This window comes from Actinokineospora sp. NBRC 105648, assembly GCF_030269645.1.
GTDB lineage: Bacteria > Actinomycetota > Actinomycetes > Mycobacteriales > Pseudonocardiaceae > Actinokineospora.
On the sequence record NZ_BSTR01000015.1, the window covers coordinates 1 to 110,245 of the forward strand.

Sequence of the window (110,245 nt, forward strand, 5' to 3'; positions counted from 1 at the left end):
CACCGCGGTGGTGAAAAAAGGGCGGGTGAAGGGCATTCCCCACCACCGGTCAAGTTTAGCGGTGCTCTCCCCCCACACGAAGCGAGTCCACTAGATCGAGCATCCGTAGCGGGCCTTGCGTTCCAGCCGGGGCGGCCTATCCGCTGCGGTTTGGTGGTGGTGTGGTGGTGGGACTCGCTGCGGTTTGGTGGTGGTGTGGTGGTGGGACTCGCTGCTGTTCGGCGGTGATCAGCAAGCCTCGTGCTGTGGTGAGGCGCCGGTGGGGCCGGAGTCGATCCGCCACTCCCCTTGGGCGACCGCCAGCGGGAAGATGACGCTCCAGCGGATGCAGTCCGCGGGCAGTTCCAGTGGGGCGTCCGCGGTGTCCTGCTTGCTGACGAACGTGAGCAGGACTCGCGCGTTGTTCTGGGGTCCCGTCTCGATGCGGTAGACCACGATGGTGCCGTCCTGGGTGGTCCGGTAGGACGCCCGCCAGGTGTCCTCGGGCATGTCCTTGATCCGGGACTCGGTGACCGTGGTCTTCCAGCGCGCGTAGCTCTTGCCGTTGATCGCGTCGAAGTAGGTCTGGAGCAGTTGTCGGACCGTCTCGTACAGCGGGTGCTGGGTGGCGTCCTGGGTTGCGCGGACGTCGCGCGGGCCTGGGCGGGCGCTTTCCGGCAGGGTGCTCTCGCTCGGCAGGATCGGCGGAGCCGCCTCTGGTGCGCGAGTTCTCGCCGGGTAGAGCTCGCGGGCGACCATCGCGGCCGCGGCGGCGATCACGACGGCGACCATGATGACCGGCAGCAGCCACCGCTGGCGCTCCTGCGCCGGGGCCTTGACGGGTTGCACGGCGTCAGCGTGCCACAGCGGCCGAGCCGCACGGCAGCAGATCACCGCGGTGGCGGGTGACCGTGCGGTTGGCTCACCCGCAGTGTCCGATAAAGCGCTATCCGACACGGCGGTGCCGGATCGCCACGGTGCCGGGGCAGCGCTTGGCGCGGTCGCGAACCGCCAGGTCAGCCGACGCGGTGCAGCCAGGTGACCGGGGCGCCGTCGCCCGCGCGGCGGTAGGGCTCCAAGGCCTCGTCCCAGGAGGCGCCGAGGAGCTCGTCGACCTTGAACGCGAAGGACTCGCCGCCGCGGGCGCTCGCGGCGATCGCGCGCAGCTGGTCCTCGGCCACGACGATGTCGCCGCTGGCGCTGGTTCGCGCGTGCCACAGGCCGAGCGCGGGCGCGTAGCAGAACCGCTCCCCGTCGACCCCGCTGCTGGGCTCCTCGGTGACCTCGAACCTGATCATCGGCCACGCCCGCAGGGCGGCGGCCAGCTTGCCGCCGGTGCCCGCGTCGCCGGTCCACGCGCATTCCGCGCGCAACTGGCCGGGAGCGGCGGGCTGCGCGGTCCAGCGCAACTCGGCCCGCACCCCTAGGGTGCCCGAAATAGCCCACTCGACGTGCGGACAAACCGCAGCCGGCGACGAGTGGACGTACACCACACCTTGGGTGTTTCCACGGGTGCTCACTGCTGACCTCCGCTGCTCGACGAGGATCGTCTTCCCCTACGTCCTGCGCGATCAACGGCTGTCTGGACCACTCGCGGTATTCCCGGCGCCATTGTGCCCTGCTACCGGACACTTTGGCCACACGAACCACGAAAACAACGTGTGCCCCAGGCATTTCGCGCGAATGCGGGCAGCGTCGAGTAGGCCTGCCCCTTTCACCAGGTGCGAGACGGCGATCCCGCCGGACGGGCCTGTCGATCTTGATATGAGGTGGACGCGCGGGCGGGCACGACGTTGCGCCACTGATCGACATTCCCTGCGAGTGACCCCCAAAGGGGTGAGTGGCGGGTGACATCGCTACGTTCCGAGGTCTACCACCCCCGGCGGGGTCACTGGCGCTAGCGTGTCCGACAGGGTGGTGGGGAACCCACGGGACGGGTGGCCAGTCGGGCGGAGGTGGCAGGCGTGCGCTTGATCCGGGTCGGCGAGTCGACCGCCGCGGTCGGCAAGGACCTGCGCGCCGCGCTGACCTCGTGGCAGCGCGGGGACGCGGTGGCGGGCGGGATCGCGCTGCTCGGCATCACCCCGCCGGGGCTCGCCGAGCCGGTCGAGGCCGTGGTGCTGCTGCCCAGGGGTGTGTTGGTGGTCACCGCCGTCGACCTGCCGGACCCGGCGATGCGGCTCGAGGCGCCGTTGGGCGGGCAGTGGAAGACCGACGGGTGGCCCCTGGTGCACGCCGACGGCCCGGTCAACCCGGCGGACGGCGCGCTGGCGGCCACCGCGGCGGTGGCCGGGTTGGTGCGGGCGAAGCAGCCGGTGCCGTTGCCGGTGTACACCGTCGTCGCGGTCGGGCCGTACGTCGCGGAGGTCGCCCAACCCGAGGCCGACGTGGCCCGCGGTGTGCGGATCCTGCACCCGGAGCCGATGCCGCTGCTGGCCCTCGCCCGCGAGCTGGCCACTCAGGACCGGCCGTGCCCGGTCGGCGAGCTGCGCCGGGTGCTCGCGGCGCTGCACCCGGAGCTGCGGGTCGCCGACGCGGAGCTGGTGGCCGAGGGCTTCCCGGACGGGTTGTCCGCCGAGTCCGCGGCCGAACGCACCACGGTGCTGCCCAGGATCGCCGCGGCCCCTGCGGCTCCCGCGCCCGCCGCGCCCCAGCGACGGCGGAACTGGATCCCCCTCGCGGCGATGTTGCTGGTGACGGTGCTGCTGATCGTGGGCATCGCGGTGGCGGTGAGCGCCGCGGGCGACCCACCGAGCCAACCCGCCGCCCCGCCCCAGACGACGACGAGCGCCGCCGAGATCCCGGTGGACGGTGTGGCGTTCACCCCCCGGGGCAGCGTCGACCAGGCCGACTGCGCCGCGCACGCGATCGGCGACGTGCGGGCCTGGCTGGAGCAGAACGGCTGCGCCCGCCTGATCCGCGGCCGGTTCGAAACGGGCCAGGCGGGACGAAGGGCCGCCGTGCTCGTGGGGGTGCTGCGGTTCACCAGCAGCTCCGCGGCGACCGAACTGCGCGCGCTGGCCGACCGACCTGGCTCCGGCGGCGTGGTGGACGCGGCGGTCGAGGGCCAGCCCTGGCCGGTCGAGCCGCAGCCGCGGTTCGAGTCGGCGGCGTACGCCAGCGGGCGGGAGGGGAACAGCGTGAAGGTGGTCCAGGTGGTGTGGCTCGACCAGCCGAGCGCACCGGGCGACCCGGCCCTGCAGGAGATCGCCGCCCGAGCACTGCGCCTGACCCCCGCGGGCTGACGACCGAGGCGGGGCTCGTCGGAGCGAGCTGGACAGGGCGGATCCGAGCCGGCACAGGCCCGGGTCGCCGGACCAGCAGCACCGTGTTCGCTGGGCCCCTCGAAACCTGGCCAAACGGTGGCGAGAGTGCCGACGTCGCCGGTTTAGCTGAGCACCGCGAAGTGGACCCCGACGCGCGGGCGGAGAGGCTCGGCACGAGGTGCCGAGGAACCTCAGGTCCGCAGGTCCGGGGCGTAGGCGAAGAGACCGGGGAGGCCGCCGGTGTGCAGGAAGACCACCGTCTCCCCCGGCGCGATCTCCCCGGTGCGTGCCTGGTCGACCAGGCACGCGGCTGCCTTGCCGGTGTAGACCGGGTCGAGGGTGATGCCCTCGGTCTCGGCGAACAGGCGCACCGCCGCCCACATCTGGTCGGTCGGGATGCCGTAGCCGGGGCCCACGGCCCGGTCGTCGGTGTGCACCCCGGCCAGGGTGGGCTCGGGCGCGCCGAGCAGTGCGGCGGCCTCGCCGGTGAGCCTGCGGATGTCGGCCAGCGACTCGGCGGCGGTGTGGGACACGCAGGCGCCCACCACCCGGGTCGAGCGGCCCAGCAGTTCGGTGGCCAGCGCGACCCCGGCGACCGTGCCCGCGCTGCCGACCGGGACCACCAGGCGGTCCGGGACCACACCCGCGGCGTCGAGCTGGGTGAACAGCTCGTCGGTGGCGGCGACGTAGCCGAGCACGCCCAGGGCGTTCGAGCCGCCGACCGGGATGGTGGCGATCGTGTGGCCCGCCGCGGTGGCGCGCTCGACCACCTGGGCGTAGGTCTCGTCGACCGCGCGCTGGTCGTCGCACAGGTGGACGGTGGCGCCGTAGAGGGTGTGCAGGGCCATGTTGCCGGAGCGCTCGTAGGCCTCCCCGGTGCGCGGGACGTCGCGGGTGAGGATCAACTCACACCGCAGGCCGAGGCGGGCGCAGGCGGCCGCGGTGAGCCTGCCGTGGTTGGTCTGCAGGGCGCCGAAGGTGATCACCGTGTCGGCGCCGCCGTCGACCGCGGCGGCGAGCAGGAACTCGAGTTTGCGCAGCTTGTTGCCGCCGACGCCGAGGCCGCTGACGTCGTCGCGCTTGACCAGCACGCGCACCCCGCCGAGGGCGGCGCCCAGCCGCGGGCACTCGTCGAGGGGGGTCGGCCAATGGCCGAGCGACACGCGTGCGAAGGCGGACAGGTCCAGGGCCATGGTGGAACTGTAACGGCGCGCCGCCGCGCACCGAGAAGACGGGCAATGACCACGACTCGACACGCCGCGGAAATGACTGACCGATCCTCATGTTGCCTGGGAGGCAATTACCTGGGAACCGCCGTGGTCAAATGGCCGTGATTCCACCGGATGGCTGACCTGGGGAAATGGTGGCGGCGAAGTGGCCGGGAGCGGGCCGCCGGACGAATCGGACACGTCGTATTCCCGCTAGTGCGGTGTATGGCCTCGATGGGGTACTAATGTTGAGGACCGCCACACCGGGCCACTGGCTGGTTCACCGACCCGCTTGCCGATACGCTTCCCCACGCCCGGTTGGCAATACCGGGGCAGACACCGGGACACCGTCGCATAATCGGCTGGGACCCGTGCAGGAAACGAACTCTCATCACGCGGAGGAAACCGTGGCGCAGAAGACCGTTGTGGAACTCGTCGACGACCTCGACGGCGGGCAGGCCGACGAGACCGTCGACTTCGCCCTCGACGGGGTCGAGTTCGCGATCGACCTGTCCAGAGAGAACGCCGCCCGGCTGCGGGAATCGCTCGCCGAGTTCGTCGGCCACGCGCGCCGCACCAGTGGCCGCAAGTCGAAGAACGGCGTGGTCGTGGTGCGCCGCTTCGGTACCGGCGACCGCGCGGACAACCAGGCGATCCGGGAATGGGCCCGCAACCAGGGGGAGACCATCGCGGAGCGGGGCCGGATCCCGCAGGCGCTGGTCACCAAGTTCCAGGAAGCCCACGGCGGCTGACCCCAAAAGGGATTCAACTCGAATTCACCGCCCGTCTTGGCGGAGTTCCGGCAACCGGTCCGCCGGCGGTGTCGCCCACGCACCCGGGCGACCCAGTGGCGGGCTCGGGTCTTCGCGATCCGGAATCCGCCGGGCAGGTGACGGGCCGCCGCCTGAAACAATTTCGCGGCCAGGTGGTCGCGCTGTGGGATAGCGGCGGCGGCCGTGCTCCCAACCGGGAGCAGCGGGTACGACAGGTGCCTGGTCGTCGGTTCGCACGCGCGCACCCAGGGGTCAACGAAGGGTGCGCGACGCAGGGCGGCTAGGAATGGGGGCGACCTCGGCGGCAGAGCGCCTGGTCGTCTACCTCGCCGGCCTCCAGGTGCGCCGGCTCAGCCGCCCGACGGCGGCGTCGACGGCAGCAGAGGCCGAGCGGACTCGTCCCCGAGCTGACGCGCCGGGTCGAGTTGGTCGAGGAACCCCTCGACGAGTCGCGCCCGCCGCGATCCGGGGCGGAAGTGCGCACGGTCGAGCCGGACGACACGGCCACCGACGGTGATCGCCGGGTAGCGGTAGACGGCCTGGCCGAGCGGTGCGCGCGCGTCACGCCACTCCACCCCGGCGACGTCGTCGAGCGGGACCGACCGCAACCCGCGCACCGTGCGGATGCCGACCTTGCCGTCGCGGATGAAGCAGTACGGGAACAACGCCTGGTACCCGGTGGCCACCGCGACGACGACCGCCGCGAGCAGGAACGCGATCTTGTCGGAGCCGCTCTCCGGCGTCCACACCACGGCCCCCAGGACGGTGGCCAGCAGGGTCGCCGACGACGTCCAGAGCAACGCCACCCGCTCGACGGGGTGGCGGTACACCACCGGTCTGTTCACCGCCGGACCGCCTACGGGCGCGCGGTGATCTGCTGGACCGCCCAGCCGTTGCCATCCGGGTCGTGGAAGAAGACGAACCCGCTGTTGTTCAGGTCGTCCTCGGCGACGGCGACCCGGAACCCAGCCTCACGACTCGCGTACATGACCTCGCCGACGTCAACACCGCGCGCCTTGAGCTCGGCGTGCGCGGCCCGAACGTCGTTGACGACGAGCTGCAGGCCGCTGAGCGAACCCGGCTCCATGTCCCCGACCCCCCGCCCGATCACGATCGAGCACCCGGACCCCGGCGGCGTCAACTGCACGATCCGCATCGCCCCGGCATCGGTGTCGTGGTCGACGGCGAAGCCCAGCTTGTCGGCGTAGAACACCTTGGCCAGGTCCACGTCGCTGACCGGTACCACGACGACTTCCAGGGTCCACTGCATGCGTCCTCCTAGGCCTGCTGGGGCAAGCATGGCAGAACCGCCAAGACCACACGCGAACTGGGCCAAGCAGCCAACCCCTTGCTTGATCGAGGTGGAACAGCCAGTCCCGGCCAGCCGAACCGCCAGCCGACAGCGCCCCTGCTCGATGAGGTGAAACAACAAGCCCGATCCACCCGAAACCGCCACCAACAACACCCATGGTCGATGGGGTAGCGCGACCACCTCACCCCACCGCCAAACCGCCACCCGACAACGCCCCTGCCCGGTGGGATGCAGCGACCACCCCATCCCACCCCCAGACCGCCACCTGACAACGCCCCTGCTCGATGGGGTGGAGTGGCTTTGTTTGGGGAGAAAAGAGGCGCTAGCCTGGTCCCGGCGTGGGTGATCCCTTCCCCACCCGCTTCACCCCGGCGCCTCTTTTCTCAGGGGCCCCAAACAAAGCCGCTCCACCCCATCGAGCACACCACCGAAGCAAGCACCGGGCCGAACACCCACCAAAGCAAGCACCGACGTGAAGCCCAGGCAAGCAGCGCTCAGAGCGCCTTGAGCTCCTCAGTCACCTCGGACACCGACGCCTTCGCGTCCCCGAACAGCATCGTCGTCTTCGGGTCGAAGTACAGCGCGTTGTCCACCCCCGCGAAGCCCGTCGCCATCCCGCGCTTGAGGACGATCACCGAGCGGCTCTCGTCGACGTTGAGGATCGGCATGCCGTAGATCGGGGAGTCGGTGTCGGTGCGGGCGGCCGGGTTGGTGACGTCGTTGGCGCCGATCACCATGGCCACGTCGGTGCGGCTGAACTCGCGGTTGATGTCCTCCATCTCCTTGAGCCGCTCGTAGGGCACGTCGGCCTCGGCCAGCAGGACGTTCATGTGCCCGGGCATCCGGCCCGCGACCGGGTGGATGGCGTAGTACACCGACACCCCGCGCGACTCCAGCAGGTCGGCCATCTCGCGGACCGCGTGCTGGGCCTGGGCGACCGCCATGCCGTAGCCGGGGACGATGATCACCTGGTTGGCGAAGGCCATCTGGATCGCGGCGTCCGAGGCGCTGGTGCGGCGGACGGTCTGGTCGCCGGAGGCGATCGCGCCGGTGCCGCCGCCACCGCCGAAGCCGCCCGCGACGATGGCCGGGATGGAGCGGTTCATCGCCTTGGCCATCAGGTTGGTCAGGATCGTGCCGGACGCGCCGACGATCATGCCCGCCACGATCAGCGCGGTGTTGTCCAGCGCCAGGCCCATGGCCGCGGCGCTCAGCCCGGTGAGCGCGTTGAGCAGGGAGATCACCACCGGCATGTCGGCACCGCCGATGGGCAGCACCACCATCACGCCCAGCACGGCCGAGGCGACCAGCAGTCCGATGATCAGCAGTTGCCCGGAGCCGCCCGCGATGGTGGCGGCGGCGCAGGCCAGGGCAGCGAGCAGCAGCACGAGGTTGAGCGGTTGTTGCAGCTTGCCGATGCCGACCGGGCGGCCGGTGATCAGCTCCTGCAGCTTGCCGTAGGCGACCAGCGAGCCCCAGAACGAGATCGAGCCGACGATCGCGGAGAACAGGCTCGCGATCGCGACGTGCTCGGGCTCGTTGGCGAACCCGAGGCTCTGCCGGAACTCCACCCAGGCGATCAGCGCGACCGCGCCGCCGCCGACACCGTTGAACAGGGCGACCATCTGCGGCATCGCGGTCATCTTGACCTGCTTGGCCGACGGCACGCCGACGGCGGTCCCGATGGCGACACCGAGCAGGATCAGCCACCAGTTGCCCATGCCCGGGGTCAGCAGCGTGGCGATCACGGCCACCCCCATGCCCGCCGCGGCGATCCAGTTGCCGCGCACGGCCGTGCGGGGGCCGGTGAGGCCCATCAGGCCGTAGATGAACAGGGCGAAGGCGACGATGTAGAGCAGCTGGATCGCGACGTCGCGGGTCATCGCCGGTCCCCGTCCCGGGTCCGGTTCGGACTGTTCTTGAACATGCCCAGCATCCGGTCGGTCACCAGGAAGCCACCGATGACGTTGATCGTGCCGAACGCGATCGCGATCACCAGCAGGATCTTGTCCAGCACCGACTCCGCGCCCAGGCCGAGCACGATGAGACCGCCGAGCAGCACGATGCCGTGGATGGCGTTGGTCCCCGACATCAGCGGGGTGTGCAACGTGTTGGGCACCTTGGAGATCACCGCGAAGCCGACGAAGCCCGCCAGCACCAGCACCGCCAGGTTCTGCACCAGCATCTAGCCCTCCTCCCCGCTCACGCGGGCACCGGCGACGACCTCGTCGGTGAAGTCGATGGCGAGCGCGCCGTCGGTGTCGACGAGCAGTTCGAGCAGCGCTTGGACGTTGCGGGCGTAGAGCTCACTGGCGTGCTCGGGCATTCCCGCGGGCAGGTTCAGCGGGGCCGCGATGGTGACCCCGCGGGTCACGATCACCTCGCCGGGACGGGTGAGCTCGCAGTTGCCACCGGACTCCCCGGCCAGGTCGACCACCACACTGCCCGGCCGCATCCCCTCGACGGCCTCGGTGCGCACCAACGTCGGCGCACGGCGCCCGGGCACCTGCGCGGTCGTGATCACGGCATCGAACCCGGTGATCGCCTTGCTCAGCTGGCGCTGCTGCTCCTCCCGCTCGGCATCGGTGAGCGCGCGGGCGTACCCGCCTTCACCGACCGCCTCGATACCGAGGTCCAGCCACTGCGCACCGACCGAACGGACCTGGTCGGCGACCTCGGGTCGGACGTCGTAGCCGGTGGTGTGCGCCCCGAGCCTGCGAGCGGTGGCGAGCGCCTGCAGACCGGCGACACCCACCCCGAGCACGAGAACCTTGGCGGGCGGCACCGTCCCGGCGGCGGTGGTCAGCATGGGGAAGAACCGTGTGAGCTGCTCAGCGGCCAGCATCGCGGCACGGTAGCCGGCGACATTGGCCTGAGAGGACAGTGCGTCCATCGACTGCGCCCGCGAGATGCGCGGTATCGACTCCATCGCGAACGCAGTGATACGACTGCGCTTGAGCGCCTCGACCCGACTCGGGTCGGACAACGGTGCCAGGAAACCGATCAGCACCGCCCCCGGCCGGAGCAGCGCGATCTCCTCGTCGGTCGGCGGCGCCACCTTGACCACGATGTCAGCGGCCCAGGGATCACCGAGCGTGGCTCCAGAATGGACATAGGCGTCATCCGGGATCAGCGCGTTCGCACCGGCTCCCGGCTCGACGACAACGGAGAGGTTCCGGGCGCGAAGCCGCTCGACCACCTTGGGCACGAGCGCGACCCGCCGCTCGCCCTCGATGGTCTCCCTCGGGACGCCCACGACTGTGTTGGCGGTCACAGTACAGTTGTACCATTTACTGGGGGCCAACGCAGAGCATCACAGTTACCACCTGAGGCCTGTGCGGCTCGGGGCGCAGGCCAGGCACATGGACCGCACGTGGATCTGCCCGGTCGGCCCGGGTCAGCCCAAGCCCCAGCCCCAAGCCCTCCCGGCTCGGCCCACCCTCGCCTCGCCTCGCCCACCCTCGCCTCGGCTCGGCTCGGCCCACCCCACCCCACATCAGCCCGTCAACTCGCGTGGCCCAAAGTCTCACTCGTGCCCTCTGCTTCGCCCTTTCTTTTCATCCCTAAATCCCAAGCCCTACGGAACGCAACACCCGCTACGCCAGTGCTCGATTCAGTGGACTCGCTTCGTGTGGGGGGAGAGTACCGCTAAACTGGCCGGTGGTGGGAAATGCCCTTCACCCGCCCTTTTTTCACCACCGCGGTGCTCTAGGGGCCCCGCACGAAGTGAGTTCACTGAATCGAGCCCGCTCTTACTCGGGTACACACGGCGTTGCTCGCCTCATCGACTGGGCGTAGCTCATACAGGTTGCCCGACTAAGACGCAGGCTCGATCTGGCGAACTCCCTTTGCGCGGGGCCCCTAGAGCACCGCTGTGGGGAAAAAGCGTGGGGAGAAGGGCATCCCCACCACCAGGTCAAGGTTAGCGGCACTCCTCCCCCACACAAAGGGAGTCCGCCAGATCGAGCACATCCGTACCGGGTGTTGCGTTCCGTAGGGCTTGAGAATTAGGGATGAAGAGAAAGGACAAGCATAAGGCAAGAGCAAGGCTTTGAGGGTGGCGAATTGGCGGGCCGGAGACGGAATTGGCGGGCCGGGGCGAAAGTGGGCCGAGTGGGTCGTGCAGGGTGGGCCGAGACGGGGTGGGCTGAGGCGGGGCGAGAATGGGGTGGTTATCTGGGGTGCCAGTGGGCCATACCCAGGGCGATCATTCTCAGTTGGCGTTCTGCCACGCCTATCACCTGTGCCAGGTCGTCCGGGTGATCACCCACGTCCAGCAGTGCCATGACTATCGACAGCATGGCGCCGACCATCAGGTCCGCTGCCATGCGCAGGTCGTCGGAGGACCAGGTCGCCATGCCCGGGAAGCGGCCCAGGTCTGTGGCGAGTTCGCTGCCCAGTAGTCGTAGTTCCGCGGCTATGGCGCGTCGGACTTCGGCTGCGCCGCCGTAGCGTTCGCGGACCAGGAAGCGGAAGTGGGGTTCGTGTTTGCGGACCTGGGCGACCAGGGTGGCTACCGAGCCCTTGATGGCGTCGTCGGCCGGCTTCTGTCGGGCGTCGCGGAGCATGGTGCGGAGGGTCCGCATGCTCTCTTCGGCGAGTGCCACGCCCAGTTCGTCCATTGAGGCGAAGTGGCGGTAGAAGGCTGTCGGGACGATGCCCGCCTCGCGGGTGACCTCGCGCAGGCTCAGGCCGGCCAGGCTGCTGTCTGCGAGCAGGCGCAGGGCCGCGTCCAGGAGTGACTGCCTGGTGCGCCGCTTGCGCTCCTGTCTGGACTCCACCGCGCCGGTCACGGGGGCGAGGGTACTGGGCCTGCGCGGGCCCGCCGTGGTCACCACTGTTCGACACCTCACAGTCCCGTCGAGTTGACAGCGGGGTCGATCCGCGCTGTCCTTTTCAGTGTACGCACGTTCACTCAACATCGGAGGTGGCGGTGACCGCACAGCTGGAGCGCAAGCCGGGGTTTTCCGTGTTGCGGCTGCTTGAGGCCCTGGCCACGCCGCACGGGGTGGATCGGTACCTGGAGCTGGTGCATCCGATGCTCACCATCCGGGACCTCCGTGGTGAGGTGACGCGTGTACACCGAAGCACGTCCGACACGGTCACCCTCACGGTCCGCCCGACGCGGCGGTGGCGGGGGTTCAGCGCTGGGCAGTTCGTGCGGGTCGGGGTGGACATCGACGGGGTCCGGCGGACCCGGTGCTACTCCCCCGCCACCTCGCAGCACCGCGCAGGCGAGTTCGAGCTGACCATCAAGGCGCACGCCGAGGGACTGGTCTCGCGGTGGCTGCACAGCAACGCCGAGCCGGGGCTGGTGTTGCACCTGTCGCAGGCCGAGGGCACCTTCACGCTGCCCGACGCCCGCCCGGACAAGGTGCTGCTGATCAGCGGTGGCAGCGGCATCACCCCGGTGCTGGCCATGCTGCGGACGCTGGCCGACGAGGACCACACCGGCGAGGTCACCTTCCTGCACTACGCCTACACCGAGGCCGACGTCCCACACCGCGACGAGCTGCGCGCGCTCGCCGAGCGGGCGAACGTCAACCTGGTCCTCGCCTACACCCACGCCGACGGCGGCGACCTGCGTGGCTTCTTCGACGAGACCCACCTGCGCGCGGCCGCCCCGTGGCACGCCGAGGCGCGGACATACCTCTGCGGTCCGCCCGGCCTGATGTCGGGCGTGCGCGACGTCTTCACCGGCCTCGGTCTCGCCGACCGGCTGCACACCGAGGAGTTCGCGCCCGCGCCGATCACCGTCGACGCCGCCGACGCGACCGGTGAGGTCACCTTCGCCCGCAGCGACCGGGCCGCCGCCAACTCCGGGCGAACGCTGCTGGAGCAGGCCGAGGCGGCGGGCCTCAAACCCGAGCACGGCTGCCGGATGGGGATCTGCTTCTCCTGCAACCGGGTCAAGACCGCGGGCTGCACGCGCGACGTGCGCAACGGCGAGCTCTCCACCGACCCGGACGAAGAGATCCAGCTGTGCGTGTCCGTGCCCGTCGGCGACGTGTCCATCGACCTCTGAGACCCCGGGAGAAACCATGAGCGACAAGACCGTCCGCCTGACGCCGAGGCAGTTCGAGGAGCTGGGCCGCGACCTGGACGCGCTGCGGCAGCGGGTCGTCGACGACCTGGGCGAGGAGGACCGCAAGTACATCTACGACGTGGTCAAGGTCCAGCGCGCCCTCGAGGTGGCCGGGCGCGGTCTGCTCTTCGCCGGGTTCTTCCCGCCCGCCTGGCTGGCCGGGGTGGCCGCGCTGTCGGTGTCGAAGATCCTGGACAACATGGAGATCGGCCACAACGTCATGCACGGCCAGTACGACTGGATGCGCGATCCGGCACTGAACTCCAAGATGTTCGAGTGGGACACCGTGGCGCCCGCGGAGAACTGGAAGCACTCGCACAACTACATCCACCACACCTTCACCAACATCCTGGGCAAGGACCGCGACATCGGCTACGGCGTGCTGCGGATGGACGAGGCGCAGCGGTGGAATCCGTACTACCTGGGCAACCCGGTGTACGCGTTCCTGCTGATGGCCTTCTTCCAGTGGGGCGTGATGCTGCACGACATGGAGACCGAGCGGCTGATCTCCGGTGAGAAGAAGTGGGCGGACACCGCGGGCGTGCGCAAGCGCATGTGGCACAAGGGCCTCAAGCAGACGCTCAAGGACTACGTACTCTTCCCCGCGCTGACCGGGCCGATGTTCGTGACCACGCTCGCGGGCAACGCGACGGCCAACCTGGTGCGCAACGTCTGGGCGTTCAGCATCATCTTCTGCGGCCACTTCCCCAGCGGGGTGGAGAGCTTCACCGAGGAGGAGACCGCGAACGAGACCCGCGGCCAGTGGTACTACCGGCAGATGCTCGGCTCGGCCAACATCTCCGGCAGCCCGCTGTTCCACATCATGAGCGGCAATCTCTCGCACCAGATCGAGCACCACCTGTTCCCGGACATCCCGGCGCGCCGGTACCCGCAGATCGCGCCCGAGGTGCGGGCGATCTGCGCGAAGTACGGCCTGCCGTACAACACCGGCGGTCTGGGCAAGCAGCTCGGCTCGGTGGTCGGCAAGATCGTGAAGCTGGCGCTGCCGGACTGGCTGAGGGGGAAGCCCTCGACGCCGCCTGCCGGTACCGTCGGAGATGGCCGCGCGCTGCGCGCGGCGTGAGCAGTGAGACGGGGGTAGTCGTGGTCAGCGAGATCGAGAGCACCAAGGACACCATCCAAGAGGTCACCGAGTCCGCCGCCAACCACATCGGCCGGATCGCGCTGATCATCACCGGCGCGGTCCGCGACATCGCCCGCGAGGTGGGCGACTGGGCCACCGACGTGATCGAGATGCGCGAGGCCGCCGAACGGGCGTCGGTCGATCGACCGGTGGTCGTCGACGAAGACCGGTAATAGCGCTGCGCACAGGGCTCCTCGACCCGATCGGGCCGAGGAGTCACTCTACTGTGGACTCGCCCAGCGGTGATCGTTCTGCGAGGCTCTGACCGCCTGAACTCGTCAGGCGAGAAGAGGAGCAGGGAAATCCCAATGCGTATCACCGTTCTGCGCGTCGGCGCCGCAGCGCTCGGCACCGTCGCGCTCGCCCTCGGCCTCGGCGCGGGCACCGCGAGCGCGGCGCCCGCCGACAGCAGCCAGCTCCCGGTCACCGGGCTGGCGGACCTGCCGGAGATCAACGTCGTGAAGATCGACGCGGTCAACATCGCCAGCCCGCTGCTGGGCCCCGGCATCCTGAGCTGAGCCCGCCCGTCGGGCCGGTGCTGACCGCATCGGCCCGACGGATGTCACCGGCCCCACGGAAGAGCGTCAGCCGATCGTGGGCGCGCCGGTCGGAATTGATCACCATGCGAAGTCGGATTAGTTCCTTCGAAGGAGTGGGTTTCCCAGCGCTAGGCCGTTCGGCGCGCGGAAAATGATCACGAAAGTGGCCACCCTACTGTGGACTCGAATTGACGGGAATGCTCTGGAACGCTCTGACTGTCCACTTCAGTCAGTCCAGCTAGGAGCGATCCACACATGCGCAAAGTCGCACTGCGCCTCGGAGTCATGGCCACCGCCACCGCGCTCGTCCTCGGCTTCACGGCCACGAACGCCTCCGCCGAGACCGCGGCCACTGCTGACATCCCGGTGACGGCCGACGTCATCGCCCAGATCGCCGCCGATCTCCACCTCGACCTCGACGACGTCTCCGACATCATCGACGACATCCTCGACGAGCTGGACGACGCGGACATCGACCTCGACGCCGACATCGACCTCGACCTGCTGGTCGACCTGGTCGTCGACGCCTCGATCGACCTGGACATCGACCTCGACGTCGCGATCGACCTGGTGATCGACGCGCTGATCGACCTCGATCTCGACATCGACGGCCTGCTGGACCTCGACGGCAACATCAACATCGCCCTGCTGGTCGACCTGGGCCACCTGCTCGACATCGACATCAACATCGGCGGCCTGGTCGACCTGGGCAACGACGATGACGACGACGATGACGACTCGCCGCTGCTGAGCATCGGCGGCATCCACATCGGCCGCTAGCCGACCGTCCGAAAGGGCCGCTGACCCGGGATCCGGGTCAGCGGCCCTTTCGGTTGCCCCGGCTCAGATCAGCGAGGGCACCATGGCCTCGATCAGGTGCGGGCCGGGCTCGGCCAGCGCGGCCGCGAACTGCTCGGCCAGCTCCTCCGCCGTGGTGGCGCGGGTCGCCGGAACGCCCATGCCCCGGGCGATGCTGACGAAGTCGAGGTCCGGTCGGGCGAGGTCGAGCAGCGAGTTCGCCTGCGGGCCCGCGCCCTCGACGCCCACGCGCATCAGCTCCATGCGCAGGATGGCGTAGGCCCGGTTGTTGAGCAGAACCGTTGTGACGTCGAGGTTCTCCCGCGCCATCGTCCACAGCGCGGAGATCGTGTACATCGCGCTGCCGTCGGACTGCAGGCAGATCACCGGCCGGTCCGGGCAGGCCACCGCCGCGCCGACGGCGACCGGGAGGCCGTAGCCGATGGAGCCACCGGTCAGGGTCAGCACGTCGTGCCGCGGCGCGCCCGCGGTGGTCATCGGGATCATCAACCCGGAGGTGTTGGCCTCGTCCGCGATGATCGCGCGCTCCGGCAGCAGCGCGCCGATCACCTCGGTCCAGTTCTGCGGGGTCAGGTCGCCGCTGGGCAGCGCGGGCCTGCTCGGCTCCTGCAGCACCGGCTCGGTGTCCGCGGCGACGACCTCGGCCAGCTTCGCCAACGCCCCCGCGGTGTCTTCGCCGAGCGAGGCGAGGGTGTGCACCTGGCAGCCCTCGGGGGTCAGCTCGCTCACCTTGCCCGGGTAGGCGAAGAACGACACGGGTGCCTTGGCACCGACCAGGACCAGGTGCTTGACGTCGGTGAGCTGCCACTGCACCTGCTCGGCCAGGTAGCCGAGCCGGTCCACCGCGGGCAGTCCGGCGCCGCGCTCGATGCGCGCGGGGAAGGTCTCGGCGAACAGCTTGACCCCGGTCGCGACCGAGATCCGGCTCGCCGCGAGCAGACCGGCCTCGCGGGTGGCCCCCGCGCCGAGCAGCAGCACGGTCGACTCGCCGGAGCGCAGCACCTCGGCGACCGCGGCCACCCGCTCATCGTCCACTTCGGACAGAACCGGCCGGGGCGCGGGCGCGGCGGGCACGCCGCCCTCGCCCCACGAGACGTCGGCGGGCAGCACCAGGTTCGCGATCTGCCCCGCCTGCGCGGCGGCGACGGCCGCGGCGGCGTCCGCGCCGATCTCGGCCGGGTCGGTGGTCGTGCGGCTCCACCCCTCGGTCCAGCCGGTGAGCGCGCCGATGTCGGACTCCAGCGGCGCGTCGAAGCCCTTGTGGTACCCGGCGTGGTCGCCGATGACGTTGACGACCGGGGTGTGCGCGCGGCGCGCGTTGTGCAGGTTCGCCAAGCCGTTGGCCAGGCCAGGGCCCAGGTGCAGCAGGGTGGCAGCGGGCTGGTCGGCCATCCGCGCGTAACCGTCGGCGGCGCCGGTTACCACCCCCTCGAACAACGCGAGCACGCCGCGCATCTCCGGCACCGCGTCCAGGGCGGCGACGAAGTGCATCTCCGAGGTCCCCGGGTTGGCGAAGCAGACCCGCACCCCGGAGTCCACCAGGGTGCGGATCAGGGCCTGGGCGCCGTTGCGGGGCGCGCTTGTCGTCATCACTGTCCTTCTGCGTCGGGGTCGAGGAGAACACCGGGGTTGAGCACGCCCGCCGGGTCGAACGCCTGCTTGACCCGGCGCATGAGGTCCACCTTGGCCGGGTCCTCCAGTTCGAGGAAGTACGCCTTCTTGGCGTGGCCGACGCCGTGCTCACCGGAGATCGCGCCGCCCAGCGCCATCGCGGCGGCGAAGAGGGCCCGGAGCACGGTGGCGCGCTTCTCGGCGTCCTTCTGGAACACGGCGAGGTGGACGTTGCCGTCGCCCGCGTGCCCGCAGCCGATCACGAAGGTCTCGTTGGCCTGGGCGATAGCGGTGACCTCGGCCATGAACGCGGGCAGCGCGGCGCGCGGCAGCACGGTGTCGATCACGTCGTCCGCGCCCGCGTTCTTGGCGGTGTAGAAGGCTTTCTCGCGCGCCTCGATGAGCTTGCGGGCCGAACCGCCGGGCAGCACGTAGACGTCGATCGCGCCGAGCTCGCTGAGCAGCTCGCCCGCGGCCACGGTGTCGGCCTCGAGCCGCTGCTCGTCGCGGTTCTCCAGCATCACCACCAGGTACGCCTGCGAGCGGTCGCGGACCTCGTCCGGGATGCCGAGCTGGAGGTCGGCGGTGTAGGTGATGGCGCCCATGGTCATGCCGTCGATGTACTCGAGGATCAGCGGGGCCAGACCGGAACCGACCACCTTGGGCACCGCGCTCACGACCTCGGTCAGGTCGTGGAACGGGGCCAGCACGGTGGCGCTGTGCCGGATCCGCGGTTGCAGCTTGAGGGTCGCCTCGGTCACCAGGGCCAGGGTGCCCTCGGAGCCGACGATCAGCTGGGTGAGGTCGTAACCGGTGCTGGCCTTGACGAACTTGCCGCCGGTGCGCAGGACCTCGCCGGTGGCCAAGACCGCTTGCAGGCCCAGGACGTGGTGGCGGGTGACGCCGTACTTGACCGCGCGCATGCCGCCCGCGTTGGTGGCGACGTTGCCGCCCAGGCTCGCGCTCAGCTCGCCGGGGTAGACCGGATAGACCAGCCCGTGCTCGGCGGTGCGGGCGTCGAGCTCTTGGAGCGTGACCCCGGGCTGCACGACCGCCACGTGGTTCTCCGTGTCGATCTCCAGCACCTGGTTCATCCGCTCGAAGGAGACCAGGATGCCGTCGGCCCTGGGCGTGGCCGCGCCGGAGAGGCCGCTGCCGGACCCGCGAGCGGTGACCGGGACCCCCTCGGCGGTGGCGAGCTTGAGGACCGCGGCCACCTCGTCGGCCGTCCGGGGCCGCACGACGAAGGCCGGGGTGACGGCGCGGCCGCCGAGCGACTCGTCGTGGCCGTAGTCCGCCGCGATGTCGGCACCGGTCAGCACGTCACCGACGATCTCCGCGAGCGCGGCACCGATGTCCGCCATGGGGCTCCCTCCGCCGTTGGACCAAGCCGGGCCCACGATAGTGCGTTCGGTTACCCCTCGGTAGCGAACCGGGCGGGCGAGAGCGCGGCGGCCGGGACGGCGGTGGGCTCGCCGCGGATGATCGCGGCGGCGGTGCTCGCCAGCGCCGGTGCCATCTGGATGCCGTAGCCGCCCTGACCGGCGACGAAGGCGAAGCCGGGGTGGCCGGGGACCTCGCCGACCACCGGGTCGCGGTCGGCGGCGAACGAGCGCAGGCCCGCCCACGCGGTGCGGACCGAGCGCAGGCCGAGCGTGCTGACCTCGTTGACCCGGTCCACGGCCAGCGCGATGTCGAGCTCGTCGGGCTTGGCGTCGCCGGGCTCGGCCGGGGTCTCGTCGGCGGGCGAGACCAGGACGCCGGGGCCCTCGGGGCGGAAGTAGAACGTGTCGGCGATGTCGGCGACCAGTGGCCAGCGCGGGTCCACCCGACCGGCGCCCACCGCGATGGCGATGGTGCGGCGCAACGGCCGCAGGCCGATCCCCGGCACACCCGCCAACGCGGCGAGCCGATCGGCCCAGGCGCCCGCGGCGTTGACCACGTAGCCCACCTGGATCTCTTCCCCACCAAGGGAAACCCGCCAGCCCGCGCCGTCGCGGCGGAGCGCGGTGACCGGGGCGGCCAGCCGGATGGCGCCGTGCTCGCGCAGGGTGCGGACGTAGCGCTGGTGCAGGCCCATCACATCGATGTCCATGGTCGCGGCGTCGACCGCGAACGCCTCGACCCGGTCCGGCCGCAGCACCGGGCACAGCTCGAGGGCGGTGGCCGCGTCGACCACCTCGACCGACGGCGCGGCGGCGACCTCCTCGGCGCTGCCCAGCCACAGCATCGGGCGCGGGGTGAGCACGCCGTCGCCGAAGGCGTCCCGGCTGGCGGCGGTCAGCGCGCGCACGACCGGGCCGCCGTAGCTGGGCAGGTACACCGCCGCCGAGCGGCCCGTGGTGTGCCTGGCCAACTCGGGTTCGGCCTCCACGAGCAGCACCGACCGGTGCGGCGCCAGCTCAGCGGCCACCGACACCCCCGCGATACCGCCGCCTACCACCAGCACGTCCCAGCCCATGCGGGCAGCTTACGGGCGCCAGCCCGGGTCCCGACCGCTCACGCCGAGCGCCCGCGCCAACGGCGGGGCGTCCGCGGGCACGCTGACCTCGGCGCCGAACACCTCGTACTGGCGGGCCATCTCGGCCATCCCGGCCGCACCCTCCAGGGTGTACTCGGCGACCTCGGGCGCGACCTCGAACGGCTGCCCGGTGGCCACGGCCAGGTCCCAGGCGTGCAGCACGAGCTCGCCGAAGACCATGTCGTGGATGAACTTGGCGGGCCGCGCGTCGGCCATCATCACCGTCTCGCCCTCCAGCGCGCCGGGGGCGTCCCAGGCCTCGACCGCGCGGGCGACGCCCTCGACGAACGGGGCGGGCCAGCCCGCGGTGAAGTCGTTCGACTCGTCCTCGGAGCCGTCGCCCGGCGGCGGGAGCCTGCGGGCACTGCGCTCGGAGACCTTGGCGCTCCACAGCGTGAGGTGGTTCGCCAGGTCCCGCACCGTCCACCCCGGACAGGGCGTGGGCAGGTCGAACTGGTCGGGCGTGACGTTGCGGGCGACGGTGACCGCGCTGTCGGCGGCCTTCGCCATGAGGCTCTTGTCCATGCCGGCCAGGCTAAGCGCGCGGTGGTGCCGGGTCTTGAAGAAACGCGACAGCGGCTGTCGGTGGGCCGGGTTACCGTGGTCTGGTGGCGTACCGGGGCGTGCTCGACGAGCAGGCGGGACTGACCAGGTTCCGGCTGCGCACCGTCGCGCCCTCGGCCGAGCTGGCGCCGTTCGTGGAGTACCACTGGATCGTCTCCTGGGACCTCGACGAGCCCTACGAGCAGCGGGTCGTGCCGCACCCGAACGTGCACCTGGTGTTCGAGCCCGAGGGCGCCCGGGTCTACGGGGTGCTGCGCGGGTTGTTCACCCGGCGGCTGGTGGGTCGGGCGCAGGTGCTCGGGGTGCGGTTCCACCCGGGCGGGTTCCGGCCGTGGCTGGGCGGGCGGGTCGCCGACCTGACCGACCGGACGGTGCCGGTCGCGGAGTTCTTCGACGTCGAGGGCAGCGAGAAGCCGGTGGGCGACGCGGCGACCGACGCGGAGATGGTCGCCGCGGCCGAGTCGGTGCTGCTGCCCCGGCTGCCCGAGCCGGATCCGGTCGTCGAGCAGGTGCGCTCGCTGGTGGCGCTGATCGCCGAGGCGGAGGTGACCAGGGTCGACGAGCTGGCCACCGCGGCCGGGCTCACCGTGCGGTCCCTGCAGCGGCTGTTCAGCGACTACGTCGGCGTCGGTCCCAAGTGGGTGATCCAGCGGCACCGGATGCACTCGGCCGCCGCGCGGGCCGCCGACGGGGCCGAGGTCGACTGGGCGGCGCTGGCCGCCGAGCTCGGCTACAGCGACCAGGCCCACTTCACCCGCGACTTCACGGCGACGATCGGTGTCTCGCCCGGCCGCTACGCCGCCGGTTAGGTCGACGGATAGGTTGCGGTCATGAGCGAGTACGAGCTGTCCGACGACCCGGGCCGGACCGATGTCGATGTGGTGTGGGGGTACCTGTCCACCGACGCGTACTGGGGGCGCTGGCGCACCCGGGCGCACCTGGAGGCCCAGCTGGCCTCGGCGTGGCGCGTGGTCGGGGTGTTCGAGCGCGCGACTGGCGCGCAGGTCGGCTTCGCCCGGGCGATCTCGGACGGGGTGGCGATCGCCTACCTGGCGGACGTGTTCGTGCTGCCGTCCGTGCGCGGCCAGGGCCTGGGCAAGGCGCTGGTGCGCACCATGATCGACGAGGGCCCCGGCGCGCGCTTCCGCTGGCTGCTGCACACCAGCGACGCGCACTCCCTTTACGGCGGGTTCGGCTTCGTCCGGCCGGACGAGACGTTCCTGGAGCGCTTGGGCACGGTGCAGGGCAACCCCGAGGGGTGATCGTCGAACGAGTGTGACCAAAGCGACCGCCCGGCGGGGAAAGCCCGCTGATCGACCCGTGTTGCACCGGGTGTGGACGTGGTGGTGATCGGGGCGGGGCAGGCGGGGTTGTCCGCCGCGTACTTCCTGCGGCGGACCGGGCTGGAGTTCGTGGTCCTGGACGCCAACCCCGGACCGGGCGGTGCGTGGCGCCACCGCTGGCCGACGCTGCGGCTGGGCACCGTGCACGGCATCCACGACCTGCCGGGCCTGGCCCTGCCGCACGCCGATCCCGAGCGGCCCGCCTCGGAGGTGGTGGCCGACTACTTCGGTGGCTACGAGCGCGAGTTCGACCTGCCGGTGCTGCGCCCGGTCGCCGTGCGGGCGGTGCGGGAGGCCGAGGGCGGGCTGCTGGTCGAGACCGACAGCGGCGTCTGGTTGACGCGCGCGGTGATCAACGCGACCGGCACCTGGGACAAGCCGTTCTGGCCGCACTACCCCGGCCGATTCGCGGGGCGCCAGCTGCACACGGCGAACTACCGCGGGCCGGAGGAGTTCAAGCGGCAGCGCGTGATCGTGGTGGGCGGTGGCACCTCGGCGGTGCAGGCGTTGATCGAGATCGCCGCGGTGGCGGCCGAGACGACCTGGGTGACGCGGCGTCCGCCGGTGTTCCACGAGGGTCCGTTCACCGCCGAGTTCGGCCGCGCGGTGGTGGCCAAGGTGGATGCGGCGGTACGTGCCGGGCGGGTGCCCGACAGCGTGGTGAGTGTGACCGGGCTGGGGCTCACTCCGGAGGTCATCGCGGCCCGTGAGCAGGGGATCCTCGACCGGCAGCCGATGTTCGACCACCTGGTCGGCGACGGTGCGGTCTGGGCGGACGGGCATGTCGTGCGGGCGGACGCCATCCTGTGGGCCACGGGCTTCCGGCACTCGCTCGACCACCTGGCGCCGCTGAACCTGCGCGGGCCCGGCGGCGGCATCGTGGTGGACGGGACCCAGGTGGTGGCCGATCCCCGCGTGCACCTGGTCGGTTACGGGCCGTCTGCCAGCACCATCGGCGCCACCCGGGCGGGTCGCGCCGCCGCGATGGCTCTGAAGCGGCTGCTCAACGAGCCGGTGAAGGCGTGAGCCCGACCGGCTGGGACCAGTTCTCGCTCAGGGCGTGAACGGCTCCAGGTCCGGTCGCTTCGGCTCGCGGCCGTCGCCGGACGAGCGGCCGGTCAGCCGTCGACCGATCCACGGCCCGGCGTGCTCGCGCGCCCACCGCAGGTCGGCCGCGGCCCGCGCCCGCCAGTCCTGTTCGGACAGGGCGACCGGCGAGTCCCAGTCGAACTCCGGGGCCACGTCCAGCGCCCGCAGGGTCGCCTCCGCGACCCGGCGGTGACCCTCGGTGTTCAGGTGGATCCGGTCCGGCGCCCACAGCTCGGGCGAGTCGAAGACCCGTGCGGAGAACAGGTCGACGACCACCGCGTCGTGCCGCGCGGCGAGCTCGTCGACCAGCGCCAGCAGCCGGTTGATCCGGGGCAGCAGGCGGGCGCTGCCGCGCATCCGGCGGGTCGGGTCGATCACCCGGAACAGGACCACCTGCCGCGACGCCGCCGCCAGGGTGTCGATCGCGTAGGTCACCCGGGCGGTCAGGGCGGTCATGTCGCACTGCGGGCGCAGCACGTCGTTCATGCCGCCCGCGAAGGTGACCAGGTCGGGGCGCATGGCCGCGGCCCGGTCGACCTGCTCGTTGACGATCTGGCGCACGAGCTTGCCGCGCACCGCCAGGTTCGCGTAGCGGAACCCCGGGGTGTCGCGGGCCAGCCGGGCCGCCACGAGGTCGGCCCAGCCGCGGCAGGTGCCGTCGGGCTGGAAATCGGACATGCCCTCGCTGAACGAGTCCCCGAGGGCGACCAGGCTGGTGTGCGCGTTCATCGCCGGTGATGCTAGCCCGCAACTTTCGTTGCACGTCAGAGCACCCGAATGGTGCCGTTCGACGGACGGCCGCGGTCACGGCCGGTACCGTGCTGGCGTGAGGGAGCCACTGTGGCAATCGCGGCGTGAGGCCTTCTTCTACCTGCTGCCCGTCGCGGTCGTGCTGGCCCTGACCGTCGCGGGCGCCATCTGGGACGACCCGCCGGACGGGGTGCTCGGCTGCGTCGACGCGGTCGTCTCGCTGGCGATGACCGGGCTGCTGGTGGTGCGCAAGTGGTACCCGCTGGCGCTGATGGCGGCCTCGGTGATCCTGTGCGCGGTCTACCTGGTGCTGATGACCTTCGGGTCCGGCGGGTGGCACCCGGGGTTCAAGGTCACCGACCCGTGGATGTCGGTGTCCGGGACCATCTACGCCTACAACGTCATGGTCTACGCGGGCGCGGTGGCCGGGTCGCTGATGGTCGGCGCGCTGCTGCTGGTCGTCACCCGGCCGTGGCACACCTCGACCGAGGTGGTCCTGGGCGCGGTGCTGCTCGTGGTGCTGCCCGCGGTGATCGGCCTCTACGTCCGGGCCCACCGACGGGCGGTGGACGCGCTCACCGACCGCGCCGAGCGGGCCGAGCGCGAGCAGCACCTGTTGGCCGAGCAGGCCCGGGCGGACGAGCGGCTGCGGCTGGCCGAGGAGATGCACGACATGGTCACCCACCGGGTCAGCCTGATGGTGCTGCACGCGGGCGCGTTGACCGTGACCGGCCCGGACGAGCAGACCAGGACGGCCGCCGAGGGCATGCGCGCGGCGGGCTGCGAGGCTCTCAACGAGCTGCGCGAGCTGGTCGGCGTCCTGCGCGACGACACCCAGGGCCACCAGCCGCGCGCGGCCGACGACGCGCCCGCCGAGGTGCCCGACCTCACCACGCTGGTCGCCGAGTCGGAGTCCGTCGGGGTGCCGGTGGACCTGGTGCAGGAGGGCGACCCGGCGCTGACGTCCCCGGCGGTCGGGCGCACCGCGTACCGGGTCGTGCAGGAGTCGCTGACCAACATCCGCAAGCACGCGCCAGGCGCCCCCACCCGGGTGCACGTGCGCTACGGCGGCGACCGGGTGCGGCTCACCGTGCGCAACGACCGGGCGACCTCCACTGTCGACAGTGGACTGTCCGGCACCGGTTCCGGCGCCGGGCTGACCGGGTTGCGGCAGCGGGTCGAGCTGGTCGGCGGCACGCTGCGGGCGGGCCCGCGCGACGGCGGCGGTTTCGAGGTCGAGGCCGTGCTGCCCGCCTACGTACCGGCTCCCGAGAGCGTGTAGATGTCGCCGGGCGTGATCCGCGTCGTCCTGGTCGACGACGAGCCGATGGTCTGCGCGCACCTGCGCGCGATCCTGGACTCGGCCCCGGACATCACCGTCGTCGACCAGGCCCAGGACGGCGCCGCCGCGGTGGAGGCGGTGGTGCGGCACCGACCGCACGTGGTGCTGATGGACCTGCGGATGCCCGGGGTGGACGGGCTCACCGCGATCGAGCGGATCGCCCGGCTGCCCGAGCCGCCCGCGGTGGTGGCGCTGACGACCTTCGACGCCGACCAGTACGTGGTGCGCGCGCTGCGCGCGGGGGCGGCCGGGTTCCTGGTGAAGACGACCCCACCGGAGGACCTGATCGGGCTGGTCCGGGTGGCCGCGGACGGGCACACGGTGCTCTCCCCCGCCGCCACCCGGCGGCTGGTCGCCGTGCGGGCGGGCGAGCAGGCGGCCCGCGACCGGGCGCTGCACCGGGTGCGGGAGCTGACCGAGCGGGAGACCGAGGTGCTGGCCGGTCTGGGCGAGGGGTTGTCGAACGCGCAGATCGCCGGTCGGCTGTCGTTGAGCGAGGCGACGGTGAAGAGCTACGTGTCGCGGATGCTGGTGAAGCTGGAGTGCGCGAACCGCACGCAGGCGGGCCTGTTGGCATACCACGCGGGTCTTGTCACCCGCTGAACAGACCTGGCTGAGCGCCGGGCGGCTGGGCTAGGTTCCGGCGCATGAAGCGATCCCTCATCACCGCCGCGCTGGCCGCGGTCGCCGTAGCGACCCTGCAGGCGCCCGCGTCGGCCGATGCCCCCGCCCCCACCTGGAAACTGTCCACGACCGGCACCGACGCGCAGCTGCGCGGCCTGTCCGCGGTGAGCCACCGGGTGGCGTGGGCCAGCGGCAGCAAGGGCACGGTGCTGCGCACGGTCGACGGCGGCCGCACCTGGACGCGCACGTCACCGCCGGACACCGCGGCGCTGGAGCTGCGCGACATCGAGGCGTTCGACGCGAACACGGCCGTGGCCATGACCATCGGCCCGGGCGGGCAGTCCCGGATCTTCCGCACCACCGACGGCGGCAAGGCGTGGACCGAGACCTTCCGCAACGCCGAGGAGACCGCGTTCTACGACTGCCTGGCGTTCTTCGACCGCGAGCACGGGCTGGCGCTGAGCGACCCGGTGGGCGGCAAGTTCCGCCTGGTGTCCACTCAGGACGGTGGCCGGTCCTGGTCGGTCGTCCCGGGCGACCGGATGCCCGCGGCCCTCGACGGTGAGTTCGCCTTCGCCGCCAGCGGCCAGTGCGTCAGCACCTCGGGTTCGCGCGACGCGTGGATCGCGACCGGCGGCGGCGCCAAGGCGCGGGTGCTGCACTCGGCCGACCGCGGCCGGAGCTGGACGGTGACCGACACGGTGCTCGCCAGCGCCCCGAGCGCGGGCGTGTTCGCCACCGCCTTCCGCGACACCCGCCACGGCATCGCCGTCGGCGGTGACTACGCCACCCCCACCGGTGGCGTCGACGCCCTCGGCCTGACCCGCGACGGTGGGAAGACCTGGCAGAAGCCGTCGAACGCCCCGCAGGGCTACCGCTCGGGCGTGGCGTGGCACCCGTTCCTGCGGTCCGCCGCGATCGCCGTCGGCCCGACCGGCAGCGACTACACCCTCGACGAGGGACGGCACTGGCGCCGCTTCGACACCGGCAGCTTCGACACGGTGGACTGCGCCGCTGACGGCGCCTGCTGGGCCGCGGGCGAGAAGGGCCGCGTGGCGGTGCTGGGGTTCACCCGATGAGCTCGGTGATCCTGAACATCGCCTTCGACGCGACGGACAACTACGCGTTGGCGCAGTGGTGGAGCCAGGTCGTCGACCACCCGGTGGGCGCGGATTGCGCGCCGGGCGAGGAAGAGGCGTGGATCGAGGTCCCGGACGGACCGACGCTGTTCTTCAACCGGGTTCCCGAGGGCAAGACGGTGAAGAACCGGGTGCACGTGTGCCTGCGGCCGGACATCCCTCGGGACGAGGAGGTCGCGCGGCTGCTGGGGATCGGGGCGACCCTGGTGTCGGACCGGCGGAACGCGGACGGCACGGGGTGGGCGGTGCTCGGCGACCCGGAGGGGAACGAGTTCTGCGTGCTTCGCAGTGCGGCGGAGAGGGCGGCGACGGACTAGCGGTTCACGGCGCACCAGCGCCACCAGCGATAGTCGAGGGAGTCCCGGGCCCGCCGCTCAGCACTGAGCGGCGGGCCCGGGACTTTTCTGCTCGCCGCGGCACGGCTCACCGCGAGACCGGTTCCGCGAGACCGTCCGTGAGGTCGGGCCCCCGCTGGCGAACGGCGGGCGGGCAATTGGTCCCCCGGTCCGGATGGGGATAGCATTGTGCCATGGTCTAGACCAAATGACCCATCGGGGTGAGTGCTCCGCCACTGGTCGTGGGCTAGGTGAGCACAAAAATCGGCCATGGGGTGGGAAACGACACCCGGCCCTGGCGCACCGGCCCGAAGACCGGATGATGGGCGGTGTGACCGCACCTTCGCCGCCCCGTGGCCTGCTGGAGATCATCGCCCTGACCGTCGCCGACGCGGTCGCCGCCCAAGCCGGTGGCGCCGACCGGATCGAGGTCGTGGCGCACATGGACCGGGACGGGCTGACCCCGGCGCCCGCCCTGATCGCCGAGATGCAGGCGGCGGTCGACATCCCGCTGCGGGTGATGGTGCGCGGCACCGACGGCTTCACCGCCGACGCCGAGGAACTGACCCGCCTGCTGGCCACGGTCGCAGAACTGCGGGGGGCGGGGGCGCAGGAGTTCGTCCTGGGCTTCCTCACCGCCGACGGCCACATCGACCTCGCGGCCACCGGCGCCGTGGTGGCGGCACTGGACGGCTGCCCGTGGACTTTCCACCGCGCGGTCGACCACGCCACCGACACCGAGCGGGCGTGGTCGGACCTGCGCGGGCTGCCGGGCCTGGACACGGTGCTGACGGCCGGTTCCGCGCGCGGCCTGGAGGACGGACTACCCCGACTCGCCGCGCGGGACGACTGGAAGGACGCCGGGGTGCGACTGTTGGCAGGCGGCGGACTCAAGCACGTGCACGTGGCCGGGCTGCGATCGATCGGGGTCAACGCGATCCACGCGGGCGGCCTGGTCCGGGACGACTGGGACAGTCCGGTGTGCGCCGAACGGGTGCGCGGGTTGCGGGAACTACTGGACGCCTGACCTGCTTCAACTTTGGCGCTTGGCGCGCCGGAACCGCGCCAGGCAGCCATTGTGCACGAATCCCGCATACCGCCCAGGCCGCGCCAATCGGCCCGTCTGCTCGATTGGGTGGACTGTCCTTGTGTGGGGGAGGGCGACCGCCTAAGCTGCCCGGCGCGTGGGTGGATCCCTTCCCCACCCGCCCTCCCACCGGCGGTCGCCCAGGGGCCCCGCACAAAGACAGTCCACCCAATCGAGCACCACCACCACAGCAAGCCCCGACGACACACGCCCAAACAAGCCCAGGGCAGCGGCTGCCCGCGCCGGTCCCTCCGCCTGGGATGATCCGGGTATGGCCACGATCAGGACAGCGCGCACCGGTGAGCACGTGTTCACCGCCCACAACGACCGAGGGGCCGAGGTCGCCATCGGTCGGGCGGGCGCGCCCGGCACCTTCAGTCCCGTTGAACTCCTGCTCGCCGCCGCCGCGGGCTGTGTCGGGATCACTGCCGAGGAGCTGATCCTGCGCCGTGTCAGCACTCCCATCGCTGTCGACGCGACGGACCTGCGGCCGGCAGGTGCGCACGAGCTCGACGGTGTTCGGATCGACCTGGGTCTCGATCTGTCCACTTTGGACGATGAGGCCCGTGCCGCGCTGCTTGCCGTGGTCGATCGGGCGGTCGCCGCGTTGTGCACCGTGACCCGGACGCTGAAGCGGTCGACGGCCGTTGAGACCGTTGCGGTAGAGATCAGCGCATGACCAAGAACTCGCACTGCTCCTACTGCGGCACCCCGTACCCACCCGATCTCGCTTGGCCGCGTCGGTGTGCGGAGTGCGGACAAACCACCTACGTCAACCCGGTTCCCGTCGCGGTTCTGCTCTTACCGGTGGACGGCGGCCTGTTGGTCGTGCGCCGCGACGTCGAACCGCGAAGAGGGCAGCTCGCGCTTCCCGGCGGTTTCATCGACCTGGGCGAATCGTGGCAAGAGGCTGCCGCGCGCGAGCTGCGGGAAGAGGCGGGGATCGAGCAAGACCCGGCCGAGATCACCCTCTTCGACGCACGCAGCGCCCCCGACGGGACGCTGCTGGTCTTCGGCCTCGCCCCGCCGACCACCTCGGCCGTGCTTCCCCCCTCCCGGCCGACCGACGAGACGACCGGCTGGGAGTTGGTGACCGGGCCGGTCAGCCTGGCGTTCCCGCTGCACACGACGGTGGTGGCGTCCTACTTCGATCGAGTACAGACCAAAGTGGACAGCTGATCGGGGCCCGCCTCCGCCGAAGGTCGTACCGCGCGGTCATGCTCAGGACTGACGACCGTCCGTAATCAACCCAATACCGTTGTGCCCAGGCCACAGTTCGGGGGGACGTGGCGAAGTGGGGGGTACTGGGGGTGATGGCCCCCGCCGGGTCTGGTCCCGGCGGGGGCTACCCTCCCCCGGTGGACATCCCGGTACTGGTCGTCGCGGGTTTCCTCGGATCCGGCAAGACCACGCTGCTCAACCACCTGCTGCGGTCCGAGACCGGCCTGCGCGTCGGTGTGATCGTGAACGACTTCGGCAAGGTCAACATCGACGCGCTGACCGTCGCCGCCCAGGTGGACTCGATGGTCTCGCTGGGCAACGGCTGCCTGTGCTGCGCGGTGGACGCCGCCGACCTCGACGCCATGCTGGAGCGGCTGGCCCGCCCGGACGGCCCGGTGGACGTCATCGTGGTGGAGGCCAGCGGGCTGGCCGAGCCGCCCGCGATGGTCAAGCTGGTGCTGGCCTCGCAGAACCCGCACATCCGCTACGGCGGCCTGGTCGAGGTGGTGGACGCCGCCGAGTTCGAGCAGACCCGCGAGCGCCACCCGCAGCTGGACAAGCACCTGCGCTACGCCGACCTCGTGCTGCTCAACAAGATCGACCGCGCCCCAGACGGCGAGCGGCTGCTGGCCCTGGTCCGCGAGCTGGCCGGGGGCACGCCGGTGGTGCCGACCGAGTACGGGCGGATCGACCCGGACCTGCTGTTCGACCCGGTCGACCGGCCGGACCCGGTGGAGCGGCAGCTCTCGTTCGACGACCTGGTCGAGCACGAGCAGCACGTGCACGCCCAGTACAGCAGCGTCGAGTTCGGGCACGACCTGCCGATGAACCCGCTGCGCTTCGCGGAGTTCCTCAACGACCGCCCGGCGGGTCTCTACCGGATGAAGGGCTTCCTGCACTTCGGCGTCCCCGGCCACGAGGAGCCGCTGGCGGTGCAGACCGTCGGGCCGTCGGTGCGGATCACCCGCGCGCCGGACGCGGCGCGGCGCACCGAGCTGGTCATGATCGGTGCCGGGCTCGACGCCGACGACCTGACCGCCCGGCTCACCGCCGCGCTGGAGCACGACGTGGCCGCGGTCGGCCCGCTCGACCTGCTGTCGGTCACCCGCTACCTCGTCGACGACGCGCGCTGAGCCAGGATCTGCCCCAGCTGCGCCCGCGCGGTCACACCGAGCTTCGGGAACGCCTGGTAGAGGTGGAAGCTGACGGTGCGGTGCGAGAGGAACATCCGCTCGCCGATCTCGCGGTTGGTCAGGCCGTCGGCGGCCAACCGGACGATCTGCCGCTGCTGGGGTGTGAGCACGTCGAGCAGGTCGGCGCCGCCCGGGGCGACGGCCACGCCGGACGCGCGCAGCTCGGTCCGCGCGCGGTCGGCCCACGGTCGGGCGCCCAGTCGCTCGAACACCGGCAGGGCCGCGGCGAGCGCGATCCGGGCCTCGGCGATCCGCCGGTTGCGGCGCAGCCACTCGCCGCTGTCGAGCTGGGCGAGGGCGCGCTCGAACGGCCAGCGCTCCCCCTCGGGATCGGCCAGCGCGGCGGCGAAGTGCGGTTCGGGGTCGTCGGCGAGCTGGGCGCCTGCCCGGTGCAGGATCAGGTCGAGCCGGGTGGAGGCGGCACCGCTGAGGCGCTCGCGGGCGAGCTTGAGGATGCCGGTCACCTCGCTGACCTGGTCGGTGCGGGCGGCGGCCGCGGCCAGGTCGGCGATGGCGTAGTAGGAGAAGTGGTAGTGCACCGGGTGGCCGTCGGCGTCGAAGAGGGCCCGCAGGGTGGTGTAGGCGAGTTCGTGGTCGCCGTCAGCCACCGCGGCCATGCCCGCGGCGTAGTGGGCGCGGACCGTCACGGCCAGGGCGTCGGCGGGTTCGGTGATCGCCAGCAGCTCGGCCACCTCACCCGCGCCGGACCCGGACAGCGCGGACAGCGTCTTCATCAGCGCCCGGGCGCGCACGGTGGCCAGCGTCGGCCCAGCGGTGCCCACCCGGCGGGCCAAGCCCTCGACCGCGCGCCGGGCGTCCGCCCAGCGGCCCGCGGCGAACCAGGCCCAGCCCAGGTCGGCCGCGGCCATGCCCAGCTGCACGACCTCGGCGTCCGGGCGGACCGGGTCGGCCAGCTCGACGAGCAGCCGCACCGCGGTCTCGGTCTCGTCGAGGAGCATCGCCAGCGCGCCGAGCAGGTTGAGCAGCACCGGGTCGCGCGGCAGCCCGTCGATCCCCGCGAGCCCGGCGCGGCCGTGCGCGGCGTTGCCGAACGGGTCGACCACGGCCGCGATCCAGGACTGGAACGGCACCGCGGCCGGACTGTCCACATGGCACCGTTCGTAGACTCGCCGGACGGCGGCCAGGTGGTCCGGGTCGCCGGTGTAGTGGGCGATGTTGGCCGCGATGGTCAGCGTGTGCAGGGTGACTTCCTGATCGGGCGGCAGGCTCTCGGTGACCGGCAGCACGAGAGTGATGGCGTGCCGCAGCCGCAGGGTCACCGAGGCGACAGTCCCCGCGAGCACCGACAGCCACGCGCTGGCGGCGGGATCGGCGGTGCGCGACCTCGCCCTGGCCGCCAGTTCGGCCGCGCGGGCCAGATCGCCCGCCACGATGGCCGTGACCGCGCTCTTGGCCAGCCGGTTGCCGTGGTCGACCGGGTCCGGGCTGAGGTAGGCGGCCCGCTCGAACGCGGCCATCGACTCCACCGTGGCGCCGCGGCCGCGGGCGCGGTTCGCGGTCTCCTCCAGTGCCGCGGCAACGGTTTCGTCGGGTGTGACGGTGGCCGCGGAGAGGTGCCAGGCGCGCCGGTCCGGGTCGTGCACCCGGGCCAGGGCGAGGTGGGCGGCGCGGCGTTCGTCGGGCGTGGCGGCGTAGTAGACCGCCGAGCGCACCAGGGGGTGGCGGAACTCCAACTCGCCGTGGCCGAGCCGCAGCAGGCCCGCGCGCTCGGCGGGCAGCCACACGTCCAGCCCCGCGCCGGGGAGCACGCCGAGCACGATGGCCAGGTCGGTGGTGTCGGCGGCCGCGGCGACGAGCAGCGCCCGACGGGTATCGGCGGGCAACGCGGGCAGATCCGCGGCGAAGGTGCGCTCGATGCGTTCGGTGACCGGCAGTTCCTCGTGTTCCCAGCCCGCGCGCCCGTCGATGGCCGCGGCCTTCGCCAACTCCGCCAGTGCCAACGGGTTTCCCTCGGCGAGAGTCAGGATTCGCTTGCGCAGCAAGCCCTTCGGCGGCACAGGCTGCGCGTCGAGCACCGCCTCGGCGGCCTCGGGCGCCAGCGGCGGCACGGTCAGCACCGGGACGTCGAGGTCGAACCCGGCGGGCGGGCAGTCACCACGGGCCAGGACCAGCAGGGAGATCGGTTCACCCTCGAGCCTGCGTGCCAGGAAGGCCAGCACGTCCACGGTCGCCCGGTCGACCCACTGCGCGTCGTCGACCACGAGCAGCAGCGGGCCCGCGTCGGCCAGGGTGGACAGCAGGGTGAGGACGGCCAGGCTCAGCGCCATCCCGTCGCCGGGCTCGGCGGACCCGTCGTACCCGAAGGCGGCCCGCAGCACCTCGCGCTGCCGCTCGGGCAGGTCGTCGACAGCGTCGAGCACCGGGCGCAGCAGCTGGTGCAGACCCGCGAACGCCAGCTCGGTCTCAGCCGCGCTGCCGCGCACGCGCAGCACCCGAACCCCCCGCTCCCCCGCCTCGGCGACGGCCGCCTCGAGCAGGCTCGTCTTGCCGATCCCGGCACCGCCGACCACGACCAGGACCTGCGCACCCCCGCTGACCGGCGGCAACAGCGCGCGAACGCGGGCCGACTCCGCGGATCGTCCGATGCTGGGGCCGGGGGAGGTCACGCCGGCAGCCTAGCCGGGGAGCGATCCCAGTCCGCCTGGCGAGAACGTGAACAAGATCCGCCCTCGCGGTGTCCGGGGTAGCGTGGCGGCATGGACGCCAGGCAGGCCATCGCGGCGGTGTTCGACCAGACCGCGGACACCTACGACGCGCTCGGCGTCGACTTCTTCGGGGTCTTCGCCCGCACCCTGCTCGACGACGTGGGCCCGATCGACGGCCTGCGTGTCCTGGACGCAGGCTGCGGCCGCGGCGCAGTCCTCTTCCAGGCCGCGGAACGGGTCGGTCCACAGGGGTCGGTGGTGGGCATCGACCTGGCACCGCAGATGGTGACCCGCACCGAGGCCGAGGCCACCGAGTGCGGGATAGAGAATGTCTCGGTCCTGGTGTCCGACGCACAGGAACCCACGGTGGCAGGCCCGTTCGACGTCGTCCTGTCCTCGTGCGTGATCTTCTTCCTGCCCAACCCAGCAGCAGCGTTGCGCGCATGGCACAGCCTGCTGACCCCGGACGGCATACTGGGCCTGACCACCTTCGGCGGCATAGACCCACGGTGGGCGCCGATCGACGAACTGTTCGCACCGTATGTGCCGGAACCGCTCGCGCAGTCGATCAAAGCCAGCCCCTTCAACAACACCGACCACGTGAACACCCTGGTAGCCGACGCAGGTTTCGCCGACCCGACCTCGGTGACCCGCGAACACGACGTCCGATTCGACTCACCGCAACACTGGGTGGACTGGTCGTGGTCACACGGACAACGACTGTTCTGGGGCCTGGTCCCCGAGTCCGAACGCGACGCTGTCACAACGGGGATCCTGGACCACTTGCGCACACTGTCCGAACCGGACGGTTCAGTGGTACTGCACCAGCCAGTCAGATACACAATCGCCTGGCACTGACGGCACGAACACCAACTGCAGCAGAACCAGAGCCGCTGGCACACAACAAGATCCCGTCCCCACGCTGGTACCGCAGCGGATAGGCCGACCCAGCTGGAAAGTAAGTCCCGTTACGGATGCTCGATCTGGTGGACTCGCTTCGTGTGGGGGAGAGCACCGCTAAACTTGCCGTGGGTGGGGATGCCCTTACCTGCCCTTTTCTCTCCACCGCGGTGCTCTAGGGGCCCCACACGAAGCGAGTTCACTAGATCGAGCCCCTCATCTTTTCCTCGGGCAGCCCATGTCTACGAGCCACCCGTGGCGTCGACCCCAGGGCAGCACATCCCACGAGCTGCCCGAGTAAGAGCGGGGCTCGATTGGCCGGACTACCTTCGCGCGGGGCCCCTAGAGCACCGCGGTGGTGAAAAAAGGGCGGGTGAAGGGCATCCCCACCACACGGCAAGTTTAGCGGCACTCCTCCCCCACACGAAGGCAGTCCACCCAATCGAGCATGTCCGTAGCGGGTGTTGCGTACCAGCGGGCTCGGCTTTAAAGAGTGAAAGACTTCGAGATCTGAGAGAAGAAAGCAAGCCCCTCCCCAGAAGAAAGGAAATGCCAAGCGGGGTGGTGGTGCACGTTGCCGTGCACCACCACCCCGCTTGGGACCGTCCAGTAGAGAGGACTAGCCAATAGCTACTAGCTGATGGTGAAGTCGTCCGCGTAGACGGCGCTCTGGCCGTACCAGCCGTGGACGTAGAGCTTGACCGTGCCGTTGGACCCGGTGGTGAACGGGATGCTCAGCTGCTTCCAGTCGCTGGTCGAGGTCCAAGCACTGGCGGTGGCGCCGCCGGTGACGCCGACGTAGGCGTAGTTGCCGCGCACCCACGCCTTGAGCGTGTAGGCCTTGTTCGGCAGCAGGGTCACGCTCTGCGAGACCTCACCGGTGCCCGAGGCCGACGGGGTGACCGAGAGGGCCTTGGCGCCGGAGTGCACCGGGGTGCTCACCACGGACGAGCCGGACGCCGCCGTCCACGGGGAGATGGCGCCGGACTCGAAGCCGCCGTTGACGACCGCGCCGCTGGGCTGGGTGCCGTTGACGGTGATCGCGTAGGTCGCGGTGTGGGTGGCGTTCGGGCCGGTGCCGGTCACCGTGAAGGTGTAGGTGCCGGGGGTGGCCGTGGCCGACGCGGCCAGCGTCAGGGTGGAGGTGCCGCCCGCGGTGACGGTGGTCGGGCTGAGGGAAGCGGTGACGCCGCCCTGGGCCGGGCCCGAGGTGAGCGCGACGGACTGCGCGCTGCCCGAGGTGACGGCGGTGTTCACGGTGGCCGTGACGCTCGCGCCCACGTTGACCGACCCGGAGGTCGGGTTGACCGCGAGCGAGAAGTCGTTGGCCGGGGTGGTGCCGTTGACCTTCACCGAGACGGTCGCGGTGTGCGTGCCGGACGCGCCGGTGCCGGTGACCGTGAAGGTGTAGGTGCCCGAAGCCGCCCCCGCCGCGGCGGCGAAGGTGAGGGTGGACGTGCCACCCGCGGTGACGCTGGTCGGGTTCAGCGTGGCGGTGACGCCACCCTGGGCCGGGCCGGCGGTCAGCGCGACGGACTGCGCGCTACCCGAGGTGACCGCGGTGCTGACCGTGGCGGTCGCGCTCGCGCCCGCGTTCACCGTGACCGAGGCCGGGCTGACCGCGACGGAGAAGTCGTTGGTCGGGACCGACCCGCTCGTGAACGGGGCGAACTTCTTGCTGAAGTAGTAGAGGTCCTGCGCGATGCCGGAGCAGTTGTCAGCGGCGGCGCCACCGGGGCAGCTGCCGTTGTCGCGCTGCAGGGCCCAGAAGGACAGCGTGTTGATGCCCTTCGCCAGCGCCCAGTTGTAGACGGTGGTCGCGTCCGCGGTCGTGAAGGTCTCGGCCGGGCCGAAGTCGTCGACACCGATCATCTCGGTGACGCCGACCATGCCCCACAGCTGCGCCTGGGTCTTGCTCGGGTACAGCTGCGCCAGCGTGTTCACCAGACCCTGCGAGGCGGTCTCGGTGTCCTTGGCCATGTTGTGCGTGCCGGCGTTGTCGTAGTAGTCGAACGTCATGATGTTGACGACGTCGACCTGCGCGTTGTTCTGCACGGCGTTGCGCAGCAGCGCGACACCGTTCTGCGCCAGCCCGCTCGTGGTGGTGGGCAGGGTGTAGGAGAACTGGATCGGGCGCCCGTTGGCCGCCGCCCAGTCCTTGACGATCTTGATCGCCTTGTTCCGGCGGTCGACGCCCGCGGTGTTGTCCAGCGAGTCGATCTCGATGTCGAGGTCGATCCGGCTGATGTCGTAGGTGGTGATCAGCCGCTGGTACTCACCGGCGATCTTGTTGACGTCGGTGCAGCTGTCGGCCAGCTCGGTACCGGTGGTGTCGGCGGTGTAGCCGCCGAACGACGGGATGACGTCACCGCCGTTGGCCTTGATCGTGTTGATGGCCGCGCCGAAGGTCGACGAGGAGATCGGCATCGAGGTGTCGCCGTTCCACAGCGCCGTGCAGGAGCCGGGACTGGCCGTCTGCAGGAAGGCCATGGTCAGGTACTTGGCCCCGGACGCGGCCGAGAGGGTGGCCGGGTTCTCCCCGGTCCAGGCCTCGAAGTACGGCGCGAAGACCCGCGCGGGCATCGGCTTGGCCGCGACCGTCGCGGCCTCGGCCTGGTTCGTGGCGATGGTGACACCTGTGACGGCGGCGGCCGTGGCCACCAGGGTCAGCACAGACATCAAGGGTTTGGACAACCGCATGTCGCGCTCCAGTGCAGGGATTGGCCACGACCGGGAGGAACAGCCCCGGGCGCGGTGGTGCATCCCAAAATTGGACTAGACCAAAGCCGATGTCAAGACCGGTGCGACAGGCGGTCACCAACCAGGCACGAACAGTGCAAATCCGGGCTAACGGGATGATTACCCCAAATCGACCAGCCAGGGCACCCGGCCAGGACAGCGCCACACCACCAGATCCAAGCCACGAAGAGACCTCGACACCTGGCCCCCGCGACCGAAACACCTAACCGCAGCATGACCCGACTCCACTGGTATTCGACAGAATCCCGAACCCGCTGGAACCAAACAAAATCCCGACCCCGCTCGACCGCAACAGGATCCCGTTCCCACCCAACCGCAGCGGATAGGCCAACCCGGCTGGAAAGTAAGTCCCGTTACGGATGCTCGATCTAGTGGACTCGCTTCGTGTGGGGGGAGAGCACCGCTAAACTTGCCGTGGGTGGGGATGCCCTTACCCTGCCCTTTTCTCTCCACCGCGGTGCTCTAGGGGCCCCGCACGAAGCGAGTTCACTAGATCGAGCCCCTCGTCTTTTCCTCGGGCAACCCCAGCGACGAGCCACCATGCAGGTCGACCGCAGGTCGGCGTGCGGCACACCCCACGAGCTGCCCAAGTAAGAGCAGGGCTCGATTGGCTGGACTGCCTTCGCGCGGGGCCCCTAGGCGACCGCGTGGGGAAAAAGCGTGGGGAGAAGGGCATCCCCACCACAGGTCAAGTTTAGCGGTCGCCTCCCCCCACACGAAGGCAGTCCACCCAATCGAGCACAAACGTAACGGGCATTGCGTACCAGCGGACTCGGCATTTAGAGATTAAGGGATGAAAGATTAGAGACTTAAAGAAGGGTTGACGGATTGAGGAATATCCGAAACGGGAGAAAAGGGGAATCCCGCGCATTGGTTGGCCCGGTCACCCCGGCTGGGCGCGGTCTGAGCAGGTCGTGGGCTACCCCCAGGGAGCCCACGGCACCGACAACGACCGCGCCCGGCCGGGTGTCGCACAGCGTGCGGGGCGGACCTGGACGAAACCTGGACAAACGTGCTGCCGGTGGGGGTGGGGCGCCGGCTAGGGTGATCACCTCATGGAGATTCGCGTGCTGGGGGCCATCGAGGTGTGGCACGTCGGGGAGCGGCTGCCCGCGGGCACGCCGCAGCAGCGCTGTGTCCTGGCGATGCTGGCCCTGGCCGGTGACCGCGGCCAGTCGGTGGAACGGCTGGTCGAGGTGCTCTGGCCCGACGACCAACCGGACGGCGCTCGGGGTCTGGTGCACGGCTACATCTCCCGGCTGCGCAAGGCGTTGCGGCCCGCCGGGGTCGGCATCGTGCGCCGCTCCCCCGGCTACGCCATCGACGTCGAGCCCAGCACGATCGACCTGCACCTGTTCCGAGACCTGGTCCTCGATGCCCGCGCCGAGACCGAGCCGGGCGTCAGCGCGCGGCGGCTGTGCGAGGCGCTCGCGTTGTGGCGTGGTGAGCCGTTGTCCGGGTTGCCGTTGTCGAGCGTGCTCGACCGGGTGCGCGCCGGGCTGGAGATCGAGCGCGTGGCGGTGATCGAGGAGTGGGCTGAGCTGGAGCTGCGGTTGGGTCGGCACCGGGAGCTCGTCGGTGAGCTGGCCACGCGGTCGGCCGAGTACCCCTACCAGGAGAAACTCGTCGGACTGCTGTTGCTCGCGCTGCACCGCTGCGGTCGGCAGGCTGAGGCGCTGCGCCGGTACGAGCAGTGCCGCAGGCTGTTGGCCGACACGCTCGGGGTCGACCCGAGTGCGGAGTTGCGCGGGCTCTACGAGCGCATCCTGCGCGCGGACCCGGCCCTGTCCTGGCCGGCCGAGCCCGCCCCCACCGCGCCGGTGGAGGCCGCTCGGGCGCCGAACTCGCTGCCGTTCGCGGTGCCGGACTTCGTCGGCCGGGAGGACGAACTGGCCCGGCTGCTCACCGCCGGGGCCCGCGTGATCTCGATCGACGGCATGGCCGGGGTCGGCAAGACGGCGCTCGCCGTGCACGCCGCACATGCCCTGAGCAGCCAGTACCCCGACGCCCAGCTGTTCGTGGACCTGCACGGGTTCACCCCCGGCCGCGAGCCGGTCTCGGCCGATGCCGCGTTGGGCGTCCTGCTGCGCTCGGTCGGGCTGGCCCCGGGCGACATCCCGACCGACCACGACGAACGGGTCGCGACGTGGCGCACCGAGATGGCGGGCAGGCGCGCGGTGGTCGTGCTGGACAACGCCCTCGACGCCGCGCACGTGCGCCCGCTGGTGCCCGGCGCACCGGGCTGCGTGGTGATCGTCACCAGCAGGCGGCGGCTGATCACCCTCGACGGCGCCGTGCCGCTCACCGTCGACGTGCTGCGGGCGGAGCAGGCCGCCGAGCTGTTCTGCCAGGTCGCGGGGATCGCCGGGCGCAGGCACGACGAGGTGGCCGAACTGCTCGCGCTCTGCGGGCACCTGCCGCTGGCCCTGCGGGTGGCGGGCGCCCGGCTGCGACACCGTCCGCAGTGGACAGTGGCGGACCTGGTCGAGCGGCTGCGCGCCGAACGGCTCCGGTTGACCGGGCTCGCGGTGCACGACCGCGACGTCGCCGCCGCGTTCACCGTGTCCTACGACTACCTCGACGCCGGTCAGCAGCGGATGTTCCGACGGCTCGGCCTGCACCCGGGCCCCGACATCGACGCGCACGCCGCGGCCGCGATCAGCGCCGAGCCGCGGGCCGACGAGCTGCTGGAGGACCTGCTCGACCACCACCTGCTCGAGCAGCGCACCCGCGACCGGTTCCGGTTCCACGACCTGATCCGCGACCACGCCCAGCGCCTGGCAGCCCCGGCCGAGGACCAGGTGGCCGCGGCCGAGCGGCTGCTGGACTACTTCGCCGTGGTCACCGACCGCGCCGCGGACGCGCTGCAGCCGGGCAGGCGGCGGATCCCGCCGAACCCCCGGCACTGGCCGGTGTCCACACCGGAGGTGTCCGACCACGCCTCGGCACTGGCCTGGTACGCCGCCGAGCACCCGAACCTGGTGGCCGCCACCGCGTGCGCGGCCCGCGCGGGGCTGGACCGGCACGTGCGCGACCTGCCCCGCAACTTCGGCCACTACCTGGTGATCAGCCACCACATCGACGACCTGGTGGCCATCGCCGAGCCCGCCGCCGAGGCCGCGCGCAGGCTGGGTGAGCCTGCGGCGGAGTCGATCAGCCTGTCGCACCTGGCGCTCACCTACTACATGGCGGGCCGCTACCGGTTGGGCCTGCGGCACGCCGACGGCCACCTGGTCCTGGCCCGCGAGCTGGGCGACCTGGCGGGCGAGGTCTACGCGCTGGGCGTCTCGGCGCTGCTGCACCAGCGGCTGGGCGAGTACACCGAGGCCGTGGAGCGCACCACCGCGGCCATCGCGTTGTGCGAGCGCACCGGCGAGCGCCGGATGGCCGCCATCTGCCTCGCGAACCTGGGCCGCGTGGCGCTGCTGCGGCGCGATCCGCACCGGGCGCTCCCGCTGCTTGAGGAGGCCTTGGCACGCACCCGCGCGATCGGGGAGCGCAGCGAGGAGGCATCCGTGCTGTCCGCGCTGGGTGCCACCACCAGCCTGCGCGGCGACCACGGCAACGCGTTGCGGCTGCTACACGAGGGGGTGGAGTTGGCCCGCGAGGTCGGCAACACCGACTACACCGTGCGCGGCACGATCAAACTCGCCGAAGGCCACCGCCGCGCGGGCCACACCGAGCAGGCGCGCGCGGTCGTGTCGGGCTTGGTCCCCGAGCTGCCCGCCAACGCCGACCACCTGACCACCGCCCTCAACGTCCTGGGCCACACCCACCTCGACGCGCGCGACCCGGCCGCCGCCCTCGCCGCGTTCACCCACGCCCACACCCTGGCGACACGGCTGGAGTACCGGATCGAACAGGCCAATGCCCTCGCCGGTCTGGCCGCCGCCCACACCGCGCTCGGTGACCACAACGCAGCCGCCGCGCACGGCGCCGAGGCCGACACCCACTTCCTGGCCATGGAGGTCAAGATCCGATGAGGCACTTGCCTTTCGCCCGCCTGCACAACTTCCGCGACCTAGGCGGCTACCCCGCGCGCGGGGGCACCGTGCGCTGGGGGCTGCTCTACCGGTCGGACTCACTGGGCAAGCTGGCAGGCGACGACCTGGCGCGGTTCACCGCCCTCGGAGTGCGCACGGTGATCGATCTGCGGCACGCCTACGAGATCGAGGCCCGCGGCCGAGTCCCGGACCTCGACGGTTTGTCCTACCACCACCTGCCGATCGAGCACCGCCCCTACGACCAGACGAGTCTCGGCCCCGATGTCGACCCCGGCCGCTACCTCGCCGACCGCTACCTGGAGGTCGCCGAGGACGGCGCGGTGGAACTGAGCGCCGCGCTGGAGGTGATCGCCGACGCCGAGGGCCCCGCGGTGTTCCACTGCGCGTCCGGGAAGGACCGGACCGGTGTGCTGGCCGCCTTGGTGCTGAACGCGATCGGCGTGTCCACGGTGGACATCGTCGAGGACTTCGCGCGGACCGGACTGGCCACCGATCGGCTCTTGGCGGACTGGCTGGCGGAGCGCCCCGGCAGCTACACCTGGCCGGGGTACGGCCGCGCCCCGGAGTCGGCCATGCGCCTGTTCCTGGCCGACCTCAGCGCGGCGCACGGCTCGGTCGAGTCCTATGTGGCCCACCACTTGCGCGTCGCCCCGGCCACCATCACCAGCCTGCACCGGCGGTTCGTGGGGCGCTGATCTCGGCACCGACCCCGAAAGATGATCCGGTGCGCCCGATCCGGTGAACTCGTTCCTTGCGGGGTGGAAACCGCTGACGGGATCGGGCCGCCACACCGGCTCCCTGCCACGCTCGGACCATGACGGCGAACGCGGGTTTCGGTCGTTGGGTGCGGAAAGGCGCGTCCGGGACCGGCACGTCGCCCTACGGTGTGCGCATGGTGCCCGTCGCGGGAAGTCACGAGCTGTTCGGCGGTTCGGGCAAGCCGGGCCACGGCGTCCAGGCGACCGTGCGGTACGAGGCGGGCACCGGGCTCAACGACGGCTCGGAAGAGCAGGTCCACCACCGCGACCCGGCGGCCGCCTTCCGGGTGGCGCCCGTGCTGCGCGTGCTCGGTGAGCCAGGGCACCGCAAGCTGGTCATCGGCCAGGCGTTCGTCTCGGTCGCGGACGGCGCCGAACCCGAGGTGACCGTGGCGGTGCACGTCGGCTGGGCCGAGAACGGTGGCTGGATCCGGGCAGCCGACCCGCTCGACGTCGTGGACGACGCCCTGGTGCGGTCCTTCCGCGGGCCATCGCACCCGTTCACCGGTACGGCCGAGCAGGTCGCCACGATCCTGGCCAAGGCCATCGCGGAGTCCTCGCGCAACGAGGTCTCCCGGGTGCGCGGACTGCGCTACGAGGTCGAGCAGCGGCTCTCCGCCCAGCTGGGCAACGCGGGAGCGCGCCGATCCGCGAGGTCCTGCTCGACCTCATCGAGCTGTCCCAGGCCGTCGACCGCGCCCGCGACCAGGCTCGCGAGGCCGCGCGCGAAGCGCTGTGGGTCTGGTTGTCGGACGAGGAGGGCTACCGCGAGTTCCAACGCCCCGACGCCGGGACCACGGCCAGGCCGTGGATGTCCACCACCGCGCCGCGGTGCGCCAGTGCGAGGCGATGCAAGCCCAACTCGGCGAGGAGGTCGCCCACCTGTCCCGGCTGCTCACCAGCATGTCGACCATCTCCGTGGCGCAGGAGGCGGAGGCGTTGCAGCGCTTCAACCTCTTCGCCACCGCCGCGGCCGCGGGCATCGGTCTGCCCGCGCTGATCCTGGCGTTCTACAGCGCCCAGCCCTACCTGCCGTTGAACTCCTTCGACCGCACCTGGCGGGCGCTGACCCCGATCGTGATCACCACGCTGCTCGCCGTCGCGCTGGTGCTGTCCGGCTACCGGAGAAACCGCGTCGCGGACAGCTGATCGCGGCAGTGATCCTGGTCCTGACCCTGTGCGGTGTGCTGTTCTTGGCTGGCGCGCTGGTCCCGAACTAGTGCCGGCAGCAGGTGACTTCCCACCGCTCGGCCGAACGCCAACCGCGGCGCCCGCCGAGTGGGACTCGCCGATTGACCATCCTCTATAGACACATCGGGTTCCTGCGACTTCGTCGGCTACAGCCCGGCTAGCGAAACGCCCCCTGTGAGCCATTTCCGCGACGTCGCGAGTTCGCTGTGGATGGTGGACCACCCCCGACCTGGAGCGGCGCTCCCGTTGTCCGAGCTCCCCCGGTCTGCGACGATGCCCAGGCCACCACTCGAACGGAGCAACCATGTCGTCCAGGCTCAACCCGTACATCAACTTCACCGACAACGCCCGCCAGGCGCTGGACTTCTACCAGCAGGTCTTCGGCGGCACCCTGGTCACGAACACCTTCGGCGAGTTCGGCGCGCAGGGACCGGACGCCGAGAAGATCATGCACGGCCAACTGGAGACCGACGCGGGCTACACCCTGATGGCCGCGGACACCCCGACCGGCATGACCTTCACCCCCGGCACCAACATCACGGTCAGCCTCAGCGGCGAGGACGGCGACACCCTGCGCGGCTACTGGGAGAAGCTCAGCGCGGGCGCGACCGTCACCACCCCCCTGGAAAAGCAGATGTGGGGCGACGAGTTCGGCCAGCTGACCGACCAGTTCGGGGTCCCCTGGATGGTCAACATCACCCAGCCCAAGTCCTGACCCACCCGGACCAGGGCGGGTCGGCCGCGCGCCTGGGCCTGCCGACCGGCCAGGCCCAGGCCGCCCTGGCGAGTGGCGGATGCGTTGGGGCGGAACAGCTCAGGCACGTGAGCGAGCCGGACCCCGTGGCCAACTCCAGCCACATCAACGATTTGCCGCACCCGAGCACCAGGGACCTGAACGCAGGACATAAAGACCAGTTGTGGGGCGGGTGGGGCTCGAACCCACGGCCAAGGGATTATGAGTCCCCTGCTCTGACCAACTGAGCTACCGCCCCCAGTGCCGCAGATCCTACCGAGGCGTCCGTCCAGCGGACACCTCAGGATGATCTTGATCAAGACCAGGTCGCGAACCCGCTAAAGCAACAAACCCCAGGTCAATAGACCTGGGGTCACGCTCCTCCAGCTGGACTCGAACCAGCAACCCTTCGATTAACAGTCGAATGCTCTGCCAATTGAGCTATGGAGGAAGGTCGCTCTGCCGGGCCGTGGCCCAACGAGCGGTAACTCTAGCGCATGCCGGAGGGGTCCAGATACCGGGTACCCCATGAGCGCCCGCAGCGGTGGGCCACCCGGTAGGGGAGGATGGGCCGACGACGAGACGCGGGAGGCGAACACGGTGATTGGGTTCCTGTTGGGGGCCGGGGTCGGGTATGTGCTCGGTGCCAAGGCCGGCCGGGGGCGGTACGACCAGATCATGCGCACCTACCGCCGGATCGCCGACCACCCCGCCGTCCAGGGGGCGGCGGGGATCGCGCGGGCGAAGCTGGGCAAGGGCTAGAACCGCACCTGGTCGCCGGTGCCGATGACGCCGGGGCGCACGACCCGGGCGTACACGCCGAAGGCGAGGTCGTAGGGCACCAGCGCCGGGAGCAGATCGGCCCGGGGCAGGTCGCCCTGGGCCTGCTCCAGCATGGCGCACCGGGTCACCTGGCCGGTGATCTCCAGTTCCGCGGTGCCCACCGACACCCGGCGCCCGACCCAGTCGTCCTCGGGGCGGTCCGCGCCCTCGACGTCGACGACGATGTTGGGGCGGGCCCGCTGCCACTCGGCGCCCAGCCAGCGCAGCGACGCGGTGGTGACGATGTGCAGCGGGCCCGCGTCCAGGTGCGGGATCTCGGCTTCCTCGACGACGGTCACCGGCTGCCCGACCACCTCGGAGACCGCGTCGTGGACCTTGTCGTCGGTGGTGGCGTACTCGCGGCCGTCGGGTAACCCGACCACCGTGTGCACGCCCCAGATGCCCTTCGCCCACATCTCCAACAGCCGCGGCATCCGGGTGAACCGCCGGGTGCTCTTACCCGAACCGAACTTCCCGTTCTCCGCGAGCAGTGCCCACCTGCGGTCGTCGACCACACCGCGCTCGTCCAACTCGACTACCGCGAGTTCTTCGCCGCGCAGTGACTTGACCGGGTAGCGGGCAAGGGTGTGGACGGTGTTCACCTAGTCCTCGCGACGAAGAAGACCCGTCGGAACGGGAACCACGTCGTGCCGTCTGCGCGGCGCGGGTACGCCTTGGCGAGACGGGGCGCGAGCGCGGAACGGAACTCTTGCCACTCCTCGTCGGCCAGCTCCGCGCGGATCGGACGCAGCGCGGTGCCCGAGACCCACTCCAGCACCGCGTCCTCGCCGTCGAGCCGCTGCAGGTAGGTCGTCTCCCAGACGTCGACCTCGCAGCCCGCGCCGATCATCAGCTCGGCGTAGCCCTCCGGCTCGAGGATGGCGTCCTCCTCACGCAGCCGCAGGGGTTCGAGCCGCTCGAACCAGCCCGGCTCGGCGACCAGCTCGCGCACCAGCGCGTGCGACGGGGCGGCGAAGTTGCCGGGGACCTGCACGCCGATCCACGCCCGGCGCGGCAGGTGACCGGCCCACTGGGCGAGCAGTTCGGGGTGGCCGGGCACCCACTGCAGCGCGGCGTTGCTGATCACCACGTCGGTGCCGTCGTCCGGCACCCACTCGCGCAGGTCCGCGACACTGGCGTCGACCCCCCGCTGCCGCGCGGCCGACACCATCGCCGCGGAGGTGTCGATGGCGCTGAGGCGCGCGTTCGGCCAGCGCTGCGCCATGGTGACGGTGAGGTTGCCCGGCCCACACCCCAGGTCCACCACCGCGCGCGGGCTCTCGGCGCGCACGCGCGCGAGGAGGTCGAAGAACGGACGCGCCCGGTGGTCACCAAAACTGAGGTACTTAGCGGGATCCCACATCGATGCCTCCCAAGCAAACCGTACGTACGTACTGTTTACCTTAGCTGCTCGATCAGGACTCCGCGAGCCCCTGGCCCATCTTCTCGGCGACGTCGTGCGCGATGGCGCGGACGACGTCCAGCTCAGTTCCCTCATCCGGGCGGACTTGCAGGACGGTACCGTCTCGACCAGGCACTTTCCGTTGCACGAACCACGCTCCACCACCGGGGAGCTCACGGTGGTGGCGGGAGCGGATGGAGCCGGTGACCCTCCGGTGCACGGCCTGCGGCAGCTTCCCGGGCGCCTCGACGGCGACCCGGATCGGCGGGCGGTCGACCAAGACGACAGCGGCACCTGCCTGCTCAGCCTCGTCCGCCTCGGTGATCGTGAAGACGCCGGCGGCCCAAGCCGCCTTGGACACCAGGTGCCAGCCGATGCGCCGGGGTCCGTCGTCGCCGGGCACCCACAGGCCCAACGACGTGGCCACCAGGAACCCACCGCCGCGGACCTCGGCCGAGGCGGCTACCGCCTCGTCGCGGTCGAGCCGCCCGGTGAACCCCTTCGGCACGCCGCTGAGCAGCCTGCTGAAGAACCCGGTCATCGCACGGTTCCCAACTCGCGGGCCTCCTCCCGGGTCACGCCGTAGGTCACTGGAACCACCTTGCCAGAAAATCGCGGGGCGGTCGTCAATCCATGCTCCCCGACGCCTGCCTGCCCAGCGCCTTGTGCCACTCCTCCATGGCCACCAGGTCGCCCCAGAGCGCGCGGGCCTCCTCGGGGTGCTCCACCGGCGACACCCGCTGCAGCCGCGACTTGATGTCCGCGATCTGCCGGGCGACCAGCTGGCGCTGCAGCGCGGCCAGCATCGCCGAGGCGTAGCGCTCGGCGGCGGCGTTCTTGTTCGGCAGCGGCAACGGCTCGACGCCGAGCTCGCTGACCAGCTTGCGCACCGTCGGCGCGGCGCAGTTCTTGGCCACCGCCTCGAGCAGCTCCGCTCCGGCCAGCCCGGACGCCGTGCCACCGGCGTCGAGCACCGCGGTGTGCAGGGCGGCGTAAGCGGGATCGGTGAACACATCAATCGGCATCGAGTCGTAGAGCGGGCCTGCGAGCGCGGGCTCTTGGAGCGCGAGCTTCAAGACTTCGCGCTGGGCGTGCAGGTCGTTGTTGCGCGGATCGGGCCGGGGCGGGCCCTCGACCTCCACAGACAGCGCGCCCTGGTTCGGGTCGACCGCCCGCGACCTGCGGGTATTGGTGGGCGCGGGGGCGCCCGCGCTCTCGCGGACCCGGCGCACGACGGTGAGCGTGTCGTCCCAGCCGACCCACCCCGCCAGCTGGCGGGCGTACTCGTCGCGCAGGGAGTGGTCCTTGATCTGGGCGACCAGCGGCACCGTGCGGCGCAGCGCCTCCACCCGGCCCTCGGCGGTGTCGAGGTCGTAGTTGGTGAGCTCGGCGCGGATGGCGAAGGTGAACAGCGGGCGCCTGCGCGCGACCAGGTCCTTGACCGCGACGTCGCCCTTGGCCTGGCGCAGCTCGCACGGGTCCATGCTGTCGGGGGCGACGGCGATGAAGGTCTGGGCGGCGAACTCCTGGTCGTCCTCGAAGGCCTTCATGGCCGCCTTCTGGCCCGCCTGGTCACCGTCGAAGGTGAAGATCACCTCGCCGCGGAAGGCGTCGTCGTCCATCAGCAGCCTGCGCAGGACCTTGATGTGGTCGGCGCCGAACGCCGTGCCGCACGAGGCGACCGCGGTGGGCACCCCGGCGGCGTGCATGGCCATCACGTCGGTGTAGCCCTCGACCACGACCACCTGGTGGCGCTTGGCGATCTCGCGCTTGGCCATGTCCAGGCCGAAGAGCACCTGGGACTTCTTGTAGATCGCGCTCTCGCTGGTGTTGAGGTACTTCGCCTGGATCTGGTCGTCGTCGAAGAGCCTGCGCGCGCCGAAGCCCACGACGTCGCCGCCGATGTCGCGGATCGGCCAGAGCAGCCTGCGGTGGAAGCGGTCGATCGGACCCTGCCTGCCCTCCTTGGCCAGGCCGGACTTGATCAGCTCGGTGATCTCGAAACCCCGGCCGAGCAGGTGCTTGGTCAGCTTGTCCCAGCCCGCGGGGGCGAACCCGCAGCCGAAGGTGTTCCAGGCGGTCTCGTCGAAGCCGCGCTCGGTGAGGAACTCACGGGCCTTGAGCGCCTCGGGCGAGCGCAGCTGCTCGGCGTAGAAGTCCGCGGCCGCCTTGTGCGCGTCGACCAGCCGGGTCCGCGTGCCGCGGTCGCGCTGGACGCTGGTGCCGCCGCCCTCGTAGGTCAGCTGCAGCCCGACCCGCTCGGCGAGGCGCTCGACGGACTCGACGAAGGACAGGTGGTCGATCTTCATCACGAAGGCGATGACGTCGCCACCCTCGCCGCAGCCGAAGCAGTGGAACGTCCCGTGCGTGGGCCGCACGGTGAACGACGGGGTCTTCTCGTCGTGGAAGGGACACAGCCCCTTGACCGCGGTGCCCGCCCGCCGGAGCTGGACGTACTCCCCCACCACGTCGTCGATCCGGCTGCGCTCCCGGATCTGCGCTATGTCGCTCTCCCGGATACGTCCTGCCACGATCGCCGAGTCTAGGCGCGCCTGCCCACCGACGACGCCCAGCCCACCAGGACCGGCCGAACACGTCGAGGACCGGCACCGACCGAGGGCCGCTCACCACCGACGGCTCAGACCCCCGGTAGACCGAAGAGCCTCTCGTCGCACCCCAAAGGGGCACGTTCACCACCTCGGACCCCGAGCTTGCTCACCCCGCACGATCTCACCTCCGGCATGCCTCGATCACCCGCCGCCGCGCGACGAGCGGGCCCTGATTCCTCACGCCGTGCTCTGCTCAGCGGAGCCTCGCCCACCGCCGTGTGCCCCGGTCCCCGCACACCTGCTCACGACAGGCCGCCATCGTTGGCGGCAGCTCATTACGATGGCGGTGTGACCGTCAGCGACAGCGCCTTGGCCGAGCGGTTCTCCGAGCACCGCGACCACCTGCTAGGGGTGGCCTACCGGCTGACCGGGACTCGTTCGGACGCCGAGGACGCCATCCAGGAGGCCTGGCTCCGACTGTCCGCTGTGGACACTGAGACCCGCGACGGCATCCGCGACCTGCGCGCGTGGCTGACCACCGTCGTCGGCCGCCTCTGCCTCGACCGCCTGCGGTCGGCCACCGCCCGCCGTGAGCGCTACGTCGGGCCGTGGCTGCCCGAACCCCTGGTCACCCCGTTCGGCACCGCGGCCAGCGAGGACCCCCTGGACGTCGCCGTCCGCGACGACGGTGTGCGGATCGCCGCCCTGCTCGTCCTGGACCAGCTCAGCCCAGAACAACGCGTCGCCTTCGTCCTGCACGACGCGTTCGACCTGCCCTTCGCCGACATCGCCGCCACCCTGGGCTGCACCGACGCCACCGCCCGCCAGCACGCCTCCCGGGCCCGCAAGGCCATGGCGAAGGCCGACCCGCCGCAGCGGGTGGCGCTGCCCGAGCAACGCGAGCTGATCGAGCGCTTCGTCGCCGCGCTCGCCTCCGGCGACCTGGCCCAGGTGGTCACCGTCCTGCACCCGGACGCCGTCCTGGTCGGCGACAGCGGCGGCAAGGCGCGCACGGCCCGCCAGCACATCCTGGGCCCGGACAAGATCGGCCGCTTCTTCCTCGGTCTGCTGCGCCAGTACGGCCCCGGGGCGATGGTCGGCGAGATCATCACGGTCAACGGCGACCTCGGCATCTACCTGCCCGAGGCCCAACCCACCGGCACCTACCAGGGCGGCCCGCGCAGCCGCCGGGTGACGACGTTCGCGGTCCGCGACGGCAAGATCGCCGCGATCTACGACATGGTCAACCCCGACAAGCTCACCCGGGTCGACCTCTGACCGACCCGGCCGACCACCCACGCGGGCACCCCACCGACAACGACGAACTCGCACACCACCGACACCGCCAGACCAGACCACGCCGTGCGAGCACCTGACGAACCCGGAGTTCCCCGAACACGACGGCCACCAGGGACTGACGGATCACCCACTCTTGCCGTGGGCCGTCCCAGGCGGTTCCGACAACCCAGCACGGGTCCCCGCGCCTCGAACACCGATAGTCCTAACAGGACAATCAAGCACCAACAGCAGCGCCGCCGCCCGATCCCTATCAGGCCAAGGACTTCCGCCCATCCCTCAGCACGGGTCGAGCACAAGGCGCTCGGGGTGTTCGCCGCGATGGCGGGTGCGGGCGGTGCGACCGGCACGGTGCTCGGCGGGGTGTTGACCAGCTGGCTGGGCTGGCGGTCCACCTTCGGGCTCAACATCCTGGCCGGTCTCGCGCTGGCGGTGCTCGCGGCGCGGGTGGTCGGGCCGACGGTGCGGCGGCGGGGCGCGGCGGGTGGGTTCGACCTGGGTGGCGCGCTGCTGTCCACGGTCGGTCTCGGTCTGCTGGCCTTCGCGCTGGTGAACACCGGTGTCGACGGGTGGACCTCGCCGCGCACCGTGGTGCCGGGGGTGGCGGGGGTGCTGCTGCTCGGTCTGTTCGCGGTGGTGGAGCGGCGGGTGTCGGCGCCGCTGATGCCGCCGGAGGTGCTGCGCAGGCCGGTGCTGCGCACGGCGAACCTGCTCTCCGGGCTGGCCCAGGTGGTGCTGTTCCCGATGTTCTTCCTGATCAGCGTGCACATGCAGACGGTGCTCGACTTCACCCCGGTGCAGGGCGGGCTCGCGCTGCTGCCGCTATCGGTCACCGTGATCCTGGTGGCGGGCAACACGGGCCGGGTCATCGGCCGGTTCGGGCCGCGGGCGGTCATGGTCGTCGGCCCCTCGTCCGTCCGGTGCTACCGGCTGGTGTCGACCGTCGGGACGCGGCAGGCGTCGCCGGAGGTGAAGCCCTGGTCGGTGATGCCCAGTGCGTGGTTCATCCGGGCACGCTGGTTCTCCAGCGCCACCTGGTAGGTCAGCTCGATCACTCCCTTCTCGCCGAACCTCGCGGTCAGCTCGGCGACCTGCTCGTCGGTCACGGTCATCGGGTTGGCGGTCATCGCGTCGGCGTAGGCGATGGCCAGTCGTTCATCGGCGGTGTAGGAATCCGACGTGGTGTAGTCGTCGATGTGCCGGAGCCGGTCGATGTCGAGCCCGTCCAGGCGCTGGAGCATCGTGCCGAAGTCGACGCACCACGAGCAGCCGACCTGCTGGGCCACCCGGAACACCGCCAGCTCGCGGACACCGGCGGGCAGCACCTTCGACGCCCGCCGCACGCCCAGTTCGTGCTTGGCGCCGGCCAGCATCAGCCCGCGGTGCCGCGCCAGCACGGTGAACGGCTCGGGCACGGCGCCGAACCGCCGCTTGGCGAACCAGTACAGGACGCGCAGCACCGGACCGGCTTCGCGGGCGGCGACTCCCTCGATACGCGGCATGGCCCTCTCCTCACCAGCGGCCCCGATCCGGGGCGTTCAGGGGGAAGACGACGTGCCGCGCGCCGGTGTGACAGCTCAGGACGGGTCGGTGACTCGGGCCACGAAGTACACCACCCCCGTCCCGCTGTGCCGGACCACGAACAGGAACGGCCGGTCGACGGTGACCCCGACCGGCTCAGGCGGCAGGCTCATCAGGCGCATCATCACCGCGGTGGCGGCGGCGCCCTCAAAACCCTCTTCGTCCACCTTGAGCACCGCCTCGTGCAGGATCGCCTGCACTGCCAACGGATCCGGGCTGATGGCGCTCAGGTCGGCCTGGTCGGTGAACACCGTCCGGACGCCCAGCTCGATCAGCGGCTCGCTCAGCTCGACCTGGGTGGCGAGCTCGAGCTTGGGCATGGTGAGCAGGACCTGCCGCCTGCTCGGCGCGTCGAGCAACGCCGCCAACCCGGCACCGGTGAGTCCCGGCTCGGCGTCCACCAGAGGCTGATCGGGAAGCAGGATCACGGCTTCCACACCACCGACCGCAGGCAGGCTGACGATCTGCCAGCCATCCTGGGCGGCGTACCCGACGCTCTCGTTGAGCGCCATCGCGGGGACCTCGGCCGTGGCCGCGGTCCCCTGGAAGTGCAGCGGCTCCTGCGGGTCGAGCAGGAACTTGTTGCGCCACGCGCACTTCAAGTAGAGCGCGTTGACCAGAGCGGACGCCGTGTCCTCCCGGATGGAACCCTCCGGGAGGAGCTCCGGGATCAGTCCGCGCGTGGTCTCGGCGACATCGGCGTTGATCTCGTCGCGCGCCTTCTCCGGAGCGGCCCGGAACGGCGCGTTGCGCACCGCGCCCCCGGACCACCGGGACAGCTCGTCGGCGAAACCGGGCTCCACGGCGATCGCCGCGTCCGCCCACAGCGTGTTCGACACCGCGATCGCGGGTGCGTCGTCGTCCGGCCCCGGCTGGTCGAGGGTGCCCGCCCCGCCGAGGTCCCGGGTCACCTCGTCGAGCTCGCCGAGGAGGTCGACCAACTCCGCTTGGCTGCGCCCCCGCGCGCCGTGCGCGAGCAGGCCGAGGGCACTGGCCACCGAGAACGGCGACCAACACACCTGCTCGCGCGGGTCAGGCGCGATGGCGCGGTGCAGGGCTAGCGTGAAATCCAGGTGCGACACGATGAACTCCCGACTCGGTGATGACCGTTCTGCGAGTGTGCCGGCTCCGGGCGCGGAGGCTCAGAAGTTGTCCACAAGCCCCTTGTGCCAGGCCGTTGCCTGTGCATCGGTGAGCGAGGCGACCTGGTCGACGACGACGCGCAGGCGCCGGGCGTCGTCCTGGGCAGCCCGCCAGGCGGGCAGGAAGGCCGGTTCCAGGGCGTCGGGCGCGCGGTCGGTCAGCATCGACACCAGGCCGCTGATCAGCTCCCGCTGCCTCGCCTGCACGGCCAGCCGACGCGGGTCGCTCATGACGTAGCGGACGGCCATCGCCTTGAGCAGCGCCACCTCGGCCGCCACGCGGGCCGGGACCACCAGGTCAGCGGAGTACCGGGTGAGCTGCCCGGCGCCGTGCGCGGCGCGCGTCCCGGTCACCGCGGCGGCGGCGAAGCGGCCGACGAGCTCGCTGGTCAGCCGCTTGAGCGCGACCTGGGCCCGGAGCGACCCGTCGTACTCGGTCGCCACCAGGTCACCGAGGACCGGCAGCCCCAGCAACTCCGCCGCCGCCTCCTCGAGGCCGGAGACCGGCTCGCTGGAGAAGTGCTTGGCGGCCAGCTCGGCGATCACCGCGCGCTCGGCCGGATCGGCCAGCGAGGCAAGCGAGATCCGGCCGGACCGGACGCCGTCCTCGACGTCGTGCACGGAGTAGGCGACGTCGTCAGACCAGTCCATGATCTGTGCCTCCACGGACGTCTTGTCGTCCGGTGCGCCCTCCCGCATCCAGGTGAAGACCGGCAGGTCGTCTTCGTAGACACCGAACTTGACCATCCCCGCACGGCGCGGCCAGGGGTACTTGGTGGCGGCGTCCAGCGACGCGCGGACCAGGTTGAGGCCGTACTCCACACCGTCGTCGCTGAGCACCTTCGGCTCGAGCCGGGTGAGGATGCGCAAGGTCTGCGCGTTGCCCTCGAAACCACCGCACTCCTGCGCGGCTTGGTTCAGCGCTAGCTCTCCGTTGTGGCCGAAAGGAGGGTGGCCGATGTCGTGCGCCAAGCCCGCGGTGTCGACGACGTCAGGATCACAGCCGAGCTCGTCGGCGATCCCCCGCCCGATCTGGGCTACCTCCAACGAGTGCGTTAACCGCGTCCGCGGGATCCCGTGCACCTCGGAACCCTCGTTAGGACCTACCACCTGCGTCTTGCCCGCCAACCTGCGCAACGCCGCAGAGTGCAAGACGCGCGCGCGATCACGGCTGAAGGGAGTACGCGAGGCAGGCCAAGACCCCGCTAACGCCGCACCCTTAGGCGGTTCCGCGAAGAGGCGTTCGTTGTCGTGCTCCGTATACGGGGGACTCACCAGGAAGAGACTACGACGGTCAGCCGACTTCCTGGTCGATGGCGATGCCGTCGGCCGAGGCGTTGGTCGCGCGGTAGTAGAGCAGCGCCGCGGTCTCCCGGAGGATGTACCGGGCCTGGGTCTCGCGGGTCTGCACGATCGGGCCGGAGTGGGTCGGCGAGGTCCAGGCGTCCAGGCCCGCGTCCTCGGCCATGGTGCGGGCGCGCAGCGAGTGCCACGGGTCGCTGACGATCACCGCGGTCTCCCAGCCCCGGTCGCGCACGGCGACCGCGACGGCCTGCAGCGTGCCGAGGGTGTCGTTGCCCGCGCCGACCTCGATGACCTTGTCACCGGGCACGCCGTGCTCGATCAGCCACTTGCGGCCTGCCTCGGCCTCGGTGAACTTGTCCCCCACCCGACGGCCGCCGCCGGTGACGACGTAGCGGGCGACGCCCTCGTCGTAGAGCTTCTTGGCCTGCCGCAGGCGCGCCTCGAGCACCTTGGACGGCTTGCCCGCGTACTGCGCGGCGCCGAGCACCACGACGACGTCGGCGTGGTCGCGGTCGTCGACCCTGGCGACCTGCCACACGCGGAAAGCGGTCCCGCCCACGACGAGGAAACCCATCAGCACGATGCCGACGAGCAGCCTCCGCAAGAAGCGGCGGACAGGATGAGGGTGGGGAGGCACGGTCCGCATCCTTCCAGAACAGTGGCGCGTGGTTGAGGACGGCCGAGCCAAGCGGGAGAACCGATTGTCAGGACGTCCGCGTGGCGGCTGGGTTGCCCCGGACGTGGAGTTGTCCACATACCCCCGATTTCATCCACAGATCCGAAACCGACCTTTTCCGCTTGCGTGGACCAGGGTTACCTCGAAGCCATGCAAACGAACCGCAAACTCCTCGACGTCGACGAACTGCCCCGTCTGTTCCCCGAGGGAGTGGCCAGGGCGGCGGAGCTGGTGTCGCTCGGCTTCTCCGGGCACGCCATCCAGTCCCGGTGCGGGCCGCGTGGGCCCTGGCAGCGGCTGCAGCCCGATGTCGTGCTGCTCAGCGACGCGCCCCCGAACCGCCTGCAACGACTGCGGGCGGCGCTGCGCGTGGCCGATCCCGAGGCTGTGGTCACCGGTCGGGAAGCCATGTGGCTCAACGGTATCCAGCTGCCACCGATGGGTGCGGTGCATGTGGTCGTGCCTTCCGGCCACCGCACCCGGTCCGACGGGTCGGTCACCATCGAGCGAACGCTCCGGATGCCGGATCCGCTCTGGCGGAAGGGGTTTCCGACGGCCCCGCTGGCGCGCGCGACAGTCGACGCGTGCAGGCGGACGCCGACAGCGGGCGAGATCCGCGTGCTGGTGCTGGAAGCCGTGCACCGGGGCGGGGTCGCCCTGGCCGAGCTGCACGAGGAGCTCGCGCTCGGCCCGAGCCGGGGCACCACCCTGCTGCGCCGGGTGCTAGCCGAGATCGACCGCGGCGTGCGCTCGGCCGGTGCGCGCATCGCCACCGAGCTGATCGACCGCGCTGGTCTCCCCCAGCCCAGGTGGACGGCCCGGTTGAGCACCCGGCACGACGTGCACTTGGCGATCGTCGACGCCTGGTGGGACAACGTGGCCTTCGCCTGGGACGCCGACATCCACCGACCGTGGGCACCGCGGACCGGGCTGCCGGCCCTGACCCGCGCGGCAAGGCTCACCGCGGCCGGGATCGTGGCCATCCACACCGACCCGATCCGCATCCGGCTGGACACCGCGGCGGTCGCGGAGGAACTGCGCGGCGCCTACCGGCTCGCCGCCGCCCGGCCGAGGCCGGAGGTGGTGATGTCGTGAGCACGCGGAGCATTGGTGTGGATCTTGGTGTGCGACTGGCCGGGTTCCTGGGCCTTGGCCGACTGTTGCTGCGGTTGGCGCGAATGGTGGTGGGGCCGTGGATCCCGCCGGCCGGCCATCGGTCGCGGGGACGGTCGGGCTCCGGGGCAGGTGGCGTCGCGGGGTGCTCGACGGCCTCAGACTCCTGGGACGACCGACGGGACTCGGGCAGCACTCGTCAGGCATCAACGTCCCAGTCGGTCGCGCCGAGGGCCGACGCCTCCGAGCGACTCGAACGCCACCGATGGGGCACCGAACGCACCAGGTTCCGCCGGGGGTCGTGGTCGGCGGTCATCTTCACTGCCTGGTTGACCAGTACCGCGAACGCACGACCCGCTAGGAAGCCGAGCCACCCACTGCCTGGCCTCCACCACCCCCGCGGCAGCCCGCTGGATGATGCCCTTGCCAAGTGAGACCCGCGCTCAGCAGCCGATGAGCTGGCCCGCGAGGTAGGACTCCAGTCGGTCGATCGAGATCCGGTCCTGCGACATCGTGTCGCGCTCGCGCACGGTGACGGCGTGGTCGTTGAGCGAGTCGAAGTCGACGGTGACGCAGAACGGGGTGCCGATCTCGTCCTGCCTGCGGTACCGGCGGCCGATGGCGCCCGCGTCGTCGAAGTCGACGTTCCAGTGCTTGCGCAGCGCGGCGGCGACGTCCCGGGCCTTGGGTGAGAGGTCGGCGTTGCGGGAGAGCGGGAGCACGGCGACCTTGACCGGGGCGAGCCTGCGGTCGAGCCGCAGCACGATCCGCTTGTCGACGCCGCCCTTGGCGTTGGGCGCCTCGTCCTCGACGTAGGCGTCGAGCAGGAACGCCATCATCGGGCGGCCGACACCGGCCGCGGGCTCGATGACGAACGGCCGGTAGCGGGAGTTGGTGGCCTGGTCGAAGTAGGACAGGTCCACACCGGAGTGGTTGGAGTGCGTGGTCAGGTCGAAGTCGGTGCGGTTGGCGATGCCCTCCAGCTCGCCCCACTCCTGGCCGCCGAACTGGAATCGGTACTCGATGTCCACCGTCCGCTTGGAGTAGTGCGAGAGCTTCTCCCGCGGGTGCTCGTAGACGCGGAGGTTGTCCTTGCCGATCCCCAGGTCGGTGTACCAGCGCAGGCGCTCGTCGATCCAGTACTGGTGCCACTCGTCGTCGGTGCCCGGCTCGACGAAGAACTCCATCTCCATCTGCTCGAACTCGCGGGTGCGGAAGATGAAGTTGCCCGGCGTGATCTCGTTGCGGAAGGACTTGCCGATCTGGCCGATGCCGAACGGCGGCTTGCGGCGGGAGGTGGTCTGCACGTTCAGGAAGTTGACGAAGATGCCCTGGGCGGTCTCCGGGCGCAGGTAGTGCATGCCCTCCTCGGTCTCCACCGGACCGAGATGGGTCTTGAGCATCATGTTGAACTCGCGCGGCTCGGTGTACTGGCCGCGGGTGCCGCAGTTGGGGCACGGCACGTCGGAGACGTCGTTCTCCGCCACCTGCTTGCCGGTCCTGGCCGCGTACTCCTCGGCGAGCTGGTCGGCGCGGAAGCGCTTGTGGCAGGAGGTGCACTCGACAAGGGGGTCGTGGAAGGCGTTGACGTGCCCGGAGGCGGCCCACACCTGGCGCGGCAGGATCACCGACGAGTCGAGGCCGACGACGTCGTCGCGGCCCTGCACCACGCTCTTCCACCAGGCGCGCTTGATGTTGTCCTTGAGTTCCACGCCGAGGGGCCCGTAGTCCCACGCTGACCTCGTACCGCCGTAGATCTCCCCACTCGGGTAGACGAAGCCGCGGCGCTTGCAGAGGCTGACGACGGTATCGATCCGGTCGGCTGGCACAGAACCCTCCATGCGGGAACTCAAGGCGAGGAAAACCAGCGTAGTCCGCGCTCCGGTTGGTCCGTCCGGGGGACTCAGCCACCGATCGGCACGCCAGAACCGGCGGCGGTGACGCCTCCGCTGGCGCGGGTTCACGCCGCCAGCGGAAGTCGTCGCGGCCGCGGTCAGTGGATCTGGCCTCGATGTCCCAGCCTGAACCTTCGCGGCGTTCAGGCATCGGGGCCGTTGCGAGCCGGGCGCGCGGCTGTTGGTGCATGCTCGTGTTCATGATCGATGAGTTCGCGAAGGAGTACCTGCACAGCGACCTCCGGGAGATCCGCGAGGCGATGGTCCGCAAGCTCGACGGGCTGTCCGAGTACGACATCCGCCGTCCGCTGACCTCGACCGGCACCAACCTCCTCGGCCTGGTCAAGCACCTGTCGGTGTCGGAGTCCCGCTACTTCGGCGAGGTCTTCGACCGGCCGTTCCCCGAGCCCGTCCCCCGGTGGGACGACCTCGAACAGCGCGGTACCGACTTGTGGGCGACCGAGCACGAGACACGAGAGGAGATCACCAGCCGCTACCAGCGCGTCTGGGAACACGCCGACGCGACGATCGCCGCTCTCACCATCGACTCACCCGGCCGCGTCCCCTGGTGGCCACGTCCTGACGTGCTGCTGTTCAACGTGCTGGTCCACATCCTCACCGAGACCAGCAGGCACGCCGGGCACGCCGACATCCTGCGCGAGCAGTTGGACGGCGCGGTCGAGATGGATGCTGCGGGCATGGCCCGGCGAGGGCAGGACGCGGCCTTCTGGGAGAACCGCCGGGCCGAAATCGAGCGGGCGGCAAAGGCCGCCGATCCAGCCACCCAACGGTCCTGATCTGCGGCGCCGGTGCGCGGTGGGGTGCGCGGATCGCGGCCGCTGTCTGGTGAGCGGGCGGTGGTGGGGCCTGGTCAGCGGGCGGTGGTTGGGCCTGCTGCCTCGCCCAGGCGAACAGTGTGGGCGTCGGCGGCCAGCAGGCTGGTGTGCCTGCGCACCGCGTCCGGGGTGGCCTCGACGATGATCTCGTAGGCGGCGGGCTCGGTGGTGTCGGCTTCGGCGAGCAGCGGGATGACGTGGGTCCGGACGTCGAACGGGGACATGGACCGGCGGTAGGCGGAGACCGAGTCGAACTCCGCGGTGAGCACCCACGAGTCGGCGGACTCGGTGGAGCGGACCAGCAGGCCGCGCACGCAGCCGGGCTGGGCGAGGAGGAGTTCCAGGGCGCGCTGCGCTCGGGTGGTGAACGGCTCGGGCTCGGTGACGGTGAACCTGGCGATCAGCAGCACGCGCGGGCGCCCTTCTGGTGGCGGTGCGAGGATGCAGCACCGTAGCCCAACCGACGTGGGAGGCGCCGTGCGGCGGACTCGATCGCTCAGGACACCGTTGCTGGCCGGGGACGGCCCGTTGGCTCGGATCCCCCCGGTACTGGTGTTCCTGCTGGTCATCGCCGTGTTCGTGACCGGGGTGCTGGTGCGCGGCGTGCTCGGTGCCGGGTTGCTGGCACTGCTCGCGGCCGGCGTCGGGGTGCTGTTGGCGACGACTTGGCCGGTGCTCGCGCCGGTGCAGCGGTTCGGTCGGGTGTTGGTGCTCGGCGTGCTCGTCGCGGTGGCCATTTCAGTGTTGTGACACGACCACTCACCGCACTGTCCACCGAAAACACCGGAAGCGCCTAAGATGAACACGGTAACCATCACCCGAAGGCCGTGGTCTCCGGGCAAACGGAAGGACCCGTCGACCGTGACCTCGGAAGCCGCGTCGCACGAGCTGCGGGTAGCCGCCGAGCAGCACGAACACTCGCCGGGACGGCCGGTGGTGCGCGCGTCGCACCGCAGGCCCGCCATGACCCTGACCGCGGCGGGCGACCTGCTGCGCGCGTTGGCCGCGCCGGTGCGCATCGCGATCGTGCTCGAACTGCGCGAGGCCGACCGGTGCGTGCACGAACTGGTCGAGGCGCTGAGCGTGGCGCAGCCGTTGATCAGCCAGCACCTGCGGGTGCTCAAGTCGGCGGGCGTCGTCTACGGGGAACGCCACGGCCGCGAGGTGGTGTACCGGCTCGTCGACGAGCACCTGTCGCATATCGTCGTGGACGCAGTTGCCCACGTTGAGGAAGGCGACCGGTGACGACCGAGCGAACGGCCTCGGCGACCGTGCCCGGAAGGCGCTCCACGCGTCAGCGCACGGCCGTCGCACAACTGCTCGACCAGCTCGACGAGTTCCGCTCGGCGCAAGAGCTGCACGAGGAGCTCCGCAAGCGGGGTGAGGGCATCGGGCTCACCACGGTCTACCGCACCCTCCAGTCCCTGGCGGACGCGGGCGAGATCGACGTCCTGCGCACCGACAGCGGCGAGGCGATCTACCGGCGGTGCTCCAGCCACCACCATCACCACCTCGTCTGCCGGTCCTGCGGGCACACGGTGGAGGTCGAGGGACCCGCCGTCGAACGGTGGGCCGACCGGGTGGCCGCGGAGAACGGCTTCTCGCAGATCAGCCACACCGTGGAGATCTTCGGCACCTGCGGCCGCTGCGCCTGACCCAACCGGGACGAACGCCGGGCAGTCGCCTGGAGCCTTCGTGGACAAGGTCGAAAACCGCTGGTACTGCGGTAAAGCACGGCTGTCGGGACAACTACCGCCCGATCTCAAGCCGCTCCCTCGATGGAGCGATTCGGGTAGGTCAACCTGAAACGAGACGTAGCGCTGACTCAGCCTGATCGGGGCGCACCGGGACTCGCTACTGCTCGTACGGGTTCTCCGGCTGGGTGATCTCCGCCAGACCGGCGACCGTCAGGGTCGGGATGTAGTCGGACTCCTTCGACGCCGATCCCGGGACCACCCGGCCGGTGATGTCCAGCCAGGTGTCGTTGGTGAGGCCCGCCGCCATGGGGCCGGTGAGTTTCACCTTGACCGGGAAGGCGTCCGCGGCGCAGCAGGCGATGGTGAGGCGGGCCAGGAAGGTGTCGGGGCCGTCGACCACGATGAAGCCGGTGAGCCGGACGTCGCGGTTGTCCAGGGAGTGGCCGGAGTCCCAGGCCGCTCGGGCGGCGAAGTCGCTCATCGCGACCGGGACCGGGTCGCCCGGTGCCAGCGGCGGGAACGCGGCCATGCCGTCGGTGCCCGAGGACCGGCTGGCGGCGGCGCGGTTGTCGCCGCGCATGACCGAGTCCGCGCCCAGGGCCGGTGGGGCGATCAGGAAGATCGCCAGCACCGGCAGCAGCAGCAACCACGCGCTGCGGGCCGGGTGGTGGTGTTCGCCGTGGTCATGTCCGTGGGGGTCGGCGGACGCGGGTGCGGCGGGGTCCTGGGCAACCACGGCGTCGGCTGCCGGGGTGCGCACGGTGGCTGAGACGGAGGCCGAACCGGTGGCGGAGACGGGGTTGTCCCCGCCGGGGTTCTCGAGGACGGGATCCGCGGCGGGGCGGGTGGCCAGCAGGTCGCGGGCGATCGAGATCGCCGCCAGCGTGACCATCACCAGGCCGCCGCCGATCAGCCACGGCTGGTGCGCCGGTTTGACGTACTGCAGGTAGGCGCCGGTGAAGCTGATCTTCAGCAGCGCGCCGCCCACCAGGACCAGCAGGATGTTCTGGGTCTCCCGCCTCATGCCGCGCCCCCGAGGAAGATCGCGCCCGCGCCGACCGCGCAGCCCACGGCCACCACGAGCGTCGCGGGGGCGAACCGGATCGCGAACGAGCGGCCGAAGGTGCCCGCCTGCAACGCGAACAGCTTCACGTCGATCGCCGGGCCGACGACCAGGAACACCAGTTTCGGCAGCAGCGGCATCCCCGAGATCGAGGCCGCCACGAACGCGTCCGCCTCGCTGCACAGGGCCAGCAGCACCGCCAGGGCGGCCATGACGATCACCCCGAGGACGATCTGCTCGCCCAGCGTGTTCACCCACTCGCGGGGGATGACCACGTTGAGCACCGCCGCGGTCAGGCCGCCGATGACCAGGAAGCCGCCCGCCTCGACCAGGTCGGCCCGGGAGGTCTCGAAGAACATCCGCCAGCGGGAGCGGCCGTCGAGCTCGGGCAGCCTGCGCAGGGCCCGCTCGATGATCCACTCGGTCTTGCCGAACCGGGCCCAGAGCCAGCCCATCGCGATCGCCGTCGCCAGCGAGCCGACCAGCCGGGCGGCGACCATGCCCGGGTTGTTCGGGAACGCGACGTTGGTCGCCACCAGCACGATCGGGTTCACCGCGGGCGCCGCCAGCAGGAACGCCAGGGCCACCGACGTGGGCACGCCCTGCTGCATCAGCCGCCGCGCGACCGGGACGGCCGCGCACTCGCAGGTCGGCAGCGCGACCCCGGCGACACCGGCGATCGGTACCGCCAGCGCCTGCCGCTTGGGCAGCAGCCGGTCCAGGGCCGAGGCGGGCACGAAGGCCGCGATCGCCCCGCTGATCAGCACGCCGAGGACCAGGAACGGCAGCGCCTGCGCGCAGACCGCCACGAAGATCGTCGCGCCGGTCTGGATCGCGGGCGCGTCCAGCCAGGACGCCAGCTGCCCCTGCGCCAGCAGCGCCACCACCAGCACCGCGCAGAGCACCTCCAGCGAGGTGATCCGCCGCTTGGGCTCGACCGGGGCCTCGACCGCAGGCGCGCTCATCGGCGCCGCCCCGACCGTGACTGTGCGCGCACGGGGCCGGACCCTCGGCGCGAGCGGGAGTACCTCATTCGCCGAATGATGCCGGCCCGTGGATCAGTTCGGGGACCCGTCAGTTGTACTTTGTTCAGCGGCCTTTCCCAGCAGCTCGACGCGCAGCTGGGAAGCGGTGGACACGACCAGCATCAGCAGTGTCCCCAATGCGGTGACGGCGAGTCCGTCGGCCGGGAACGCGTAGCGCAGCGTGACATCGAGTCCCCTTTCCGTGTGAACCACCCCCAGGGTGCCGAACAGGCCCTGCCCCGCGCGCTCGGCGGCGGAGACCGCCAGGCCGGGCTCGTCGGGCAGGTCCCAGGCCACCACGCAGGTGAGGCTGAGCACCGTGAGCCCCTCGGCGAGCTGCATCGCCTGCACCGCGCACGGGACGTCGCCGTGGCGGAAGGTGAGCGCCCCGTCGTCGTCGACGTGCACGTCGTGGAAGCTCTCCAACGCCTCGCGGGCGTTGCCGAGCAGGCTCGCCGTGTTGGCCGCCTCCGTGGTCATGCCGGTCCCTCCTGGTTGAGCCGCGCGGCGACCTCGGCGGAGTCGGCGGCCGCGCCGAACCGCCGGTCGCGCCGGGCGTAGGTCTCGACGGCGTCCCACAGGTGCAGGCGGTCGAAGTCGGGCCAGAGGTGGTCCTGGAAGACCAGCTCGGCGTAGGCGGACTGCCAGAGCATGAAGTTCGACGTGCGCTGCTCCCCCGACGGCCGGATGAACAGGTCCACGTCCGGCATCTCCGGCTGGTAGAGGTAGCGGGCGATGGTGCGCTCGTCCACCTTCTCGGGGTTGATCTTGCCCGCGGCGGCCAGCCGGGCGATCTCGCGGGCCGCGTCGCCGATCTCGGCGCGGCCGCCGTAGTTGATGCACATCGCCAGGTTGAGCACGTCGTTGCCCGCGGTGCGCTCCTCGGCGACCTCGAGCTCCTTGATCACGCTCTGCCACAGCCGCGGCCTGCGCCCGGCCCAGCGCACCCGCACGCCCATCTCGTCGAGCTCGTCGGTGCGCCGCCGGATGACGTCGCGGGAGAAGCCCATCAGGAACCGGACCTCGTCCGGGCTGCGCCGCCAGTTCTCGGTGGAGAAGGCGTAGAGCGAGAGCCACTTGACGCCCACCTCGATGCAGCCGCGGGCCGCCTCGACGACCTGGGCCTCGCCGCGCTTGTGGCCCTCGACCCGGGTGAGGCCGCGCTGGTTGGCCCAGCGCCCGTTGCCGTCCATCACGATGGCGACGTGCTTGGGCACGAACTCCAGCGGGATCGCGGGCGGCCGGGCGCCCGAGGGGTGCGGGTCCGGTGGCGCCACCGGCCGTCCAGCCTCGCGCCTGCCGGGCCGCCGCCGTCGCAGCATGGTTTCACGCACCTCCACCGGGATTCCGCCGAGCCGGTCGGCAATGCTACCCGGCCCGCCGGACCGACCCGGACAGTCCACAGTGGACGGTCTAGGCGGGGTCGTACGGGCGGCGCTCGACCAGCGGCAGCGAGCGCAGCTGGCGTTCCAGGTGCCACTGCAGCAGCGCCGCGACCAGGCCGCTCGCCTCGCGGCGGGAGGAGTCGGTGGCGCGCTCGGCGGTGTCCCAGCGGCCGTTGGCCAGCGCGTCCATCAGGGTGAGCACCTCGTACGCCGGGCTCGCCGAACCCGGTGGCTTGCAGCGCGGGCAGACCGAGCCGCCCGCGTTGACGTTGAAGGCGCGGTGCGGACCGGGGTCGCCGCAGCGGGCGCACTCGGTGATCGCGGGCGACCACCCCGCGAAGGCCAGCGCGCGGAGCAGGAACGCGTCCAGGACAAGGGAAGCGTCGCGTTGACCGTCGGCGAGCGCCCGGAGCGCACCGGCCACCAGGAGGTAGAGCCGGAACACCGGCTCGCCCTCTTCGGCGGACATCCGATCGGCGGTCTCCAGCACGGCGCAGCCCGCGGTGTAGCGCTGGTAGTCGTTGATGATGCCCGCGCCGAACGCGTCGAGGGTCTGCACCTGGGTGATCACGTCGAGCGTGCGGCCGGTGTAGAACTGCACGTCCACGTGGGCGAACGGCTCCACCCGGGCGCCCAGCCGGGAGGTGGTGCGGCGCACGCCCTTGGCCACCGCGCGCACCTTGCCGTGCTTCTGGGTGATCAGCGTGATGATCCGGTCGGCCTCGCCGAGCTTCTGCACGCGCAGCACTACGCCGGTGTCGCGGTACAGGCTCACCGGGTCATTGTCACACGGCCGGACAGCGCCTAGAACCCGAGCTTGCGCAGCTGCTTGGGGTCGCGCTGCCAGTCCTTGGCCACCTTGACGTGCAGGTCGAGGAAGACCTTGGTGCCCAGCAGCGCCTCGATCTGCTTGCGCGAGCTGGAGCCCACGTGCTTGAGCCGCTCGCCGCGGTGGCCGAGCACGATGCCCTTCTGGCTGGACCGCTCGACGTAGAGCAGCGCGTAGATGTTGAGCATGTCGTCGCGGCCCTCGCGCGGGCCCATCTCCTCGATGGTGACCGCGATGGAGTGCGGCAGCTCGTCGCGCACGCCCTCCAGGGCGGCCTCGCGGATCAGCTCGGCGACCAGGGTGGCCTCCGGCTCGTCGGTGAGCTCACCGCCGGGGTAGAGCTGCGGCCCCTCGGGCAGCCGGGCGACGAGCAGGTCGGTCAGGGTGGCCACCTGGAAGCCGTCGACGGCCGAGACCGGCACCAGCTCGGCGAACTCCATGACCTCCTGCAGCGCCAGCAGCTGCTCGCCCACCTGGTCCGGGGAGACCAGGTCGGTCTTGGTCACGATGCCGATGACCGGCGTGCGCTTGGCCACCTTGGTCAGCTCGGCGGCGATGAACCGGTCGCCGGGGCCGACCTTCTGGTCGGCGGGCACGCACAGCCCGATGACGTCCACTTCGGACCACGTCTCGCGCACGATGTCGTTGAGCCGCTGGCCGAGCAGGGTGCGCGGCCGGTGCAGGCCGGGGGTGTCGACGATGACGAGCTGGGCGTCGTCGCGGTGCACGATGCCGCGGATGGCGTGCCGCGTGGTCTGCGGCTTGCTGGAGGTGATCGCGACCTTGGTGCCGACGAGCGCGTTGGTGAGGGTGGACTTCCCGGCGTTCGGCCTGCCCACGAAACAGGCGAAACCGGAACGATGGCCTTCGGGGCTGCTGGTCACCGAGTCATTGTGCCTGGTGCTTGCGGGGCGGGCTGACGCGGTGCAGCTCCAGGGTCTCCGGCAGCGGCGCGACCCCGGGCCCGCCCGCGGCCAGCCACTGGTCGATGTCGTCGACCGCGGCGTCGGTGAGCACGAAGCCCAGCCACACCGGTTTGCTCCCCTTCGCCTGCACCACAACGACGTTGGAGGTCTCGCAGGTGTCCAGGCACTCGGCGACCCGGACGGTGGCGCCGTGCCGGGCGGCCAGCTCGCGGATGCGGGCGAGCTGGTGGCCGTGGTTGACCGTGGGGTGCTTCTTGACCGTCCCGCAGCAGCAGTCGCGGCAGACGGTGATCAGCGCGCTCACGTGAGCACGTCGACGACCGTGCCTGCGGTGTCGGCGCGCAGGACCGGCGCGCCCGCAGTGAGGTCACGGACAGCGGCGACGGACGCGGCGTCGAGTTCACCTGATTCAGTGACGACGGCGGCAGCCTCCAGCCCCTCGGCCCCGCTCGAGACAGCGGCCGCCACCGCGGCCTGCAACGCGGTGAGCCGCAGCGACGGCAGCGCGACGGTGGCCGCGGCGTAGGTGCGGCCGTCGGTGTCGCGGACCGCGGCGCCCTCGGCCGCGCCGGTCCGCGCCCGGCTGGACCGGGCCAGTGTGACGATCTTCGCGTCCTCCGGGTCGAGCTCAGCCACGCTCCCCGCTCCTCTCCCACTGCTGGTCGTCGGCGGTGACCGCGTCCGCGCGGACGAACTCCTCGGTCGGTCGCACGACCACCGAGGTGATCCGCACCCGGCCGCGGTTGTCCTTGCCGCCCTCGGCTCGGAACCGTAACCCGGTGATCACCGCTTCGGCACCCGGCAGTGGCACACGTCCCAGCCGCTGGGCGAGCAGGCCGCCGACGGTCTCCACGTCCTGGCCGTCGAGCTCCAGGCCGAACAGCGCGCCGAGGTCCTCCACCGGGAGCCGGGAACTGACCCGCACCGCTCCGTCGTCGAGGTGCTCGACCGGGGGACGCTCGTCGGTGTCGGACTCGTCGGTGATCTCCCCGACGATCTCCTCCAGGATGTCCTCGATCGTCAGCAGCCCGGCCGTGCCGCCGTACTCGTCGACGGCGATCGCCAGGTGGCTCTTGGACACCTGCATCTCGCGCAGCAGGTCGTCGAGCCGCTTGGTGTCCGGCACGAACGAGGCCGCCCCCATCACCTCGGACACCGCCTGCTGGGTGCCGTTCCCGACACTGCTCCCGGTGCTGTTCTCCAGGGCCGCGCGGACGAGGTCCTTCAGGTTGACCACGCCGACGATGTCGTCGACGCTCTCGCCGATCACCGGTATCCGCGTGTAGCCGGTGCGCAGCGACAGCGCCAGGGCCTGGCGCACCGTCTTGGCCTGCTCGATCCACACCATCTCGGTGCGCGGCACCATGACCTCGCGGGCGATCGTGCCGCGCAGCTCGAACACCGAGTGGATCATCTCGCGCTCGTCGGCGTCGACCACGCCGCGCTCCTCGGCCAGGTCGACCAGCTCGCGCAGCTCGACCTCGGAGGAGAACGGGCCCTCGCGGAAGCCCTTGCCCGGGGTGATCGCGTTGCCGACCAGGATCAGGAAGCGGGACAGCGGCCCGAGCACCGAGCCGAGCACCCGCACCGGACCGGCCGCGATGAGGCCGACGCCGTAGGGGTGCTGGCGGCCCACGGTGCGCGGGCCCACGCCCACCAGCACGTAGCAGACCACGATCATGCCCAGGGCCGCGGTGAGCCCGGCCAGCCAGCCGGGGCTCATCGACCGCATGCAGACCAGGGTGACCAGCACCGTCGCCGCCAGCTCGCAGCTCAGCCGCAGCAGGAGCAGCAGGTTGATGTGCCGGGGCCGCTCGGTGACCACCGCCAGCAGCTGCCGGGCGCCGGTGCGGCCCGCGCGGACCAGCCCCTCGACCCGGGCCTTGGAGACCGCCGAGAGCGCGGCGTCGGCCGCGGCGAAGGACCCGGCGGCCAGCACGAGCAGGACGGCGACGACGAGCAGACCGGCCGAATCGGCGGACACCTCTGATCAGCCCTCGGGGTTCTCGGTCTCGGCGAGCCCGACGGCACCGAGCAGCCTGTCGTCCTCCACCCGCTGCGCGGCCCGGCGCTTGGCGTCGGCGGCGGCGGTGCGGAAGTCGGCGAGGATGCGCTTCTGCAGCGTGAACATCTCGCGCTCCTCGGCGGGCTCGGCGTGGTCGTAGCCGAGCAGGTGCAGCACACCGTGCACGGTGAGCAGGTGCAGCTCGTCGATCAGGCTGTGCCCGGCGGTGCGGGCCTGGTCCTTGGCGAAGGCCGGGCACAGCACGATGTCGCCGAGCAGCGCCGGACCGGACTCCGAGGCGTCCGGGCGGCGCGCGGAGTCCAGCTCGTCCATCGGGAAGGCCATCACGTCGGTGGGACCGGGCAGGTCCATCCACCGCTCGTGCAGGTCGGCCATCACGTCCAGTTCGACGAGCAGCACGGACAGCTCGGCGAGCTTGCTGACGTTCATGCGGTCCAGCGCGAACCGGGCGGCCGAGACGATCGACGCCTCGTCGACCGCCACCCCCGACTCGTTGGCGATCTCGATGCTCACCGCGCCATTGTCCCTGGTCGCCCTAGCGGCCCTGTCGCCTGCCCCCGGCGCGCACCGGGCCGGGGCGGGCGGCCTCGGCGTCCTCCTGCACGACCTGCCAGCGCTCGTAGGCCTCGACGATCGCGCCGACCAGGCTGTGCCGGACCACGTCGCTGCTGGTCAGCTGGGCGAAGTGCACGTCGTCGACGTCGCCGAGGATCTCCCGGACCACCCGCAGGCCGCTGCGCTGCCCACCGGGCAGGTCGACCTGGGTGATGTCGCCGGTGACCACGATCTTGGAACCGAACCCCAGCCGGGTGAGGAACATCTTCATCTGTTCGGGCGTGGTGTTCTGCGCCTCGTCCAGGATGATGAACGCGTCGTTGAGCGTGCGACCGCGCATGTACGCCAGCGGGGCGACCTCGATCGTGCCCGCCTGCATCAGCCGCGGGATCGCCTCGGGGTCGATCATGTCGTGCAGCGCGTCGTAGAGCGGGCGCAGGTACGGGTCGATCTTGTCGAACAGCGTGCCGGGCAGGAAGCCCAGCCGCTCGCCCGCCTCGACCGCGGGCCGGGTCAGGATGATCCGGCTGACCTGCTTGGCCTGCAGCGCCTGCACCGCCTTGGCCATCGCCAGGTACGTCTTGCCGGTGCCCGCCGGGCCGATGCCGAAGACGATGGTGTTGGCGTCGATGGCGTCGACGTAGTGCTTCTGGTTGAGCGTCTTGGGCCGGATCGTGCGGCCGCGGCCGGACAGGATGTCCAGGCTCAGCACCTCGGCGGGCGACTCGACGGTGCCCGCGGAGAGCATGGCCACCGTGCGCCGGACGGTGTCCGGGCCGACCTGCTGGCCGCGGCCCGCGAGGGTGACCAGCTCGGCGAAGACCCGCTCGGCGAAGGCCACGTCGGCCGGGGCGCCGGACAGGGTGACCTCGTTGCCGCGCACGTGCACGTCGGCGTCGAGCAGGTCCTCGGCCAAGCGGAGGTTCTCGTCGCGCGAGCCCAGCAGGCCCAGCGCGGCACCCTCGGGAATGGCGAACCGGGACTGGGCGTCCGCGGTCTGAGCGGCAGGGGAACGGGGGTGTCCCCCCGGTGCGGTACCCGTCACGTGCGCTCGGTCCTGCCTTCTCTGCTGTTGGCCCGACTGCCGTTGAGACCTGACTGCCGTCGCGCGGTTCTCTGAGCTGGTAGCCCTGATGCTAGTCCTCGCCACCGACGGTGCGCACCGGAGAAACCTCAGCGACCGAAGCCTGCGAGCTGCTCGCCACCGAGCACGTGCAGGTGCGCGTGGAAGACGGTGCGGCAGGCGTCGTCACCGGTGTTGAACACGAACCGGTAGCCGGACTCGTCGATCCCCTCGACCCGCGCGACCTCGGCGCCCGCCAGGAGAACCTCGGCGAGCAGCTTCGGGTCGCCCGCGAGTTCACGGGCGTCCTCGTGGTGCTCGCGCGGAACGACGAGAACGTGCACGCGCGACTGGGGGTTGATGTCGCGGAAGCAGTAAACGGTGTCGTTCTGGTAGACGACCGTCGAGGGGATGTCACCGGCGATGATCTTGCAGAAGAGGCAGTCCGAGGCGCTCATGGACGCAGATTAGTGGCCTCACCCACCAGCAAGCCCATTTGGTGCCAAGCCATCGGTCGCAGACCCGGTGCGAGGGCCACCAGGCCCGAGCGAACAAGCTCATTCTTTGCGCACTCGATGTGAGGGCCGCCAGGCCCGACTGAAACCAACTCATCGGTTGCGCACTCGATGTGAGGGCCGCGAGGCCCGAGCGAACCACGCTGGAACCGCCGCCGAACGCACCGTGGGGGTCCGGGGGCTCGGCCCCCGGGAAGACACGCGTCCCCTCGGCGAAGAAGCGGAGCTTCGACGACGGGGCAGGAAGCCGCGCGGGCGGTGAAGCCTGGGGGTCGCCCCACCGCCTCGCGCGGCGCCGCCGGACCGAGGGGGGAGGTGTCCGGCGGTAGTCGAGTGAATGCGCTTCGGATAACTTGAAACGCTTTGCGGATATAGATTAAACCTTGGGATGGGCTAGCGCCAGCGTGCTGTGAGCGCACCCAACGCGCCCAGCGCGACCGCGGCGGCCGTGGAAGTGCGCAGAACGGACGGTCCGAGTCGAACCGGCCTGGCACCGGCCTGTTCAAGGGCTCGCAGCTCTTCCTCGGTGATCCCGCCCTCTGGCCCGACCACCACCACAAGATCACCCGATTCGGGTAACGGGACCTCGGCCAGACGGGTGGCGAGACCGGCTTCCAGCACGAGCGCCAGCGCACTCACCTGCACGAGCGCCAGCAAACCGGGCAGCCCCACCGGTTCGGCCACCTCCGGCACCCAGGGGCGCCGGGCCTGCTTGGCCGCCGCCCGCGCGGTGGCGCGCCACCGCTCCAGCGCCTTGGCGCCGCGCGGGCCGTCGTCCCACTTCGCCACGCACCGCGCGGCGCGCCACGGCACCACCGCGTCGACGCCCGCCTCGGTGGCCAGCTCCACCGCGAGCTCGCCGCGGTCGCCCTTGGCCAGTGCCTGCACCACGACCACGCGCGGCGACGGCGGGGGCTCTTCCCACCGGTCGACGACCGCCAACTCCAGCGAGTCCTTGCCCGCCACCGAGACCGCGCAGCGGGCGACCCGGCCGCGGCCGTCGGAGACCAGCAGCTCCTCGCCGACGCGCAGCCTGCGCACGGCCGCGGCGTGCCTGCCCTCCGGGCCGTCGAGGGTGAACCCGGCCCCCTCGGGCAGCGCGTCGACCAGGAACAGCGCCAGGGTCATCGGGTGTGGCGCGACCGCAGCCGGGAGAACAGCCCGCCCGCGCGGCCGTTGGCCGAGGCCAGCGTGTGCTCCTCCTCGCCGCGCAGGACCGCCAGCTCGCGCAGCAGCTCGGTCTGCCGGGCGTCGAGCCGGGTCGGGACCTCGACCTCGATGTGCACGTGCAGGTCGCCGCGGCCGTCGACCCGGCCGGTGGAGCGCAGCCGGGGCAGGCCGCGACCGGACATGACCAGCTCGGTCTCGGGCTGGGTGCCCGGCTCCAGCTCCAGCTCGACCGGACCGTCGAGGGTGTCCAGCGGCAGCACCGCGCCCAGGGCGGCGGTGGTCATCGGCACCCGCAGCGTGCAGTGCAGGTCGGCGCCCGCCCGCTCGAAGGTGGCGTGCTGCAGCTCTTCGACCTCGACGTAGAGGTCGCCCGCCGGGCCACCGCCCGGACCGACCTCGCCCTGGCCGGACAGGCGCACGCGCATGCCGTCGGCGACTCCCGGCGGGATCTTCGCGGTGATCGTCCGCCGGGCGCGCACCCGCCCCTCGCCCGCGCACTGGCTGCACGGCTCGGGGATGACCTCGCCCAGACCGCGGCAGGTCGGGCAGGCGCGCGCGGTGACGACCTGGCCGAGGAACGAGCGCTGCACCGACTGCACCTCGCCGCGGCCGCCGCAGGTGTCGCAGGTGATCGGCGACGAGCCCTTCGCGCACCCCGAGCCGCGGCACAGGTCGCACAGGATGGCGGTCTCCACCGCGATCTCCCGGCTGACGCCGGTGGCGCACTCCTCGAGGGTCATCTGGATGCGCAGCAGCGCGTCCGAGCCCGGCTGCACCCGGCTGCGCGGGCCGCGAGCCCCACCGCCACCGCCTGCCGCGCCGAAGAAGGCGTCCATGATGTCGCCCAGGCCGAAACCCGCGCCGCCGAACGGGTCGCGGCCGCCGCCACCGCCCGCGGGGGTGCCCAGCGGGTCGCCGCCCAGGTCGACGATCTTGCGCTTCTGCGGGTCCGAGAGGACCTCGTAGGCGGCGGTGACCTCGCGGAAGCGGGCCTGCGCGGCCTCGTCCGGGTTCACGTCCGGGTGCAGTTCACGCGCCAGCTTGCGGTACGCGCGCTTGATCTCCTCAGAGGTCGCGTCCTGCCGCACCCCGAGAGTGCCGTAGTAGTCCCTCGCCACCGTGTCCAGTCCTCCTGCCCCGGGTGCACCCCGGGGACACGTTGTTGCCTGTAGAGCGCTGCCTGTCGAGCGACGTTGCCCGTGACCCTCTTACTGACCGAGGATCTCTCCGACGTAGTTGGCCACCGCGCGCACCGCGGCGATGTTGGTGGGGTAGTCCATCCTGGTCGGCCCCACGACCCCCATGCCACCCAGCAGGGTCGCACGGGTGCCGTAGCCGATGGAGACCACCGACGTGCTGCGCATCTCCTCGGCCTCGTTCTCCTCGCCGATGCGCACCGTGATGGTCCCCGGGTCGGCCGTGGCGGCCAGCAGCTTGAGCACCACGACCTGCTCCTCCAGCGCCTCGAGCACCTGGCGCAGCGAGTTCGGGAAGTCCGCGGCGCTGCGGGTCAGGTTGGCGGTACCGCCAAGCACCAGCCGCTCCTCGGGGTGCTCGACCAGCGACTCGACCAGCACGGTGGCCACCCGGGTCATGATCTCGCGCAGCTCGCTCGGCGCGCTCTCGGGCAGCTCGGCGACGCTGGCCGCGGCGTCGGTGAGCCGCTTGCCCGCCAGGGTCGAGTTGAGCACCCCGCGCAGCCGGGACAGCGACTCGTCGGTGATCACGTCGCCGAGGTCGACCATCCGCTGGTCCACCCGGCCGGTGTCGGTGATCAGCACCATCATCAGCCGGGCCGGGGTGATGCCGACCAGCTCGACGTGCCGGACCGTCGAGGTGGTCAGCGTCGGGTACTGGATCACCGCGACCTGCCGGGTCAGCTGGGCCAGCAGCCGGACGCTGCGGCGCATCACGTCGTCGAGGTCGATCGCGCCCTCGAGGAAGGACTGGATGGCCCGGCGCTCGGCCGAGCTGAGCGGCTTGACCTCGCTGAGCCGGTCGACGAAGAGCCGGTAGCCCTTGTCGGTGGGGATGCGGCCCGCGCTGGTGTGCGGCTGGGTGATGTAGCCGTCCTCCTCCAGCGAGGCCATGTCGTTGCGCACCGTGGCACTGGAGACGCCGAGGTTGTGCCGCTCCACGATCGCCTTGGAGGCCACCGGTTCGTGGTTGCTGACGTAGTCGGCGACGATGGCCCGCAGCACCTCGAACCGGCGTTCGTCGGCGTTGACCACCGGCCACCTCCCTCATCCGTGCGCACCCACCCAGCGGAGCCACCGCCGAGTTTACGGAGCGCGGCGGGTGCTCGGACGATTCGGGCGCGGTTCAGCCCGCGCGACCCGCCTGCTCCTGGTTGCGCAGCGCCGCCGAGGCTGCGATCCGGATGATCGGGTCGTCGTGGCCTGCGGCGTCGAGGATGATCTCGGTGGAGCGCGGGCCGCCGATCACGCTGGCCAGGTAGACGGCCTTGCAGGCGAGCACGGTGTCGGCGTGGGTGGCCAGTTCGGCCAGGTGCGGCAGGGCGGCCGGGCCGAGCTCGGCGGCGTCGGTGAAGTCGACGTCGGCGCTGTCCAGGAGTTGTCGTAGGTCCTGCAGGGTGACCGGCATCGGGCGACTCCCTCGGGGTGGGGGCAGGGGGGATGCCAACAAGAGGACGGGCGGCGCGGCCAGATACGCCGTACGGCGAATCCGGGTCGAAGGTCCCGGCTCAGGCGTCCAGGGCGGCGGTCAGCAAGGAGATGTCCGCGGCGTCCTTGGCGCGGCGGCGCGTGCCCGGGACCCACTCCGGCATCATCCGCTTGATCTCCACCTGGGCCCGCGGGTGCACCACGCGGCACCGGATCCCGTGCAGCTCGACCGGCGGCCAGTCGAGCAGGTCGAGCGGCCAGGGTTCGCCCGCGTAGGGCCCGGCCGGGACGACCGGCGCCCCCGCGGGATCGCGGCCCAGCAGCGCGATGCCGTGCTCGACGTCACCGCGGACCAGGTCGACCTGCTGGTCGCGCGGGACCTTGTCGAGGTGCGCGTAGCCGAGGTCCAGCAGGGCCGCGACGAGGCGGTCGGCGTGCTCGGTGTGGGCGAACCAGTCGACGTCGAGGTGCGGGCGGGTGACCCGGCCGAGGAAGAAGTCCACCGCCCAGCCGCCGCGCAGCCACACCGGCACGTCGAGCCACTCGGCGAGGTCCACGACCTCGGCGATGGCGGTGAGCTGGTCGTCCACACCCGGATCATGGCGCGCCCGGCGGCGCGGGCACCACGGGATTTCCGGTCCGCACCGCTGCGGGCGACCACGGCCTACACGGTGATCGGCACCTTCTCCGCCCCGCGCAGGTTGATCCGGCCGTTCCAGACCACCTGGCCGGCCAGGGCCAGGTCCGGGAAGCGCTGGACGAGCCCGCCGATGGCGACGCGGCCCTCCAACCTGGCCAGGGCGGCGCCCAGGCAGTGGTGCGGGCCCGCGCCGAAGGAGACGTGGTTGCGGGCGTTGGCGCGGTCGAGCCGGAGCTCGGCGGCGTCGGGTCCCCAGAACCGCTCGTCGGTGTTGGCCGCGGCGAGGTTGGCGATCACGAAGGTGCCCGCCGGGATCTCCCGGCCGCCGACCTCGAACGGCGCCACGGTGATCCGCCTGCTCGACTGCACCGGGCTGTCGAAGCGCAGCAGCTCCTCCACGGCGTTGCCGACCAGCTCCGGGTCGGCCCGCAGCGCGGCGAGCTGGTCGGGGTTGCGCAGCAGGGCGACCACGCCGTTGGAGACCAGGTTCACCGTGGTCTCGTGGCCGGCGACGTAGAGCAGCACGACCTGGGCGACGAGTTCGTCGTCGGTGAGCTTGTCGCCCTCGCTCTCGGCCTGGACCAGCGCGGTCAGCAGGTCGTCGGCGGGGTGCGCGCGCTTCCAGGCGATCACCTCGCGGACCAGCGCGCTCAGCTCGTGGTCGGCGTCGCGGATCCGCCGGGCCAGCTCGACGTCGGTCAGCGGCTCCAGCGAGCGGACCAGCAACCCGCTGAGCGCCCGGACCCGGTCGGCGTCGGTGGGCGGCATGCCGAGCATCTCGTTGATCACCGTGAACGGCAGCGGGAACGCCAGCTCCTCCACCAGGTCTCCCCCACCCTGGGCGGCGAGGGTGTCGAGCGCGCCGTCGACCAGCTCGGTGACCCGCGGCTCCAGGGCGGCGATCGCGCGCGGGGTGAACACCTTGGCCACCAGGCCGCGCAGGCGGGTGTGGTCGGGCGGGTCGCGGTCGATCATCGAGCGGCCGCCGCTGCGCCACGGCTCGGAGCCGACGGCGTCCTGGATGGCGTCCCTGGTCGGGTTCGGCGCGAGGTGGCGGGTCTCGGCGGACAGGCCCGCGCGCAGGACGGTGGTGACGTCCGCGTGCCGGGACAGCACCCAGAACCCCAACGGGTGATCTTGGACCGGGTTGGTGTCCCGCAGCTCCCGGTAGTGCGGGTACGGGTTGTCGGTGAACCCCGGCGCGAACGGGTTGAACAACACCGCTGACATGCACGTCACCTGCCCTGTGTTGGTTACATACGCAGTGTATGTCAGTAGGGTCCCAGCCTATGTCCGCCGTCAAGAGCCGCCGGGAGCAGTACTCCGACGCGACGCGCGCGGCCCTGGTCGCCGCCGCCACCGTTCGCTTCGCCACCGACGGCTTCCGCGCTACCGGCCTGGAGGACGTCGCCGCCGACATCCAGGCCACCCGGGGCGCGGTCTACCACCACTTCAGCAGCAAGAAGGCGCTGTTCGGGGCGGTGCTCGACGAGCTGGAGGTGCAGGCGACCGCGCGGATCGGCGGCGCGTACGCCACCGCGCCCGGCTCGTGGGCGGGGGCGATGGCGGCGCTGGAGGCGTTCCTGGACCAGTGCGTCGACCCGGTCTACAGCCGGGTCGTCTGGCTGGAGGGCCCGATCGCGCTGGGCTGGCACGACTGGCACGCGGTCGAGGCCAAGTACGCGCACGGCACCATCGAGGGCATCCTGCGCGACCTGCTGGCCGCCGGGCGGATCGACCCGCTGCCGCTGCTGGTGACCACCGAGGTCACCTTCTGCGCGATGGGCGCCGCGGGCCACGGCCTCGCGCACGCCGCGCCCGCCGACCAGCCCCGGCTGCGCGCGGAGTACGGCGAGGTCATCCGCCGGATGGTCGCCGGGTTGCTGCCCGGCTCAGGTGAGCCTGCGGACGACCGCGTCGGCCAGCAGGCGGCCCCGTGAGGTGAGCACGCAGCGGCCCGCGGCGAGGGCGGGTCCGTCGAGCAGGCCGTCGTGGACGGCGGCCGCGGCCTCGGTGGCCGCGGGCGCGTCGAGCGCGTCAACCGGTAGCCCCTCGGCGAGCCGCAGTTCCAGCAGGACCCGCTCGATCCGCTGGTCGTCGCGGGTGAGCACCTCGCGCCCCACCGCGGGGGAGAGCCCGTCGGCGAGCGTGGCCGCGTACTTGGCCGGGTGCTTGACGTTCCACCACCGCACGCCACCGACGTGGCTGTGCGCGCCAGGGCCCGCGCCCCACCAGTCGCCGCCGAGCCAGTAGCCCAGGTTGTGCCTGCACCTGGCGGCGTCGGAGGCGGCCCAGTTGGACACCTCGTACCAGGTCAGCCCGGCCGCGGTGAGCGCGGCGTCGACCTGCTCGTACCGGTCGGCGAGCACGTCGTCGTCGGGCATAGGCAGCTCGCCGCGGCGGACCCGCCGGGCCAGCGCGGTGCCCTCCTCGACGATCAGCGCGTAGGCGGACACGTGGTCCACCCCCGCTTCCAGCACCGCGTCCAGGGAGGCGGCGAGGTCCTCGGGGCGCTCCCCCGGCGTGCCGTAGATCAGGTCCAGGTTGACGTGCCCGATGCCCGCCGCGCGCGCCTCCCGGGCGGCCTCGACCGCGCGGCCGGGGGTGTGGGTGCGGTTGAGCACCGCCAGCACGTGCCGGGCGGCGGACTGCATGCCCAGCGACACTCGGGTGTAGCCCGCCTCGGCCAGCCCGGCGAAGAACGCGGTGGAGGTCGACTCCGGGTTGGACTCGGTGGTCACCTCGGCGCCCGGGGCCAGGCCGAACGTGGCGCGCACCACGTCGAGCACCTCGGCCAGGCCGTCCGCGCCGAGCAGCGAGGGCGTGCCGCCGCCGACGAACAGGGTGTCCACCCGCGGCGCCGATCCCAACACGTGGGCGGCCAGGTCGAGCTCGCGGCGCAGGCCCTCGAGCCAGGAGGCGGGCGAGGCGGAGCTGCCCAGCTCACCCGGGGTGTAGGTGTTGAAGTCGCAGTACCCGCAGCGGGTGGCGCAGAACGGCACGTGGACGTAGACGCCGAACGGGCGGGTGCCCAACCCGGCCAGCGCCGCCGGGGGCAGCGCGCCGTCGGTCGGTGCCGGTTCACCCGTTGGGAATGTGGAGGCCACGCGGACCATCCTCGCAGGTCGGCGACGGCACTTCGACCACGCGGGCGCAAGCCCCGGGCGCCCCGTCCCAGCATGCGGATGGCGATGGACCACACCGTGGACGCGTGGCACGCTGAGCCCCATGTCCGCGACTGTGGTCTTCCTGGTGGCCCGCCGCCACGTGGACTTCCAGCGCGTGTCCAGCGCGATGTGCCGTCAGCCCAGCTGACCGCCGTCGCCCAGTCGCATTCAGCCGGCGTCGAGCGCGCCGCCTGATCCCCCGCAACGTCGCCGGGGTTCCCCGCGGTGCGCCCGAGCGCCCCGACCCCGGAGGAACCACCGGTGTCTCCCACCACACCCCCCAGCGAGTCCCCGGCCAAGCGCCCGCCCGCGCGCCGGGGCGAGGGCCAATGGGCGCTCGGCTACCGCGAGCCGCTGAATCCGAACGAGCGGTCCAAGCGCGACGACAACCCGCTGAACGTGCGGGAGCGCATCGAGAACATCTACGCCAAGGGTGGGTTCGACAGCATCGACCCGGGTGACCTGCGGGGCCGGTTCCGCTGGTTCGGGCTCTACACCCAGCGCAAGCCGGGCATCGACGGCGGCCGCACGGCCACGCTGGAGCCCGAGGAGCTCGACGACGAGTACTTCATGCTGCGCATCCGCATCGACGGCGGCGCGGTCACCACCGAGCAGCTCACCGTGATCGGCGAGGTGTCGCAGACCTACGCGCGCGACACCGCCGACATCACCGACCGGCAGAACATCCAGTACCACTGGATCCGGGTCGAGGACATGCCGACCATCTGGGCCAAGCTGGAGGGCGCGGGCCTGACCACGATGGAGGCCTGCGGCGACAGCCCCCGGGTCATCCTGGGCTCGCCGGTCGCGGGCATCGCCCAGGACGAGGTGATCGACGGGACGCCCGCGATCGACGAGATCAAGCGCCGGTTCATCGGCGACAAGGCGTTCTCGAACCTGCCGCGCAAGTTCAAGTCGGCGGTCTCCGGGCTGCCCGACATCGCCCACGAGATCCACGACATCGCCTTCGTCGGCGTGGTGCACCCCGAGCACGGCCCCGGCTTCGACGTCTGGGTCGGCGGTGGCCTGTCCACCAACCCGATGATCGGCCAGCGGCTCGGCGCCTGGGTGCCGGTCGAGGAGGTCGCCGACGTCTACGGCGCGGTGATCAGCGTGTTCCGCGACTACGGCTACCGCAGGCTGCGGCACCGGGCGCGGATCAAGTTCCTGGTCAAGGACTGGGGCGCGGCCAAGTTCCGCGAGGTCATGGAGGAGAAGTACCTGGGGCGCAAGCTGATCGACGGCCCGGCGCCCGAGGTGCCCGCGACGCCGTACGACCACATCGGCGTGCACCGGCAGCGCGACGGCAAGTTCTACGTCGGCGTCGCGCCGGTGGCGGGCCGGGTGTCCGGCTCGGTGCTGGTCGAGGTGGCCAAGGCCGCCGAGCGGGCGGGCTCGACCCGGGTGCGGTTCACCCCGCAGCAGAAGCTCGTGGTGCTCGACGTGGCCGAGGACGAGGTGGCCGGGCTGCGGCTGGAGCTGGCCAAGCTGGGCCTGGCGAGCGACCCGTCGCCCTGGCGGCGCGGCGTGATGGCCTGCACCGGTATCGAGTTCTGCAAGCTCGCCATCGTCGAGACCAAGGCCCGCGCGCTGGACCTGGTCACCAAGCTCGAGCTGGACCTCACCGACATCACCGCGGCGGTCACCGCGCCGATCTCGGTGCACATCAACGGGTGCCCGAATTCGTGCGCCCGGATCCAAACCGCGGATATCGGGCTCAAGGGACAGATCGTCACCGATGACGCGGGCAACCAGGTCGAGGGTTTCCAGGTGCACCTGGGCGGTGGTCTCGGCCTGGACGCCGGGTTCGGCCGCAAGCTGCGCGGGCACAAGGTCACCAGCGCTGAGCTGCCCGAGTACGTGGAGCGGGTGGTCCGCAACTACGTGGCCAAGCGGGAATCGGACGAGCGATTCCCACAATGGGTCGCGCGCGCGGAAGAAAATGATCTGCGATGAGCCGCGCAACTCCCTTCTATTGCCCTTACTGTGGAGACGAGGACCTGCGCCCACAGGAAGAGCCGCACGCGGCTTGGCTCTGCACGGGCTGCCGGCGGGTTTTCACTGTGAAGTTCGTGGGACTCAATCTCACCAACTCGACAGGGGAAGCGAGCCGATGAGCACGACAATGCAGGACTTGGCGCGGCGGGCCGAGGCGGAACTGGCCGGTGCCAGTGCCGCCGAGGCCCTGGCCTGGACCGCGGCGACGTTCGGCGAGCGGTTCATCGTCGCCTCCAACATGCAGGACGCCGTCCTGATCGACCTGGCCTACCGGGCCAAGCGCGACATAGACGTTTTGTTCCTGGAGACCGGTTACCATTTCCCAGAAACGATAGGCACGCGCGACGCGGTGGCCGTCGTCTATCCCGAGGTGCGCATCGTCAATGCGGCGGCCACGCGGTCGGTGGCCGACCAAGAGGCGGAGTTCGGGCTGCTGAACAAGACCGATCCGGCGCAGTGCTGTTTCCTGCGCAAGGTGGTGCCGCTGCGCGAGACCCTGTCGAACTACGACGCCTGGGTGACCGGCGTGCGGCGGGTGGACGCGCCGACGCGGGCGGACACCCCGATCGTGCAGTGGGACGAGCGCAACGGCCTGGTGAAGGTCAACCCGATCGCGCCGTGGACGGACGAGGAGTTCAACCACTACATCGGCGAGCACGGGATCTTGGAGAATCCGTTGGTGCAGTTGGGTTACCCGTCGATCGGGTGCGCGCCGTGCACCGCCAAGCCGCTGCCGGGCCAGGACGCCCGCAGCGGCCGCTGGGCTGGACAGTCCAAGACCGAGTGCGGATTGCACGGGTGAGGAACGCGATGGATCCGACGACACCGATCACACTGGCCACACTGGACGCCAGTCCACTCGACGCCCTGGACCGCCTCGAGTCCGAGGCGGTCCACATCTTCCGCGAGGTCGCGGGGGAGTTCGACCGACCGGTGATCCTGTTCTCCGGCGGCAAGGACTCCACAGTACTGCTTCACTTGGCGGTCAAGGCGTTTTGGCCCGCACCCGTCCCATTCCCGCTACTGCACGTGGACACCGGGCACAACCTGGCGGAGGTCATCGAGTTCCGCGACCACACCGTCGAGCGCTACGGCCTGCGGCTGGTGGTGGCCAGCGTGCAGGACTTCATCGACGACGGCAGGCTCGACGAGCGTCCGGACGGGACGCGAAACCCCTTGCAGACCGTGCCCCTGCTGGACTCCATCACCTCGAACAAGTTCGACGCGGTGTTCGGCGGCGGGCGGCGCGACGAGGAGCGGGCCCGCGCGAAAGAAAGAATTTTCAGTCTACGCAATGCGTTCGGCCAGTGGGACCCGAGACGCCAGCGTCCCGAACTGTGGAACCTCTATAACGGAAGGCACCGCGCCGGCGAACACGTTCGTGTGTTCCCGCTGTCCAACTGGACCGAACTCGACGTCTGGCGCTACATCCAGCGCGAGCGGATCGAGCTGCCCTCGATCTACTTCGCGCACCGGCGCGAGGTCTTCCAGCGCGACGGCATGTGGCTCACCGCGGGTCCGTGGTTCGGCCCGCGGTCCGACGAGCCGGTGCAGGAGCTGACGATCCGGTACCGGACCGTCGGCGACGGGTCGTGCACCGGCGCGGTGCTGTCCGAGGCGTCCGATCTCGACCAGGTGATCGCCGAGGTGTCGGCGAGCCGGTTGACCGAGCGCGGGGCGACCCGGGCCGACGACCGGCTCTCCGAGGCCGCCATGGAAGACCGCAAGCGGGAGGGCTACTTCTGATGGGCAGCTCCACACGGCTCGACCTGCTCCGGCTCGCGACCGCGGGCAGCGTCGACGACGGCAAGTCCACCCTGGTGGGCAGGCTGCTCTACGACACCAAGTCGGTGCTCGCCGACACCCTGGACGCGGTCCACCGCGCCAGCGTCGACAAGGGATTGTCCACTCCGGACCTGTCGCTGCTGGTCGACGGCCTGCGCTCGGAGCGCGAGCAGGGCATCACCATCGACGTGGCCTACCGCTACTTCGCCACGCCGAACCGCTCGTTCGTGCTCGCCGACACCCCCGGGCACGTGCAGTACACCCGCAACACGGTGACCGGCGCGTCCACCGCGCAGCTGGCCGTGCTGCTGGTCGACGCGCGCAAGGGGGTGCTGGAGCAGACCCGCAGGCACGCCGCGGTGCTGGCCCTGCTCGGCGTGCCGCGGCTGGTGCTGGCGGTCAACAAGATCGACCTGATCGACTACGACGAGTCCACCTTCGAGGTGATCGCCAAGGAGTTCGTCGACCACGCCACCGCGCTGGGCTACCCGATCGGCTCGGTGCTGTCCATCCCGGTCTCCGCGCTCGTCGGTGACAACGTGGTGGACCGGTCCGCGCACACCCCCTGGTACGTCGGCCCGACACTGCTCGAGCACCTGGAGACGGTGCCGGTCGAGCCGGACCCGCACGACGCGCCGTTCCGGTTCCCCGTGCAGTACGTCATCCGCACCAACACCGCGGAGTTCACCGACTACCGCGGCTACGCGGGCCAGGTCGCCGCGGGCACGGTGCGCCCGGGCGACGAGGTCGTGGTGCTGCCCGCCGGGCTGCGCACGACCGTCGAGCGGATCGACACCCCCGCGGGCGGGCTGCCCGAGGCGGAGGCGGGCCGCTCGGTCACCCTGGTGCTGGCCGACGAGATCGACATCTCCCGCGGCGACCTGATCGCCGCCGCGGCCGGCGCCCCCGCGGCCGTCGACGAGTTCGACGCCACGGTGGCCTGGCTGGCCGACAAGCCGCTGCGCCCCGGCGCCCGCGTGCTGGTCAAGCACGGTGCCCGGACGGTGCAGGCGATCGTCGGCGAGCTCAGCTCGCGCTTCGACGAGCAGAAGCTCACCTCCGTGCCCGACCCAGACTCCCTGGGCCTCAACGACATCGGCCGGGTGCGCGTGCGCACGGCCGAACCGCTGCCGGTCGACGACTACGCGGTCAACCGGCGCACCGGCGCGTTCCTGGTGATCGACGCGGGGGACGGGTCCACCCTCGCCGCCGGTCTCGTCGGAGCGGGTCTGCAGGTCTTGGAGACGGACCGCGGCGGTACCGGTGGCGCGCAGGCCCCCACCGGTACCCCTGACCTCGTGTCACCCGGCCCGTGATCGTCCCCCGATAGTCCCCACATCCCCGAGAGGCCCTTGTCGTGAAGAGCACTTCCCGCAGAACCCGAGTCCTCGCCGCGGGCGCCACCGCGTTATCCCTCGTCGCGGCCGTCGCCGGCTGCTCCCGCGCGGAGTCGTCGGACCCGGCCCCCGCCGCGGGCGCCAGCACCGACAAGGGCCCGGCCGCCGAGCTGCGGTTGGGCTACTTCCCCAACGTCACGCACGCCTCGGCGCTGATCGGCCTGGAGAAGGGCCTCTTCGCCAAGGAGCTGGGCGGGACCAAGCTGGTGCCGACCAAGTTCAACGACGGCCCGACCGAGGTCAGCGCGTTCCTCGGCGGTTCGCTGGACGCGGGCTTCATCGGCTCCGGCCCGGCGATCAACGCCTTCGCCAAGTCCAACGGCGAGGCCGTGCGGCTGGTCGCGGGCGGCACCTCCGGTGGCGCGCAGCTGGTCACCACCGCCGACATCACCAAGCCCGAGGACCTGGTCGGCAAGACCGTGGTCACCCCGGCGCTGGGCAACACCCAGGACGTGTCGCTGAAGAAGTGGCTCTCCGAGAAGGGCCTCAAGGACAAGGTCCAGGTGACCAACCGGGAGAACGCGCAGACCCTCGACGCGTTCAAGAAGGGCGAGGTCCAGGCGGCCTGGCTGCCCGAGCCGTGGTCCTCGCGGCTGGTGCTCGACGCGGGCGCCAAGGTCCTGCTCGACGAGAAGGACCTGTGGAAGGACGGCAAGTTCCCGACGACCGTCCTGCTGGTGCGCACCCAGTTCCTGCGCGACCACCCGAAGACGGTCGAGGCGCTGCTGCGCGGGCTGCTCGCCTCGAACGACTACGCCAAGGCCAACGAGGCCGACGCGAAGACCGCGGTGAACAAGCAGCTCGAGGCGCTGACCGGCAAGGGCCTGGCGGCCGCGGTGATCGACCGGTCGTTCACCTCGATCTCGCTCAACCCGGACCCGCTGGCGAGCACCTTCCCGCAGCTGGCCAAGGACGCGGTCACCGCGGGTGTGGCCGACAAGGAGACCGCCCTCGCCGGCTTCGTCGACCTGAGCGCGCTCAACGCCGTGCTCAAGGCGGCGGGCAAGCCGGAGGCCGACGCGGCGGGGCTGGACAAGAAGTAGCAGGGGACACCGAGGAAGGCAGGCGAATGACCATGACCGCCACACTCGAAGCCACGGAGACGGCCGTCCGGTTGACCGGCGTCCGCAAGACATTCGGGCACGGCAACCGGGCCGTGACGGCGCTCGACGGGATCGACCTGCGGGTCGCGCCCGGCGAGTTCGTCTGCCTCCTCGGTGCGTCCGGCTGCGGCAAGACCACAGTGCTCAACCTGATCGCCGGGTTGGACGAGCCCTCGTCGGGCAAGATCGAGCTGACCACCTCGCGCCCGGCGGTGATGTTCCAGGAGGCCGCGCTGATGCCGTGGCTGACCGCGGCGCGCAACGTGGAGCTGCCGCTGCGGCTGGCCGGCGTGCGCAAGGCCGACCGCGAGACCCGCACCCAGGAGCTGCTCGACCTGGTGCGGCTCGGCGGGGTCGGCGACAAGCGCCCGCACGAGCTCTCCGGCGGTATGCGCCAACGGGTCGCGCTGGCCAGGGCGCTGGCCTCGGCGCTGGACGGCAACCGCGGTGAGGCCGCGTCGCTGCTGCTGATGGACGAGCCGTTCTCCGCGCTCGACGCGATCACCCGCGACGTGCTGCAGGGCGAGCTGCTGCGCGTCTGGCAGACCACCCGGACCGCGGTGGTGTTCGTGACCCACGACGTGCGCGAGGCCGTCCGGTTGGGGCAGCGGGTCGTGCTGCTGTCCTCCAAGCCGGGCCGGGTCGTGCAGGAGTGGTCCGTCACCGGGTTGACCGGTGCCGACGAGCTCGACGCCGTCGCCGAGATCAACGCCCGACTCCGCGAGGTGATCAGCAGCCATGCCGCGTGAGGTCCTCGACCCCGACAAGTCCACTGTAGACACCGCATCGGTCGAGGCCGGGCTGGACGCCCTCGACGCCCCACCCACCGGCAGCCGGTCGCGGCGCAACCTGTTCCGCGCGGTCGTCTCGCCGATCATCGCCATGGTGATCACCGTGGTCATCTGGCAGGTCCTGTGGTCGGCGGCGATCTGGCCGGAGTACCAGCTGCCCGCGCCACTCACGGTGGGCGAGCAGATCTGGAAGATCACCCAGACCGGTCAGGTCTGGGAGTTCCTCTGGGTCTCGGTGCACCGCGCGGTGATCGGCTTCCTGGTCTCGGTGGCGGTGGCCACCCCGCTGGGGCTGCTGCTGGCGAAGGTGCCGCTGGTCCGCGCGGCCATCGGCCCGCTGATCTCCGGTCTGCAGAGCCTGCCGTCGGTGGCCTGGGTCCCCGCGGCGGTGCTGTGGTTCGGCCTGACCGACGGCGCGATCTACACCGTGGTGCTGCTCGGCGCGGTCCCCTCGATCGCCAACGGCCTGGTCTCCGGCATCGACCAGATCCCGCCGATCCTGCCGCGGGTGGGCAAGGTGCTGGGCGCGGGCAGGCTCGACTCCGCGCGCTACATCCTGCTCCCGGCGGCCCTGCCGGGGTACCTGTCCGGTCTCAAGCAGGGCTGGGCGTTCTCCTGGCGGTCGCTGATGGCCGCCGAGCTGATCGCCACCTCGCCGCAGCTGGGCTTCGGCCTGGGCCAGTACCTGCACAACGCCATGTCGCTGTCGGACATGTCGATGGTGATGGCAGGCATCCTGCTCATCTTCCTGGTGGGCGTGGGCATCGAACTGCTGGTGTTCCGCCCGATGGAGAGCGCGGTGCTGCGCGCCCGCGGGCTTTCCGGGGCGCTGTAAGTGATCCCCCTCGTCGCCGTCGCGCACGGCAGCCGCGATCCGCGCTCGGCCACCACGGTGGGTGAGCTGCTGGCTGTCGTGCGCGACCGGCGACCCGGGTTGGCGGTCAAGGGCGCGTTCCTCGACCTGTCCACCCCCCGACTGCTCGACGTGCTCACCGCGCTGCACCGCGAAGGCCACCGCGAGGTCGTCGTGGCGCCGCTGTTGCTCGGCCGCGCCTTCCACGCCCGGGTGGACCTGCCCGCGCTGCTCGAGGAGGCCCACGAGCGGCTGCCGATGCTGCGCACCTCGGTCGCCGACGTGCTCGGCCCGGACCCCGGTCTGGAGGCCGCCGCGCTGCGCAGGCTGGCCGAGGTCGGCGTGCGCCCGGGCGCCCCGGGCGTCGGCGTCGTGCTGGCGGCCACCGGGTCCTCGCACGCGCCCGCCAACGCCCGGGTGCGGGCGATCGCCGAGCGGTGGGCGCACACCCAGGGCTGGTCCGGTGTCCGGGCGGCGTTTGCCTCGGCCGCCGACCCCGACGTCCCCTCCGCCGTGGCGGCGCTGCGGGCCAGGGGGGCGCGCCGGATCGCGGTCGCGTCCTACTTCCTGGCCCCCGGGCTGCTGCCGGACCGGGTCCGGGCGCAGGCGGGCACTGCGGCGGTCGTGGCCGAGCCGCTCGGAGCGGCCACCGAGGTCGCCGACGTCGTGCTCGACCGCTACGACCTGGCCAGCCAGGACCTCGGCGCCGCCCGCTCCGCCTGACCAGCCCACGGACTGGTCGAACCCCCCGCCCCGGGCGCCACCCGCGCCACCAGGATCGCCGCGGTTGGTGTTCCCAGCCGGTGGTCGACCTCGGCTCCCGCCCGACTCACAGCTCCAGGCCGCCCAGGTCCAGCACCGGGCGCACCTCGACGTGCCCGAACTCCGCGTCCGGCACCCTCGCGGCCAGCTCGACCGCGCGGTCGATGTCGGTGCACTCCAGCAGGTAGAAACCCGCCAGGTGCTCCTTGGTCTCGGCGAACGGGCCGTCGGTCACCAGCGTCCGGCCGTCGCGGACCGCGACGTGCCGGGCGGTGGCCGGGTCGGCCAGCCCCTCGGCCACCACCAGCTCGCCGCTGGCGGCCACCTCCTCGTGGAAGGCGGCGTGGCCGCGGCCCAGCGCGCGCCGCTGGTCCTCGGTCAGCTCGGCCCACTCGGCCACGAACGCCGGGTTGGAGTGGATCAGGATCATGTACTTCACACGGGCCTCCTCGTCCGGGAAGAGTCTTCACCCGGGATGTCGAGACCGCCGCGCCTGCTTCTACGTACCGGGTGACACTGGTTTCCCTGAGCACGAGGAGCTCCCCCATGACCGAGGCCGACATCCGCGCAGTCATCGCCGAGCAGGAGCGGGCGATGCGCTCGCGCGACGCCGCGGCGCTGATCGCGCGGTACACCCAGGACGTGGTCAAGTTCGACCTGGCGCCGCCGCTGGGCCGCAGCGGCGCGGCCGCCCGCGACGTCGAGGGCCTGCGCGCCTGGTTCGCGGGCTTCGACGGCGAGATCGACTTCGCGGTGACCCGCCTGTCGGTCGAGGTCGCGGGCGACCTTGCCTTCTGCCACAGCGTCAACCGGTTGGGCGCCACCCCAAAGGGCGCTCCCGGACCGTTCACGATGTGGTTCCGCAGCACGCTGTGCCTGCGCCGGGACGGCTCGGAGTGGCTGGTGGCGCACGAACACACGTCGACGCCGTTCCACATGGACGGATCGTTCCGGGCCGCCACCGACCTGCTGCCCGACGAGGCGCTGTCCGGTGAGTCTGCGTGATCCGCGTGGCCCTTGGCCGCGTGGACGGGAAGCCGCTCGTACCTAGTTGTACTTGGGTTTTCCGTCCGCGCGGCCAGGGGGCGCCCGGACGCAGGTAGCGAGTGCCGGACTCATCGGACCGCGCTAGCCGGGGGAACCTGACGACCACCCGTCGGTGGTCCGGGTGGCGGTGCGGGTCGTGGTCTGGGCCGTGTGGGTGGACCCGTTCGTCGGGCGGGGCCGGAGGCGGTCGCCTGTTCGGCGCAGGCGGCTCTGCGCCGTGTCGAGGACAGACGTCAAACGAACTGGTCGAACCAGTGGTGAATGTTTGACCAGACGGCCGAACGGAGCAACCCTGGGTGGGCCGCGCGGCTCCCACTCACCCACCACTCAGTCGAGGTGAACCCGATGAAGCCGACCTTGCGCCGAGCCCTGTCCATCGCCGCACTCGCCGTCCTGCCCGCCGTCGCCCTCGCCCCGGTCGCGGCCGCGACCACGGTCAACGTCAACTACGCCTGCCAGTCCACGGCCCTGGGCACGGCGTACACCTCCACCCTCACCCAGCCGATCGACATCACCGCGCCGTCCAGCGTCTCCTCCGGCGCCGCGTTCTCGATCGTGCTCGACCCGGGCGGCGCGGACGTGCCCGCCGACGTCGGCGGCTACGACCTGATCCGGGTGCAGGACCTGACGTTCAAGCTGCCGATCCCGGCCAACTCCACCTACGTCTCCAGCTCGCTCTCCGGTGGGGTGAACGTCGGCACGACCAGCCTGACCGTGGCCAGCGGGGTCGCCACGCTCACCGCCAGCGGGCCGGTCAGCGGCGGGAGCAGTTTCGAGCTGCCCACCATCACGCTGAACCTGACCGCGGGCGCGCCCGGGACGAGCGTCCAGACCACGCTCTACGGCACCAGCTACAGCAATCCCGGCCTGTCCGCGACCGGGGTCGTGCGGTTCCTGCTGTTCAACGTGAACGTGCCGTCCGCGTGCTACCCGAGTCCGAACCCGGCGATCACGACGACCGCCGTCGTGTGACCCACCCCGCAGGGCGCCCTCACCCGGCGCCCTGCGGTTTATACCCCCCAGGGGTATAGTCACCGGTATGGAACACGCACACCAGCAGGGTCTTTGGTCGCAAGCGTCAGCCGCGACCCTGCACTGCCTCACCGGTTGCGCCATCGGCGAGGTGCTCGGCATGGTCCTGGGCACCGCGTTCGGCTGGCACAACCTGACCACCGTGGTGGTCTCGATCGCGCTCGCCTTCGCCTTCGGCTACGCACTGACGATCAGGCCGATCCTGCGCGCGGGCCTGGCACTGCGCGCCGCGATCGGCGTCGCCCTGGCCGCGGACACCGTCTCGATCCTGAGCATGGAGATCATCGACAACACGGTCATGCTGACCATCCCAGGAGCGATGGACGCGGGCCTGGCCAACTGGCTGTTCTGGGTGTCGTTGGCACTCTCGTTCGTGATCGCCTTCGCGGTGACCGTGCCGGTCAACAAGTGGCTGATCGGCCGGGGCAAAGGTCACGCCGTGGTACACCAGTACCACCACTAGGGTCGGGCGCATGGCTGATGAACTGGTGCACTACGAGGTCAGCGCGGGAGTCGCCCGGGTAACCCTGGACTCACCGCACAACCGCAACGCCCTCTCCACCCAGCTGCGCGGGGAACTGCGCGACCACCTGGCCGCCGCGATCGCCGACGACGACGTCCGGGTGATCGTGCTCGACCACACCGGACCGGTGTTCTGCGCGGGCATGGACCTCAAGGAGGCGGGCGGCGCCTCGTCCTCGGCCCAGGGCGTCAACGAGTTCCCGGCCATCCTGGAGCAGATCTGGACCAGCCCGAAGCCGGTCGTGGCCAAGCTGGCAGGCCCGGCCCGCGCGGGCGGGGTCGGCATCGTCGCCGCCGCCGACATCGCGGTAGCGGCCGAGACGGCCACCTTCGCCTTCACCGAGGTCCGAATCGGAGTCGTCCCGGCCATCATCTCGGTGACCGTGCTCCCCCGCCTGCTCCCCCGAGCCGCACACGAACTCTTCCTCACCGGCGAACTCTTCGACGCGGAGCGGGCCGTCCGCATCGGACTGATCAACTCGGCAGTACCCGCCGACCGGCTCGACGCCGAGGTTGACCGCTACACCGGCATGCTCAGCCTCGGCGGCCCGACCGCGCTCGCCGCCACCAAGGAGATGCTGCGCAGGCAACGGCCGGACGAGATGTCCGCCGACTTCGCAGAGATGCTGAGCTTGTCGGCGGGGTTCTTCGCGAGCGCGGAGGGCCAGGAGGGCATCACCGCCTTCGCCCAGAAACGCAAGCCGAACTGGGTCCCGTAGAAATACCACCCCACATTCCCCAGAACCCTTCCTTTACCCCGAGACCCAATTTTCTAATCTCTAATCTTTAATCTCTAAATGCCGAGCCCGCTGGTACGCAAGACCCGTTACGTTTGTGCTCGATTGGGTGGACTGCCTTCGCGTGGGGGGAGAGCACCGCTAAACTTGCCGTGTGGTGGGGATGCCCTTCACCCGCCCTTTCTTCACCACCGCGGTGCTCTAGGGGCCCCACGCGAAGGCAGTCCAGCCAATCGAGCCCCGCTCTTACTTGGGCAGCTCGTGGGGTGTGCCGCACACCGACCTACGGTCGACCGTCTTCGATGGCTCATCGCTGGGGCTGCCCGAGGAAAAGATACGGGGCTCGATCTAGTGAACTCGCTTCGTGCGGGGCCCCTAGAGCACCGCGGTGGAGAGAAAAGGGCAGGGTAAGGGCATCCCCACCCACGGCAAGTTTAGCGGCACTCTCCCCCCACACGAAGCGAGTCCACTAGATCGAGCATCCGTAACGGGACTTGCGTACCAGCGTGGTCGGCCTCACCGCTGCGGTTACTGTGGGACGGGATTCGCTTGGGTGCTGGTGGGGTCGGCCTATCCGCTACGGTTCACTGGGGGGGGCGGGACTCGCTTAGGTGCCAGCAGAGTCGGCCTGTCCACTGCGGTTCACTGGGGGGGGCGGGATTCGCTTAGGTGCCAGCAGAGTCGGCCTATCCGCTGCGGTACCAACGAGGTCGGGATCTAGGGCTTGCCCTCGGCCAGCACGACAGTCAGTGAGCGGTCCGGGTCGGCGAAGCCCTCTACGGCGTCGTCGAATACCTCGCGGATCGCTCGGTAGCCCGCTGGGTCGGCGTGCGCGAGTACCTCAGGGTGGGTCCAGATCACCACCACCTCGCCCGCGGGTAGCCAGGACAGGTCGACCAGGCAGTCGTAGAGGCCGTCCAAGTTGTGGCCGAACCAGCGCGGGAACGACAGGGCTGCGGCGAGCGCGGTGTACATCGCCCGTTTGCTGCGGACCTTGGTGCCGTCGACCACGTACTCGGTCATCGGTCGGTGTCCACGACGACGAAGGACCCGTAGTGGTCGCCGGTGTAGAACAGTTCGTGGGCGGCACCGGTGACCAGCCGGCGCGGGCCGCGGTCGGGGCTGCCTGGGGTGGGCACGGTGTACTCCCGGTAGTAGCCGGACTTCTGCTGGGGCAGCAGTCGTTCACGGTTCTCGAACGGCACGCCGTCGTTGCGCGGGTAGGGGAAGGGGCCACCCCGCTCGATCAGCCGCCAGGTGACCAGGGCCTGCTGCGGTAGCTCGGACAGCGCGCTGACGGCCAGGCCGGACGCTGTCCCCGGCACGGTAGCGCTCGCGCGGGCCGTGGTCGTGCCACCGGGCCTGGTCGTCGTGCCGGACTTGGTGGCGGGGCTGGGCGGGGTCGTGGCGGAGGCCGACACCGAGGGGGTCGGCGGGGTCGCCGAGTCCCGCTGGGCCTGCCGTTGCGCGAGCCAGCCCGCGACCACCAGCAGGACGAGGCCGACCAGCGCGGCCGTGATGCGTTTGCGCGAACCCACCCGATCAGCCTACGAATCGGGGTCGGCGCCCGGGCGCGACCCCAGTGGCGTCTCGTCGCGAGCGGGACCGAAGCGGGCCGACGCGTAGTCCACGACCCGGTCGATGAACCAGGCCAGCACCACGCACACCGGCAGCAGGATGGCCATGACCAGGGCGAACTGCAGCGGGAACGAGAGCTGGATCAACCACAGCTCCACGTCGTTCCACCAGTCCGAAAGCCCCTGCAGCACGGACCCGAGAGTAGACCTAGACCACTTCCGCGGGGCGCGGGGCGTCGGGCGTGGCTAAGTTCAGGGACATGTTCGCCGTCTACGCCACCGAGCCCAGCCCGGACGACCCGCTGGCCGCGCTGGCCGCGGGCGACCGGCCCGAACCCGAGGTGCCCGCCGGGTTCGTGGCGGTCACGGTCAAGGCCGCCAGCCTGAACATGCACGACCTGTGGACCCTGCGCGGGGTGGGCATCAAGGCCGACCGGTTCCCGATGACCCTGGGCTGCGACGGCGCCGGTGTGCTGGCCGACGGCACCGAGGTGGTGCTGCACTCGGTGATCAGCGACCCCGACTGGTACGGCGACGAGACCCTGGACCCGAAGCGCACGCTGCTCACCGAGCGGTTGCAGGGCACCTTCGCCGAGACCGTGGTGGTCCCCGCGCGCAACGTGCTGCCCAAGCCCGCGGGCCTGAGCTTCAGCGAGGCCGCCTGCATGGGCACGGCCTGGCTGACCGCCTACCGGATGCTGTTCGTGAAGTCCGGCCTGCGCCCCGGGCAGACGGTGCTGGTGCAGGGCGCCTCCGGCGGCGTGTCCACCGCGCTGATCACCCTCGCGCACGCCGCGGGCCTGCGCGTGTGGGTCACCGGCCGGACCGAGGAGAAGCGCGCCCTGGCGAAGAGGCTGGGCGCGCACCAGGTCTTCGAGTCCAACGCCCGGCTCCCCGAACGGGTCGACGGGGTGTTCGAGACGGTCGGCAAGGCCACCTGGGAGCACTCGATGCGCTCGCTCAAGCCGGGCGGGGTCATCGTGGTGTCCGGGTCCACCAGCGGCCCCGACCCGAGCGCCGACCTGCAGCGGCTGTTCTTCCTGCAGCTGCGGGTCATCGGCGCCACCATGGGCACCCGAGACGAGCTGGGCGACCTGCTGTCGTTCTGCGACCTCAAGGGGATCCGCCCGCTCATCGGGGCGGAGCTGCCGCTGGAGCGGGCCCGTGAGGGCTTCGAGCTGATGCTCGCGGGCGACACGGCGGGGAAGATCGTCTTCACCCGCTGAGCCCTTGGCGGCCGGGCTCCCCCTTGTTTCCCTGCTTCCCCTACGCCAAGTGTGACTACGGGCTGTATCTGCTTGTCAAGGCGGGAGAGATGCCTTGACAAGCAGATACAGCCCGTGTTTTGGCTGCGTATGGGATGCAGGGGCGGGAGTGGTCAGCGGGGTGGGGTTTGTGGGCGGCCTGCGGGATGCGTAGTGGGGGGTCGGTGGGGGCGGATCGTCGGGGGGTGGGTCGTGGGAGGTCGGTCGGCCGGGGCGGGGGTGGGTCGGCGGGTGTGAACGGCGGGTGGGTATAGGGGCGGTCGGCTGGGGTTGGAGTGGCCGGGAGTGGTGAGCCCCAGATGGGCGAACGCTCAAGCGGCGTCGAGGCGGTCCTGGAACTCGTCGACCAGTGGCCAGGTCGCCTGGCGCGCGGCTCGGCCGGTGAGCACACCGAGGTGCCCGCCCGGGGCGGTCTCGAACCGGACCTGCGCGGCCTCGGGCAGCAGGTCCACCAGCTTGCGCGCGGCCTTGACCGGGGCGATCGCGTCGGACTCCCCCGCGATCACCAGGGTCGGCTGCTTGACTCGGTCCAGGTCGATCTGGCGGCCCGCGAGTGTGAGGGTGCCCTCGGCCAGGCTGTTCGCGCGGAAGAGCTGGTGGTAGAGCTGGGCGACGGTCCGGCCGGGGTAGGCCACCATGTTCGCGGTGAACCGCTCGACGGCCTCCAGCTGGGCGAGGAATTCCCGGTCGCCGAGGTTCCTGGCGATCGCGAGTGGCTTGGTGATCTGCTTGTCCAGGGCGCTGACCTGGAACGCCCGCCGCACCAGGGGTGCCGGGATGCCGCCGAAGGCGCGGTAGAGCGGGGTCAGGGCGTGCCCGCCGGTGGCGTTGACCAGGGGGCGCAGCGGCGCGATCAGCGGGATCGCGGTGACGTCGAACGGGCTGGCGATCACCGTCAGCGAGGCGATCGGCCAGGCACCCATCCGGGCCGCGGTGAGCACGGACATGATCCCGCCGAGGCACCAGCCCACGACGTGCACGGGTTTACCACCGGAGTGCTCGTGCGCCGTGGCAACGGCGTTGGGGAGCACCTCGTCGACCCAGTGTTCCAGGCCGAGGGCGCGGTCGTTGAAGGTGATCTCGCCATACTCGACGGAGTACGTGGGTCTGCCGCGGCCGACCAGGTGCTCGACCACGCTGCAGCCGCGCCGCAGGTCGAAGCACGAGTCGGGAACGGCGAGTGGGGGCACCAGCAACGTCGGGTTGCCGGTGGGCGCGACGCCGTCGGGCAGGTGGTAGGCGAAGACCGAGCGCGTCCGCCCCTCGTCGAGGAGGGTGCGGGGGACGGGGCGGTAGTCCGCCAGCCCGCCGAAGAGCCAGCGGTGCGCCACGTTGGCCACGGCGTTCTGGATGGTGTCCAGGGTGAGCATCTCGACCCCCTCGCTTAACTACTTTTGAGTAGTAAGCCCGAAGGGGTGGCCGGATCCCACTGCCTGTGGGCAAGGGCACTACTTCCCGAACCGCGCCGCCAAGGCCGTGGCCGCCTCCCGCGCCTGGGCGTCGAGCCTGGCCAGGACATCGGCGACCGGCTCTTCGCCTGCGAGGGAGTACGCCTGGCCCGCCCACAGCGACATGGCCTCGGGATCGCCCGCCTGGCCTGCCGCGGCGCGGATCGGCCGGGTGAGGTTGTGCAGGTTGGGATACGCACTCGGCGCCGCTGGGTGGTCACCCATGAACCGGTTGACCAGCCCTCGGGCCGGGCGTCCGGTGAAGGCCCTGGTAAGCGCGGTCTCCCGGCCACCCGCGGCCAACGCCGCCCGGTGTGCGGCAGGGGTGCCCGCCTCGGGGCAGCGGAGGAAGGCTGTGCCGAGTTGAGCGGCGACGGCCCCGGCGGCCAACACGGCGGCGACATCGGCACCGTGGGTGAGCCCACCTGCGGCGATCAGCGGCAGTCCAGTGGCGGCACCCACGAGACGAAGAGCAGGCAGCAAGTCGTAGAGCGGGGCACCGCCGGGGTGAGCGGGGTCGTCCCGGAACACGCTGCGGTGCCCACCGGCAGCGCCGCCCTGCACGCACAACACATCGGCCCCGAGGTCGGCGGCGGCCCGCCCCTCGTCCGGCGTGGTGACGGTGATGACGACCAGCGCGCCACCGTCCTTGAGCTTGCGCACGTCCTCGGGCCGGGGAAGCCCGAACGCGAAGGAGACAACCGGCACCCCGGCCGCCACGACAACATCCACCTTCGCGGCGAAGTGGTCGTCGTCCCACGCCGCCGCTCCGGGCTCGACCCCGTAGCGCAGGGCATCGGCGCGAACCTGTTCGCGATACCCGCTCAAGTCCTCAGTGGACTGGGAGCTGGGGGCGAAGATGTTGACCCCGAACGGCTTCCGGGTGATCTCACGCGTCTGCTCGATCTGCAGGCGCAACGCGTCCGCGGTCAGCGAACCCGCGGCGAGGAACCCGAAGGCCCCCGCCTCAACGGCCCCGGCGACCAGGGCGGGCGTACTGGGCCCACCGGCCATGGGAGCGACGATGACCGGTACCGCGAGATCGTTCAGCACACGCGCGACCGTACCCCGACACCCACCAAGCCGGCGGCGCCGCCAACCCGCACTCGGTCGCCACCACCGCGCGACGCCAAGCCCGCCCACGCCAACACGGTGATCGAATTCCACTCAGCCGAACGCCGGCGCCATCAGCCGCCGCAGCCGCCACCACCGCCGCAGCTGCTCCCGCTGCTGCAACTGCTTCCGCTGCTGCAGCTACTCCCGCTGCTGCAACTGCTGCTACCGCTGTCGGTCCACGAGCTGCTGGACGAGTTCGCCGCGGACGGCACGTGCTGGGCGAAGATCGCGCCGAGTTCCTCGTCCGGGTAGGCGACCAAGCCGTAGAGGGCGACCGGGGCGAGAACACCGATGCCGAACAGGCCGGCCGCCGCCATCCCCCCGCCGGTGCGGGGTGTGCTGCTGCGGGCGCGGGCCAGCGCCGCGAGGCCGTAGCGGGTGGGCTTCTGCCGGACCGTGCCGAGGCAGATCCGAGCGATGAGCCACACCAGCAGCGTGGCGGGCAGGGACAGCGCGAGGTAGGTGACCGGCCGCTCCAGCGAGATGCCGTTGACCAGTCGGACCACGCCCACGACGAAGATCACGCCGAGGAGCCAGTGCACCTTGCGGATGGCCCGGCCGCGGCCGGAGGTCAGGTAGCCGCGCTGGACGAGTCCCTCGGTGAGCCGGTTGGCGAGGTCGCTACCGCGGAAGCCGAGTGTCCCGCGCGAGGTGAGCCGGTGCGATGAGCCGAGCTTGCTGAGCACCTGCGCCTGCACCTGGTCGGCGGGCGACCCGGTCCCGGTGGGCGTGGCCACCCCGGACCGGCTGACGCGCAGCGCTCCCCGGGCGACGAGACCGGCCACCGCCGTGTCCTCGACGCGGGTGGGCCCGCCCGCCAGCATCGCCAGCTCGTAGCTGTCGAGCTGACCGCTGTCCCGGGCCGCCTGCCCGTTCCCCATCCGGGTGGCGAACGCGACGATGACCACCAGGAGGAAGACGGCGGCGACCGCCACCCAGTAGATCTGCAAGAAGACCGGGCCGGACAGGCCCCACGGTTCGTCCATCGACCTCTCCTCACCCGCGCGCGACGCGCCCAGTGTGCAACACGATCGTGTGATCGACGCGCACTTTCCGACCAGCCGTTACATTCCCCGCATGTTCACCGTGGACGACGCCGTACGCATCGCCCGAGCGGCCCACGACGGCCAACTCGACAAATCCGGCAACCCGTACATAACCCACCCCCTCCGCGTGATGCGCGGTGTGCACACCGACCACGAGCGCATGACCGCGGTGCTGCACGACGTCGTCGAGGACACCCCGGTCACCCTCGACGACCTGCGCGCCCAGGGCTGCCCGGACGAGGTCGTGGCCGCCGTCGATGCCATCAGCAAACGCCCCGACGAGTCCCAACCGGACTACCTGACCCGGGTCGCGGGCAACCCCATCGCCCGCGCGGTCAAGCACGCCGACATCGCCGACAACTCCTCCCCCGCCCGACTGGCCCAGTTGGACGCCCCGACCCGGGAACGGCTGCGGGCCAAGTACGCCGACGCCCTCGCCTTCCTGGCCCGCCACTGACCAACTGCACACCCACCTGTCCGGGTTGACCCGCCCCGACCCGCCTGACCCCACGCCACCAAGGACGCCCACCGCCACCGGTGGTTGCCCCGCGCACGCCCCCCCGTCGACAGGCAAACCCACCGACACCAGGACGACACAGCTCCGGCGACGCCGGACACGGACCGCGTCCACCAACGCCCCTCCCGACGCCCAGCACGCCCGACCAACCACCGGCCGAGGCCGTGCGCCAAGGCTGGGCCAACGCCGCGCAGGTCCGAGGATCCGTCGGACCAGAGCGCCACGCAGCACCACCGCGCACCAGGGGATCACTTCACCCCATCTCAGCGGAAAGCCTTGCCCCCCAACCTATTCACCCCCACCCGCTCGACTGTCCAATTCGGCCACTAACCGCTTCGGCGCCACCACCCGGTACGCCTGGTCGACGATCTCCCCCACCTCCGCCCAGTCCACCTCCACGTCCAGGTACACCCCCAGCCACCCCCGGTGCCCGACGTACGGCGGCCGGAAGAACCGCTCCGGGTCCTCGGCCACCATCTCCTCCTGCACGCCCGCGGGCGCCGCGCACCAGAACCCGACGCGGTCGTCGTGGTGGTGGTTGGAGTAGTTGACGAACACCTTCTTGTCCCGCACGAACCAGGTCGGCTCGCCGTGGCTGACCCGCTCGGTCGCCTCCGGCATCGCCAGGCAGATCGCCCGGAGCCGCTCCAGTGGATCACCCTTCATCGCCCTCGCCCTTCCCTTGTGGACCCGACCGGGAAAGAATCCCGCACAGCGCGAGACCGCGCATCGAGTTGTCCACAGGGAGCGGCACACGTGAGCGAGCAGGCAGCGGGAACCTTCACCATCGACCTGTGGGACCCGCAGGACCCCTACGACGACCAGGACGGCGTCACGCTGGGCCGCACCACGATCCGCAAGGTGTTCGACGGCGACCTGCTCGGCACCAGCGAGGTGCAGATGACCAGCGTGATGGCCGCGGCCAGCGGCTCGGCGGCGTACGTGGCCCTGGAGAAGGTGCACGGCACGCTCGGCGGTCGCAAGGGCAGTTTCGTGCTGCGGCACGCCGCGACGGCGAGCGAGGCCGGGCAGTCCTCGGAGATCACCGTCGTCCCGGGCACCGGCACCGGGGACCTCACCGGCCTGGTGGGCACCTTCGTGATCACCAAGACCGATGCCGGCCACACCTGGACGTTCGACTACACCCTGGGCTGAGACGGAGACTGAGACCGGGGCCCAGGGCGGGCCGCTACTTCTTGCCCTTGCCCTTGTCGGACCCCTCGTCGGTGGACAGCGCGGCCACGAAGGCCTCCTGCGGCACCTCGACGCGGCCGACCATCTTCATCCGCTTCTTGCCTTCCTTCTGCTTCTCCAGCAGCTTGCGCTTGCGGCTGATGTCACCGCCGTAGCACTTGGCCAGGACGTCCTTGCGGATCGCGCGGATGGTCTCGCGGGCGATCACCCGGGAGCCGATCGCGGCCTGGATCGGCACCTCGAACTGCTGCCGGGGGATCAGCTCGCGCAGCTTGGTGACCATCCGCGTGCCGTAGCCGTAGGCGGAGTCGCGGTGCACGATCGCGCTGAACGCGTCGACCGCCTCCCCCTGCAGCAGGATGTCGACCTTGACCAGCTCGGCGGCCTGCTCGCCGGACTCCTCGTAGTCCAGCGAGGCGTACCCGCGGGTGCGGGACTTCAGCGCGTCGAAGAAGTCGAAGATGATCTCGCCGAGCGGCATCGTGTAGCGCAGCTCGACCCGGTCCTCGGACAGGTAGTCCATCCCGCCGAGCTGGCCGCGCTTGCCCTGGCAGAGCTCCATGATCGCGCCGATGTAGTCGCTGGGGGCGATGATGGTGCACTTGGTGACCGGCTCGTAGACCTCGGAGATCTTGCCGACCGGCCAGTCCGACGGGTTGGTCACCGTCTGCTCGCTGCCGTCGTCGAGCCCGACCCGGTAGACCACGTTGGGCGCGGTGGAGATCAGGTCGAGCCCGAACTCGCGCTCCAGCCGGTCGCGGGTGATCTCCAGGTGCAGCAGGCCGAGGAAGCCGCAGCGGAAGCCGAAGCCCAGCGCCGCGGAGGTCTCCGGCTCGTAGTCCAGGGCGGCGTCGTTGAGCTGGAGCTTGTCCAGCGCCTCGCGCAGGTCGGGGTAGTCCGAGCCGTCCACCGGGTAGAGGCCGGAGTAGACCATCGGCCGCGGCTCGCGGTAGCCGGCCAGCGCGTCGGTGGCGCCCTTGCGCTCAGAGGTCACGGTGTCGCCGACCCGGGACTGGCGGACGTCCTTCACCCCGGTGATCAGGTAGCCCACCTCGCCGACCCCCAGGCCGACGCTGGGCTTGGGCTCCGGGGAGATGATGCCGACCTCGAGCAGCTCGTGCGTGGCGTTGGTCGACATCATCCGGATCCGCTCGCGCGGGGTGATCTTGCCGTCGACCACGCGGATGTAGGTGACCACGCCGCGGTAGGTGTCGTAGACCGAGTCGAAGATCATCGCCCGGGCCGGGGCGTCCGCGTCGCCCACCGGGGCGGGCACCTTCTCGACCACCTCGTCGAGCAGCTCGCCGACGCCGAAGCCGGTCTTGGCCGAGACGCGCAGCACCTCGTCGGGCTCGCAGCCGATGATGTGCGCGATCTCGGCGGCGTACTTGTCCGGGTCGGCCGCGGGCAGGTCGATCTTGTTGAGCACCGGGATGATCTGCAGGTCGCGGTCGAGCGCCATGTAGAGGTTGGCCAGTGTCTGCGCCTCGATCCCCTGCGCGGCGTCGACCAGCAGCACCGCGCCCTCGCAGGCGTCGAGCGCGCGGGAGACCTCGTAGGTGAAGTCGACGTGGCCGGGGGTGTCGATCATGTGCAGGACGTGCTCGGAACCGTTGACCACCCAGGGCAGGCGCACGTTCTGCGCCTTGATGGTGATGCCCCGCTCGCGCTCGATGTCCATCCGGTCGAGGTACTGGGCGCGCATCGCTCGGGCCTCGACCACGCCGGTGATCTGCAGCATCCGATCGGCCAGGGTGGACTTGCCGTGGTCGATGTGCGCGATGATGCAGAAGTTCCGGATCTGCTCCGGCGACGTGAAGGTCGTGTCAGCGAACGTAGCCACTCAGGTCCTCGCATGGTCATAAGGGGTGAGTCCATCGTCCCATGCCCGCCCAGCCGGAATGCGCCCGCGCCCTGCGGCGTTGGGCGCTGACATGCGCATCGAGATCTGGTCGGACGTCGCCTGCCCGTGGTGCAACATCGGCCGCGCCCGGCTCCAGCGGGCGCTGGAGCGCTTCGAGCACCCCGTGGACGTGCGGTGGCGCAGCTTCGAGCTGGACCCGACCAGCCCACCCGACGACGGCCTGGCCCGCGAGATGCTGGCCCGCCGCAAGGGGCTCGCGCCCGAGCAGGTCGCCGAGCTCACCGCCCATGTGACGCAGGTCGCGGCCGAGGACGGGCTGGTCCTCGACTTCGACCGCGTGCGCGCGGGCAACACCAACCCCGCCCACCAGCTGCTGCACCTGGCCGCCGAGCACGGCGTGCAGGACGAGCTCAAGGGCCTGCTGTTCCACGCCCAGTTCACCGACGGCCTCGCGCTGGCCGACGAACGGGTGCTGTTCGACCTGGTCGAGCGGGTCGGCATCGACCGCGCGGTGGCCGAGCACGCCCTGCGCGAGGGCACCTACGCCGACGCCGTGCGGGCCGACCAGCGGGAGGCCGCCGAACTGGGCGCCACCAGCGTGCCGTTCTTCGTGGTCGACCGCCGCTTCGCGTTCGCGGGCGCGCAGCCGGTCGAGCTGATCGTCGAGGTGCTGGAGAAGGCCTGGGCCGAGCTCACCCCCACCGGGTGAGCCGAGTTCTGGTCAGTTCACAGAGCGCCTGGACCATTGCCCTGTATATACCCCCTCAGTAATGTTCGATCGGTGGCGACCACCTTCACCGTGCTGGCCGAACCCACCCGACGACGCATCCTCGACCTGCTGCGCGAGCAGCCCAGATCGGTCGGCGAGCTGGTGACCGAGCTCGGCCTGACCCAGCCGGGCACCTCCAAGCACCTCAAGGTGCTGCGCGAGGCGGGCCTGGTGCGGGTGCGCCGGGACGCCCAACGCCGCTGGTACGAGCTGCGCGCCGAGCCGCTGGCCGAGGTCGACAGCTGGCTCGCGCCCTACCGGGCGCTGTGGTCGGGCAGCCTCGACCGCCTCGAACGGCACCTGGACTCGATGGACTGACAACGCCCGACTAGGGCGCCCGCGAGTCCAAGCGCATGGGGTGCTCGGCCGGGACCTCGACGAGCGCGATCCGCACGCCGTCCGGGTCGGTGATCCACGCCTCGCGCAGTCCCCAGGGCTCCAGCTTCGGCCCGTGCTCGGGTGTCACGCCGCGCTCCCCCAGTTCGGCGACGGTCGCCGCGACGTCGCGCACCTGGAGCCACAGCGCGACGTCGGCGCCGGGGCCGACGTCGCCCTGACCGGACAGCTCCAGGTAACCGCCGCCGAGGAAGAACACCGTGCCGCCGGGGAACTCCCGGAAGACGGCGAGCCCCAAGACGTCGCGGTAGAAGGACAGCGACCGCTCACGGTCACGCGGACGGATGATGACGCGACTGCTGAGGAACTCCACCGCACTGTCCTACCGGTCTTTGGCGGTCGGCGCGACTACGCTCCCGCACCGTGCGAACCTCTCCGGACGACCCACGCCCCGCCCGCGGCACGGTCTGGCAGGTGCCGACCAGCGACCGCCCGGACGCCGTGGCCTACGCCCCCGACCTCGACGGCGAAGCCGACCCCGGCGAGATCGTCTGGGCCTGGGTGCCCTTCGAGGACGACCCCGAGCGCGGCAAGGACCGACCGCTGCTGGTCGTCGGCCGCACCGGCGACACCCTGCGCGCGCTGATGCTCTCCAGCAAGGCGCCGCACGAGTGGGAGCGCGCGGACTGGCTGGAACTGGGCAGCGGTGGCTGGGACCGCGACGGCCGGGTGTCCTACCTGCGCCTGGACCGGCTGTTCGGCCTCGGCGAACGCGACCTCCGCCGCGAGGGCTCGATCCTGGCCGAGGACGCGTTCAGCCGCGTCGCCGAGACCCTGCGCGCCCGGTACGGCTGGAGCTAGGCCGGCCGGGCCACCACGTCCTTGGTGCGGTGCATGCGCGCGGCCGTGTTGAGCAGGCAGAGGACCACCATCACCACGACGAGCACCCAGAACACCGCTGTCGGCCACTCGTGGTGCTCGGCCAGCTCGTAGGTCTCCTTGGTCGCGATCAGCAGCCCGCCGAGGCCGACGAAGAGCCAGGCGGTGGCCTTGTTGATGAAGGTCACCAGGACGTCGATCTGCTCGGCGGACAACGCCGCCATGAACGCCTTGCGGTAGGCCCGGTTGACCTTCCGCTGCCGCCAGTACCGGACCGGCGGCAACAACCACCACCACGGCGACACCCTCGGCACCGGGCCCGCGTCCTGCATCGCGGCCGCCAACTGGTCGCGTTCGACGTCTTGCTCGTGCAGCTCCAGCGCGGCCTGGTACACCGGTCCGGCGACCAGCAACCACGCGCCGAAGAACCCGCACCAGGCGATGAGCGTGTGCACGTGGCCGAACGCTAGTACCTGGCGGTCCAGCGGAAAAAGTGATATCACTTTGCTAGATCCAAGCTAGCCAGGGAGGAACCCGTGAGCACCACCGCCGCACCCGAGGACTTCGACCGACCGCTGCTGCCCACCCCGCACACCCGCGAGAAGCCCGCGTTCGGGGCCGCCGGGCTGCCCATCGCGACCGGGGCGCTGGTGATCGGCCTCGGCGGCCTGGCCCTGGTCGGCTACGGCTTCGCCGCGCTCGCGGAGGAGGTGGCGAGCAGCCACACCACCGCCGTCGTCGCCGTCGTGGCGGGCGCGCTGCTCTTCGTCGGCGCGGCGATCACGCTGCGCGGGCTCACCATGGTCTCGCCCGGCCAGGCGCGGGTGATCCAGTTCCTGGGCAAGTACGTGGGCACGGTGCGGCTCGACGGGCTGCGCTGGGTCAACCCGTTCACCACGCGCAACCCGGTCTCGACCAGGATCCGGAACCACGAGACCGCGGTGATGAAGGTCAACGACGCCGACGGCAACCCGATCGAGATCGCCGCGGTGGTCGTCTGGCAGGTGCAGGACACCGCCCGCGCGGTGTTCGAGGTGGACAACTTCACCGCGTTCGTCGGCATCCAGACCGAGACCGCGGTGCGGCACATCGCGACGACCTACCCCTACGACGCGCACGGCAGCGACGCGGAGTTCTCCTTGCGCGACAACGCCGAGGAGATCACCCAGCGGCTCTCCGCCGAGATCGCCGCCCGGGTCGAGGCGGCCGGGGTGGGCGTCATCGAGTCCCGGATCACGCACCTGGCGTACGCCCCGGAGATCGCGGGCGCCATGCTGCGCAGGCAGCAGGCGGGCGCGGTCGTGGCGGCCCGGCAACGGATCGTGGAGGGCGCGGTGGGCATGGTGGAGCTGGCCCTGGAGCGGCTGGCCGCGCGCGAGGTCGTCGAGCTCGACGAGGAGCGCAAGGCGGCCATGGTCAGCAACCTGCTGGTGGTGCTGTGCAGCGACCGCGAGGCGCAGCCCGTCGTCAACGCCGGGTCGCTCTACCACTGATGGCCGAACGCAAGAAGGTCTTGCTGCGCCTCGACCCCGCGGTGCACGACGCGGTGGCCCGGTGGGCGAACGACGAGCTGCGCAGCACCAACGCGCAGATCGAGTTCATGCTCCGCCGGGCCCTGGCCGAGGCGGGCAGGCTGCCCGAGGTCGCGGGCGGACTCCCCAAACGGGGCCGACCCCGCAAGGAGGAAGAGGCCGCGGACTGACCCCTGGTCGCGGACTGTTACTCTTGCGCGTCGCGCCGTACGGCACTCCGCCCTGGAGGAGACCTGCACGGCAGGGCCACGCGGGACCACTCTCGACGGTCCCCCACCCGCGGCGCGACGATCCGGACTCGACACGAGGAGTACACGCATGGCGAACATCAAGTCCCAGATGAAGCGGATCAAGACGAACGAGAAGGCGCGGCTGCGCAACAAGTCCGTCAAGTCCTCGGTCAAGACCGCGATCCGCAAGTTCCGCGAGGCCGCCGAGGCCGGCGACAAGACCAAGGCCCAGGAGCTGCTGGCGGTCGCGAGCCAGAAGCTGGACAAGGCCGCGGGCAAGGGCGTCATCCACGCCAACCAGGCCGCGAACAAGAAGTCGGCCATGGCGCTGCGGGTCAACAAGATCGGCTGACCACACCACTTCCGGCGGCGCCGTCCCCCTGCGGGGACGGCGCCGCTGTCGTGTGGGCAGACTGCGGGCATGGACCCCAAGCCCACCTCGGCGGCGCGCACCTCGCTGTCGCACATCATGACCGCGGTCGACACCAACCTGCTGGGCACCGTGCACGGCGGCGTGATCATGAAACTGGTCGACGACGTCGCGGGCGCGGTCGCCCAGCGGCACTCCGGCGGACCGGCGGTGACCGCCGCGATGGACGGCATGACGTTCCTGCAGCCGGTCCGGGTGGGCGACCTGGTCCACGCGCACGCCCAGGTCAACTGGGCAGGCCGCTCGTCGATGGAGGTCGGCGTCCGCGTCCTGGCCGAACCGTGGGACCGGGCGGGCGTCGCCCCCACCAGAGTGGCCACGGCCTACCTGGTCTTCGTCGCGGTGGACGACCAAGGCCAGCCCCGCGCCATCCCGCCGGTGCTGCCGGAGACCCCGGAGGACGAGCGCCGCCTGCGCGAGGCGGAGATCCGCCGCCACCACCGCCTGACCCGCCGCGACGAGATCCTGGCCAGCCGCACCGCCAACCCACTCTGATTCGGTCTGATCCGGTCCGGTCCGGTCCGGTCTGATCCGGTCCGGTCTCGTCCGGTCCCGTCCGGTCCGGTCCGCCCTGGTCCGGTCCGGTCTCGTCTCGTCCGGTCCCGTCCGGTCCGCCCTGGTCCGGTCCGGTCTCGTCCGGTCCCGTCCGGTCCGCGCTGAGACCGGCTCCCGAGTCCGTCCTCGGTCGTGCACTGGGCCGCCCCGGCCGCCCCACACGGCCTCGAACTAGCAGGTCGCGGTCCATGTCGGCCTACTAGATCACCACCCTGCTAGATCACCGACCTGCCAAGTCACCGCCCTGCCAAGTCACCACCCACCCCACCGACCTGCCAGGTGACCACCCCGCTGCCCTGCCAGGTCACCGCCTACCGACCTCCAGATCACCGCCCTCCTGCCCTGCCGCGCTGGGGTGGGCCGGAGTTCGGTCGTGGATCGGCCAGGACGGGATCGGTCGTTGCGTGGGGTGCGGGTGGGTCAGTCGTGGCGGTGGGCGCGGGCCAGTCGGAGGATGGCGCGTTCCAGGGCGTAGTCGGCGTCGGCCGCCACGCCCTTCACGTCGGCGTTGACCTCGGCGACCGCTCGCATGGCGATGGCCAGGCCCGCCGGTTTCCAGCCGCGGGCCTGGGTCAGCGCCTTCTTGACCTTCCACGCGGGCATCCCCAGTTCGCCCGCCAGCCGGAAGGGGTCGGCGCGACCCGCGCCCGCGACCCTGGCCACGGTGCGGACGGCGTCGGCGAGGGCGTCGGCCACCAGCACGTGCGGGACGCCCAGCTGCATGGCCCAGCGCAGCGCCTCCATGGCGCCCGCGACGTCGCCGGTGATCGCCTTCTCGGCCACGGCGAAGCCGGTGACGTCGGCGCGGCCCCGGTGGTAGCGGCGGACCGCCTCCTCGGTGACCGCGCCGCCGGTGTCGGCCACCAGCTGCGCGGCGGCGGCGGCCAGCTCGCGCAGGTCGGACCCGACGGAGTCGATCAGCGCGGCCACCGCGGCCGGGTCGGTCTTGCCGCCCGCGTGGCGGATCTCGTTGCGCACGAACGCTTCCCGCTCGGCCGACTTGGTGATCTTGGGGCAGTCGGTGACGACGGCGCCCGCCTTCCGCAGCGCCGCGACGATGTCCTTGCCCGCCTTGCGCCCGCCGCCGTTGTGCACGACCACCAGGACGATGCCGTCCGCGGGCGCCTTCGCGTAGGAGATGACCAGCGCGGCGATGTCCTGGGTGGCCTCGTGGGCCGAGTCGAGCACGATGACCCGCCCCTCGGCGAACAGCGACGGGCTCACCAGCTCGGCCAGCTCGGGGGCTGTGAGATCAGCCACGCGCAGCCGGGTCAGGTCGGCCGAGGAGTCGGCGAGCCGGGCCGTGTCGAGTGCGGCGCGGATAGTGCGCTCGATCAGCAGTTCCTCTTCACCGAGAACGAGTTGCAGGGGAGCTGGCGTGACCGCGGGCGAGTTCACCCCCCGGATCCTGCCACGCGCGCACGACACCGCGGTGGGCACCGCCACGGCGCGGTGGGCTCTCGGATGCTGAACCCAGGGTGGCCGGGCGCGCGCCCGGTGCCGTAGCGTGGTGGCCACGTCATGGGCCACTGCGGTGCGCCCGGGCGACAACTGAACACCGCTCATCCAGAGGGGCAGAGGGATCGGCCCGAAGAAGCCCCGGCAACCGGCGTACGCGTCACTTCCTCATGGCGAGGAGGCGGACGACCACGGTGCCAATTCCGACCCGCGCAGCGGGATAGATGAGGAGACACCTCGCGATGACACTTGTCGACGTCCAGAAGTCCACGCTCGACCTCGGCCCCGCCCGGGCCCTTTCCTGCCGCGAGTGCGGCCACCAGATCCCACTCGCCGCTGAGTTCGCCTGTGCCGAGTGTTTCGGCCCGCTCGAGGTCGCCTACGACTTCGGCACCGTCACCCGCGCGGACATCGAAGCGGGCCCCCAGTCGATCTGGCGCTACCGCGGCCTGCTGCCGGTCCCCTCGGACGTCAGCAGCCACCCCAACACCGACCCCGGGATGACCCGCCTGGTCAAGGCCGACCGCCTCGCCGCCGCGCTGGGCGTGAAGTCGCTGTGGGTGAAGGACGACACCGGCAACCCGACCCACTCGTTCAAGGACCGCGTGGTCGCCGTCGCACTCGCCGCCGCCCGCAAGCTGGGCTTCAGCGTGCTGGCCTGCCCGTCGACCGGCAACCTCGCCAACGCCGTGGCCGCCGCCGCCGCCCGCGCGGGCTGGGACTCCGTCGTGCTGATCCCGTCGTCGCTGGAGCGCGCGAAGATCCTCACCACCGCGGTCTACGACGGTGCGCTGATCGCCGTCGACGGCAACTACGACGACGTCAACCGGCTCGCGACCGAGCTGGCCGCCGAGCACGAGGACTGGGCGTTCGTCAACGTCAACGTGCGCCCGTACTACGCCGAGGGCTCCAAGACCCTGGGCTACGAGGTCGCCGAGCAGCTGGGCTGGCGCCTGCCGCAGCAGATCGTCGTCCCGATCGCGTCCGGCTCCCAGCTGACCAAGGTGGACAAGGCCTTCCGCGAGCTGGGCGAGCTCGGCCTGGTCGAGGCCAGCCCGTACCGGGTCTTCGGCGCCCAGGCCACCGGCTGCTCGCCGGTGGCGGCGGCGTTCAAGGCGGGCCAGGACGTGATCACCCCGGTCAAGCCGGACACCATCGCGCGCTCGCTGGCCATCGGCGCCCCCGCCGACGGCCCGTACGTGCTCGACTCGGTCCGCCGCACCGGCGGCGCGATCGAGGACGTGACCGACGCCGAGGTCGTCGAGGGCATCCGCCTGCTGGCCCGCACCGAGGGCATCTTCGCCGAGACCGCGGGCGGGGTCACCGTCGCCACCGCGAAGAAGCTCATCGAGACCGGCCAGCTCGACCCCGAGGCCGAGACCGTCCTGCTCATCACCGGCGACGGCCTCAAGACCCTCGACGCCGTGCAGGACCACATCGGCCCGCGCGCGACCATCCCCCCGTCGGCCGCGGCCGTCCGCGAGGTCCTCAACCGGGGCTGAGTTCCCTCCTTCCTGTCGTGGTGGTGCCGATCGCACGATCGGCACCACCACGACTGCGTTTCGAGCGCGACCAGCCGGACCGCTCGGCCGAACTGCGCCGGGTGCCGGTCTTCCCTGGTGCTCTTCGACGAGGGCAGCCCGAGGGCGCCCTGCCGCGCTTGGAGCGCGTCGCCGAGATCCTCGGCGCGGTGCTGACCCGGCCCGCCGAGTTAGCCGCCAACCCGGAGGCCACACACGCGGGCGCAGGGTGGACCGCCCGCACGGCGTAGATCCACCTGACCGGGCACGGATTCCCAGCAGCGCGGCCGCGCAGGACTTCCCTGGACGCGGCTGCGTTCGGGGTGAGGGCATCCCGCCCAGGCAGGTACACCCCCGGCTCGACGGTGCCCACCTTTCCGGCCGAAAGGTGTGGATCGGTTGTCAGGGTGGGGATCGCGGGTCACCACGGGCTACGACCGCGGGCTTTCCGCCGTCGTCGACCACCGCGCAGTCGCCTCGTTGGTCGGTGCGGACGACCAGGGCGCCGCGGCGGGCGAGTTCGGTCACAGTCCGCGGACTCGGGTGCCCGTAACGGTTTCCCGCGCCGACACTGACCACCGCTACCTGAGCACCGACGGCCGCCAGGAAGTCCGGCGCCGAGTAGCGCGAACCGTGGTGCGGCACCTTGATCACCTCGGCGGACAAGTCGACCCCGGAGGTCAGCAGGTCGGCTTGGGCGTCGAGTTCCACGTCGCCGGTGAGCAGGATCCGGCCCGCCGTGGTGGTCGCCCGCAGCACGACCGAACGATTGTTGATCGCCGTGCCGTCCGGCGCGGACCGGCCGCCGGGCTCAACCAGATCGTCCTCCTTTCCTTGCGGGGCAAGCACTTCCAGGGCCAATCCGGGCCAACTGAGCCGCTGACCCGCCACCAACCGCACCACGGGCACCCGTGCGTTCGCGGCCTCTTGGCGCACTTGGCGCCATGCCCAGTCCGGGGCGCGCCCCGGACCGACGGCGACCGCGCCGACCGATCGACCCGCCAGCACGGCGGCGAGGCCGCCCACGTGGTCGGCGTGCAAGTGGCTCAGGACCACCAGCGGCACCCGGTCGACCCCGAGCCGGTCGAGGCACTCGCGAACCGGCGCCGGATCCGGCCCGGTGTCGACCAGCACCACCCGACCCTTGTCCGTTGTGGACAGTGCGACCGCGTCGCCCTGTCCCACGTCGCACGCGACCGCCACCCACCCCGCGGGCGGCCACCCCGGGGACAGGATGCGGATCGGGATCAGGGCCAACAGCACCCCGCCGAGCACCAGCCCGACCGCCACCCGCAGACCACGCAGGTGCAGGGCCACCGCCGCGCAGGCGAGGACGACCACCAGCAGGACCCCGCCCCACCACCCGGACGGCCAGGTGATCGACGCCCCCGGTACGCCCGCCGCCCGGTGCCCGACCAGGAGCAGCCAGTCCACCTCCGGTCCGGCGAACCGCGCCAACCACTCGGCCACCCAGGGCAGTACCGGCATCACCAGCGCCGCCACCAGACCCAGCACCGTCGCCGGTGCGACGACCGGGGCGGCCAGCAGGTTCGCCAGCACCGCGATGAGGCTCACCTGGCCGCTCATCCCCGCCACGACCGGCGCGGTGGCCAGGTGCGCCGCCGCCGGGACCACCAGGGCCTCGGCGAGCACCCTCGGCACCCGTCGCCGGGTGAGCCGGTCGACCCAGTGGGGAGCGAGCAGCACCAGCGCACCGGTGGCCAGGACCGAGAGGACGAACCCGAACGAGACCGCCATCTCCGGGTCGTGCGCCACCAGCAGGATCACCGCCGCGGCCAGGGCGGGCAGCGCCGAACGCTCGCGCCCGAGCGCCAACGCCAGCAACCCCACCGCGCCCATCACCCCGGCCCGCAGCACGCTGGGCTCCGGACCGGCCAGCACCACGTAGCCGACGAGGGCCACGAACGCGCCGACCGCCGATCCGCGCGGCCCGAACTGCAGCAACCGCAACAGGTACAGCACGGCGACACAGACGATCGCGAGGTTGGCACCGCTGACGGCCAGCAGGTGGGACATGCCCGCCGCCCGGAAGTCGTCCTCGACGGACTGGCTCATCCGGTCCGTGTCGCCCACGACCAGCGCGGGCAGCAGCCCGGCCGCCTCGGCGTCCAGGACATCCGCCGCGGCGCGGAGCCCGAGCCGCAGCGAGTGCGTGGCCCGCTGCCACCCGGGTGCCTCGCCCACCGAGCTGGGCGGGCCCCGGACCCGCAGCAGGGCCACGGTGAGCGTGCCCGAGTCCGCCGGGGCCAGCGTCCCGAACGCGACGACCTCCTGGCCGGGGAGCAGCCCGGCCCACCCCTCGACCGGTGCCAGCACCAGCACCCGACTCGCGGCGCCGACGACCACGCTGGGCACGACCACCGAGCGCACCCCGGACGGCATCGACCCGAACCCGGTCCCCCGGACCTGTTTCGGCCGAGCGGCGACGACCAGGTGGAACTCGCCGCTTGCCAGTCGTGCGGCATCGGCGCGCAACGGATCGACCGCGGCCTCCTCGATCCGGCTGCCGATCGGCCAGACCGCGAGCAGACCGCAGACCACCAACGGCCACCCGGCGCTCAGGCGGGACGGTTCGGTGGGCACTCGCGCCGACCGGCGCACCACCACGGCGCCCGCGAGCGACGCCAGGACCCCGATCGCCACGGCCAACGACCAGTGCACCAGCAACCCGACAAGGGCTGCCAGGCACACGACCAGGGCACCCGGCACCAACCGCCAGTCCCGCACCGCGGGTGGTCGCGGGACCGGTGCCAGGAGCGCGGGCACCGCCGAGCTCCGCAGGCTCATCGAACGCTCACCAGGGCGCGCAGGGTCTCGAACCGGGCCGGGCCGATGCCGTCCACCTCGCGCAGCTGCTCGACCCGGGTGAACCGGCCGTGCTTCGTGCGCCAGTCGAGGATCCGCTGCGCGGTCACCCCGCCGACCCCCGGCAAGGTGTCCAACTGGCTCAACGAGGCCAGGTTGAGGTTCACCCGGCCGCCGGGCTGCCCGGGCGGCGGCTCGGCGACCGGAGCGGGCACGCCGACGTGCACCTGCTCGCCGTCGACCAGCCGCCGGGCGAGGTTCAGCGAGGTCAGGTCGGTGCCGGGCAGGGCACCGCCGCTCGCCCGGATCGCGTCGTCGACCCGAGCACCGTCCGGCAGCGTGCGCAGACCGGGGTTGGGCACCTTCCCCACGACGTCCACCACGATCGCCGCGGGCGCGCTCGGACCGGGTTGGTCGACCGTGGCTGCGGCGAGGCTGGGCGGCGGTTCCTTGGCGGGCGCGCCGGAGAGCGCGACGAACCCGGTGACCACGGCCGCGACCGCGGCCAAGCCCGCCATCAACCAGATCGGGACGCGCCTGCGCCTGCCCGGGGTCCAGCGCCGGGACAGTGGTCCGGCGGTGTCCACCGGACCGTCGTCGGGCGGTGGGTCGACGGCCGGGGTGGGCGGTCGGCGCAGGCGGGCGAGCAGGCGCGGACGTGGTTCGGGCGGATCCTCGACGCCGTCCCAGGGCCTGCCCGCGATGGTGACGAGGCGGGACAGGACGGCGTCCATGTGCGAGGCGCGGTCGGACTGGGTGGGGTGATCGGTTTCGGCCATGGCACCGAAGTTAGGTCCGGCGCAAGGGAATGTCAGTGGGTGTTTGTCTTCTGTGGATGGTTCAGGGCCATTGTGGACAACTTCGGCGCCGGCCTGTGGACTACCGGGCGGGTCACAGCCTGCCGGGGCAGACCACCACGCCGAGCACCCCTGGACCGGTGTGCGCCCCGATCACCGCGCCGATCTCGGAGACCACGCAGCCCGACGACCGGGGGATCCGCTCGTCGAGCCGGTTGGCCAGTTCGGCGGCCCGGTCGGGCGTGGCGAGGTGGTGGACGGCCAGCTGGACGGGCTCGTCCCCCGCCGCCTCGACCGCCAGGTCGACGAGTCGCGACAGGGCCCGGCCGGTCGTGCGCACCTTCTCCAGCGGCACGATCTGCCCGTCCCGCACGTGCAAGATCGGCTTCATCGCCAGCGCGGTGCCCAGCAGGGCCGCGGCCGCGCCGATCCGACCTCCTCGGCGCAAGTGCTCCAGGGTCTCCACCACGAAGAAGGTCGTGGTCTTGGCCGCGGCTTCCACGGCAGCCGCTTCGACTTCGACCCCCTGCGCCCCTTCGGCCGCCACCGCGGCGGCGCGCAACGCGGCGAACCCCAAGCCCATCACCGTGGTCCGGGAGTC

120 protein-coding genes, 2 tRNA genes and 1 riboswitch (1 of these 123 cut by a window edge) are annotated in these 110,245 nt (G+C 71.4%); of the genes, 58 read left to right on the top strand and 64 right to left on the bottom strand.

Features of this window, described 5'->3' with window-relative positions:
- Positions 1-228: 228 nt before the first annotated feature.
- Both QSK30_RS15530 and QSK30_RS15535 read right to left on the bottom strand, forming a co-directional pair.
- A complete protein-coding gene (locus QSK30_RS15530) occupies positions 229-828 on the bottom strand; it encodes a hypothetical protein (RefSeq protein WP_285503451.1) in 600 nt (199 codons plus the stop codon).
- A gap of 167 nt (positions 829-995) precedes the next feature.
- Positions 996-1,499, bottom strand: coding sequence for a DUF3145 domain-containing protein (locus tag QSK30_RS15535; RefSeq protein WP_285503453.1), 504 nt, complete (start codon positions 1,497-1,499; stop codon positions 996-998).
- A gap of 444 nt (positions 1,500-1,943) precedes the next feature.
- On the opposite strand from QSK30_RS15535, the gene QSK30_RS15540 reads away from it, so the two are divergent.
- Complete coding sequence (locus QSK30_RS15540) at positions 1,944-3,224, top strand: hypothetical protein (protein ID WP_285503454.1); 1,281 nt, start codon at positions 1,944-1,946, stop codon at positions 3,222-3,224.
- A 212-nt stretch (positions 3,225-3,436) separates the two neighbouring features.
- Here QSK30_RS15540 and QSK30_RS15545 read toward each other — a convergent pair whose 3' ends face one another.
- The gene (locus QSK30_RS15545) at positions 3,437-4,438 is read right to left on the bottom strand and encodes a 1-aminocyclopropane-1-carboxylate deaminase/D-cysteine desulfhydrase (RefSeq protein WP_285503455.1); all 1,002 of its coding nucleotides are present in this window, start codon (positions 4,436-4,438) and stop codon (positions 3,437-3,439) included.
- A gap of 422 nt (positions 4,439-4,860) precedes the next feature.
- Between QSK30_RS15545 and QSK30_RS15550 the strand changes: the two genes are divergently transcribed.
- Positions 4,861-5,205: a histone-like nucleoid-structuring protein Lsr2 gene (locus QSK30_RS15550; protein ID WP_285503456.1), complete on the top strand. Its 345-nt coding sequence runs from the start codon at positions 4,861-4,863 to the stop codon at positions 5,203-5,205.
- 371 nt (positions 5,206-5,576) lie between these two features.
- Here QSK30_RS15550 and QSK30_RS15555 read toward each other — a convergent pair whose 3' ends face one another.
- The 6 genes from QSK30_RS15555 to QSK30_RS15580 form a co-directional block, all read right to left on the bottom strand.
- Positions 5,577-6,071: a hypothetical protein gene (locus QSK30_RS15555; RefSeq protein ID WP_285503457.1), complete on the bottom strand. Its 495-nt coding sequence runs from the start codon at positions 6,069-6,071 to the stop codon at positions 5,577-5,579.
- Between the two features lie 11 nt (positions 6,072-6,082).
- Positions 6,083-6,496 carry a VOC family protein gene (locus QSK30_RS15560; RefSeq protein ID WP_285503459.1) on the bottom strand — a complete coding sequence of 138 codons (414 nt, stop codon included), beginning with the start codon at positions 6,494-6,496 and terminating at the stop codon, positions 6,083-6,085.
- 536 nt (positions 6,497-7,032) lie between these two features.
- On the bottom strand, positions 7,033-8,421 hold the full coding sequence (locus QSK30_RS15565; protein WP_285503461.1) for an NAD(P)(+) transhydrogenase (Re/Si-specific) subunit beta: 1,389 nt from the start codon (positions 8,419-8,421) through the stop codon (positions 7,033-7,035).
- Positions 8,418-8,723: an NAD(P) transhydrogenase subunit alpha part 2 gene (locus tag QSK30_RS15570; RefSeq protein WP_285503463.1), complete on the bottom strand. Its 306-nt coding sequence runs from the start codon at positions 8,721-8,723 to the stop codon at positions 8,418-8,420. Before QSK30_RS15570 ends, QSK30_RS15565 begins: the two co-directional genes overlap by 4 nt.
- Positions 8,724-9,812, bottom strand: coding sequence for a Re/Si-specific NAD(P)(+) transhydrogenase subunit alpha (locus QSK30_RS15575; RefSeq protein WP_285503465.1), 1,089 nt, complete (start codon positions 9,810-9,812; stop codon positions 8,724-8,726).
- Positions 9,813-10,710: 898 nt separating this feature from the next.
- The gene (locus tag QSK30_RS15580) at positions 10,711-11,331 is read right to left on the bottom strand and encodes a TetR family transcriptional regulator (RefSeq protein ID WP_285503467.1); all 621 of its coding nucleotides are present in this window, start codon (positions 11,329-11,331) and stop codon (positions 10,711-10,713) included.
- A gap of 140 nt (positions 11,332-11,471) precedes the next feature.
- Here QSK30_RS15580 and QSK30_RS15585 point away from each other — a divergent pair, with 140 nt between their 5' ends.
- The 5 genes from QSK30_RS15585 (at position 11,472) to QSK30_RS15605 (ending at position 15,086) form a co-directional block, all read left to right on the top strand.
- Positions 11,472-12,563: a ferredoxin reductase gene (locus tag QSK30_RS15585; RefSeq protein ID WP_285503469.1), complete on the top strand. Its 1,092-nt coding sequence runs from the start codon at positions 11,472-11,474 to the stop codon at positions 12,561-12,563.
- Between the two features lie 16 nt (positions 12,564-12,579).
- Complete coding sequence (locus tag QSK30_RS15590) at positions 12,580-13,707, top strand: fatty acid desaturase family protein (protein ID WP_285503470.1); 1,128 nt, start codon at positions 12,580-12,582, stop codon at positions 13,705-13,707.
- Between the two features lie 20 nt (positions 13,708-13,727).
- Positions 13,728-13,940, top strand: coding sequence for a hypothetical protein (locus tag QSK30_RS15595; protein WP_285503666.1), 213 nt, complete (start codon positions 13,728-13,730; stop codon positions 13,938-13,940).
- A 135-nt stretch (positions 13,941-14,075) separates the two neighbouring features.
- A complete protein-coding gene (locus tag QSK30_RS15600) occupies positions 14,076-14,285 on the top strand; it encodes a hypothetical protein (RefSeq protein ID WP_285503471.1) in 210 nt (69 codons plus the stop codon).
- Between the two features lie 276 nt (positions 14,286-14,561).
- Positions 14,562-15,086 (top strand): hypothetical protein, encoded by a 525-nt coding sequence (locus tag QSK30_RS15605; RefSeq protein WP_285503473.1) that lies wholly within the window; start codon positions 14,562-14,564, stop codon positions 15,084-15,086.
- A gap of 63 nt (positions 15,087-15,149) precedes the next feature.
- On the opposite strand, the gene QSK30_RS15610 is transcribed toward QSK30_RS15605, so the two are convergent.
- From QSK30_RS15610 to QSK30_RS15625, 4 genes are read right to left on the bottom strand one after another with little or no spacing between them, the layout of a single operon-like run.
- Positions 15,150-16,715 carry an acetolactate synthase large subunit gene (locus tag QSK30_RS15610; protein WP_285503475.1) on the bottom strand — a complete coding sequence of 522 codons (1,566 nt, stop codon included), beginning with the start codon at positions 16,713-16,715 and terminating at the stop codon, positions 15,150-15,152.
- The gene (locus tag QSK30_RS15615) at positions 16,715-18,100 is read right to left on the bottom strand and encodes an FAD-binding oxidoreductase (RefSeq protein ID WP_285503476.1); all 1,386 of its coding nucleotides are present in this window, start codon (positions 18,098-18,100) and stop codon (positions 16,715-16,717) included. The genes QSK30_RS15610 and QSK30_RS15615 overlap by 1 nt, the downstream gene beginning before the upstream one ends.
- 50 nt (positions 18,101-18,150) lie before the next feature.
- On the bottom strand, positions 18,151-19,197 hold the full coding sequence (locus tag QSK30_RS15620) for an NAD(P)/FAD-dependent oxidoreductase (protein WP_285503478.1): 1,047 nt from the start codon (positions 19,195-19,197) through the stop codon (positions 18,151-18,153).
- Positions 19,198-19,206: 9 nt separating this feature from the next.
- Positions 19,207-19,782, bottom strand: coding sequence for a TIGR03086 family metal-binding protein (locus QSK30_RS15625; RefSeq protein ID WP_285503480.1), 576 nt, complete (start codon positions 19,780-19,782; stop codon positions 19,207-19,209).
- Positions 19,783-19,865: 83 nt separating this feature from the next.
- Here QSK30_RS15625 and QSK30_RS15630 point away from each other — a divergent pair, with 83 nt between their 5' ends.
- The 3 genes from QSK30_RS15630 (at position 19,866) to QSK30_RS15640 (ending at position 22,190) form a co-directional block, all read left to right on the top strand.
- On the top strand, positions 19,866-20,630 hold the full coding sequence (locus QSK30_RS15630) for a helix-turn-helix domain-containing protein (RefSeq protein ID WP_285503481.1): 765 nt from the start codon (positions 19,866-19,868) through the stop codon (positions 20,628-20,630).
- 21 nt (positions 20,631-20,651) lie between these two features.
- The gene (locus tag QSK30_RS15635; RefSeq protein ID WP_285503483.1) at positions 20,652-21,083 is read left to right on the top strand and encodes a GNAT family N-acetyltransferase; all 432 of its coding nucleotides are present in this window, start codon (positions 20,652-20,654) and stop codon (positions 21,081-21,083) included.
- A gap of 72 nt (positions 21,084-21,155) precedes the next feature.
- Complete coding sequence (locus QSK30_RS15640; RefSeq protein ID WP_285503484.1) at positions 21,156-22,190, top strand: FAD-dependent oxidoreductase; 1,035 nt, start codon at positions 21,156-21,158, stop codon at positions 22,188-22,190.
- Between the two features lie 27 nt (positions 22,191-22,217).
- On the opposite strand, the gene QSK30_RS15645 is transcribed toward QSK30_RS15640, so the two are convergent.
- Positions 22,218-22,982: an SGNH/GDSL hydrolase family protein gene (locus QSK30_RS15645; protein ID WP_285503486.1), complete on the bottom strand. Its 765-nt coding sequence runs from the start codon at positions 22,980-22,982 to the stop codon at positions 22,218-22,220.
- A 97-nt stretch (positions 22,983-23,079) separates the two neighbouring features.
- Here QSK30_RS15645 and QSK30_RS15650 point away from each other — a divergent pair, with 97 nt between their 5' ends.
- The 8 genes from QSK30_RS15650 to QSK30_RS15685 all read left to right on the top strand — a co-directional run bounded on the left by QSK30_RS15650 (position 23,080) and on the right by QSK30_RS15685 (position 29,884).
- Entirely contained in the window at positions 23,080-24,285 is a 1,206-nt protein-coding gene (locus QSK30_RS15650; protein ID WP_285503488.1) for a sensor histidine kinase, read from the top strand.
- 12 nt (positions 24,286-24,297) lie between these two features.
- On the top strand, positions 24,298-24,948 hold the full coding sequence (locus tag QSK30_RS15655; RefSeq protein WP_285503667.1) for a response regulator: 651 nt from the start codon (positions 24,298-24,300) through the stop codon (positions 24,946-24,948).
- A 44-nt stretch (positions 24,949-24,992) separates the two neighbouring features.
- Positions 24,993-26,048, top strand: coding sequence for a WD40/YVTN/BNR-like repeat-containing protein (locus QSK30_RS15660; protein ID WP_285503490.1), 1,056 nt, complete (start codon positions 24,993-24,995; stop codon positions 26,046-26,048).
- Positions 26,045-26,425: a VOC family protein gene (locus QSK30_RS15665; protein ID WP_285503492.1), complete on the top strand. Its 381-nt coding sequence runs from the start codon at positions 26,045-26,047 to the stop codon at positions 26,423-26,425. The genes QSK30_RS15660 and QSK30_RS15665 overlap by 4 nt, the downstream gene beginning before the upstream one ends.
- 340 nt (positions 26,426-26,765) lie before the next feature.
- Positions 26,766-27,470 (top strand): copper homeostasis protein CutC, encoded by a 705-nt coding sequence (locus QSK30_RS15670; RefSeq protein WP_285503494.1) that lies wholly within the window; start codon positions 26,766-26,768, stop codon positions 27,468-27,470.
- Positions 27,471-27,801: 331 nt separating this feature from the next.
- Entirely contained in the window at positions 27,802-28,209 is a 408-nt protein-coding gene (locus QSK30_RS15675; protein ID WP_285503496.1) for an OsmC family protein, read from the top strand.
- Positions 28,206-28,709 (top strand): NUDIX domain-containing protein, encoded by a 504-nt coding sequence (locus QSK30_RS15680; protein ID WP_285503498.1) that lies wholly within the window; start codon positions 28,206-28,208, stop codon positions 28,707-28,709. The genes QSK30_RS15675 and QSK30_RS15680 overlap by 4 nt, the downstream gene beginning before the upstream one ends.
- Before the next feature lie 179 nt (positions 28,710-28,888).
- Positions 28,889-29,884, top strand: coding sequence for a CobW family GTP-binding protein (locus tag QSK30_RS15685; RefSeq protein WP_285503500.1), 996 nt, complete (start codon positions 28,889-28,891; stop codon positions 29,882-29,884).
- On the opposite strand, the gene QSK30_RS15690 is transcribed toward QSK30_RS15685, so the two are convergent.
- Entirely contained in the window at positions 29,860-32,571 is a 2,712-nt protein-coding gene (locus tag QSK30_RS15690; protein WP_285503501.1) for an AAA family ATPase, read from the bottom strand. The genes QSK30_RS15685 and QSK30_RS15690 overlap by 25 nt on opposite strands.
- Positions 32,572-32,661: 90 nt before the next feature.
- Here QSK30_RS15690 and QSK30_RS15695 point away from each other — a divergent pair, with 90 nt between their 5' ends.
- A complete protein-coding gene (locus tag QSK30_RS15695; protein ID WP_285503503.1) occupies positions 32,662-33,468 on the top strand; it encodes a class I SAM-dependent methyltransferase in 807 nt (268 codons plus the stop codon).
- A gap of 675 nt (positions 33,469-34,143) precedes the next feature.
- Here the strand turns inward: QSK30_RS15695 and QSK30_RS15700 are convergent.
- On the bottom strand, positions 34,144-36,189 hold the full coding sequence (locus QSK30_RS15700; RefSeq protein WP_285503505.1) for a glycosyl hydrolase family 18 protein: 2,046 nt from the start codon (positions 36,187-36,189) through the stop codon (positions 34,144-34,146).
- 1,136 nt (positions 36,190-37,325) lie between these two features.
- On the opposite strand from QSK30_RS15700, the gene QSK30_RS15705 reads away from it, so the two are divergent.
- Both QSK30_RS15705 and QSK30_RS15710 read left to right on the top strand, forming a co-directional pair.
- Entirely contained in the window at positions 37,326-40,253 is a 2,928-nt protein-coding gene (locus tag QSK30_RS15705) for an AfsR/SARP family transcriptional regulator (RefSeq protein WP_285503507.1), read from the top strand.
- Positions 40,250-40,969, top strand: coding sequence for a tyrosine-protein phosphatase (locus tag QSK30_RS15710; RefSeq protein WP_285503509.1), 720 nt, complete (start codon positions 40,250-40,252; stop codon positions 40,967-40,969). The genes QSK30_RS15705 and QSK30_RS15710 overlap by 4 nt, the downstream gene beginning before the upstream one ends.
- A 217-nt stretch (positions 40,970-41,186) precedes the next feature.
- On the opposite strand, the gene QSK30_RS15715 is transcribed toward QSK30_RS15710, so the two are convergent.
- Entirely contained in the window at positions 41,187-41,597 is a 411-nt protein-coding gene (locus tag QSK30_RS15715; RefSeq protein WP_285503511.1) for a hypothetical protein, read from the bottom strand.
- Positions 41,598-41,624: 27 nt separating this feature from the next.
- A complete protein-coding gene (locus QSK30_RS15720) occupies positions 41,625-41,810 on the bottom strand; it encodes a hypothetical protein (protein ID WP_285503512.1) in 186 nt (61 codons plus the stop codon).
- Positions 41,811-41,839: 29 nt separating this feature from the next.
- On the opposite strand from QSK30_RS15720, the gene QSK30_RS15725 reads away from it, so the two are divergent.
- Positions 41,840-42,181 (top strand): hypothetical protein, encoded by a 342-nt coding sequence (locus tag QSK30_RS15725; protein WP_285503514.1) that lies wholly within the window; start codon positions 41,840-41,842, stop codon positions 42,179-42,181.
- Between the two features lie 346 nt (positions 42,182-42,527).
- Entirely contained in the window at positions 42,528-42,938 is a 411-nt protein-coding gene (locus QSK30_RS15730) for a VOC family protein (RefSeq protein ID WP_285503515.1), read from the top strand.
- 203 nt (positions 42,939-43,141) lie between these two features.
- On the opposite strand, the gene QSK30_RS15735 is transcribed toward QSK30_RS15730, so the two are convergent.
- Positions 43,142-43,215: transfer RNA gene (locus QSK30_RS15735), tRNA-Ile, on the bottom strand.
- A gap of 119 nt (positions 43,216-43,334) precedes the next feature.
- Positions 43,335-43,407, bottom strand: a tRNA-Asn gene (locus QSK30_RS15740).
- Positions 43,408-43,484: 77 nt separating this feature from the next.
- Between QSK30_RS15740 and QSK30_RS15745 the strand changes: the two genes are divergently transcribed.
- Complete coding sequence (locus tag QSK30_RS15745) at positions 43,485-43,718, top strand: hypothetical protein (RefSeq protein WP_285503518.1); 234 nt, start codon at positions 43,485-43,487, stop codon at positions 43,716-43,718.
- Here QSK30_RS15745 and QSK30_RS15750 read toward each other — a convergent pair.
- The 4 genes from QSK30_RS15750 to dnaG form a co-directional block, all read right to left on the bottom strand.
- Positions 43,715-44,380, bottom strand: a complete 666-nt coding sequence (locus QSK30_RS15750; RefSeq protein WP_285503519.1) for an MOSC domain-containing protein — start codon at positions 44,378-44,380, stop codon at positions 43,715-43,717. The two genes, QSK30_RS15745 and QSK30_RS15750, sit on opposite strands and share 4 nt — an antisense overlap.
- Positions 44,377-45,141, bottom strand: coding sequence for a trans-aconitate 2-methyltransferase (locus QSK30_RS15755; RefSeq protein WP_285503520.1), 765 nt, complete (start codon positions 45,139-45,141; stop codon positions 44,377-44,379). The genes QSK30_RS15750 and QSK30_RS15755 overlap by 4 nt, the downstream gene beginning before the upstream one ends.
- Positions 45,142-45,193: 52 nt before the next feature.
- Positions 45,194-45,721: a hypothetical protein gene (locus QSK30_RS15760; RefSeq protein ID WP_285503522.1), complete on the bottom strand. Its 528-nt coding sequence runs from the start codon at positions 45,719-45,721 to the stop codon at positions 45,194-45,196.
- A gap of 85 nt (positions 45,722-45,806) precedes the next feature.
- Positions 45,807-47,711 (bottom strand): DNA primase, encoded by a 1,905-nt coding sequence (gene dnaG / locus QSK30_RS15765; RefSeq protein WP_285503523.1) that lies wholly within the window; start codon positions 47,709-47,711, stop codon positions 45,807-45,809.
- Between the two features lie 366 nt (positions 47,712-48,077).
- Between dnaG and QSK30_RS15770 the strand changes: the two genes are divergently transcribed.
- Both QSK30_RS15770 and QSK30_RS15775 read left to right on the top strand, forming a co-directional pair.
- A complete protein-coding gene (locus QSK30_RS15770; protein ID WP_285503524.1) occupies positions 48,078-49,007 on the top strand; it encodes a sigma-70 family RNA polymerase sigma factor in 930 nt (309 codons plus the stop codon).
- 327 nt (positions 49,008-49,334) lie between these two features.
- Entirely contained in the window at positions 49,335-50,066 is a 732-nt protein-coding gene (locus QSK30_RS15775) for an MFS transporter (RefSeq protein ID WP_285503525.1), read from the top strand.
- Here the strand turns inward: QSK30_RS15775 and QSK30_RS15780 are convergent.
- The 4 genes from QSK30_RS15780 to QSK30_RS15795 form a co-directional block, all read right to left on the bottom strand.
- The gene (locus tag QSK30_RS15780; RefSeq protein ID WP_285503526.1) at positions 49,949-50,527 is read right to left on the bottom strand and encodes a carboxymuconolactone decarboxylase family protein; all 579 of its coding nucleotides are present in this window, start codon (positions 50,525-50,527) and stop codon (positions 49,949-49,951) included. The two genes, QSK30_RS15775 and QSK30_RS15780, sit on opposite strands and share 118 nt — an antisense overlap.
- A 75-nt stretch (positions 50,528-50,602) precedes the next feature.
- On the bottom strand, positions 50,603-51,688 hold the full coding sequence (locus QSK30_RS15785; RefSeq protein WP_352231579.1) for a serpin family protein: 1,086 nt from the start codon (positions 51,686-51,688) through the stop codon (positions 50,603-50,605).
- A gap of 60 nt (positions 51,689-51,748) precedes the next feature.
- Positions 51,749-53,023, bottom strand: coding sequence for a deoxyguanosinetriphosphate triphosphohydrolase (locus tag QSK30_RS15790; protein ID WP_285503527.1), 1,275 nt, complete (start codon positions 53,021-53,023; stop codon positions 51,749-51,751).
- 19 nt (positions 53,024-53,042) lie between these two features.
- Positions 53,043-53,699, bottom strand: coding sequence for a YdcF family protein (locus tag QSK30_RS15795; protein WP_285503529.1), 657 nt, complete (start codon positions 53,697-53,699; stop codon positions 53,043-53,045).
- A gap of 180 nt (positions 53,700-53,879) precedes the next feature.
- Between QSK30_RS15795 and QSK30_RS15800 the strand changes: the two genes are divergently transcribed.
- Positions 53,880-54,824 (top strand): hypothetical protein, encoded by a 945-nt coding sequence (locus QSK30_RS15800; protein WP_285503531.1) that lies wholly within the window; start codon positions 53,880-53,882, stop codon positions 54,822-54,824.
- A 461-nt stretch (positions 54,825-55,285) separates the two neighbouring features.
- Here the strand turns inward: QSK30_RS15800 and QSK30_RS15805 are convergent, their stop codons facing one another.
- Positions 55,286-56,671 carry a glycine--tRNA ligase gene (locus QSK30_RS15805; RefSeq protein WP_285503533.1) on the bottom strand — a complete coding sequence of 462 codons (1,386 nt, stop codon included), beginning with the start codon at positions 56,669-56,671 and terminating at the stop codon, positions 55,286-55,288.
- Between the two features lie 266 nt (positions 56,672-56,937).
- Between QSK30_RS15805 and QSK30_RS15810 the strand changes: the two genes are divergently transcribed.
- Positions 56,938-57,534 carry a DinB family protein gene (locus QSK30_RS15810; protein WP_285503535.1) on the top strand — a complete coding sequence of 199 codons (597 nt, stop codon included), beginning with the start codon at positions 56,938-56,940 and terminating at the stop codon, positions 57,532-57,534.
- Positions 57,535-57,608: 74 nt separating this feature from the next.
- Here QSK30_RS15810 and QSK30_RS15815 read toward each other — a convergent pair whose 3' ends face one another.
- On the bottom strand, positions 57,609-57,983 hold the full coding sequence (locus QSK30_RS15815; RefSeq protein WP_285503537.1) for an antibiotic biosynthesis monooxygenase: 375 nt from the start codon (positions 57,981-57,983) through the stop codon (positions 57,609-57,611).
- A 67-nt stretch (positions 57,984-58,050) separates the two neighbouring features.
- Here QSK30_RS15815 and QSK30_RS15820 point away from each other — a divergent pair, with 67 nt between their 5' ends.
- The 3 genes from QSK30_RS15820 to QSK30_RS15830 are packed head-to-tail and all read left to right on the top strand — an operon-like array spanning position 58,051 to position 59,228.
- The gene (locus tag QSK30_RS15820) at positions 58,051-58,323 is read left to right on the top strand and encodes a DUF6703 family protein (RefSeq protein WP_285503539.1); all 273 of its coding nucleotides are present in this window, start codon (positions 58,051-58,053) and stop codon (positions 58,321-58,323) included.
- A 48-nt stretch (positions 58,324-58,371) separates the two neighbouring features.
- Positions 58,372-58,818, top strand: a complete 447-nt coding sequence (locus tag QSK30_RS15825) for an ArsR/SmtB family transcription factor (protein ID WP_502871841.1) — start codon at positions 58,372-58,374, stop codon at positions 58,816-58,818.
- Positions 58,815-59,228: a Fur family transcriptional regulator gene (locus QSK30_RS15830; RefSeq protein WP_285503543.1), complete on the top strand. Its 414-nt coding sequence runs from the start codon at positions 58,815-58,817 to the stop codon at positions 59,226-59,228. Before QSK30_RS15825 ends, QSK30_RS15830 begins: the two co-directional genes overlap by 4 nt.
- 199 nt (positions 59,229-59,427) lie before the next feature.
- Here QSK30_RS15830 and QSK30_RS15835 read toward each other — a convergent pair whose 3' ends face one another.
- The 18 genes from QSK30_RS15835 to QSK30_RS15920 form a co-directional block, all read right to left on the bottom strand.
- Entirely contained in the window at positions 59,428-60,294 is an 867-nt protein-coding gene (locus QSK30_RS15835) for a TIGR03943 family putative permease subunit (protein ID WP_285503544.1), read from the bottom strand.
- Entirely contained in the window at positions 60,291-61,298 is a 1,008-nt protein-coding gene (locus tag QSK30_RS15840) for a permease (protein WP_285503546.1), read from the bottom strand. The genes QSK30_RS15835 and QSK30_RS15840 overlap by 4 nt, the downstream gene beginning before the upstream one ends.
- 93 nt (positions 61,299-61,391) lie before the next feature.
- Positions 61,392-61,838, bottom strand: coding sequence for a hypothetical protein (locus QSK30_RS15845; RefSeq protein WP_285503548.1), 447 nt, complete (start codon positions 61,836-61,838; stop codon positions 61,392-61,394).
- Positions 61,835-62,680: an isoprenyl transferase gene (locus tag QSK30_RS15850; RefSeq protein WP_285503550.1), complete on the bottom strand. Its 846-nt coding sequence runs from the start codon at positions 62,678-62,680 to the stop codon at positions 61,835-61,837. The genes QSK30_RS15845 and QSK30_RS15850 overlap by 4 nt, the downstream gene beginning before the upstream one ends.
- A 91-nt stretch (positions 62,681-62,771) precedes the next feature.
- Positions 62,772-63,518, bottom strand: a complete 747-nt coding sequence (gene recO / locus QSK30_RS15855) for a DNA repair protein RecO (RefSeq protein WP_285503551.1) — start codon at positions 63,516-63,518, stop codon at positions 62,772-62,774.
- A 29-nt stretch (positions 63,519-63,547) separates the two neighbouring features.
- On the bottom strand, positions 63,548-64,456 hold the full coding sequence (gene era / locus QSK30_RS15860) for a GTPase Era (RefSeq protein WP_285503552.1): 909 nt from the start codon (positions 64,454-64,456) through the stop codon (positions 63,548-63,550).
- Between the two features lie 4 nt (positions 64,457-64,460).
- The gene (locus tag QSK30_RS15865; protein WP_285503554.1) at positions 64,461-64,802 is read right to left on the bottom strand and encodes a (2Fe-2S) ferredoxin domain-containing protein; all 342 of its coding nucleotides are present in this window, start codon (positions 64,800-64,802) and stop codon (positions 64,461-64,463) included.
- Positions 64,799-65,134 carry a cytidine deaminase-like protein gene (locus tag QSK30_RS15870; RefSeq protein ID WP_285503555.1) on the bottom strand — a complete coding sequence of 112 codons (336 nt, stop codon included), beginning with the start codon at positions 65,132-65,134 and terminating at the stop codon, positions 64,799-64,801. The genes QSK30_RS15865 and QSK30_RS15870 overlap by 4 nt, the downstream gene beginning before the upstream one ends.
- Positions 65,127-66,482: a hemolysin family protein gene (locus QSK30_RS15875; protein WP_285503556.1), complete on the bottom strand. Its 1,356-nt coding sequence runs from the start codon at positions 66,480-66,482 to the stop codon at positions 65,127-65,129. Before QSK30_RS15875 ends, QSK30_RS15870 begins: the two co-directional genes overlap by 8 nt.
- A 6-nt stretch (positions 66,483-66,488) precedes the next feature.
- Complete coding sequence (ybeY, locus tag QSK30_RS15880; protein WP_285503557.1) at positions 66,489-67,037, bottom strand: rRNA maturation RNase YbeY; 549 nt, start codon at positions 67,035-67,037, stop codon at positions 66,489-66,491.
- 22 nt (positions 67,038-67,059) lie between these two features.
- A complete protein-coding gene (locus QSK30_RS15885) occupies positions 67,060-68,124 on the bottom strand; it encodes a PhoH family protein (protein ID WP_285503558.1) in 1,065 nt (354 codons plus the stop codon).
- Between the two features lie 128 nt (positions 68,125-68,252).
- The gene (locus QSK30_RS15890; RefSeq protein ID WP_285503560.1) at positions 68,253-68,600 is read right to left on the bottom strand and encodes a histidine triad nucleotide-binding protein; all 348 of its coding nucleotides are present in this window, start codon (positions 68,598-68,600) and stop codon (positions 68,253-68,255) included.
- A gap of 450 nt (positions 68,601-69,050) precedes the next feature.
- Complete coding sequence (locus QSK30_RS15895) at positions 69,051-69,785, bottom strand: 16S rRNA (uracil(1498)-N(3))-methyltransferase (protein ID WP_285503561.1); 735 nt, start codon at positions 69,783-69,785, stop codon at positions 69,051-69,053.
- A complete protein-coding gene (gene dnaJ / locus QSK30_RS15900; RefSeq protein ID WP_285503563.1) occupies positions 69,782-70,945 on the bottom strand; it encodes a molecular chaperone DnaJ in 1,164 nt (387 codons plus the stop codon). Before dnaJ ends, QSK30_RS15895 begins: the two co-directional genes overlap by 4 nt.
- Before the next feature lie 90 nt (positions 70,946-71,035).
- Positions 71,036-72,058: a heat-inducible transcriptional repressor HrcA gene (gene hrcA, locus QSK30_RS15905; protein WP_285503565.1), complete on the bottom strand. Its 1,023-nt coding sequence runs from the start codon at positions 72,056-72,058 to the stop codon at positions 71,036-71,038.
- Between the two features lie 91 nt (positions 72,059-72,149).
- Positions 72,150-72,431, bottom strand: a complete 282-nt coding sequence (locus QSK30_RS15910) for a HEAT repeat domain-containing protein (RefSeq protein ID WP_285503567.1) — start codon at positions 72,429-72,431, stop codon at positions 72,150-72,152.
- A gap of 100 nt (positions 72,432-72,531) precedes the next feature.
- On the bottom strand, positions 72,532-73,041 hold the full coding sequence (locus QSK30_RS15915) for a nucleotidyltransferase domain-containing protein (protein WP_285503568.1): 510 nt from the start codon (positions 73,039-73,041) through the stop codon (positions 72,532-72,534).
- A 74-nt stretch (positions 73,042-73,115) separates the two neighbouring features.
- Positions 73,116-74,321: a cytochrome P450 gene (locus QSK30_RS15920; protein ID WP_285503570.1), complete on the bottom strand. Its 1,206-nt coding sequence runs from the start codon at positions 74,319-74,321 to the stop codon at positions 73,116-73,118.
- Between the two features lie 59 nt (positions 74,322-74,380).
- Between QSK30_RS15920 and QSK30_RS15925 the strand changes: the two genes are divergently transcribed.
- Positions 74,381-75,031, top strand: a complete 651-nt coding sequence (locus QSK30_RS15925) for a TetR/AcrR family transcriptional regulator (protein WP_285503571.1) — start codon at positions 74,381-74,383, stop codon at positions 75,029-75,031.
- On the opposite strand, the gene hemW is transcribed toward QSK30_RS15925, so the two are convergent.
- The gene (hemW, locus tag QSK30_RS15930) at positions 74,984-76,198 is read right to left on the bottom strand and encodes a radical SAM family heme chaperone HemW (RefSeq protein ID WP_285503573.1); all 1,215 of its coding nucleotides are present in this window, start codon (positions 76,196-76,198) and stop codon (positions 74,984-74,986) included. The two genes, QSK30_RS15925 and hemW, sit on opposite strands and share 48 nt — an antisense overlap.
- Before the next feature lie 121 nt (positions 76,199-76,319).
- Here hemW and QSK30_RS36885 point away from each other — a divergent pair, with 121 nt between their 5' ends.
- The 10 genes from QSK30_RS36885 to QSK30_RS15975 all read left to right on the top strand — a co-directional run bounded on the left by QSK30_RS36885 (position 76,320) and on the right by QSK30_RS15975 (position 84,908).
- Complete coding sequence (locus tag QSK30_RS36885) at positions 76,320-76,406, top strand: putative leader peptide (protein ID WP_352231580.1); 87 nt, start codon at positions 76,320-76,322, stop codon at positions 76,404-76,406.
- A 113-nt stretch (positions 76,407-76,519) separates the two neighbouring features.
- Positions 76,520-78,214 carry a nitrite/sulfite reductase gene (locus QSK30_RS15935; protein WP_285503574.1) on the top strand — a complete coding sequence of 565 codons (1,695 nt, stop codon included), beginning with the start codon at positions 76,520-76,522 and terminating at the stop codon, positions 78,212-78,214.
- Positions 78,211-78,375 carry an Insertion element protein gene (locus QSK30_RS15940; protein WP_285503576.1) on the top strand — a complete coding sequence of 55 codons (165 nt, stop codon included), beginning with the start codon at positions 78,211-78,213 and terminating at the stop codon, positions 78,373-78,375. The genes QSK30_RS15935 and QSK30_RS15940 overlap by 4 nt, the downstream gene beginning before the upstream one ends.
- On the top strand, positions 78,372-79,058 hold the full coding sequence (locus tag QSK30_RS15945) for a phosphoadenylyl-sulfate reductase (protein WP_285503578.1): 687 nt from the start codon (positions 78,372-78,374) through the stop codon (positions 79,056-79,058). Before QSK30_RS15940 ends, QSK30_RS15945 begins: the two co-directional genes overlap by 4 nt.
- A gap of 8 nt (positions 79,059-79,066) precedes the next feature.
- On the top strand, positions 79,067-80,002 hold the full coding sequence (gene cysD, locus QSK30_RS15950) for a sulfate adenylyltransferase subunit CysD (protein WP_285503579.1): 936 nt from the start codon (positions 79,067-79,069) through the stop codon (positions 80,000-80,002).
- Complete coding sequence (locus QSK30_RS15955; protein ID WP_285503580.1) at positions 80,002-81,357, top strand: sulfate adenylyltransferase subunit 1; 1,356 nt, start codon at positions 80,002-80,004, stop codon at positions 81,355-81,357. Before cysD ends, QSK30_RS15955 begins: the two co-directional genes overlap by 1 nt.
- A gap of 41 nt (positions 81,358-81,398) precedes the next feature.
- On the top strand, positions 81,399-82,481 hold the full coding sequence (locus QSK30_RS15960) for an ABC transporter substrate-binding protein (RefSeq protein WP_285503582.1): 1,083 nt from the start codon (positions 81,399-81,401) through the stop codon (positions 82,479-82,481).
- Positions 82,482-82,513: 32 nt separating this feature from the next.
- Positions 82,514-83,290, top strand: a complete 777-nt coding sequence (locus QSK30_RS15965) for an ABC transporter ATP-binding protein (protein WP_285503584.1) — start codon at positions 82,514-82,516, stop codon at positions 83,288-83,290.
- Positions 83,280-84,167, top strand: a complete 888-nt coding sequence (locus QSK30_RS15970) for an ABC transporter permease (RefSeq protein ID WP_285503586.1) — start codon at positions 83,280-83,282, stop codon at positions 84,165-84,167. The genes QSK30_RS15965 and QSK30_RS15970 overlap by 11 nt, the downstream gene beginning before the upstream one ends.
- Before the next feature lie 3 nt (positions 84,168-84,170).
- Complete coding sequence (locus QSK30_RS15975; RefSeq protein ID WP_285503669.1) at positions 84,171-84,908, top strand: sirohydrochlorin chelatase; 738 nt, start codon at positions 84,171-84,173, stop codon at positions 84,906-84,908.
- A 106-nt stretch (positions 84,909-85,014) separates the two neighbouring features.
- On the opposite strand, the gene QSK30_RS15980 is transcribed toward QSK30_RS15975, so the two are convergent.
- Entirely contained in the window at positions 85,015-85,377 is a 363-nt protein-coding gene (locus tag QSK30_RS15980) for a YciI family protein (RefSeq protein ID WP_352231581.1), read from the bottom strand.
- Between the two features lie 116 nt (positions 85,378-85,493).
- On the opposite strand from QSK30_RS15980, the gene QSK30_RS15985 reads away from it, so the two are divergent.
- The 4 genes from QSK30_RS15985 (at position 85,494) to QSK30_RS16000 (ending at position 88,267) form a co-directional block, all read left to right on the top strand.
- Positions 85,494-85,952 carry a YybH family protein gene (locus QSK30_RS15985; RefSeq protein ID WP_285503588.1) on the top strand — a complete coding sequence of 153 codons (459 nt, stop codon included), beginning with the start codon at positions 85,494-85,496 and terminating at the stop codon, positions 85,950-85,952.
- 387 nt (positions 85,953-86,339) lie between these two features.
- On the top strand, positions 86,340-86,966 hold the full coding sequence (locus QSK30_RS15990; protein ID WP_285503589.1) for a cyclase: 627 nt from the start codon (positions 86,340-86,342) through the stop codon (positions 86,964-86,966).
- Positions 86,967-87,033: 67 nt separating this feature from the next.
- The gene (locus QSK30_RS15995; RefSeq protein ID WP_285503590.1) at positions 87,034-87,489 is read left to right on the top strand and encodes a DUF4396 domain-containing protein; all 456 of its coding nucleotides are present in this window, start codon (positions 87,034-87,036) and stop codon (positions 87,487-87,489) included.
- 10 nt (positions 87,490-87,499) lie between these two features.
- Positions 87,500-88,267: an enoyl-CoA hydratase family protein gene (locus tag QSK30_RS16000; protein WP_285503591.1), complete on the top strand. Its 768-nt coding sequence runs from the start codon at positions 87,500-87,502 to the stop codon at positions 88,265-88,267.
- Between the two features lie 735 nt (positions 88,268-89,002).
- Here the strand turns inward: QSK30_RS16000 and QSK30_RS16005 are convergent.
- Genes QSK30_RS16005 through QSK30_RS16015 form a run of 3 tightly spaced genes read right to left on the bottom strand, consistent with a single transcriptional unit; the run spans position 89,003 to position 90,054 of the window.
- Positions 89,003-89,308, bottom strand: a complete 306-nt coding sequence (locus QSK30_RS16005; RefSeq protein ID WP_285503594.1) for a barstar family protein — start codon at positions 89,306-89,308, stop codon at positions 89,003-89,005.
- Positions 89,305-89,823 carry a guanyl-specific ribonuclease gene (locus QSK30_RS16010; RefSeq protein ID WP_285503595.1) on the bottom strand — a complete coding sequence of 173 codons (519 nt, stop codon included), beginning with the start codon at positions 89,821-89,823 and terminating at the stop codon, positions 89,305-89,307. The genes QSK30_RS16005 and QSK30_RS16010 overlap by 4 nt, the downstream gene beginning before the upstream one ends.
- A 9-nt stretch (positions 89,824-89,832) precedes the next feature.
- Positions 89,833-90,054 (bottom strand): hypothetical protein, encoded by a 222-nt coding sequence (locus tag QSK30_RS16015; RefSeq protein WP_285503596.1) that lies wholly within the window; start codon positions 90,052-90,054, stop codon positions 89,833-89,835.
- Between the two features lie 68 nt (positions 90,055-90,122).
- Between QSK30_RS16015 and QSK30_RS16020 the strand changes: the two genes are divergently transcribed.
- The gene (locus QSK30_RS16020; protein WP_285503670.1) at positions 90,123-91,088 is read left to right on the top strand and encodes a zinc-binding dehydrogenase; all 966 of its coding nucleotides are present in this window, start codon (positions 90,123-90,125) and stop codon (positions 91,086-91,088) included.
- Positions 91,089-91,438: 350 nt separating this feature from the next.
- Here QSK30_RS16020 and QSK30_RS16025 read toward each other — a convergent pair whose 3' ends face one another.
- The 3 genes from QSK30_RS16025 to QSK30_RS16035 all read right to left on the bottom strand — a co-directional run bounded on the left by QSK30_RS16025 (position 91,439) and on the right by QSK30_RS16035 (position 94,677).
- Positions 91,439-92,497, bottom strand: coding sequence for an alpha/beta fold hydrolase (locus QSK30_RS16025; RefSeq protein ID WP_285503598.1), 1,059 nt, complete (start codon positions 92,495-92,497; stop codon positions 91,439-91,441).
- Positions 92,498-92,575: 78 nt separating this feature from the next.
- Positions 92,576-93,628, bottom strand: a complete 1,053-nt coding sequence (locus QSK30_RS16030) for a nitronate monooxygenase (protein ID WP_285503600.1) — start codon at positions 93,626-93,628, stop codon at positions 92,576-92,578.
- 134 nt (positions 93,629-93,762) lie between these two features.
- Positions 93,763-94,677 carry a TIGR04222 domain-containing membrane protein gene (locus QSK30_RS16035; RefSeq protein WP_285503602.1) on the bottom strand — a complete coding sequence of 305 codons (915 nt, stop codon included), beginning with the start codon at positions 94,675-94,677 and terminating at the stop codon, positions 93,763-93,765.
- 91 nt (positions 94,678-94,768) lie between these two features.
- Here QSK30_RS16035 and QSK30_RS16040 point away from each other — a divergent pair, with 91 nt between their 5' ends.
- Entirely contained in the window at positions 94,769-95,194 is a 426-nt protein-coding gene (locus QSK30_RS16040) for an HD domain-containing protein (protein ID WP_285503603.1), read from the top strand.
- Positions 95,195-95,542: 348 nt separating this feature from the next.
- On the opposite strand, the gene QSK30_RS16045 is transcribed toward QSK30_RS16040, so the two are convergent.
- A complete protein-coding gene (locus tag QSK30_RS16045; RefSeq protein ID WP_285503604.1) occupies positions 95,543-95,920 on the bottom strand; it encodes an MmcQ/YjbR family DNA-binding protein in 378 nt (125 codons plus the stop codon).
- A gap of 90 nt (positions 95,921-96,010) precedes the next feature.
- On the opposite strand from QSK30_RS16045, the gene QSK30_RS16050 reads away from it, so the two are divergent.
- Positions 96,011-96,409 (top strand): DUF3224 domain-containing protein, encoded by a 399-nt coding sequence (locus tag QSK30_RS16050; RefSeq protein WP_285503606.1) that lies wholly within the window; start codon positions 96,011-96,013, stop codon positions 96,407-96,409.
- Between the two features lie 34 nt (positions 96,410-96,443).
- Here the strand turns inward: QSK30_RS16050 and lepA are convergent, their stop codons facing one another.
- Positions 96,444-98,291, bottom strand: coding sequence for a translation elongation factor 4 (gene lepA, locus QSK30_RS16055; RefSeq protein ID WP_285503608.1), 1,848 nt, complete (start codon positions 98,289-98,291; stop codon positions 96,444-96,446).
- A gap of 91 nt (positions 98,292-98,382) precedes the next feature.
- Between lepA and QSK30_RS16060 the strand changes: the two genes are divergently transcribed.
- Both QSK30_RS16060 and QSK30_RS16065 read left to right on the top strand, forming a co-directional pair.
- A complete protein-coding gene (locus tag QSK30_RS16060) occupies positions 98,383-99,021 on the top strand; it encodes a DsbA family oxidoreductase (protein ID WP_285503609.1) in 639 nt (212 codons plus the stop codon).
- A gap of 72 nt (positions 99,022-99,093) precedes the next feature.
- Positions 99,094-99,399 (top strand): ArsR/SmtB family transcription factor, encoded by a 306-nt coding sequence (locus QSK30_RS16065; RefSeq protein ID WP_285503610.1) that lies wholly within the window; start codon positions 99,094-99,096, stop codon positions 99,397-99,399.
- Between the two features lie 10 nt (positions 99,400-99,409).
- Here the strand turns inward: QSK30_RS16065 and QSK30_RS16070 are convergent, their stop codons facing one another.
- Positions 99,410-99,790, bottom strand: coding sequence for a VOC family protein (locus tag QSK30_RS16070; protein WP_285503611.1), 381 nt, complete (start codon positions 99,788-99,790; stop codon positions 99,410-99,412).
- 50 nt (positions 99,791-99,840) lie between these two features.
- Here QSK30_RS16070 and QSK30_RS16075 point away from each other — a divergent pair, with 50 nt between their 5' ends.
- A complete protein-coding gene (locus QSK30_RS16075) occupies positions 99,841-100,278 on the top strand; it encodes a type II toxin-antitoxin system PemK/MazF family toxin (RefSeq protein WP_285503612.1) in 438 nt (145 codons plus the stop codon).
- On the opposite strand, the gene QSK30_RS16080 is transcribed toward QSK30_RS16075, so the two are convergent.
- The gene (locus tag QSK30_RS16080) at positions 100,275-100,751 is read right to left on the bottom strand and encodes a hypothetical protein (protein ID WP_285503614.1); all 477 of its coding nucleotides are present in this window, start codon (positions 100,749-100,751) and stop codon (positions 100,275-100,277) included. The two genes, QSK30_RS16075 and QSK30_RS16080, sit on opposite strands and share 4 nt — an antisense overlap.
- A gap of 81 nt (positions 100,752-100,832) precedes the next feature.
- On the opposite strand from QSK30_RS16080, the gene QSK30_RS16085 reads away from it, so the two are divergent.
- The 4 genes from QSK30_RS16085 (at position 100,833) to QSK30_RS16100 (ending at position 102,983) form a co-directional block, all read left to right on the top strand.
- Positions 100,833-101,789, top strand: coding sequence for an SPFH domain-containing protein (locus tag QSK30_RS16085; protein ID WP_285503616.1), 957 nt, complete (start codon positions 100,833-100,835; stop codon positions 101,787-101,789).
- Complete coding sequence (locus tag QSK30_RS16090) at positions 101,789-101,998, top strand: type II toxin-antitoxin system antitoxin (RefSeq protein WP_285503618.1); 210 nt, start codon at positions 101,789-101,791, stop codon at positions 101,996-101,998. The genes QSK30_RS16085 and QSK30_RS16090 overlap by 1 nt, the downstream gene beginning before the upstream one ends.
- 148 nt (positions 101,999-102,146) lie before the next feature.
- Positions 102,147-102,410, top strand: coding sequence for a 30S ribosomal protein S20 (gene rpsT / locus QSK30_RS16095; RefSeq protein WP_285503619.1), 264 nt, complete (start codon positions 102,147-102,149; stop codon positions 102,408-102,410).
- A gap of 69 nt (positions 102,411-102,479) precedes the next feature.
- A complete protein-coding gene (locus tag QSK30_RS16100; RefSeq protein WP_285503621.1) occupies positions 102,480-102,983 on the top strand; it encodes an acyl-CoA thioesterase in 504 nt (167 codons plus the stop codon).
- Positions 102,984-103,463: 480 nt separating this feature from the next.
- Here QSK30_RS16100 and holA read toward each other — a convergent pair whose 3' ends face one another.
- Positions 103,464-104,441 carry a DNA polymerase III subunit delta gene (holA, locus tag QSK30_RS16105; RefSeq protein WP_285503622.1) on the bottom strand — a complete coding sequence of 326 codons (978 nt, stop codon included), beginning with the start codon at positions 104,439-104,441 and terminating at the stop codon, positions 103,464-103,466.
- A 161-nt stretch (positions 104,442-104,602) separates the two neighbouring features.
- Positions 104,603-104,732: riboswitch (SAM riboswitch) on the top strand.
- Between the two features lie 11 nt (positions 104,733-104,743).
- Here holA and thrC point away from each other — a divergent pair.
- Positions 104,744-106,003, top strand: a complete 1,260-nt coding sequence (thrC, locus tag QSK30_RS16110; RefSeq protein WP_285503624.1) for a threonine synthase — start codon at positions 104,744-104,746, stop codon at positions 106,001-106,003.
- 23 nt (positions 106,004-106,026) lie between these two features.
- Positions 106,027-106,272, top strand: coding sequence for a hypothetical protein (locus tag QSK30_RS16115; protein WP_285503626.1), 246 nt, complete (start codon positions 106,027-106,029; stop codon positions 106,270-106,272).
- 151 nt (positions 106,273-106,423) lie between these two features.
- On the opposite strand, the gene QSK30_RS16120 is transcribed toward QSK30_RS16115, so the two are convergent.
- The 3 genes from QSK30_RS16120 to QSK30_RS16130 form a co-directional block, all read right to left on the bottom strand.
- The gene (locus tag QSK30_RS16120) at positions 106,424-108,829 is read right to left on the bottom strand and encodes a ComEC/Rec2 family competence protein (protein WP_285503627.1); all 2,406 of its coding nucleotides are present in this window, start codon (positions 108,827-108,829) and stop codon (positions 106,424-106,426) included.
- Positions 108,826-109,626 (bottom strand): ComEA family DNA-binding protein, encoded by an 801-nt coding sequence (locus tag QSK30_RS16125; protein WP_285503629.1) that lies wholly within the window; start codon positions 109,624-109,626, stop codon positions 108,826-108,828. The genes QSK30_RS16120 and QSK30_RS16125 overlap by 4 nt, the downstream gene beginning before the upstream one ends.
- Positions 109,627-109,738: 112 nt before the next feature.
- Positions 109,739-110,245 carry the 3' portion of a DegV family protein gene (locus tag QSK30_RS16130; protein WP_285503631.1) on the bottom strand. The gene runs 342 nt beyond the window's last position, so only the last 507 of its 849 coding nucleotides appear in the window; its start codon lies beyond the right edge, outside the window; its stop codon occupies positions 109,739-109,741.

Bases quoted from the DNA above. Each gene is read 5' to 3' on its own strand.
- QSK30_RS15545 (WP_285503455.1), bottom strand. From the start codon at position 4,438: ATGGCCCTGGACCTGTCCGCCTTCGCACGCGTGTCGCTCGGCCATTGG.
- QSK30_RS15560 (WP_285503459.1), bottom strand. From the start codon at position 6,496: ATGCAGTGGACCCTGGAAGTCGTCGTGGTACCGGTCAGCGACGTGGAC.
- QSK30_RS15565 (WP_285503461.1), bottom strand. From the start codon at position 8,421: ATGACCCGCGACGTCGCGATCCAGCTGCTCTACATCGTCGCCTTCGCC.
- QSK30_RS15570 (WP_285503463.1), bottom strand. From the start codon at position 8,723: ATGCTGGTGCAGAACCTGGCGGTGCTGGTGCTGGCGGGCTTCGTCGGC.
- QSK30_RS15590 (WP_285503470.1), top strand. From the start codon at position 12,580: ATGAGCGACAAGACCGTCCGCCTGACGCCGAGGCAGTTCGAGGAGCTG.
- QSK30_RS15600 (WP_285503471.1), top strand. From the start codon at position 14,076: ATGCGTATCACCGTTCTGCGCGTCGGCGCCGCAGCGCTCGGCACCGTC.
- QSK30_RS15605 (WP_285503473.1), top strand. From the start codon at position 14,562: ATGCGCAAAGTCGCACTGCGCCTCGGAGTCATGGCCACCGCCACCGCG.
- QSK30_RS15610 (WP_285503475.1), bottom strand. From the start codon at position 16,715: ATGACGACAAGCGCGCCCCGCAACGGCGCCCAGGCCCTGATCCGCACC.
- QSK30_RS15615 (WP_285503476.1), bottom strand. From the start codon at position 18,100: ATGGCGGACATCGGTGCCGCGCTCGCGGAGATCGTCGGTGACGTGCTG.
- QSK30_RS15620 (WP_285503478.1), bottom strand. From the start codon at position 19,197: ATGGGCTGGGACGTGCTGGTGGTAGGCGGCGGTATCGCGGGGGTGTCG.
- QSK30_RS15625 (WP_285503480.1), bottom strand. From the start codon at position 19,782: ATGGACAAGAGCCTCATGGCGAAGGCCGCCGACAGCGCGGTCACCGTC.
- QSK30_RS15635 (WP_285503483.1), top strand. From the start codon at position 20,652: ATGAGCGAGTACGAGCTGTCCGACGACCCGGGCCGGACCGATGTCGAT.
- QSK30_RS15645 (WP_285503486.1), bottom strand. From the start codon at position 22,982: ATGAACGCGCACACCAGCCTGGTCGCCCTCGGGGACTCGTTCAGCGAG.
- QSK30_RS15660 (WP_285503490.1), top strand. From the start codon at position 24,993: ATGAAGCGATCCCTCATCACCGCCGCGCTGGCCGCGGTCGCCGTAGCG.
- QSK30_RS15665 (WP_285503492.1), top strand. From the start codon at position 26,045: ATGAGCTCGGTGATCCTGAACATCGCCTTCGACGCGACGGACAACTAC.
- QSK30_RS15670 (WP_285503494.1), top strand. From the start codon at position 26,766: ATGGGCGGTGTGACCGCACCTTCGCCGCCCCGTGGCCTGCTGGAGATC.
- QSK30_RS15675 (WP_285503496.1), top strand. From the start codon at position 27,802: ATGGCCACGATCAGGACAGCGCGCACCGGTGAGCACGTGTTCACCGCC.
- QSK30_RS15680 (WP_285503498.1), top strand. From the start codon at position 28,206: ATGACCAAGAACTCGCACTGCTCCTACTGCGGCACCCCGTACCCACCC.
- QSK30_RS15695 (WP_285503503.1), top strand. From the start codon at position 32,662: ATGGACGCCAGGCAGGCCATCGCGGCGGTGTTCGACCAGACCGCGGAC.
- QSK30_RS15700 (WP_285503505.1), bottom strand. From the start codon at position 36,189: ATGTCTGTGCTGACCCTGGTGGCCACGGCCGCCGCCGTCACAGGTGTC.
- QSK30_RS15705 (WP_285503507.1), top strand. From the start codon at position 37,326: ATGGAGATTCGCGTGCTGGGGGCCATCGAGGTGTGGCACGTCGGGGAG.
- QSK30_RS15710 (WP_285503509.1), top strand. From the start codon at position 40,250: ATGAGGCACTTGCCTTTCGCCCGCCTGCACAACTTCCGCGACCTAGGC.
- QSK30_RS15730 (WP_285503515.1), top strand. From the start codon at position 42,528: ATGTCGTCCAGGCTCAACCCGTACATCAACTTCACCGACAACGCCCGC.
- QSK30_RS15745 (WP_285503518.1), top strand. From the start codon at position 43,485: ATGAGCGCCCGCAGCGGTGGGCCACCCGGTAGGGGAGGATGGGCCGAC.
- QSK30_RS15755 (WP_285503520.1), bottom strand. From the start codon at position 45,141: ATGTGGGATCCCGCTAAGTACCTCAGTTTTGGTGACCACCGGGCGCGT.
- QSK30_RS15760 (WP_285503522.1), bottom strand. From the start codon at position 45,721: ATGACCGGGTTCTTCAGCAGGCTGCTCAGCGGCGTGCCGAAGGGGTTC.
- QSK30_RS15780 (WP_285503526.1), bottom strand. From the start codon at position 50,527: ATGCCGCGTATCGAGGGAGTCGCCGCCCGCGAAGCCGGTCCGGTGCTG.
- QSK30_RS15795 (WP_285503529.1), bottom strand. From the start codon at position 53,699: ATGCGGACCGTGCCTCCCCACCCTCATCCTGTCCGCCGCTTCTTGCGG.
- QSK30_RS15800 (WP_285503531.1), top strand. From the start codon at position 53,880: ATGCAAACGAACCGCAAACTCCTCGACGTCGACGAACTGCCCCGTCTG.
- QSK30_RS15810 (WP_285503535.1), top strand. From the start codon at position 56,938: ATGATCGATGAGTTCGCGAAGGAGTACCTGCACAGCGACCTCCGGGAG.
- QSK30_RS15825 (WP_502871841.1), top strand. From the start codon at position 58,372: ATGAACACGGTAACCATCACCCGAAGGCCGTGGTCTCCGGGCAAACGG.
- QSK30_RS15835 (WP_285503544.1), bottom strand. From the start codon at position 60,294: ATGAGGCGGGAGACCCAGAACATCCTGCTGGTCCTGGTGGGCGGCGCG.
- QSK30_RS15840 (WP_285503546.1), bottom strand. From the start codon at position 61,298: ATGAGCGCGCCTGCGGTCGAGGCCCCGGTCGAGCCCAAGCGGCGGATC.
- QSK30_RS15845 (WP_285503548.1), bottom strand. From the start codon at position 61,838: ATGACCACGGAGGCGGCCAACACGGCGAGCCTGCTCGGCAACGCCCGC.
- QSK30_RS15850 (WP_285503550.1), bottom strand. From the start codon at position 62,680: ATGCTGCGACGGCGGCGGCCCGGCAGGCGCGAGGCTGGACGGCCGGTG.
- QSK30_RS15890 (WP_285503560.1), bottom strand. From the start codon at position 68,600: ATGAGCGCCTCGGACTGCCTCTTCTGCAAGATCATCGCCGGTGACATC.
- QSK30_RS15895 (WP_285503561.1), bottom strand. From the start codon at position 69,785: ATGACCCTGGCGCTGTTCCTGGTCGACGCGCTGCCCGAGGGGGCCGGG.
- QSK30_RS15910 (WP_285503567.1), bottom strand. From the start codon at position 72,431: ATGCCGGTCACCCTGCAGGACCTACGACAACTCCTGGACAGCGCCGAC.
- QSK30_RS15920 (WP_285503570.1), bottom strand. From the start codon at position 74,321: ATGTCAGCGGTGTTGTTCAACCCGTTCGCGCCGGGGTTCACCGACAAC.
- QSK30_RS15925 (WP_285503571.1), top strand. From the start codon at position 74,381: ATGTCCGCCGTCAAGAGCCGCCGGGAGCAGTACTCCGACGCGACGCGC.
- QSK30_RS36885 (WP_352231580.1), top strand. From the start codon at position 76,320: ATGTCCGCGACTGTGGTCTTCCTGGTGGCCCGCCGCCACGTGGACTTC.
- QSK30_RS15940 (WP_285503576.1), top strand. From the start codon at position 78,211: ATGAGCCGCGCAACTCCCTTCTATTGCCCTTACTGTGGAGACGAGGAC.
- QSK30_RS15945 (WP_285503578.1), top strand. From the start codon at position 78,372: ATGAGCACGACAATGCAGGACTTGGCGCGGCGGGCCGAGGCGGAACTG.
- cysD (WP_285503579.1), top strand. From the start codon at position 79,067: ATGGATCCGACGACACCGATCACACTGGCCACACTGGACGCCAGTCCA.
- QSK30_RS15955 (WP_285503580.1), top strand. From the start codon at position 80,002: ATGGGCAGCTCCACACGGCTCGACCTGCTCCGGCTCGCGACCGCGGGC.
- QSK30_RS15965 (WP_285503584.1), top strand. From the start codon at position 82,514: ATGACCGCCACACTCGAAGCCACGGAGACGGCCGTCCGGTTGACCGGC.
- QSK30_RS15970 (WP_285503586.1), top strand. From the start codon at position 83,280: ATGCCGCGTGAGGTCCTCGACCCCGACAAGTCCACTGTAGACACCGCA.
- QSK30_RS15980 (WP_352231581.1), bottom strand. From the start codon at position 85,377: ATGATCCTGATCCACTCCAACCCGGCGTTCGTGGCCGAGTGGGCCGAG.
- QSK30_RS15985 (WP_285503588.1), top strand. From the start codon at position 85,494: ATGACCGAGGCCGACATCCGCGCAGTCATCGCCGAGCAGGAGCGGGCG.
- QSK30_RS15990 (WP_285503589.1), top strand. From the start codon at position 86,340: ATGAAGCCGACCTTGCGCCGAGCCCTGTCCATCGCCGCACTCGCCGTC.
- QSK30_RS15995 (WP_285503590.1), top strand. From the start codon at position 87,034: ATGGAACACGCACACCAGCAGGGTCTTTGGTCGCAAGCGTCAGCCGCG.
- QSK30_RS16000 (WP_285503591.1), top strand. From the start codon at position 87,500: ATGGCTGATGAACTGGTGCACTACGAGGTCAGCGCGGGAGTCGCCCGG.
- QSK30_RS16005 (WP_285503594.1), bottom strand. From the start codon at position 89,308: ATGACCGAGTACGTGGTCGACGGCACCAAGGTCCGCAGCAAACGGGCG.
- QSK30_RS16020 (WP_285503670.1), top strand. From the start codon at position 90,123: ATGTTCGCCGTCTACGCCACCGAGCCCAGCCCGGACGACCCGCTGGCC.
- QSK30_RS16025 (WP_285503598.1), bottom strand. From the start codon at position 92,497: ATGCTCACCCTGGACACCATCCAGAACGCCGTGGCCAACGTGGCGCAC.
- QSK30_RS16035 (WP_285503602.1), bottom strand. From the start codon at position 94,677: ATGGACGAACCGTGGGGCCTGTCCGGCCCGGTCTTCTTGCAGATCTAC.
- QSK30_RS16040 (WP_285503603.1), top strand. From the start codon at position 94,769: ATGTTCACCGTGGACGACGCCGTACGCATCGCCCGAGCGGCCCACGAC.
- QSK30_RS16045 (WP_285503604.1), bottom strand. From the start codon at position 95,920: ATGAAGGGTGATCCACTGGAGCGGCTCCGGGCGATCTGCCTGGCGATG.
- QSK30_RS16060 (WP_285503609.1), top strand. From the start codon at position 98,383: ATGCGCATCGAGATCTGGTCGGACGTCGCCTGCCCGTGGTGCAACATC.
- QSK30_RS16090 (WP_285503618.1), top strand. From the start codon at position 101,789: ATGGCCGAACGCAAGAAGGTCTTGCTGCGCCTCGACCCCGCGGTGCAC.
- rpsT (WP_285503619.1), top strand. From the start codon at position 102,147: ATGGCGAACATCAAGTCCCAGATGAAGCGGATCAAGACGAACGAGAAG.
- QSK30_RS16100 (WP_285503621.1), top strand. From the start codon at position 102,480: ATGGACCCCAAGCCCACCTCGGCGGCGCGCACCTCGCTGTCGCACATC.
- thrC (WP_285503624.1), top strand. From the start codon at position 104,744: ATGACACTTGTCGACGTCCAGAAGTCCACGCTCGACCTCGGCCCCGCC.
- QSK30_RS16120 (WP_285503627.1), bottom strand. From the start codon at position 108,829: ATGAGCCTGCGGAGCTCGGCGGTGCCCGCGCTCCTGGCACCGGTCCCG.
- QSK30_RS16125 (WP_285503629.1), bottom strand. From the start codon at position 109,626: ATGGCCGAAACCGATCACCCCACCCAGTCCGACCGCGCCTCGCACATG.